Raw genomic sequence first — 114,997 nt, 5'->3', positions numbered from 1 at the left:
AGGACCTGTTCGCGAACGACCCCGATGCCAAGCTCATCGTGGTCGACCCGCGCTGCACCGAGTACGCGGCCAACGCCGACGTATGGCTGCGCCTGCGGCCCGGAACCGACGGCGCCATGGCCATGGGCTGGATGAACGTCATCATCAACGAGGAGCTCTACGACAAGGAGTTCGTCGAGGCGTGGACGTACGGCTTCGAGGACTTGAAGAAGGCCGTGCAGGCCTATCCGCCCGAGAAGGTGGCCGAGATCTGCTGGGTGCCGGCCGAGAAGATCGTGAAGGCGGCGCGCATGTACGCCACCTGCCTGCCGGCGTACCTGCCCTGGGGCCTGGCCACCGACGCCATCGGTCGCAACCAGGCGCAGGCCAACCGCGCCAAGGCATGCCTCAAGGCGCTTATCGGCATCAACAAGGCGGGCCAGACCTACCTGGCTCCTCCCAACGACGTGCTGCCGCACGCCACGTTCGAGATGCCCGAGATGCTGCCGAAGTCGCAGCGCGACAAGCAGCTCGGCTCCGACCGCTTCCCGTTCCACTCATGGCCCAGCTACCAGATGATCTCCGATGCCCAGAGCCGCGTGTTCCACCATCCCTACTTCCTGAGCCAGAACGCCACGTGCGCGCAGAACTGGTGTGCTGTGAGCGAGGCCATCCGCACCGGCAAGCCCTATCCGGTGAAGGGCCTCATCGCGCAGGCGTCGAACCCGTTCTCGAACCTCTCGAACACCCAGGACGTGTACGAGTGCGTGAAGCTGCTCGACCTGGTGATAACCCATGAGTACACCATGACGCCGCTCGCCATGCTCTCCGACTACGTGCTGCCGGCCGCCGGCTGGCTCGAGCGTCCGCAGCTGTGGGGCGTGGGCGGGGGCGGCCCGTGCATCACCGGCGTGGCCCTCACGGGCGAGGCGGCCGTGCCGCCGCTGTACGAGCGCCGCGACAACTACGAGTTCTGGCGCTCGCTGGCCGAGGGCACGTTCGACGAGGAGACGTGCGAGAAGTACTGGTCGTGGCAGACCACCGAGGAGGCCTACGACGCCATGCTCGAGCCGCAGGGCACCTCGGCGCGCGGCGCCATCACGGATCCCGTGTTCAACCCCTCGCCCGAGGAATGGCACAAGATGTCCGATCCGAAGACCGGTCAGCTCTACGGCTTCGGCACGCCTACGGGCAAGGTGGAGCTGCGCTCGACCATCATCGAAGACCTGTTCGACGAGAAAGAGGCGCTGCCCTACTACGAGGAGCCTTTCGAGTCGCCGATTTCCACCCCCGACGTGGCCGAGGCCTTCCCGCTCATCCTCACGGCCGGCTCGCGCGTCATGCCGTACTACCATTCCGAGTACCGCCAGGTGAACGGGTGCCGCGACCGCTATCCCGAGCCGCATTTCCAGATACATCCCGAGACGGCGGCAAATCTGGGAATCGGCGACGGCATGTGGTGCTGGATCGAGACGCGCCGCGGCCGCTGCCTGCAGAAGGCCAAGCTCGACGCATCGGTGTCGCCCTACACCGTGGCTGCTCAGCATGGCTGGTGGTTCCCCGAGCTGCCCGAGTCCGAGCCGTGGCTCGGCGGCTGGTTCATGTCCAACATCAACATGTGCACCGACAACGATCCTGACAACTGCTGCAGGCTGTCGGGCGTGTACAACGTCAAGCTGGCCCAATGCAACGTGCACCGCGCCGACGACGTGCCGTTCCGCTCGCTGTTCGGCTAGCGCCGGCTTAAGGGCGTAAGAGAAAGGCCGACGAGAAATGAGCGAGTCCCCGTTCATCATCCGGCGCGGCAGTGCGTGCTGCAACTGCGGAGCGTGCGTGCGCCGGTGTGCTCGGGGCAACTTCGCAGCCCGCGACGGCGAGGTTGCGATAGCGGATGGCTACGTGTGCACGGGGTGCGGCGACTGCGTGAAGTGGTGCCCCGTGCGCGCGCTTTCGGTCAGGCCGGCCCATCCGGCGGCCATCCGCCGCCTCGCACGGTAATCACACAACCGCTCCATCGAAAGGGAACCGTCATGCTCAAGCGCGTTCATCTGGAGAACTTCAAGGCCCTGAAGAATATCGACCTCGACTTCGCGAAGGTTACGGTGCTCACCGGTTTCAACTCCACCGGGAAGACCTCGGTGATCCAGTCGCTCGCCTTCATCAAGCAGAGCTTGCAGCGCAAGGAGATCAGCTACAACGACTACCTGCTGCGCCTCGGCGACTTCCGCGAGGTAGCGTACGGCCACGATGCTTCGCAGCCCGTGCGCATCGAGGTCGCGCTCGACGACGGTCCCGGCGAGATGGCGTACAGCTTGGAAACCTCGCCCGAGGGCGTGGAGGAGTCGTTCTCGCGGGGCGGCGAGCGCGCATGGTCGTGGGACAGCCGGAAGGAGGGTGTCATCGAGGCGTCGGGCAGGCTGTTCTTCCCGCTGGCAGCTGGCGGCTACGGTGGCGGCACCTATGCAACCGATGATTACACGGGAACGCTGTCCGCCCAGAAAGCTCTGCTGAAGTGGTTCGAGGATGCGCTCTACCTGTCGTCGAACCGCGGCTTCACGCGCTACAACTACCCGCTTCTGGCCGGAAACCCCTCTGTCGAGGACATCTCGAACCGCGCCGGAGATGCGTCGGCTTTGGAGGAGTGGCTGTCGAACCTCATCCTGTACCGCCTGAACGAGGCGAAGCGCTTCCCCGAGATGCAGAAGCGCCTCGACGTGATGGCCGCGCGCCTGGCGAAGCTCGGCGTGGAGGTGAGCCCGCACGTGACGGACGGTCCGAGCGTGGTGGTGGACCTCGTGGAGGGCGGCATGTGGGTGAGCGCCGTGAACTCCGGCTACGGCGTGAACCAGTCGGTTGCCACCGTGGTGCTGGGCTCGCTTTCCGAAGAGGGCGCGCTCGTGATGGTCGAGGAGCCGGAGACGCACCTGCATCCGCGCTACCAGCGCACGATGGCCGAGATCCTGCTCGGCATGGCGCAGGAGGGCAAGCAGGTGCTCATCACCTCGCACTCCGACCATATCCTCCAGACGCTGGCCGACCTGGCCGAGCGCGACGGCCTGGGCGAGGACGACGTGCGGGTCTACCACTTCGAGAAGCAGGGCCGCGAGACGCAGCCGACGCGCGTTGGCCTGTCCGACAGGGAGACTATGGCGAAGCTGTTCGCCTAGGGCGGGGGTGCGCCATGGCAACGACCTACGACGACGCCTTCGCGGGCATCCGGCGGGCGAGCGAGCTTATGGACGAGGCGCTAACGGAAGACGGAGAGCGCAGGCGGGCGCGGATACGCGTGGCCTTCTACCAGCTGTACCAGGCCGCGAACCTGGCCGCTATGATAGCGCCGGGGTTCGCGATGGAGCAGGCCATGCGAAGCGAGGACTACGCCGCGTTCTCCGACGTGCTGTTCCGCCGCTACTTCAAAGAAGAACTTTATCCGGTTGACGACGCGCGCGAGGTGTTCGACCGCTGGGCCCAGCGCGTGCGTCGCTTCGTGGAACGTTTGTCCGCCCAGTCGAAGTTGGCCGTGCACGACAGCGCGACCGACGACGAAGCGGCGTATTGAAAGGGGAAGGCAATGTGCTTCAGACCGACGACGGTATCGCTCGACAGCAAGTGCCCCGCCTGCGGGCAGGACTGCGAGCCCAAAACGACCTCCTGTCCTGCATGCGGGGCCGAGCTGCCTTCTGCTTCCGCGCCCGGGACGTCTGGGACGCCTGGCGCCCCTGGCGCTCCCGGCGTCCCCGGGGCTCCGGGAGTTTCCGGTGCTGACGGGGCGCCCAAGGCGCCGGGCGCCTTCAGTGTCCCCAAGGCGCCCGGTGCATCGAAAACGCTGGGAAGGTGAGCTGATGCCGAGGTTGGCGTTGCGGTGAAGGAGGCGGTATCGTGAACGAAAGAAACGGTAGGGGCAATCTTCCCGCCTGGGAGGATCCGTCTGGCCGGTACGGTGCCGACGAGCGCTGTGCGAGCGCACACCCGGCCCCGGATGCCGGGTGCGGGCGTGCTGGGAGGGGAAGCCCGGACGAGCGCTCTGCCACCGTGGGCAAGCTCTTCTTCTGCGAGGTGATGGGCCATCTCGAGTGCCTGGTGGGCCTGCCTCCCGAGGCCTACCTCGACCTCATGGCCGAAGGTTTCGGCCCCGAGGAGGTGGGCCTTACGGTGCGGCGGGCGGGCGACGGGGGGTTCTTCAAGGGCGATCCGCCCGTGCGTATGTGGGGCGAGCTTTTGGTGGCGAAGGTCGACGGAGCGGAAAAGTACCAGGTGAGGATTTCCGGTGCCGAAGTGAAGCGGCTGCAGGCCGCCGGCTATCGCGACCTCGACGAGGTGCGGGTGGGCTTCGAGAAGCTGCCCCACACCAGCCCGTCGCGCGAGCTTTGCCCCGATGACTTCGACGTGAACCGCTAGGATACGTGCTGTAGCCGGCATCCAGTATGCCGGCTACGGGGTTCCATCCCCTTCCTTTCGCGAGGCTCTCGGGTCTTCCGGCTCCCTGGGAGGCTGTAGGCGTCTCGGTTTGCGCAGGCCGCGGTCGTCATCGTAGAGGAGGGTGATGGACTTTTCGTGCGGCTCGTCAACGAAAGGGTCGCACAGCCCGAGCGCCGTCACCACCGTCATGAGATGGTAGCAGCTCGTCACGTTGAAGCGCTTCTTCAGCGTGTTGATGTGCATGCGCACGGTCGATTCGGATATGCCGAGCGCGCAGGCGATCTGCTTCGGCGAATACGAGCGCGACAGCAGCTCGACGATTTCCCGCTGGCGCTGCGACAGCACAGGCGTCATTGAATCGGGGCCGCGCACCGAGTCTATGACGAGCATCTTTCCGCTGATGGCGGCCTTGTTAGGATCGGCAGCCCAACGCGGCTCGAACTCCGTGTGTATGACATGGAGAAACGACGCCATATCCTCCATCTGGCACGTGAGGATAAACTCTCCGTCCGCGCTGTACACGCTAAGGGTCAGCATCGTCGTGTTCCCCGTCCCCGAGAGGTTGTCCCCGTCGTTGTTTTTCGCTTCGAGTATAGGGGGGTTGTCGAAGAAAATGCAAGCTATCAAAATTGCCAGAACCTCGCGAGGGCGTCGACGTACGCGGGAGGCGGCGAATGCGAGGCGACCCGGCACGGGTGCCGGGTCGCCTGGGGGAATCGATGGGGAAGGGGTGCGACGCGGTGTCGTGCCCTCTGAGCGTCCTAGCCCAGCAGCTTCTCCGCGTAGGCCAGTTTCACGCAGCACACGAACACGTCCATGGCGGCGTCCAGCTCGGCGAGCGGGGGCAGGGTGGGAGCGATGCGGATGTTGCTGTCGCGCGGGTCCTGCTTGTAGGGGTAGGTAGCGCCGGCGCCGGTCATGGTCACGCCGGCCTCCTTCGCCAGGCCCACGACGCGCTTCGCCGTGCCCTCGGGGGCGTCGAACGACACGAAGTAGCCGCCGCGCGGGCTCGACCACGAGCAGCCGCCCACCTCGGTCAGGCCCTCGTCCAGCTTGCTCACCACGAGCTCGAACTTCGGGCGCAGGATGGCGGCGTGCTTGGCCATGTGGGCCGCCAGGCCGTCGGCGTCCTTCAGGAACCTCACGTGACGCAGCTGGTTGAGCTTGTCGTAGCCGATGGTGCCCACGCCCATGCGCTTCTTGATCTCGGCCACGTTGTCGGGGCTGGCCGCGATGGCGGAGATGCCCGAGCCGGGGTGCGTCACCTTCGACGTGGAGGCGAACTTGAAGTAGCGGTGAGGGTTGCCCGCCTCGCGGCACGCCGCGCCGATGTCGAGCAGCTGGTCCTGGTCGGCCGCGTCGTCGTAGAGATGGTGCACGCAGTAGGCGTTGTCCCAGAAGATGCGGAAGTCGTCGGCCGCGCACTCCATGGCGGCCAGGCGGCGCACCACGTCGTCGGAGTAGGTCACGCCGCCAGGGTTCGAGTACTTCGGCACGCACCAGATTCCCTTCACGGAGGCATCGCCGGCCACGAGGCGCTCCACCTCGTCCATGTCGGGGCCGTCGGCCGTCATGGCCACGGGGATCATCTCGATGCCGAACGCCTCGGTGATGCCGAAGTGGCGGTCGTAGCCCGGCACGGGGCAGAGCCACTTGATGCCGTCGTACTGGCTCCACGGCTTGGAACCGAGCGTGCCGAAGTCGAGGCAGCGGGCCACGGTCTCGTACATGAGCGAAAGGCTGGAGTTGCCGCCCACGACGATGTTCGCCGGGTCCTCCTCCACCATGCACGCCATGAAGCGCTTCGCCTCGGGCAGGCCGTCCAGCACGCCGTAGTTGCGGCAGTCCGTGCCGTCCTCCGCGCGGCAGTCCTCGGCCGTCGTCACCGTGGCCAGCATGGGCATGCTCAGGTCGAGCTGGTCGGCCCCGGGCTTGCCGCGTGCCATGTTGAGCGCGAGGCCGCGCGCCTTGATCTCGGCGTACTGCGCCTCCAACTCGGCCTTGAGGGAGCCGAGCTCGTCTCCGGGCAGGTCCGCGTACGTTGTCATCGTGTGCATCCTTTCGCTCTGTGCTGCCAATTCCACCAGCCAGTATACGACTTGGCATCCTACGCGTCGACCGCGATTGCGTCGGGACGCGGATTTCCCGCGTGAACGTGCGGGAAGGTAGGGGCAGGCAGCGGGGGCCTCGGGAGGAAGCGCGTCCGCGGGAGGTTCGGCTTGAGGCGGCTGATGGGGAGGGAAGTAGGTCACGAGGCAGCAATTGGCTGCAAGAACGGCGCCGCGTAGCGGGCGACGGCAGGGCAACCCGGCGGAAACCGCCGTGTCGCAACTGCAGGGACTCCGGGTGCGCCGGGCGCACGTCGCCTACGATGCGGCTGACGTTACCCGGACGGCCGACGGCGCGCCGCGCTGCCGGCCCGGCGAAAGGAGGCAGGACATGCCCATACCCGACCCTCGCGGCAACGAGAAGAAGGAGACGTACATCTCCCGCTGCATGGAGCACATCACCCGCTATGAGAAGGACAAATGGCCCGACCAGGACCAACGCGCCGCAATCTGCTATTCCACCTGGGATCGCTGGCAGAAGGACCACGGCCATCCCGAGAAGGCGGAGAAGTAGCTGCGTTCGCAGGCGACCACGCCTGTCTGCCGCCGTCCCGCATCGGCCGCCTCCCGCGCGACTGGGCGCGGGAGGCGGTGGTACGACTGTCGGAACGTCCGCCGACCCGCGGTTGCGCAGGCCAACGCGCCGGGGCTCAGGCGCTTCGGCGCAGCGCGTCCCGGAGCGGCCGGTACGCCTCCACGAGGTCGGCCAGGCGCATGCGGGCGTTCGCGGGGCTCGTGGAGGGCAAGCCCACGTGCGGCACGCCCGGAAGCATGCCTGCACAGAAGCGCCGGTAGAGCCCCGTCGCCTTCGAGCCCGTGGTGAACACGGCTTCGAGCGGCGCGGCCAAGCCGATGCGCGAGAGGTCGTTCGGGCGGGCATTGGAAATGGAGGCATCGGAGGCGCCCTCGATGGTGCACGAGGCCAGCACGTCCCACAGCGCGACGCGCCGCTCCAACATGAACGCCGCGCGTGCCTCGTTGCCGAGGGGCTCCGGCTCTTCGAACAGCGCGGCCATCACCTTCCAGAAGCGGTTCTGCGGATGCGCGTAGTAGAAGCCCGCCTCGCGCGACTTCGGCGACGGCATCGTGCCCAGCACGAGCACGCGCGACCGGGCATCGAAGATCGGTTCCAACGGGTGCTCGATATGCGTCGGCTCCATGGCGGCGCGTCCCGCTAGGCGCGGCTCGGCAGCTCGAGCGAGGTCTCGGCCAGCACGTGGCCGCGGATGGCGCGGCGGAACTCGTTTAGGTAGTATCCCTCGGCCAGGTCCAGCTCGCAGTCGAGCGCATACACGGTCAGCGTGTAATCGTGCGTCTTGTCAGGCGGGTACGGCCCGGCGTAGCGGTGGATGATGCGCGGGTCGGTATGCGAACCTGCCAGCGGCGACCAGTCGCTGTTCGATCCCTGCACGCACGGCACGGCACCCGAGGCGCTCGCGTTCTCGGGTATGAGGCGCGTTTCGGCGGGGAAGTTGCAGGCTATCCAATGTATCCAGCAGAAGCCGCCCACGGGGATGGCGTCCCAGTCCAGGAACGTGAGCGCCAGGGATCGCGTGCCCTCGGGCACGTCGTCTATCGACAGGGGGAACGATACGCACGGGTGCCCGTCCAGCATCGCGTCGGCCGGCGCGTGCTTGCCGTACCGGTCGGGGAGGAGGCCGTTTTCCAGGCTCACGGAGATGTTCATGCCGCATGCTCCTTTCGCGGGGAGTGAAGTGCCCCTATTATACAAAAGGAGGGCCCGAGGCCCTCCTTGCGAAACCAGGTTGAAACGGTGCGGCCTAGAACTGCAGCGCGCAGGTGAAGTCGGCCCACGACAGCGGGTCCGTGTCGCGCACGTACGCGTTGAAGGTGGGGGCGTGCACATAATGCGACCCGCCGTAGCTCACCGCGATGCCCACGTGGCCGGGGCGGTACAGCACGTCGCCCGGGCGCGCCTCGGAAATGGGCACGCGGTTCTTCGCGCAGGCGTACAGCGACTCGGTGTAATGGGGGAGCGAGACGCCCACCTGCAGGTACGCCCAGCGCACGAGCCCGGAACAGTCGAACGCGTTCGGGCCTTCGGCGGCCCATACGTACGGGCAGCCGATGCGGCTCATGGCGTAGTCCACGACGGAGCCGTAGTTGCCCACGGAGCCGCCACCGCCACCGCCGCCGCCGTTGTTGTAGACGGGGGGCACGTACGTATTGTTGCTGTTGCTGCTCGGCGCATTGTAGCCATTGTTGTTGTTCTGCGCCTGGCGGGCGGCCTCTTCGGCCGCGGCCTGCTCGGCTGCGGCACGCGCGGCGGCTGCCTGCTCTTCGGCGAGCAGCGCCTGCGCCTCGGCGTCCAGGGAGTTCACCAGCTCGGTGGCCTGGGCGACCTTCGCCTCGGCCTCGGTTTGGATGACCTTCGCCTCGGCGGCCTTGTCGGCGGCGATCTTCTCTTGGCGGGCGTACTCGTCCTTCGACGCCTGCAGCTCCTCGCGCAGGGTCTTCGTCTCGTCGACCATCTGGCCGTCGTTCTCGTTCATCTTGTTCAGCAGGTCCCAGTTCTGCGTGAACTCCTCGAACGAGGTCGCGCCCATGACAAAATCGAGGAAGTTCGACGAACCGGAGCGGTACATGCTGCGCGCACGCGTTCCCAGCTTGTCCTGAAGATCGGCGATCTTTCCGTTGGCTTCATCGATTTTGACCTGCTCGGCTTCCATGGCAGCCTGAGCAACCTCTTGCGCGTCGAGCGCCTGCTTGTAACTGTCGGCGGCGGCTTCGAGATCCGCCTGAAGGCCGACGAGCTGGTTGCGGACGGCGTCCGCCTCGGCTTGCTTCTCCGCAGCCGTCGCCGCGAATGCGGTCGTCGGAGCTACGATCGATGCGGCACCGAGCATGACGGCACCGCCAATGAACGCTCGCCTGCTGAGTCCGTTTGTATGCTCTCTCATTCGAAGACCTCCTGAATTGAGCACGTAGTATGTGTGGGCAAAAGCAGTGCGCATCATAACACGTTTGCGCAGATGGACAAAAATTGTTGTGAACGCGTTTCATAAACCCAGATCAACGATGGGGGTTTTCCAAGCCGAGGACGCGCAACCGTTCCGAGGACGTCAAACGAAGGCAAACAAGCCGTGGAACAGGGGAAATAGATGACCACAACGTATAGGGAAGCATGACCTATATATAGTAGGGAACCGGTTGCCCAACCAGCAAGGGCGAACCCGCGGCAGTCGCCAGGACGTTGCGCGCCCTATGCGAGGATGCATCCGCACCAAATGACTGGCGCGGCCTCATGTCCGGCAGTACGGCCCTTCTTCCGTCGTTCTCCGCATCATACCGCGCAAAATGGATGCAGAGGCCTTACTCTATAAATATAGATGGGCCTTCGGCAAAACGATGACGCTCCCGCCTCGGGAAATTTTTTTACGCCGCATAGGGCGGGGGAGGAGGGGGACCGCAAGCGTTTCCCCACGAAAAAGGAGGAATCGTGGAGACACGCCCGGGGGCGTGTAGGTAGTTGACACGCTGGTGATCCTAGCGTATTATTCATCTGCTCGCGCGTTCGGAACTACCGAAACACGCGGCAGGCAGCTTGATAAATACACATGAATTGAGCGAAACAGGGGCGTGTGCCCGAGTGGTTAAAGGGGACGGGCTGTAAACCCGTTAGCTATGCTTACCTAGGTTCGAATCCTAGCGCGCCCACCATCTAATCGCCTGTGTAGCTCAGCAGGTAGAGCACTTCCTTGGTAAGGAAGAGGTCGTCGGTTCAAGTCCGATCGCAGGCTCCATTTTCTAACATGGCGGTGTAGCTCAGTTGGTTAGAGCACACGGTTCATACCCGTGGCGTCACTGGTTCAAATCCAGTCACCGCTACCATTTTGATTATTCCGCGTCCGTTTCCGGGCGCGTCATTATTTTGTTTTGACTTTCGCGCAAGCGAAACCTTGATAAGGAGGATGAAACATGGCTAAGGAGAAGTTCGAGCGTTCCAAGCCGCATGTTAACATCGGCACCATCGGCCACGTTGACCACGGCAAGACCACGCTCACGGCCGCCATTTCCAAGACGCTGTCCGAGAACGACGGCAGCCACGGCTCCGCCCGCGCCGACTTCACGGCCTTCGAGAACATCGACAAGGCTCCCGAGGAGCGCGAGCGCGGCATCACGATCTCCATCGCCCACATCGAGTACGAGACGGATTCCCGCCACTACGCTCACGTCGACTGCCCCGGCCACGCCGACTACGTGAAGAACATGATCACGGGCGCGGCCCAGATGGACGGCGCCATCCTCGTTATCGCCGCCACCGACGGCCCGATGGCCCAGACCCGCGAGCACATCCTGCTCGCCCGTCAGGTCGGCGTTCCCTACATCGTCGTGTTCCTGAACAAGTGCGACATGGTGGACGACGAGGAGCTCATCGAGCTCGTCGAGATGGAAGTTCGCGAGCTGCTCGACAGCTACGAGTTCCCGGGCGACGACACCCCGATCATCCGCGGCTCCGCTCTGAAGGCCCTCGAGGGCGACAAGGAGTGGCAGGAGAAGGTTTGGGAGCTCATGGACGCGGTGGATTCCTACATCCCCACGCCGGAGCGCATGGTCGACAAGCCGTTCCTGATGGCCGTCGAGGACACCATGACCATCACCGGCCGCGGCACCGTTGCCACCGGCCGTGTGGAGCGCGGCACGCTCCATGTGAACGACCCGCTGGAGATCATCGGCATCAAGGAGACCCAGAACACGGTCTGCACCGGTATCGAGATGTTCCGCAAGCTGCTCGACGAGGCCCAGGCCGGCGACAACATCGGCTGCCTGCTCCGCGGCATCAAGCGCGAGGAGATCGTGCGCGGCCAGGTTCTCTGCAAGCCCGGTAGCGTGACCCCGCACACCGAGTTCGAGGGCCAGGTCTACATCCTGACGAAGGAAGAGGGCGGCCGCCACACGCCGTTCTTCGATGGCTACCGTCCGCAGTTCTACTTCCGCACGACGGACGTGACGGGCGTTGCCCACCTTCCCGAGGGCACCGAGATGGTCATGCCGGGCGACAACGTGGAGATCAAGGGCGAGCTCATTCACCCGATCGCCATGGAAGAGGGCCTGCGCTTCGCTATCCGCGAGGGTGGCCGCACCGTTGGCTCCGGCCGCGTGACGAAGATCATCAAGTAACACCGCTTCACCAGTAACGCGGGGTCCGCTCCGGCGGGCCCCGCCCTTGAGAATTCATGTGTATGCCGATTACGTTATCAAGCTCGACACGTAAGCGATAAGAGGAGAATTCATGCGCACGTTGGTCACTTTGGCCTGCACTGATTGCAAGCGCCGCAATTACACGACCAAGAAGAACAAGCAGAACAATCCTGATCGCATCGAGTTGAAGAAGTACTGCAAGTGGTGCGGTCATCACACGACGCACAAAGAGACTCGATAGCGTTATCAGGGTAGGACAAGCAATAGGCCAGTAGCTCCAATTGGTAGAGCGGCGGTCTCCAAAACCGCATGTTGGGGGTTCGAGTCCCTCCTGGCCTGCCAGCTTGTTAATCTTGAGCAGCTTGCATTCAGGTTGCTTGTTCGAGCAGCTTGGAATCAGGCTGCTTGTTTGGCGTTTAGACGGATAACGATTTTCCCGGTTTTCTCGGGCGAAGGAACCAGATGGCGAAGAAATCGAAAACACAGCGCGCAAAGGCCTCGGCCGCACGCGCCGCACGAAAGGCGCAGGCCCTCGAGGCCGAGAGCGCCGCAGTCGAGGCGAAGGATATCGCCGAGGCCGATGCCGCCGCGGAACCCAAGAAGCGGTTTTTCAAGAAAGCCGACAAGGCCGAGACCCCTGCCGCCAACAAGCAGGACAAGGGCAAGATAGAGAAGAAAGCCGAGAAGAAGGTCGAGAGCAAGCCCAAGAAGCGTCGTTTCGGCTTCCTCAAGGACGTGCGTGCCGAGATGAAGCGCGTGACGTGGCCCACGAAGAAGGACGTGCTCCGCTGGAGCGTCGTCGTCGTGGCCGCGCTGCTGTTCTTCGGCGTGTACGTGGCTCTTCTCGACAACGTCATCATCACACCGGTTCTCGTGGGCATCTCGAGTTTGGGGGCTTAAGGACATGTCGAAGAAATGGTACGTCCTGCACACCTACTCGGGCTATGAGAACAAGGTGAAGAAGAACCTCGAGACGCGTATCGAGACCATGGGCCTCGAGAACAACGTGTTCGCCATCGAGATCCCCACCGAGATGGTGACGGAAATCAAAGAGGGCGGGCGCCGCGTCGAGAGCGAGAAGAAGGTGTTCCCGGGCTATGTGCTCGTCCGCATGGAGCTTGACGACCGCAGCTGGGCGGCCGTGCGCAACACGCCGGGCGTCACGGGTTTCGTGGGCAGCCAGGGCAACCCGGCTCCGCTGACCCGCGACGAGTACAACAAGATCATGGGCATGCGCTCGGACAAAAACCGTCCCGGCACGCCGAAGAAGACGTCCTCCTCCATCGAGGTGGGGCAGTCCGTCAAAGTGGTTTCCGGACCGTTGGCGGAGTTCGACGGCGTGGTCTCGGAGGTGTCCCCCGATGCCGGCAAGGTGAAGGTGCTCGTGTCGATCTTCGGGCGCGAGACTCCCGTGGAGCTCTCGTTCGACCAGATCGCCAAGATTTAGCGAACATCGGCGGCGTCGCGTGCCCGCGTGGACCGGGGCTTCTCATTCGACATATGCCGCTGTGTTGATAGATTGATTTTCGAAACGTTATGATCAGCTGAAAGGGTAGTTATCATGGCTGAAAAGAAGCAAACCGGCTTTATCAAGCTGCAGATCCCCGCGGGTGCCGCGAACCCGGCTCCTCCGGTCGGCCCGGCGCTGGGCGCCCAGGGCGTCAACATCATGCAGTTCTGCCAGGCGTTCAACGCCCAGACGCAGGACCAGTCCGGCACCATCATTCCGGTCGAGATCACGGTGTACGAGGACAAGTCGTTCACGTTCGTGTGCAAGACTCCGCCGGCGGCCATCCTCATCAAGGAGAAGCTGGGCATCAAGAGCGGCGCGGGCATCCCGCACATGCAGTCCGTGGGCACCCTCACCGAGGACCAGCTCCGCGAGATCGCCGAGATCAAGCTGCCGGACCTCAACGCCAACACGATCGAGGCCGCTATGGAGATCATCGCCGGCACGGCTCGTTCCATGGGCGTGCGCATCGAGGGCCGCGAGATGAAGATCAAGTACGTGCCTTCCAAGAAGGTTGCCGCCATGCTGCAGGGCAAGACGCTTGAGGACGAGGACTAGTCCTTCGGCGAACCAAAGCGCAAACACGGCCGTCCGACCGGGCGGGCGTTTGAGCGATAAAAGGCAGTGGAAGGGCGCGCCATGTGCCCGCTACGAACCACGAAAGGAACCAACATGACGAAACTGTCCAAGAACTACCGTGCTGCGATCGAGAAGATCGGCGAGGAGGCCTACGCGCCGCTGGCGGCTATGAACCTGGTGAAGGAAGTCTCCACCGCCAAGTTCGACGAGACGGTGACGGTCGACTTCCGCCTGGGCATCGATACCCGCCAGGCCGACCAGCAGCTCCGCGGCACCGTGAGCCTGCCGAACGGCTCGGGCAAGACGGTCCGCGTGGCCGTGTTCGCCGAGGGCGAGGCTGCCCGCGCTGCCGAGGAGGCCGGCGCCGACATCGTGGGCTCCGACGAGCTTATGCAGCAGATCCAGGCCGGCGAGTTCAACTTCGACGCCGCCGTGGCCACGCCCGACCAGATGGGCAAGGTCGGCCGTCTCGGTAAGATCCTCGGCCCCCGCGGCCTCATGCCGAACCCGAAGCTCGGTACCGTCACCAACGACGTGGCGAAGGCCATCAACGAGCTCAAGGGCGGCCGCGTGGAGTACCGTGCCGACCGTTACGGCATCGCGCACGTCATCATCGGCAAGGTCAGCTTCACGGCCGAGCAGCTCGCCGAGAACTACGGTGCCGTGTACGACGAGATCATTCGCATGAAGCCGGCTGCGGCCAAGGGCAAGTACGTGAAGTCCGTCACCGTGTCCGCCACGATGACGCCGGGCGTGTCGGTCGATTCCAGCGTGACCCGCAACTACACGGAGGCTGGCGAGTAGCCGAGCGCACGAAGCCGAACGCTTGAAGAGAAGGGAGTCCGCAAGGGCTCCTTTCTTTTTGGCCTGATACGCGAACAGATGTTTCACGTGAAACATCGTAAAATGAAAAAATGAGAAAGTGCGGCGGAGTTCGACGCCGGTCTTTCTCGCGGGCATTCTCGCACGCTCTCGTCAACGCGATCTCAATGTGATATCATATTCGTATCACCTTGCGGTGCGAGGGTGCGGACGGGCGCATAGGGCGTCTTGTTCGGGAGAGAAAGGAACCGTCATGTCCGATAAGACCGCGCGTGCGACCGGCGGCGCGTCCGTCGAGAAAACCATCCACGCAAGGAACGGCTGGCCCCTGCTGCTGCTCACGTTCGTTCTCGCAGCCGCGTGCGTCGCCTGCATCGTGGCCGGGGCGACCATGCTGCCGCCCGAAGACATGCCCCTCGCCACGCCGGCCCACACGATGGGCGTGGTGCTGTTGGTCGTGGGCATCGTCGTGCTCTGCGTGGGGCCCCTGTTGATGCTCATGGGCTTCTTCACCATCCAGCCGAACCAGGCGCGCGTGCTCATCCTGTTCGGCGACTACAAGGGCACGGTGCGCGACGAGGGCTTCCACTGGGCGAACCCGTTCTACTCGCGCTCGGCCGGCAGCACCGTCGATGCGCGCACTGGAAAGAGCACGCCGCTGTCCACGAAGGTCTCGCTGCGCGCCCGCACGTACAACGGAGAGCACCTGAAGGTGAACGACAAGTGCGGCAACCCCATCGAGATAGCCGACGTCATCGTCTGGCGCGTCGAGAACACGGCGAAGGCTCTGTTCGACGTGGACGACTACAACTCCTACGTGCACACGCAGAGCGAGACGGCGCTGCGTCACGTGGCCACCACCTATGCCTACGACCAGATGCCCGGAGAGCCTGAGGGCGAGATAACGCTGCGCAGCAACATCGAGGAGGTGTCGGCCGCTCTCAAGGAGGAGCTGGCCGTGCGCCTGGAGAAAGCCGGCGTGGTGATAGACGACGCGCGCCTCACGCACCTGGCCTATGCGCCGGAGATCGCCCAGGCGATGCTGCGCCGCCAGCAGGCGGACGCCGTGATAGCCGCGCGTGAGAAGATCGTGCAGGGCGCGGTGGGCATGGTGGAGATGGCGCTGGGCGAGCTGTCGCGCAAGAACGTGGTAGACTTGGACGACGAGCGCAAGGCCGCTATGGTGTCGAACCTCATGGTGGTGCTGTGCGGCGAGTCCGACGCCCAGCCCGTGCTGAACACGGGGACGCTGTACCAGTAGGGAAGGGCGGGCGCCCCGCGCGTTTGCCGGGGCGCCCGCGGTGTGAGATATGGCGAAACGCAAACAATACCCGCTGCGCGTCGACCCGGCTCTCTGGGAGGCTGTCGAGCGCTGGGCTGCGGACGACCTGCGCAGCGTCAACGCCCAGGTGGAGTTCATCCTCCGCCGCGCGCTGAAGGATGCCGGGCGACTGAGGCCGCCGGGCGGCGAAGACGGGGGAGAAGGCCGGGAAGAGGCGTAGGGCACGGGCTCTTCCCTTGCCGCCACCTGCGGGCGAGCCCGGCCCGACGGCAAGGGAAGAACCCTTGTCCTACAGAAAACAGGGCGCCCGGTGGGCGCCCTGTTCGCTTGCTGACGGTGGGTGGTGCGCTTACGCGAGCACGGCCTCGCGCTCTTCCTTGGTCTGCTTCTCGACCTCGTGAGCCTTCTTACCGTAGCCCTGCACGCGGGCGAGCTTGGTGTCGTCCTTCTTGCGGCTGCGGAGCTCCGGGATGGGGCTCTCGGCGTCCTCGGAGCGGTAGTCCTCGCCGTCGCGCTCGATGAGCTGGCGCACGGCCTCATGACTCGGCACGTCCTGGACGCGGCCGTTCACCGTGTCGTTCCACTCGAAGAAGCGGAAGTCGCTCGGCACGTCGTCGATGTCGACGAACTCCTCGTCCTGCGCGGTGAGGGTGACCTGTTCGGCCAGGACTTGGCGCACGTAGTCCTTCGTGGGGTGGAAGTCCAGAAGCTCGGGGAACTCGCCGGCGGGAATGATCTGCTGCCACTCGGTGTCCTCGTACTTCTGCAGCAGATCGCAGGCCATGGAGAGATGCATGCACTCCTGCTCGAAGTGCATCTCCCACATCTTCTTGACGCGGGCGTCCACCTCGGTCTCGTAGAACGAGTAGTACAGGTAGCATTCCTGGTACTCGTGCCACAGCAGCATCTCGAGCCAGCTCATGGACGGGTCGATGAGCGAGCCGTAGTGCGTCACGTGCTGTTCCTCGACCATGCCGATCTCCTGGTAGAGGTCGCGGCCAGGTCCCTCGGGCACGGTGTTGCCCAGGTTCATGTAGAAGTTCATCGTCTGCTGCTCGCCTGCGGTGAGGATGAGCGCGCCGAGCGTCGTGCGGATGTCGCCGGTCTTGGAGTTGCGCGGCATGCGCACGGAGTCGAACGGGTGGCGATGGTGCGCGATGGTCGGGCGGCCCGGGGTGATCTCGATGGTGTCGCGCACGAGCTTGTGCGCGGGGATGTCCTCGTCGAACTTGAGCTGGTCGGCGTAGCGGTACAGGTGGTCGAAGTCCTCGAGCAGAGCGAAGTCCATGCAGGACTTGGCGTACTCGTCGGGCTCGTGCATGGCGAGCCACGCCGTGAGGTCGACCGCCAGCTGCTCGTAACCGATGGTGAGCTCGAGTGTGGATTCGTTGCTCGGGCTCATCCAGTTGATGCGCTTCTGCTGCTCCTGCTCCATGCGACGGCACAGGGCCAGGTCGCGGCGCAGGTCGTTGTTCTCGCAGTGTCGGTTGAAGTTGTGGCCGAACATCGCCGCCTCAACCTCGATGCCGTTCATGAGGATGATGCGCGCCTTGGTGTAAGGGTCGGCTTCGAGCTTGTCGTAGGGCTTGACGGCGAGCTGCTTCCAGTTGGGGACCATCTCCATCAACGACTTCTTCGGCTTCTGCTCAAACGGGTTCATAGAGCCTCCTTCTTTGCTGGTACGGTGCGCTCCGGCTCGTCGGCGCGGACGCGGATTCCCCTCCATGCTAGAGGGGCGCACAGGCGCTCCAGGGGGCGTGCGCGCAGGCGTTTTCCGAGCGTGGGGGATGCGTAACGGGGTGGAAAGGGAGTGCTATACTGGTCGGCAGCAAACAGACGCGACGTGCGGAAGGTGTGGGCGAGGCATGATCATCAGGAAGTCACCGGCCGAGATAGAGGCCATGAAGGAGGCGGGCCGCGTATCGGCCAAGGTGCTGCGCGAGGTGGGGGCGCGCGTGCGGCCCGGCGTGTCCACGCTCGAGCTGGACGAGCTGGCCGAGGCGCTCATCCGCGCGGAGGGCGGCATCCCCGCGTTCAAGGGCTACGGCGGGTTCCCCGGCTCCATCTGCGCTTCCGTCAACGAGCAGATCGTCCACGGCATTCCATCGGCGGGCGTCGTGCTGCAGGACGGCGACATCATCTCCATCGACACGGGCGCCATCGTCGACGGCTGGGTGGGCGACAACGCCTGGACCTATGCCGTCGGCCGCATCTCGCCGGAGAAGCAGCGCCTGCTGGACGTGACGGAGAAGTGCATGTGGGCCGGTCTCGAGGCGGCACGTCCCGGCAACCACTTGGGGGATATCGGGCATGCGGTGCAGAGCATCGCCGAGGCCGAGGGCTTCGGCGTGGTGCGCGAGTACGTGGGGCACGGCATCGGCCGCGACATGCACGAGGATCCGAACGTGCCGAACTTCGGCCATCGCCACACGGGCGTGAAGCTGGAGGCCGGCATGGTGCTGGCCATCGAGCCCATGATCAACCTGGGTACCCACAAGACGCGCCAGATGCCGGACGGCTGGCTGGTGTGCACGCGCGACGGGCTTCCCTCGGCCCACTTCGAGAAGACGGTCGCCATCACCGAGGACGGGCCTGTGGTGCTCACCTGCGAGGAGGGGCACCGGCGCCCGGTTTAGCCCGCGAGGACGCCGCGGCCGAACGAGAGCACGACGCCGGCGTAGATGACGGTTTCGATCATGCCGAGCACCAGGAAAAGGACTCTGAGGTTGTGGGGGTCGTCGATGCCGTGCACGAGCCCTTTGGCGAAGAGCGCCTCCGCCTTCCAGGAGGCGAGCATCAAGAGGAGGTTGGGAAGGGCCAAGAGGCACGCTATGCGCAGCAGCTCGTACTTGGAGCCATAGCGGTCGATCGTGCCGTCGGGGCCGACGTGCATCGCGACGGTGTCCGGCAGCGAGCCCAAGGATGCTGCCGCCACGGCGAGCGGCGTGATGCACAGAGCCAGCCAGACTGCCCATTCCCAAGCCTTCATTCCCGCCCCTTCTCTTTGCGGCCTCTCGAAAGGGGATGGCCCCGTTCGAGATATCCCCTATTTCAGCTGCTTGCCGTTCGTGTCCCAGTAGAAGCGCTTGAACTTGGGGATCTGGTTCACGTGCATGACGCGCGCCCAGAAATTGTGCGCGAGCGAGTCGGGGGCGTAGTGCAGCGGGTAGGGCTCGGGCGTGCGGCGCAGCACGTCGAGGGCCTGCTGGAGGCGCGTGCGGTTCTCCATGGAGCGGTCGAACACATAGCGCGGCACGCAGGAGTAGACGAAGGGGTCGTAGGCCTCGCGGTAGTCGATGGTTTCGCCCAGGATGAACTCGCGCACGATGAGCTCCACGAAATTCTGGCCGCCCAGGCTCATATAGTACGTGTTGCGGCCGCAGCGCGTGTTCACCTCGAAGAAGCGGAAGCTCCCGTCCCGTTCGTCGTACTTGATGTCGAAGTTCGCGAAGCCACGGTAGCCGACTTCCTTGAGGAAGCGCCGCGCGCCGTCGATGATAGCCTGCTCCCGCTCGCCCATGATGCAGAGCGGGTTGCCGAGCGCGGTGGGGTCGTGGTCCTGCAGGCACACGACGCCGCCGGACACCACGCGCAGCTCGCCCGACGCGTCCGAGAATGTGGTGAGCGTGCGGATGGCATCGTCGCCGCCGGGGATGAAGTCCTGCAGCACCAGCTCGTTATTGTAGTCCGACGTGCGGATGCTGCGCCAGACCTGCGCCAGCTCCTCGGGGCTCTCTATCTCGTAGATCTTTCGCCAGCCCTCGATGGTCGCTTCCTGGAATTGCGCCGAATTCGACGGCTTCGCGATGAGCGGGTAGGGGAAGTCGTGCACCGGCAGCTCCTCGGGGCCGTCCGTGCCGCACGAGAAGTACCACGTGCGCGGGTAGGGGATGTCCAGCTGCTCGCACAGCTCGTAGAAGCGGCGCTTCTGCGTGATGTCGTCGAGCAGGGCGAAGTCGAGGTAGGGCACCGTGTAGCCGGCGGCCTCGAGGCGCGGCTTGCCCGACGAGAGCATGCGCGCGTGACAGTCGTCGCAACCGAGCACGAGCAGCACGCGCTCGGGGTCTGCCGCGCGCACCTCGGCGGCCACGCGCTCGAGCGCGTCGTAGAGGCCCTCCGGGTCGTGGACGTTCGGCTCCAGGCGGTAGTCGGTGAAGCGGCTGGTCGAGAGCATCTTGATGTCGTGCGCGGCCAGCACGATGGTGCGCTCCACGCCGTAGGCGCGGTGCAGCTCGCGCACGTAGCTGTACGCGAGGATGTCGCCGCCCACCACGACGGGCTGCAAACGGCGCGCCACGTCGGCGGCCGAGGCGATGCGGGGGGAGTTGTCGGTCATGTTCGGTGAATCTCCTTCGTATGCGGTCTGCGTCGCATTATCCCACACCAAGGAGCTCTTGCAGGTCGCTGCACGATTTCTTCGCCTTCTTGGGCTAGGCGGGTTCGTTCGTTTCAGGAGCAGTTGAAGACAGGGTTGTGGACCAACGTCAATCGGCGTTAAGCCTGAGCAATATCTTCTCGCCGTCGGCAAAAACTTGCATTGGTTTGTGGAAAGCAGCAAAGACGGTTTCGATATTGTTTTGGAATGGCGCGATGCAGCTGTCTTTTCGCCTGGCGAGGGTCTTAACATCGTTTTTTGTCAACCTGTCTTTGATGCCTTCAAGGGCATTTCCGCCGTCTGTAAGGAGTTCGTCCATAGGGCTCTTTTTCAGCGCGGGCATAGATCCGAAAGCTCTTCCAAGCCCCTTGCCTGCTGTGGCCACGCCGCCAAGCAAGCCTGCGCGCACGGATGAGCGAGATCGGCTCTCAATGTACTCGGATGCTTCTGTGTAAAGCTGCTTGTAGCTCAACGAATACTTTTCGAGTTTGGTGCGTACGCTCGTCAAATAGTCTTCTTCGAAATTTTCCAGCAACATCACTTCAAGGAAAGTCGAGAAGCCGTAGAGATAGAGCGCTGCTTGGTAGTTTCCGAAATCACCATCCAACTTGGTGAGCTTGCTGGCAACCTCGCTGCTCGTGAGAATAGTTTTCTTGCTGGACATGTTCCGTTCTGCTTTTGATCGGTAAAACTCGATATCCTTTTCAGCATCGCGTCTGATGTCCAGAACCTGCTGGTGCCTTGTACTCCGATAGCGTTCGTTGCCGACGTTGTGCTTGTAGTTGTTCATGATGTCGGCGAGCGTGTTCATGTTTCCTTTAATCGAGGCTTTCTTATCCTCTTCCAGGAAATCGACGATCCGTTCAGATATTTCACGGATATCTTTCAGCTGGTTCTCGATACCTGCGAGCGCTGCGCTCAGCATGAGCATGTAAGGGTCTATAGCGCTCGCCGCTTTTGCGACATCGGCAGGAACGAGGCCGGCTTGTCCCACTATGCCCGATTCACCTACGACGGATGTAAGGTATTTTCCAGGATCGTTTTTGAGCTCGGCAAGAGATCCCGAATAGCCACGCCAATCGATCCTAAACAACTGCTCGCGTGCGGTGGTTGCGCTCTGGGCTAAGGATCCGAGTGTGCCGGCAAGCGACGAGAGGGCCATGCCGCCTGTGGCCAGATCGGCAAGGGAAAGTTCGAAGAGACCTCTTTCCTTGGCAGATTCTCGCGGGAATGAAGGAATGATTTCGACGTTCATCATCGACTTTACGATTTCTTGAGATTCGGTGCTCTCGCTCATTCGGCGTACCTTTCCGTTTTTGCGCTGCTTCAGTAGGCGCCGTCGGTCAAATGGCCTCCTAACTGGCGTTCATGCCTCATTATAGGTCTCATGAACCGGTAATGCGCAGCTTTCGTGGTGGTCTCGTCCTGACCGTCGCCGCCCTTGCCGGCAAGGAGATTTTGGTCGTAGGGCGCGACCAACGCAGACAAAAGAAAGCCCGCTGAGAAGATGCCTCCTCTGGGAGGCATCTCGCTTCTAGGGGAGGGGCTGCTTTGAAACGCGAGCTGGTGTTTCTAGCAGAAGATTTCTACGAAAACGATGCGGAGCCTGACTGGAAGGAGATCGAGCACAAGGTCGACAGACCGTACATGGTTCTGCTCGTGAAGATCGAGGGAGCCATATGGGGTCTTCCGTTTCGCTCTCACATCAAGCACGGCCACGCCGCACGAGTTCGAGGCCATTCGCGGTCAGGAACGGCGCATCCATCAAGGGTTCGTCTCGCACATTAGGGCGTACAAGCATGCACGGAAAAGCGTTCATCCTCGGTGTGCGCAGATGATTCGCTATTCAACGCTGCAGAACTACGAGAATCCGCTCTTTTCGCAGGACTGATGGGGTTTCCATCGCCGTTCTTGGGGTTTCGCCGCGCGTGGCGTATCATACCGAAGGATACGGACGAACCGTGCCGCGCCGTTGCGCGCAAGGGCACGCACGCAAAGGAGAACCAGCCACATGTGCGGATTCGTGGGATTCACCGCGGTCGACTACGACCAAGAGGCCAACCAGGCCATCGTTAAGGACATGGCCGATCGCATCGCCCACCGCGGGCCCGACGACGAGGGCTTCTTCGTGGACGACGACATCGCGATGGGCTTTCGCCGCCTGTCGATCATCGACCTCGAAGGCTCCCGCCAGCCCATGCAGAACACCGACGGCACCGTGACCGTCACGTTCAACGGCGAGATCTACAACTTCCAGGAGCTGCGCGCCGAGCTCGAGGCGATGGGCTACACGTTCGTCACGAACGGCGACACGGAGACCATCGTCCACGGCTACGAGGCGTGGGGCACGGACGTGTTCGAGAAGCTGCGCGGCATGTTCGCCATCGCCATCTGGGACGCGCCGAAGAAGCGCCTCGTGTGCGCGCGCGACCTGTTCGGCATCAAGCCGTTCTACTACCAGCACGTGGGCGCGCGCCTCATCTACGGCAGCGAGATCAAGGCGTTCCTCGCGCATCCGGCGTTCAAGAAGGAGCTCAACCGCGAGCAGCTGCCGCAGTACCTGTGCTTCGAGTACATGAACGACTCGCAGACCATGTTCAAGGGCGTGCACAAGCTGCTCCCCGGCCACTTCATGGTGTTCGAGGACGGCGAGCTGCGCACCGAGTGCTTCTACAAGATCACCTACAAGATCGACGACTCGAAGTCGCTCGACGAGTGGGCCGACGTCATCGTGGGCGCGTTCGACGAGTCGGTGGCGGCGCACGAGATCGCCGACGTCGAGATAGGCAGCTTCCTGTCGGGCGGCATCGACAGCTCGCTGGCCGCGTACTGCATGGGGCAGCACGCGCCGGACATCAAGACGTTCTCGGTGGGCTACGACATCGGCTGCGAGGACAAGCTGGCCGAGATCGCCGCGCAGTCCGACTTCGAGATCAAACTGAACGAGCTGGAGGACGCCGAAGAGTTCGCGAAGTGGGCCAACCTGCCGAACTGGCAGGTGAAGGTGGACGCGCAGGAGTTCCTCGACATCGTGCCCACCGAGCAGTACCACATGGACGAGCCCCTGGGCGCGCCGAGCGCCATCCCGCTGTTCTTCGTGAGCCGCCTGGCGCGCGAGCAGGTGAAGGTGGTGCAGTCGGGCGAGGGCGCCGACGAGCTGTTCGGCGGGTACTGGATCTACCACGACCAGTTCGAGTTCGGCAAGTACTTCCGCGTGCCGCGCCCCCTGCGCGCCGCCGCAGGCGCGGTGGCCGAGAAGCTCCCCTCCTTCCACGGGCGCCGCTTCGCCATGCGCGGGTCGGGCGGCCCCGAGAAAAGCTACCAGCGCGCGAGCATGAACTACATGTGGGACGAGATCCCCAACGTGCTGCGCGATTACGACGGCCCCTGCAAGCCGTGGGAATGGTGCAAGCCGCACTTCGACGAGGCGGCGAAGCAGGACATCGACATCATCACGCAGACGCAGTACGTTGACATGGTGAGCTACATGCCCTTCGACATCTGCCTGAAGGCCGACAAGATGTCCATGTCGCAGTCGCTCGAGCTGCGCGTGCCGTTCTTGGACAAGAAGGTGCTCGACGTGGCGCTGCAGCTGCCCACGGCCTGCCGCGTGGACGACGACCACGCGAAGTACGCGCTGCGCGTGGCCGCGAGCAAGCTGGGCTTCCAGAAGAAGGTGGCGAACATGCCGAAGCAGCCGTTCATCACGCCGCTCACGGTGTGGCTGCAGACCGACCTGTACTACGACCGCATCAAGGAGGCGTTCACGAGCGAGGCCGCGCACGAGTTCTTCAACGTGGACTACCTCGTGCAGATGCTCGACGACCACAAGTCGGCCGACTTCTCCACGGTGGAGGGACGCGGCAAGCTCAAGATGATGCGCATCTGGAACATCTACTGCTTCCTGTGCTGGTACGAGGTGTTCTTCGGGAAGTCGAGCGAGAAGCTGGCGCCGAAGACCCAGGTGGCGTAGCCTATCGGGCGTCGAGGGAGTCGTCCGGGCGCTCAAGCTGCCGGGCCAAGACGAGGTGCAGCTTCTCGGGGAGCAGGGCAGGATCCTGGATCGTCTCGAAGTTGCCCGTCAGGGGCAGTCCATTGAACGCGCCGATGTTGATGTGCGCGAGGTAAACGTTGGGCGGCAACCCCATCGCGCATTTTCTGGCCTGCAGGCCGTCGGCAAATAGGCCGTCGCCCACCACCAGGCATACGATGTTGCGTGTCGGTTCGGCAGCGGCGCGGGCCTGCACCTGCTTGAGTGCTGCGGTGATCAGGGTTTGCTCGCTCGTGGGGTTGTTGACCAGGTTGAAGGCAAAGCGCTTGCGCTCATGATCATGGGTGAACTCCAGGGGCGTCAGCTCTGCCCAGCCTTCGCCGAAGGCAAGCAGCTGGGTGCGTATATCCACCGCACCCTGCTGCTGATCGCGCGCGGCAAGCTGTAGTGCCCGATCGATGCCTTCGACAAGGCAAACCGCCAGTGCACCGGCGCTGCTGGCATTTTTTCCTGTCATTGAGATGCTCACGTCAAGCAGCACGTATATATCCATGCCGTGAAACTGCCTGTTCTGTGGGCGGCTGCACCGCTGCCGCTTCTGCCAGATCGCATTCTCGCAACCGGACTCGAGTTGGAGATGGGCTTGCACGAGCGTGCTGGGATGCATGCGGGTGCCGCTGCGGGCAAGTCGGGCGCGGTAGCGGAAAACGCCCAACTGCTCCTGCGGAGTGGCTATGCGCACGAGAACCTCGGCAATGCGCTCGATGGTGTCGTGATAGCGCTCTGCCGTGCGCTCGTAGGACGCCCGGCCATCGTCGAGGAACGCCATGGCTTTCGCTTCGGCGGACATGCTGGGCAGGCTGAGGCTGGGCGTCTTGCCCGCCTCGACGGGTGCTTCGTTGTTGTCGGCGATCAGCTGGTCGATATTACCTTCGTTCACCGTGGCGAGCGACGCCTGGATGAACTCGGTTTCGTTAGCCTCTTGGCGCAGCGCGTTCTCGTCGTTGGCGGCATCTTTGGAAGCGCCGTAGGATTGCTCGTTGTCGTAGAGGTGCACCAGGTCGTAAAAGCTCAATGCCTCCTCATCCAACTTTATCATGCGTGTGAACAGCGGCGTTATCAGGCGCGCTGCCTGGTTGTGGCGGGCGCTGTAGGACAGGCTCTCGTCGAACAGGAGGCGCTCGAGTGCGGCAACACGCGGGTCCATGGCGGCGGCGGTGCCCAGGCATTCGACGATGAGCGGCGAGACGACCACGTTGGGCTGGTCTTCGAAAAGGTAGAGGCGCAGGGTGCGCATAAGCTGGATGTGTAGAGGCTCGCTCGCCATCACATGGGCCGCCGCGCGCGAGAGGTAGGCTTCGAAGTGCAGCTTGGCAAAGGGAATGCGGCTGATCATGCGCGCATACGCTGCCATATCGTCGATGCACGTCTGCAGGTAGCGTTGCGCGGGGGACGACAGGTTGTTTTGGTAGTCGAAGCGCTGGCGCCAGTCGTCGAGCAGGAAATCCTGCGCACGGGTTGCCACGAAGCAGGCAACCATGGTGTCGACTTCGCCAAGGGCGATGGTGCCGCGCACGCCATAACGCTTACGCGCGGCAATGTCCTCGTTGAGCTCGTGGTTTACCAGCAGGTCGATGCCGCTGCGGGTAAGCCGGCATCCGGTTTTGCCCTCGGCGCTCACGCAAACCGTGGCGGTGCGGAGCCCGCTGATTGCCGCAACGTGCTCGACCGTGCGCTTCACCTGTTCAACACGGGTGGCCATGGGTTCAGCCAACCGGGCTTAGGTCGATGCCCACCAGCAGGGCGGCTTGCCGCGCTAGGCTGGCGTTATGGTTCGATCCTGCTTGGTCAAGGGTGCGCAGCAGCTTGTCGATGAGGTAGAGGTCAAGGTGGCGTCCGGGCAGGTTTCCTCCTGCGCTGTCCTGGACGGCGCGATTGAGGGCGCGCGGCGTGATGCAGTCGGTCAGCAAAGGGGCGGTGTCTTCGCGCACGATGCTGCCAGCTTGGTCTTTCTCAAGCGAGATGGCCGCGTCTTTCGCCGGCACGGCATAGAGGTGCTCGGTCAAGGTGGCAAGATGCACCAAGGCGTTCAGCAGGTCGCGGTCGAGATGGCGGCTGAAAACCCCGTCGGCATCGACCGCCTCGCAGAGGGCGAGCCGCATCAGGGAGGGGCTGGGACGGCGCAGGGGATCCCGATCAAGGTCGGGATAGGTTCGCTCGATGACCTCAAAGCGGTCGCGGATGGCGGGGTCTAGGACCTCGCGGTGCCGATATCGCGCCGATGCTTCGTTGGCGGTGGCGAACACGGTGAATCCGGGCTGTACTACCAGGTCGATGCCCTCTTCCTGCAAAAACACCGATTCGCCGGGGCCCTTGAGAAGGATGTCCTGCAAACGCGCGATGATCGCCTGATCGCCGAAGTTGATTTCGTCGAGCAGCAGTGGAACGCCGGCGCGCATGGCGCGGGGAAGGGCTCCTTCCTCGAACACGAACGTATTGCGGGGGGCATCGTGAACCATCTTCCCTACCAGCTCGTCGCTCATCATGTCGCCCTTGACCGAGACGATGAGCGGCTCGGTGCCGTAGAGGCGCATGACGAACTTCGCCATTTGGGTTTTCGCTATGCCTTTGTCGCCGACGAGGAGGGTGGGGCGCGCCGAGAGGGCGTTGCCGACCAGCGTATCGATGTCCTGTATCATCTCGCGGTCGAACAGCAGGCCGTAGCGCCGTATGGTCTCGCGGTCGTGCAGCGCTTGGGCGCGCTCGGCTATGTCGGCCCGCGCGTTGCTGCGCGCGGCGTTCAGGTCTTTGCGCGCACGGGAGATATCCTTCTCGTAGCAGGCCAGCTCGACATCGGTGAAGGCGCGGCCGGCCTTGGCGGCATCGACCATCGTCTGCCACAAAGCCAGATGCGCATCGAGCTGGCGTTCGTGAAGCTCCGCGAGCGCGTAGGTTGCCAGGATGTCGTCTTCTTGCTGCTGGTAGTCGAGGTACTGCAAAACCGCGTCCTGCATGAGCTTTTGGGGAATCAAGCCCTCTTCGCCCAACGGAATTATCTGCTTGCGCACTTCGGGCACGATGGTCCCGTCTTCCTCGAAAAGCATGAAGCGCCCTTCTCCGTCTTGGGGGATGGTAATCCCGTATGACTGCAGGGCGGGAATATAGTGTTTGGCGAGGTTTTCAAACCGCATGATCCCCCTCGTTTCCTGGTCGGTATGGCTCGTGCTTTCACCCTAGCGCCCACCCGGGGCGACTTCATGCGCTCGAAAGGGTGAAATGATAGGGTGAAACACGGGGCGAAATGAACGTGATCAGGCGATACGTTTCCTTCTTGGACTCTGAAGAAAAGAAGGATGGTTGCGGGCATTCGATCTCGCCCTGTCTCTCACCCTGTCAAACCACCCGGGTAGTAGCTGTACGGAGGGGTGAGAGGGGTTCACTATCGTCGAAAGCGCACTGCGGGGATGGTTTGCGGTGTTGGCATGATGGCGCACAAGGAGGATGAAAGCATGGAGATCCGGGTTGAGGGCAGGCGTGTTGAGGACGAGTCGGTAACGCTGACGGTGCGCGTGGCTGCAAGCGAGCTGGAGTCGCTCGAGCGCGGCGCCTGCTTGGTGGTGGCCCAGCGAAACAACATCGATCTGGGCGGCAACGAGACGGCACGCCAGCTGCTCGAGAGCGCGCTTGGCGTATCCGAGGCGGCGTCGCTGGTGACGCAAACCATGAAGAACTTCGTCGCACCGTTTGCCCTGTCATCGGAAAGCGAAGACTACTCGGTGGTGGGCGCGCCAATCTTCGATGCCGATCGCAGATTGGAAGCCGAAGGGGATTTAGTCTTCGATGCAACGTGGACGCGCCTCGGCGCCGTGACGCTTTCCTCCTACGAACCCCTTGAGCTGGCGGTTCCGCCCGTTTCGGTGAGCGAGGCCGAAATCGATGCGCGGATGGAGGAAGTGGCGCAGACCTACACCGGCGTCGAACCCGATGAGAGCCGCACCCAGGTTGCCGAGGGCGATGTGGTGCAGATATCGATGGACTGCCTGAAGGACGGAGAGCGCTTCGAGCAGCTGTGCTTCGCCAACCGCTTGTACCGAGCGGGCTCGGGGCAGATGCCGGATGGCTTCGACGAGGCGCTTGCCCATGCGCCCGTGGGCAGCATGGTGCACGTCGATTTCCTGCTGCTGACGCGCGAGGAGCTCGATGGGACGCTTTCGGGTCCTTCTGTGTGCGCGGAGGTGAAAGTGGAGGCTATCATGCGCGAGGTGGCCTGCGTGCTGAACGACGACTTCATCTCCCAGAGCATTCCCGGCGCCAGCAGCGTGGTTGAACTGCGGGAGCTGTCCCGCAAGGAGCTTGAGCGGCAAAAGGCGGAGCAGATGCGCCATTACCGCAACTTCCTCGCGGCGGGCGAGCTTGCCAAGCGCATCGAGGGCTACCTTCCCGATGCGGCCTACGATGCCGTGGCCGACCAGATGATGGATTCGCTGTACGAGCAGGCCCGCGCCCAGCATACGACGGTCGACGAGCTTCTGAGCGCGCAAGGCTCGAGCGAGGAGGAGTACCGCATGATGGTGCTTATGCAGGCACGCGCCCAGCTGCGCCAGGGGGCTGCGCTCGACGCGTGGGCCAGGTATCGCGGCCTTGAGATAACCGACGCCGACGTCGATGCGTTCTTCGCCTCTTCGGCGCAGGGCCGGGGCGCCCAGATGCGCGAAGAGGTTGAAAGCAGCGGCTATCTTTACCTGGCGCGCGAGGGTGCCTTGCGCCTCAAGGCAAGCGAGGATCTGGTGGCGTGCTCCACGTTGATTGAAGATGCTTCTCTGCAAATGCCGGCAGGGTCTGCTCCGGCGGTAGGAAAAGTAGCATAATGGCAGGGTGGATACCGGCAGCGCACGGGTTGGCAAGGGGGAAGGACCATGGCGGCAGGCATACCTATGAAGGTTTCGCATGACGTTGCTTTGGCGAAGATCACTCCACCTCGCCGCTCGTCTCTCTCCATCGACCGGGACGGTGCGCTGCAAAGCCTGATCGAGTGCTTGAGCGGCAAGATCGTGACGGTTGAGGCTCCGGTGGGGTCGGCAAGAAGCGGCTTTCTGGCGGAAGCGTACCGGCGCCTTGGTGATGATGCCGAGCATTGGCGAACAGCCTGGTTGTCGGTGGATGATGCCGACGACTGCGATAGGTTGGCGCGCCATGTGCTTGCCGCCCTGCATACGGTATGGTCCGAGCTCGATATGGTCGAGCTGGTTCGGCTTTACCAGGAAAACCCTACTTATTTTTGGGTTGCGCTCAGCAACTTCCTGCTTGAACGCGCCTCCGATGTGGGGGTGGATGTGGTTTTGCTCGTCGACGACCTACATAGGGCGGCCCCCGACGCCATAGCGGAATTCCTCAATTCGGCGGCGCGCTATTTCCCCGAAACGGTGCACGTGGTAGCCTCGGGAAACTACCTGTTGTGGGAGCACATCGATTTGGCTTTTCGTGACGAGGTGCGCATGTTCCCCTCGGATAAGCTCAATTTCAGCCAAGACGAGGTGGAGGCCATCTTGAGACAGGCCATGGACGCTCAGACATCGCCTCGGGTCTCCTACGTTTCCGAAACACCCATCAAGCTGGATGCGCGGGATTTAAAGGCGCTTGCGGCTGATCTGTGGGGTATAACGAACGGCTGGTCGCTCGGTGTTCGCACGTATGCCGATGCGCTTGTCCGCGGGTCGATCGACTGTTCTGCAACGGTGGACGAGCGCGCGCTCGGCCAGATGCTCAACCGTTTCTTCCGCAGCAGCGTGTTGGATGCGCTGCCCGAAGATCTGGCGCAGTTCGTGATAGAGGTAGCGCTGACCGATACGGTGTGCGCCGACTTGTGCAATGCGCTGACCGGGCGCACCGACTCCAAGTTCGTCCTGCGCGATTTGCGCATACGGGGGTGCTTTCTCAGCCCGTGCGCCAACGAGGCGGGCTGGTTCGAGTTCCATCCGCTGTTTCGCCGGTGGCTGCGCATGAAGCAGGGGCAAATGGACGCCAACCATCTGCTTGAGCTCTGCCGGACGGCAAGCGACTGGTACGAGGCGCACCAGATGACCTCCGAGGCGGCGAAGTACCTGCTGATGGCGTCAGATTCCAACTTCATCGAGAACCTGGCCCAGGCCTCGGGATATGAATCGCAGCGCACCGGCATGTCCTACTTCGATTGGATCAGCCGCATCACGGCAGCTCGGTTCACCGAGTCTCCCCAGTTGGCGCTCCATGCGGCATGGGGGTACGTTATCTGCGCCCGAACGGACGAGGGCTTGCGCTGGATCGAGGTGTTCGAGCGCGCCGCAGCCCACGAGCCTGGTCAGGACGGACCCGATGCCTCGATCGTGGTTGACCTGTTCCGGGCAAAATGCCTTGAGATGGACTGCCTTCACGATGAAGCCATGGCCAAAAGCGAGGCTATCCTGCGCTCCCACGAGGAAGAGCTCTCCCTTCCGCAGCGTTGCCTGCTGCTGCACTCGCTGGCGGAATCGTATGCACGCAGAGGCCGCTTCGACGAGGCACTGAAGAACTATCTGCAGGCGGAGGTCATGGCCGAGCTGGGTAAATCGGACTTCTACCTTGCCATGTGCCGCATGGGCATCATCTCCTTGCGCATTGCGCAAGGAGAGTTGAAGGAAGCCCTCGAGCTGTGCGAGAAGGCGCTTGCCGAATGTCCCGATACCGTTATCCCGTACGGATCGCTGCTTGCCTCCAAGGGATACCTCTGCGTGGAGATGGACCGGTTGGAAGAGGCGCGCGAGTGCGTCGAGCGTGCCCACCGTATCGTGTCCACGTCTCGCAACGTGGATATGCTCTACGAGGCCGAGGCCGAGCGCGCCCATTACTACGCGGCGGCGGGGAAGCACGCCCAGGCTTTCAACCTGATAACGAAGACGGCACTGCAGATGGGCACGGCAAGCGTGCCGCGCAGCATCAACCTGCTCGTGCATGTCAGGCAAGCCCAGGTTGCGTTGGCTATGGGGTATATCCCCGAGGCGGATGCGGCGGCGAGGCGCCTCGAGGCGGGCATCGGCCGGGGTGATATCGACTTCGAGCTGGCCGGCTTGGCCGTGCGCGCTGCCGTGGACGATGCTTCGGGAAGCGTCGGCGACCCCGACGACATCCTGCCGCTCGTCGAGCGCGCGTGCGGAGCGGGGCTCGGCTTGCGCGAGCTTGAGCTTTCCCTTCGGGCGACCGAGCGTTTGGCGGCATGCGGAAGGCGCTCCGATGCGCTCATGTACCTCAACCGCGCGCTCAGGCTGCAAGCCGGCCAGCAGGTGGTAGGCCCCTTCTTGCGTGCCGGCGGGAAAATCCGCGCGCTGCTCCACGAGATCGTGGACGTGCGCAAATCCGGCGGACAGGCCCGTCAGCTTGCGAAGGCGGTGCTGCATCGCTTCGGAGCCAACGAAGCCGAGGAGACGGTGCTGGAGCGTACGGCGAATCCTATGGCCCGCTTCGGCTTGACCGAGCGCGAGTGCGAAGTGCTGGAGCTCCTTGACGCGGGCCTTTCCAGGCGCGAGATTGCGGAGATGCTCACCGTGTCGCTGAACACGGTGAAAAGCCACGTGGGCGGTATCTACAGCAAGCTGGGCGTCACCAACCGCATCGACGCCTTCTCTATCGTCCACGACGGCGAGGACGAATAATCGCGCCCCGCCCCCGCCCCAGCCGGCATCGGCGGGGGCGGGGGCACGTCTCTGCCTCACCCTGCCTCTCATCCTAGGCTCCCTCCCCGGAATAGGCTGGGGAAACCACCTTGGGCGCGTCATGCCCTCCGCTCCCTCCCTCAATAGAATGGTCTCAACGGCATGCGAGCGGAACCCGGGCTTGCTCGCATGTGACTTTCGCGGGGCTGGGAGAATGCCCCGCACAGACTATTCGAGAGGGGCTTCAATGGAACTTAAGAAGACCGAACGGGTCGAGGTCAAGCTTCCTGCCGACATGCCGAACAAGTACATCGACGAGACCGGTGTCCAATGGACGTATTCCCGCTGCTTCTACTGCCACATGAACTGCGGCATCGTCATCGGCGCCGACACCAAGACCGACCGCGTGGTGGAGATTCGCGGCAATTGGAAAGAGGGTACGGTGCTGTGCGACCGCATGGGCGAGCGCGGCCAGAAGGCCATCCAGATGCACTACCATCCCAAGCGCATCAACCATGCTCTGAAGCGTGCCGGCGAGCGCGGCGAGGACAAATGGGAGGAGATCCCCTACGAGCAGGCGATGGACGAGATCGCCGACAAGCTGCAGGCGCTTATCGACAAGTACGGCCCCGAGACGTTGGTCTCTTCCGAGGGCACGTACCGCTCCGACCACCTGTGGGCGCGCACCCGCTTCTTCAACAACCTCGGCAACCCGGGCAACGTCATCGATCCCGGCACCATCTGCTGGTGCTGGAACTACACGCTGAACATGGCCATGGTGGGCTGGCCTATCGAGGCCATCTCGCCGGTGGGCATCGACCAGTCCGATACGTTCGTGGTGTGGGGCCTTTCGGCTTCCGAGAAATATGGCCCGCAAAGCCCCATGTGGCGCCAGTACCTGGCTGCGATGGACCGCCCCGGCAAGAAGCCGAAGATGATCGTCATCGACCCGTACTGCACCACGCAGGCCCTGCTTGCCGACATCTGGATGCCCATCTACCCCGGCACCGACCATGCGCTTGCCCTGGCTTGGCTGCACGAGGTCATCGAGAACGGCTGGTACGACGAGGAGTTCATCAAGTGGTGGTCGAACGGCCCGTTCCTGCTGGACAAGAAGACCAAGCACACCATTCGCGCCGACCAGGTTAAAGAAGGCGCCGCGCACTCCGACTTCGTGGTGTGGGACAACCTTGCCAGCAACATCTTGCTGTGGAACTCCGACAAGAACGAGTGGTTCGCCGACGGCGACGTCGACCCGGCTCTGAGCGGTACCCATACCATCTCGCTGCTCGACGGCTCCACGGTCGAGTGCTACACCGCTTGGGATGCCATCAAGGAGATGGCCGAGCCCTACAGCCCGCAGTGGGCATCTCCCATCACCGGCATCCCCGAGAACAAGATCGCCGATTCCGCCCGCGTGTACGCCACCAACGGCAACGCGTTCATCACCTGGGGCCTCGGAGGCGGCGACCAGGCCGGCCCGAACGCCTCGCGCCTGTGCATCACCAAGACCATTCTGCGTATCATCTGCAACTACATCGACAAGCCGGGCGGCGAGTACGTGGGCGAGCCCGGTGTCGTGCAGGCCGACGGCTCCAAGCCGTTCCCGTACCGCGATGCCGAGATGGAGATGTCCGAGCTCGTCACGCCCGAGATTCGCAAGAAGTACATCGGCTACGACCAGTTCCGCGCTATGAGCTGGAAGGGCTACGAGCCGATTTACGACGCCTACATGAAGATGTTCGGCGTTCCGCGCCCGATGCTGCATCAGCTGTTGTGCTCGCCGGTGCTGGTATACGATGCCATGGAGTTCGGGGATCCCTATCCCATCAAGGCCATGATCATGTGGTCGTCCAACCCGTTCGCCTGGGCGCCCGATCCGCAGCGCCTGTACAAGATCATGAAGAACAACCTGGAGCTTATCGTCTCCGTCGAGTACTGGAAGACCCCTGCCGCAGCTATGGCCGACTACATCATCCCCGGCTGCGACTCCCTCGAGCGCCCGTGCTTCACCACCGCCGAGGATTCCAACGACTTCGTGGTGTGCGGCGACCGTGGCTCCAAGCCGGTGGGTGACCGCGTTATGGACTACGACTTCTTCCGTGGCCTGGGCATCCGCATGGGTCAGGCCGAGGCTTGGCCGTGGGAGACCTACGAAGATGTCATCAAGCACCGTATCTCGCGTGGGGTCGACGTGGATTACACCACGCTGTGCGAGCAGGGTACCTGGTTCCCCGGTCCCACCCGCTCCTTCAAGTACGCCGAGACGCTGCCGAACGGCCAGACCAAGGGCTTCGCGACGCCCACCCGCAAGGCCGAGATCTACCCCACGCTCATGGAAGATCTGGACTACAGCGCGCTCCCGTACTACCGCGAGCTGCCCGAGACGCCGCTTTCGAATCCAGAGCTTGCCAAGAAGTACCCGCTGCGCCTGACCACCGGCGGCCGCGTCTCGGTCCTGTACCACTCTGAGAACCGCGTTCCCGGCCAGGGTACGCGCTCCATCTTCCCGTATCCCAGCGTGTACATGCACCGCGAGGATGCCCGTGCCTGCGGTGTGCGCGACGGCGACTGGGTGTGGATCGAGAACGAGCGCGGCCGCATCAAGCAGGTTGCCCATGTCGACCAGGCCATCATCAAGGGCACTGTGCAGGCCATGCCCTCGTGGTGGTATCCGGAGCTTCCGGCGGAGGAGCCGTGGAGCCAGGGTGCGTTCATCTCCAACGTCGGCTGTTTGGTGGATGGCACGGTCAGGGGTTCCGACGAGGCCACGGGAACGTGGACGAACCGCGGCCTGCTCTGCCGCATCTACCCGTGCATCGATCCTGCCGACCGCACGGACGTGACGGTGACGGGCGACCAGTTCATCGAGGGCGACACCTATTTCAACGACCAGTACGACAAGCTGGGCTGCCGTGAGATCAAGCGGATCGACTGGGAGAACGACGATCCGGGCCAGCATCCCAAGTGCACGTACGACACGCTCGGCAAGTAGCAGGCTGTCGGGACGGGAGAGGTGGTTCGCTCCCGTAACGAGTGGAACCGAGGGGACGGCAGCTGGTGCTGGCGCCCCCTCGACGGAGCGTTGAAAGACAGCGCGTGGCGGCACGGTGAGCGCGGACGCACCGCGGCGGGGGAGGAGACGTCCCATGACGTTTTGGTCGCAATTCTTCGAGATGCTGTTTCTGGTGGGCTTCGGTATCGCCTGGCCTTCCTCCATCGTGAAATCGATCCGCTCGAAAACGGCGAAAGGCAAGAGCCTACTGTTCTTGAGCATATCGTTTTGCGCCTACCTGTGCGGAATCACCTCGAAGTTCATGGCTACGTCCTTGAGCTACGTGGTGGTGTTCTACGTGATCAACCTTTGCTTCGTGGGAACCGATATCGTGCTGTACTTCATCAACTCGAAGCGCGACAAGGAACGCGAGGCGCAGGCGGCGTGCGCGTTGGAAGACGGCTAGACACCGCGTTTGCGGCGTGCGGCTTGCCGTAGGACTGGATGGATGAATGGCTTACGGACCTCTCAGAACCCATTTCACTTCGCGAAAGCGCATCACGATAGATGCTGGCCTGTGCGTGGGCTGCAAGCTCTGCATGCGCTGCTGCCCTTTGGGCAAGGTGATCGGCTACGATGCGGACGCGCGCCGTGCCTATGTGGACGATGCCTTGGTGTGCGGCGGGTGCGGGGCGTGCCTGCGCATCTGCCCCGCCAACGCCGTGCATATGGAGGAAGAGCTCGTGAAAGGAGCGCTTTCTCCTCGTATGGTGCCCGTTATCGCTCCCGGTCAGCATCGTGCCACCCCTTGAACCGCCCCTCTTCTCACCGTGCGATAGGGTGGGGTAAACCACGCAGGCAGGGTCATGTTCTGCATGGCATCCGCCCCTACAATAGCGAACAGGGAAAGCGGCGAGGACAGGCTGCTTTCATTTCAAAAGGAGGTTTTCCCATGTGCTTCAGACCGTCGACCCCGGTAGTCAACAATCCCGAAGGCGCAGGCAGCTCAAGCGCTCCCGGGGCTCCTAGTGCCCCTGGTGCCCCGGGAGCCCCTGGTGCCCCGGGAGCCCCTGGTGCTCCCGGAGCCCCCAAAGCTCCCGGGACGCCTGGTGCCCTTGGCGCTTCCGCCACGCCTGAATCCCCCGAGGCTCCCTTCCGAAAGTAAGCGGGAGCATCGGGTTCTCGTTGTGCGTTCGCCAGGTCAACGGCCTTGCTACCGTTGAGTGCAGGCTGGCGGATGGGTGGGGCGATGTCGGGCGCAGGTGATAGGCTCGTCGCATCAACCGATGCGATAGGAGTGACCCCATGCCCGCCGAAACCCTCGTCCCGCCCCGATTCCGCGCGCCGGAGCCGCAGCCGCGCCGTCGTGCGCTCACGCTTGCGATCGTCGTCTGCGCCCTTGCCGCGGTGCTCTTTGCGCTTGCCCCTGGCCAGGCCGACGCCGCTCCGGCAGGGCCGTTCGATGTGGAGGGGCCCGCCGATGCCTACGCGTGGGATGGCGCGGTGCTATCCGTCACGGGCGACGGCGTGACCATCGCCGGCATGGCGGACCCGGCCTCGGCGGCGATGGGCGACGTGCGGATCGCCGCGGGCGTGGGCGCGATCAACGTGGGCTCGGGCGTGCGCATCGGCACGCTCTCGTTCGCCGGGGTCACGGCGCTTCGCTTGGACGGTGCCGGCAACGAGGTGCAGGCGTTCGACCTGACGCGGCCTGCCAACGTGAGCGGCCCCGGCTCCGTCACGATCGCCGAGGCCACGCTTCCCCTTGACCTGCTGCCCTCGGCCACTGTCACGCTCACGGGCGGCGCTTATAGCATGTCCATCTGGGCCGGAGCCACGCTCGTGCTCGAGCCGGGAGCCAGCCTCAGCAACATCACGCATTTCGGCGGCACCCTCGATCTCTCGCATATCGTGTTCGGCGCCCCCGTGCGGGTGCTGGGCTACTCGGTGGGCGGCGATTACACGTCGAACACCATCGTGGCGCCGTTCGGGGCGACGCGCCTTTCCGAGCTCATGACGCTCGACCACCTGTTCGTGAACGGCGGCGACACCGCCATCGTGGAGGACGGCGAACGCGTGGGCACGCTCCAGGACGACGGCTCATTCCTCATCACCGCCACGCGCACGGTGACGTTCGCAGGCTGGGAGGGCCAAGTGCTCGCCACCGAGGAGGTGCCGCTGTTCAGCGCAGCAACCGCGCCCGATGTGGAAGCCCCCGAAGGCTATCGCTTCACAGGATGGGATGTCGATTTCTCGCATATCGTGCAGAACCTGACCGTAACGGCCCGGTTCGAGAAGCTGCCCGATCCCGCGCCGCAGCCCGAGCCGGCCTCGGCTCCGCCGACGGGCGGGTCGGGCGCGCCCTCTGCTGCACCGGCGTCGACGTCGGTGCCTGCATCGAGGTACTACCCGGCCCCCAAGAAGCTCGCCGCAACGAGCGATGCGGCCGGTTGGGGGCTCGGGGCAATCGCAGCCGCCGGCTCCGCCGCAGCCGCGGCGGCGGTCGTGGCTGCGGCGGCAGGCAAACGCCGCGGGTAGGCCGCGTACCGAGACGCGCTACGCCCGGCCGCGCCCCAGCTTGCCGGCCACCTTGCCCACGATGTTGCCAACGAACGCCGCTTCCGGTACGTGCAGCTTGATGGCCAGGCCGAACGTCACCGCCAGCGACACCAGGCCACCGCACGCCACATAGGCGAGCGCCTGCGGGATGGACCCGGACAGCGGCCCGACGAACGTCGTGAGCGCGAACAGCACGCCGCCGCCCGACGCCGCGCCCAGCCCCCCGAACACCAGCGCCACGAGAAACGCCTTCGCCGTGGAGCGCAGCCCGAACGGCCCCAGGCGGCGGCGCAGGTACGCGAACAGGCACACGTCGGCCACCACGTAGAACAGTACCTCGCCCACGGCGATGATCTCGATGGGGAAGCTCTCCGCGTGCGACGCGCCGAACATCGTGAGCGCCACCTGGGCGGCGCCCGCCACGAAGTTGAACGCCGCGAACACGCCCATCTTGCGCAGGCTCGAGAATATCTTCTGCAGGTACGTGTTCACGCCGTACACCGGCAGCGCGAACGCCAGCACGCTCATGTACGAGGCGATGGACGCCACGTTCTCCGCCGTGAACGCGCCGGCGCGGAACACGGTGATGAGCGGCAGCGAGAACACCATGAGGTACAGCGCGAAGGGGATCATGAAGAACAGTATCTGGTTCGTGCCGCTCACGATGCCGCGCTTCACGCCCTTGGCGTTGCCCTCTGCCTGCATGTCGGCCAGCTCGGTGAACATGGCCGTGGTAATGGGCACGGCCAAGAACGAGTAGGGGAGCGTGAACCATTGGCGCGCGTACAGCAGGATGGAAGGCCCGTTGTCGGCGAAGCTGTACGCCGCCGCGTTCTGCACCGACACCACCGCGAACGAGCATACCATGACGAACAGTGCCGGCACGCCCAGCGAGAGCGTCTCGCGCAGAGCCGGGTCGCGCAGGTTCATGCGCGGGCGCAGCCTGATGCCGTTGCGGCGCAGTGCCGGCAGCTGGATGGCCAGCGCCACGAACACGCCCAGCGGGTTGCCGATGGCTATGACGTAGAGCGCCGCGTCGGGGTTGCCCGGCGCGAGCGCCGCGTACGTCAGGAACGACACGATGACCACGATGCTCTGCGCCGCCGGCGCGATGGCCGACCACAGGTAATCGCGGTTAGCGTTGAGCAGGCCCGATATGATGGCCGTGGCCCCGGAGAACACGATCTGGATGGCGAAGAACTGGAAGAAGAACACCGATTGCGCCATCTCGCGCTGGTCGGAGTAGAAGCTCTGCGTGTAGATGAAGAACGAGGGGAACGCGATGCAGAGCGCCGACACCGCGCCCAGCAGCACCACCACGATGGTGAGCAGGGTGGAGGCGTACTCGTTGCCCGCCTGCTGCCCGAGCCTCTTCTTCACCGACATATACACCGGCAAAAAACGCCGTCACCAGGATGCCGCCTATCACCAGCTCGTAGAGCTGGGAAGGCAGGTTGTTGGCCACCTGGTAGGAGCTGGAGAGCAGCGTTGAGCCCAGCGCGAAGGCCATGGTCCAGGTGCGCACGAAGCCCAGCACGCGCGAAACCATGGTGCACACGCTGATGAGCGCGGCCGACGACCCAACGGCGGCCGCGTCGCCCTGCGCGGCATCGTCCGTGCGCGCGAGCGCCGTCTTGTCCACGCCGGCGTGCTTGCTGACGATGGGCAGCTCGGAGGTCGAGCCGGGGAAGGCCGCCCGTTCGGCGCGGCGGCTCGCCACGGCCGCAGCCCGCGCCGCCGCGCGCGGGTCGGGCGTCTGGGGCTCGAAGGGGTCGCGTGCCGGCGCCGTGCGGTCGGGACCGGCATGGTTTCCGCCGATGCGTATCTCCGACGTCTCGCCGGGCGCCGCGCCGCGCAGGCGGGCCTTCGCGCTGGCAGGGTCGAGCCGGGGCTCCGGGCGCGGAACGACCTGCTGCGCCACGGCGGCCGCGATGGCCGTGCGGTCGAGACCCGCATGCCGCCCGCCCACGCGTATCTCCGACGTCGAGCCCGGATCGGCCGCGCGCGCATGCGACGGCGTCGCGGCGCGCTTGGCGGGGGCGGTCGGAGAAGCGGGCGTGGGGGCTGGTGTCGGCTCGGCAACGCGCGTATGTTGAGCTCGTGCGAGCTTGTCGGACATGGACGGACGCTTTCTTGCGCATCGGATATAATGGCCCATCATAGCAAACCCGGAAAGAAGACCCTCATGCGCATCCTCATCGTACGCAATAATTCCAACTCGAAGGCCGTGGACGCCTCGCTTTTGCTGGCCACGTACCTGGCCACGCAGGGAGCGGATTACACGCTCGTGGACTCGTCGGACCTGTCGTGCCGCGGCGACCACGAAGGGCTGAACGCGGCGCTTGCCGACGGGGTGGAGATGGCCGTGGTGCTGGGCGGCGACGGCACCATCCTGCGCACGGCGCGCCAGATCGGCACGTCGGGCGTGCCCATCCTGGGGGTGAACTTCGGCCGCCTGGGCTTCTTGGCGAACACGAGCGACGAGGGGGTGGTGGCCGTGGTGGCCGCCGCGCTCGCCGGCGACGTGGTGGCCGAACAGCGCACGAACCTGCGCATCGACGTGGTGTGCGAGGGCGAGCGGGACCGCTGGGGCGACGACGACCTCATGTCAGACGGTCCCGACGAAGAGGGAAGGCCCGACGGGGCGCCCTCCGCATCCGGGTTCCCCTGCGGAAGCGATGCGCGCACGTTCTTCGCGCTCAACGAGCTGGCGGTGACGCGCGGCGCGCATGGCCGCATCATCGACTTCGGCTTGAGCATCTCGGGTGCGCACATCGCCGACATGCGCGGTGACGGCCTGGTGGTGGCCACGGCAACGGGCTCCACGGCCTACGCGCTCTCGGCCGGCGGGCCGCTCGTGTCGCCGGGCTTCGTGGGTCTCGTGGCCGTGCCGCTCGCGCCCCATACGCTGCACTCGCGCGCCATCGTCACGGCGTCCAACGACGTGGTGGAGATGGACCTGTCGCACAACGCCGACACCCGCGAGGCCACGCTGTTCGTCGACGGCGAGCTGCTGGAGTTCGAGCGCCCCGTGCGCCGCGTCTACGTCCGCCGCGGCGACACCCCCACGGTACTGCTGCGCTACCAGCGGGAAGGCTTCTACGAGCATGCGGCGCGGGTGTTCTTCTAGGTGCATGCGTGTTGATAAATATGCGTGTTCTACTGGGATTTTACCTGCCTATATGCCGAAAATAGAATAATCGTTGTATCCGGTCTCGGTTGACTTCGCCACCCCCCTGTCGTATCTTAGCTTACTAAGTTCCATGCCTCAGCATGCGAACCGGACCAAGGGGTTATACGTATGAGCAAGCAAGACAGCCAGAGCACGCAGAGCTTTCCAGTAGACGACACCGAACTGAATGCTTCCTCGCACCAGGCGGATGGCGGAAACACCGCCGATAGTGCCGCGGGCAAGCAGGGTTCGGGTGCCGTTCCTGATTCGACATCTGCCGAACAGGCCTCCCAAACCGGGGCTTCTGACTCTCATTCAACTGCAACGAACGCTGCCGTCGAGACGGCCAAGAAAACCGGGAAGATTCTCGGGATGTCCAAGCACGTCTTCGCCGGCCTGGTGGCCGTGGTAGCCGTGGCTGCCGCCGTTACCGCGGGCGTCGTGCTGACGCAGCAGCCGGCCGTGGAGGACTGGTTCGACTCGAATGCCGCCCAGGGCCAGTTCGAAGGCAAGTCCAAGGAAGAGATCCAAGCCGCCCTGAACGAGGAGGTGGCGAAGGGCATGATGAACATCTCCATCGCCGCCGTCATCACGTTCCCCGACGGCGCGTCCGAGGGCGAGGCGCGCATCGAGAACATCGCTGCGAACCCGATGGACCAGAAGGTGACCATCACGCTCAAGGATACCGAAGAAACGGTTTACGAGTCCGGCGCCATCGCGCCCGACCAGCACATCCAGAACATCAAGCTGTCGCGCGACCTGGAGCCCGGAGAGTACGCCGCCGTGGCCACGTTCACAGGTTATGACCGCGAGACGCATAAGAAGACCGGCCAAGCGGCCGCCGAGATCACGTTACGCGTCGAAGGCTAAGACAACCTTCGACGAGAGATAGTCAGAGCATGTCAGACAACGTAAGGGCACATCAGGAAAGGGAAAGTATCATGACGAAGACGAGCCGGTTCAACTACATCAAGCGGGGTCTGGTAGGCGTATGCGCCGCCACGATGCTGACGGGACTTTGTGCGGGAACGGCGTTCGGGGCGGATTCGGACAACAACACAAACGTTGAAGTTACGACTCCCTCAGCTCAGTTGTCTGCCTCGGTCCCAACTAGCGTGTCGGTTGCTTTGAAAAACGACGGAACGTTAAACGCCAAAGGCGATATGAACTTCACTGTAACAGGCCCGTATCAGGTGGTTGTGAAAAGCGTAAAGGCAGTAAAGGAGGACGGATTCACTATTTCTGGTCAAGCAAGCATGACTGCTCAAAATGCGGTTGCTGCAAAAATTCAGGTAGGTAGTGATGCTTCTGGAGCTTTCGAGATTAGCGGGATCACTGAGACGGCGAAAACGTTCGATACGCCTGGAGTTATCGATCCGACCTCTGGTCTCACTTGCTCTATTACTGAGTTGGTTATGAAGAATATGACAGCTGAAAACGAAAATAAGGCAATCACTCCATTCCATCTTGTCTGGACTGTCGGCATCCCTAGTGCTACTCCTGCTGCATAACTCTGGTACAGCGTCAGTTTGCTGGGCGGACTAGGTGAGGACATTAAGACACATCTTTAGCAAAGCCGCATCCGTAGAGGGTGCGGCTTTGCTACTTTGCCTCTTTCTGATTTTCAATTTGTGGCCGGCAACTTACTCGTTTGCTGCTTCGAAGGCGACTTCTGGCGAAATGTCTTTTTCGATGGAAGCTACTTCTGAAACTGCATCCGATGCGACGAATTCCGTCGAAGCTCCTATTCTCGTCGACGATAAGGACAACGTGATCGTCGCAACTCCCTCGACTAAACCTGCAATGCCAACCGCTCCGGTCGAGCCCCCTTCAACTCCTACCGTTCCCGAGTACGAGAACGCCTGGCCCATCGGGCTCGACGAGACTGCGGCGGTCGTTGCCGAGTTGTGGGATGATGGGACGTTCGTCGTGGACGGGGCGGGGGATACCCTCGCGTTCGAGAGTGCCGACGAGGTGCCGTGGCTTGCGGATGGCGTGGCAGACGACATCAAGCGCGTCGTGTTCGCCGACGCGGTGGAGCCTGCCAGCCTGGCGCACTGGTTCGAGGGGTGCGCGAACCTCGAGGAGGTCGCAAACGTCCCCGCCGACGTCAAGGACCTCACGCGCGCGTTCTTCGACTGCCCGAAGCTCGTGGAGCTGCCGGACGATCTCGCGTTCGCTGACGATGCGATCCTCGAGGAGTGCTTTGGCTTCGCCGAGCCGCCCGACGAGCCGCTGTCCACCGTCTACCGTGGCACGGACGAGAACGTGCTCGCCTACGCGTGGGACCTCGACGGCCGCGCGCTCGTGAACCCCGACGCGCCCGGGCTGCCTGCGGTCGAGGAGCCGGCCGACCCCGAGGCTCCCGCCGACGACCCCTCCGACAAGCCCGCTGACGATCCCGCCGAGGACGCTGTGGAGGCGCCGCTGCCTGAAAGCGACGAGCCCCTCGCTCCGATGGAGGAAATGCCCGAGCCCGAAGCCGATTCCGCCGCGCCGGACGCCCCCGAGGAAGAGGCTGTCCAGGTCAACATCACCATCCCCTCATCGGTTTCCATGATGCTGGGCGAGGACGACCTCAACAGCGCCACCATCCCTGTCATGGTGGCGAACCGCTCCGAGCGCGCCGTGGCCATCACGGGTGCGCGCCTCAAGCGCTCCGACATGGACCTGCCGGGCGGTTCGTGGTCGCTCTCCACCCAGGGCGGCGCCACGACGTTCGTGCAGGACGCCCGCTTCACACCGCTCGGCCTGGAGGTGACGTTCGACCGCCCCGTCATCCTCGCCGCCGGCGACATGGGCACCCAGCTTGTCTGGCACGGCACCTTCACCGACTACGGCATGCGCACCCTGCTCGACGCCGTCATCGCCTCCGGCGACTCCGGCTTCACCTACGGCTCCATGATCTGGATAGTCTCAGCCGCCTGATCGGCTTGCTTCCCTTGGAGCAATCTTTTCATTCCAGTGGTTGCGGCGAACGTGTCGCCTCTAATATGCGAGGCCGGCCTTCTTGCATTTGATGGCATCGAGTCGCTATAATGCAAATTACCGGCGGTGCCCAGGACGGCGAGTTTAACGGGCTTCACCATCCAGGTTGGGCGGCGCGGGTACTAGTGGGAGGCCGGGTTAATCCCGGCCTTTACCATCTCCTGGTTCCCTCCCTGCTTCGTCCGCGTTCTTATGGTTCGTCCACAAGGCGAGGAAGAAACTCGCGAGCGTGGCTATCGCTGCGTAGGCGTTAAGAATTTCTAGAACTGCGTTCATAGGCGAACACTCCTCTCGAAAGAAGCGCCACCCGAGCGCGGACACCGCCGGCACACTCATTCTACGCCTTGAACGCGCACTTGGATAGAGGCTATTTAGCCTGGTAAAAAGCAGAAAATTGAACGAAAATGCACTGGATTCCTGCAAGGTTTTGGAAAGATCCGTGCAAGGTTTTGCCGGTGTTTTGAGAGCCCTCGTGAGAACGCCCCCCCTCGCCTTGGAATTCTGAGGTGAGGGGGGCGTTCGATAGCGTTCGTTGCGCGCGCCGTTTTACTTGTGATAGTACCGGTGCTGCTCGTACTTGGGCTCGCAGCAGACGTTGATGCCGAGGGTACGGTAGAGCTTCTCGTCGGTGGAGGAGATGATGACCGAGAAGTACGCGTCGCAGCCGCGCAGGTCGTCGATGTGCTCGATGAGCTTGGCGGCAAGCGGGTCGGTGGCGGAGCTGATGGACAGCGCGATGAGCGTCTCGTCGGAGTGCAGGCGCGGGTTGCGGCTGTGCAGGCAGTCGGTCTTCAGGCGGCAGATGGGCTCGATGACCTCGTCGCTGATGACGTCGATCTCGTCGTCGACGCCGGAGACGCCCTTGAGCGCGTTCATCATGAGCGACGACGCCGCGCCCAGAAGCGACGACGTCTTTCCCGTGACCACCGAGCCGTCCGGCAGCACCATGGCGCCCACCGGGCCGCCGGTTGTCTCCTCCTTCAGCAGCGCGGCCGAGCGGGCCGGCGAGAAGCTCGCGTTCACGCCGGCCTGGTTCATCAGCAGCTCCAGCTTCTCCACGTGCTCCTGGCCCGTGCCGCTGCGGCGCGTCTCCACGGCGGTCTGGAAGTAGCGGCGCACGATCTCCATCTTCGCGGCCTCGCGCACGGCCTCGTCGTCCACGATGGCGTTGCCCGCCATGTTCACGCCCATGTCGGTGGGCGACTGGTACGGGCTCTCGCCGGAAATGCGCTCCATCATGGCCTTCAGCACGGGGAATATCTCCACGTCGCGGTTGTAGTTCACCGTGGTCTCGCCGTACGCTTCCAAATGGAACGGGTCGATGGTGTTCGCGTCGTTCAGGTCGACGGTGGCCGCCTCGTAGGCTATGTTCACCGGGTGCTTGAGCGGCAGGTTCCAGATGGGGAACGTCTCGTACTTCGCGTAGCCGGCCGCCACCCCGCGCTTGTGCTCGTGGTAGAGCTGCGAGAGGCACGTGGCCATCTTGCCGCTGCCGGGGCCGGGGGCCGTCACCACCACGAGCGGCCGCGTGGTCTCGATGAACTCGTTGCGCCCATAGCCTTCGTCGCTCACGATGCGGTCGATGTCGTAGGGGTAGCCGGGGATGGGGTAGTGCAGGTAGCTGCGGATGCCCAGGCTGTCCAGGCGCTTGCGGAACGCCTCGGCCGAGGGCTGGTTCGTGTAATGGGTGATGACCACGCCGCTGGTGGCGAAGCCCATGCCGCGGAAGATGTCCATGAGGCGCAGCACGTCCTCGTCGTAGGTGATGCCCAGGTCGCCGCGCACCTTGCTCTTCTCGATGTCGTTCGCGTTGATGGCGATGATGATCTCGGCGTCGTCGATGAGGCTCTTCAGCATGCGGATCTTGGAGTCGGGTTCGAAGCCGGGCAGCACGCGCGAGGCATGGTAGTCGTCGAAGAGCTTGCCGCCGAACTCCAGATAGAGTTTGCCGCCGAACTGGTCGATGCGGTTGCGGATGTGCTCTGCCTGCAGCGCGATATACTGGTCGTTGTCGAATCCTATGCGCATGGGTCTGCGGCGCCCCTTTCGTGAGAAGACGGTGATGCGCGTACGCGCGCGAACCAAAGTATATCGCACTTGCCGTACCCGGTGTTGCTAGCGTGTAAAAACTCGCCGCGGGCAGGGCGGTGCGGCGGGGAGTGCAGCGTCTCCCATGTTGGGCAGTGCGCCGAAAGCCCCCTTAAGGACCGGTAGGCCGGTGCTATACTCGTAGGCGATCCCGAGGGCCGCTGGAAAGGGGGGCGGATGTGGACGCCGTGCGCACGCTCATGGAAGAGTACCTCTCGCACTTGCGCGTGGAGCGGGGGTCCTCGCCGCTCACCGTGTCGGCGTACGCCACCGACCTGCGCGATTACGCCGCCTTCCTCGACGGGCGCGGAGTGGACAATGCCGATGACGTGGACCGCGCCTGCGTGGTGGCCTACGAGGCCGACCTCGTGGACCGCGGCTACGCCACGTCGAGCGTGGATCGGCGCGTTTCGGTGATCAAGGGATTCCACCGCTTCCTCGTGCGCGAGGGCTATGCGCGCCGCAACCCCACCGACACCCTGCAGCTGCCCAAGCCCCCCGAGCGGCTGCCCGACGTGCTGTCGGTGAATCAGGTGTCAACCATGCTGGCTGCCTGCACGGGCGACAGTCCGTCGGAGATGCGCAACCGCGCCATCCTGGAGGTGCTGTACGGCTGCGGGTTGCGCGTGAGCGAGTGCACGGGGCTCGATCTGGGCGATTGCATCCTGGAGGAAGGGTACCTGCGCGTCGTGGGCAAAGGGGGCAAGGAGCGCATCAGCCCCATCTCGGGCGCTGCGCTCGAGGCGCTGGGCGCGTACCTGGAGCATGCCCGCCCCGCGCTTGCGAGGCCCTACGCCAAGCCCACGGCGGCGGTGTTCCTGAACGCCCGCGGCGGCCGCCTGACGCGCCAGAGCGTGCATACCATCGTCGCCGATGCCGGACGCCTCGTGGGCGTGGCGAACCTGCATCCTCATACGCTCCGCCACTCCTTCGCCACCCACCTGCTGGAAGGCGGTGCGGACCTGCGCGTTATCCAGGAGATCCTCGGCCACTCCGACATCTCCACCACCCAGGTATACACTCACGTGAGCCGCGCCCACATCCGCGAGGAGTACCTGAGCGCCCACCCGCGCGCGCAATGCCCGCGAGCATAGCGCACCTGCTCGTCATGCACATGGCGCTTCGCGTGGATAACGCTCTGGCTCGTGCGCTTGGTGCAGCATCCCCGTCGCATGCGCGACGCATGCTCCCGCGTTCGGTGCAGGAGCCCGTTGCGTGCGCAGTACGGTCGCCCGCGCCTGGCGCGGCGACTTGTTGCGTATGCGACCGCAATCATCTGCGCTCGGGCAGCGGCCTGCTGCGTGCGTCGTGCAGCGATGCGTATTCGGTGGGGCAGTCTGTCGCGCGCCTGGCGCAAATCCGCGTGGACGAGATTCGAGTCTATGGCACGATTGCTGGTGTCTGAATCGCCAGATGCTTGTTGCGAACAGGCCTTTTACGGGAATTGCTTACGCGCGGTCGCAAAAACCTACCACAGGCTCCGATCTTGTACATGACCGAATTGATAATATTAGACTCCGCTGATCGCCGAGGCCCGGGTACGCCCGCGCTGGGAGCGTGCGGAGCTTCTTGGGTGCTGTTTGGAGGCGCACGCGGGACGGGCTCGCAGCTTCTTCGGAAAGGGATGGTGTGCTTGTGCGGAAATAGGGCTCGCTACGAAACGGATGTTTCACGTGAAACATCCGTTCGCTAATTCGATCTTTCGCTTGCTCCCTTCGCGCTGCTGCCGGGCTTGACTGGAGTTGCTGGGTGACGCCCCCCCGACCCCCGACCTGCTCCCGCCTCCTTGCGGGACCCCCGCCCCCGTTCCCGTCCCCGCTTAGGCCCGGTACGCCCGCGCTGGGAGCGCGGGCGCCGCCCCGGTGCCCATCCGCCTCCGTTTCCGACCCGGCCCCGATTCCCGGCCCGATGGCCGGAGCGCTTGAACGAGCGGTTGATCCTGCGGGGTCTGCGTGGGGCGGGGTGGGAGGGCGTCACAAATTCTCCCACTTCGTGCCACGGCGGGCAGCGAATCCATATGTTGTGGACGATTCCGCGGCTCTGCCTACCCGTGGTATGGCCGATTTTCCGCGTGCTGGAAAATGAATGACGGGTGGGTGAACAGTGGGTTTCATCACGGCAAAAAGGGGGCGGAATACCCTATAAATGTTGCGAAGTGGGGCGAAGTGGGATAGAATGCCAAACATCGAAAGGGCCGAACGGCTGCACGCGGAAAGGATGGCATGGCGGAGGTCGTCGACACAACGGAGAGCACGGAGGGGGCGGCGCATATCGTCGACCTCAACGGCGAGTTCCGTTTCAAGGTCGATGCCAAGGGCCGTATGTCCCTGCCCGCGAAATTCCGCAAGGTGCTTTCGACCGACTTGGTGGTAACCCGCAATCCGAAGGACGAGTGCCTCTACGTCTTCGAGCCCCGTGGCTTCAACGCCTGGGTCGCGGAGGTGTTCGAGGACAAGTTCGGCAAGTACGACTCCTCCAACGACCTGCACGTGCGCCTGCGCCGCAAGCTCAAGGCCCGCGCGAAGGACGTGGAAGTGGACGGCTCCGGGCGCATCATGCTCCCGACGGAGGCGCGCGAGGCGACGGACATCGACAAGGACGTCGTCGTCGTGGGCAACACGGGCTACTTCGAAGTGTGGGACGCGAAGCGTTACGAGGCGCAGGACGACGACACCGACCTCGGTGTCCTGTTCGGCTGATCGTAGGACGTGAGCGCAATGACAAGCGAATATCGGCAACATGAATTCCAGCATACCCCCGTTCTGCTCGCCGAGTGCCTCGAACAATCGAACCTCAAACCACAGCAAACGTTCGTGGACGCAACACTCGGCGGGGCAGGGCATTCCCTTGAAATGGCCAAGCTCGTAGGTCCGGGGGGCACGCTCATCGGCATCGACCAGGATGAGGTGGCGCTCGCCGCCGCCCGCTCCCGGCTCGAGGCACTGCCCGACGAGCAACGCCCCAACTTGGAGCTCTTGCGCGGCAACTTCGGGGATATGGACGACCTTCTCGTCAGCGCCGAGGTACCTGGGGTCGATGCGTTCCTCTTCGACCTGGGCGTCTCGTCGGTGCAGATAGACACACCGTCCCGCGGCTTCTCCTTCAAGGAGAACGGCCCCCTTGATATGCGGATGGATCCGGGGAAAACCACCCTAACCGCAGCAGAGATCGTGAACACCTACAACGCAGCAGATCTCACTCGGATCATCCGTGCCTACTCGGACGAGAAATGGGCCAGCCGCATCGCAGATTTCATCGTGCGGTCGCGGGCGAATGGGAGGATAGAGACGAGCGAGCAGCTCGTGGACATCATCAAGGCCGCCATACCGGCCTCGGCGCGCCGCGCCGGGGGGCATCCGGCGAAACGGACGTTCCAGGCGCTTCGGATAGAAGTCAACTCGGAGCTGGACGTGCTGCGTCGAGGTCTCGACGCCGCCGTCCGCTGGCTCAATCCGGGCGGGCGCCTCGTGGTCATCAGCTACCATTCGCTCGAAGACCGCATCGTGAAGGAAACCTTCAACGCGTATGCGAACCGCTGCACCTGCCCGCCGGACCTTCCGGTGTGCGTGTGCGGCAAGGAGCCGATACTCGACCTGGTCACGCGCAAGCCGCTTCTGCCCACGGCAGGGGAGATAGAGCGCAATCCCCGGGCACGCAGCGCCAAGCTGCGCGTCGCCCGAAAACGCTGAAACCGACCTATCCGGCCGGGGCCTTGGTCCCGGCCGCCTTGCAAGCAACATCATAAACAGCACCGCGACCACCGAAACCGCAGCCAGAAACGAAGAAAAGGAGGTTGGTCATGGCAGGAGCCGCACCGGCGTTTTCCTACAATTATTCCGAGCGCGTACCCGAGCGTCCCGAACGCCCGCGCGTTCGCGTCGTGCCGGGCCAGGGCACCCGCACAAGCACCCAGACCATTCCCTCCACCGTCGTGTTCATGGCCAAGACGCTCGCCGTGGTGCTGGTGGTGGCGGCGCTCTTGTGCTTTGCCCGCATTGCCATCGGATCGGCGACCGTGGCCACGTCCGTGCAGTCGCAGCAGCTCGAAAGCCAGATAAGCGACGCCCGCGCCAGCGGGAACAACCTGGAAGTGCAGCAGAGCTCGCTTTCCAACCCCACGCGCGTGAAGGCCGAGGCGAGCCGCCTCAAGATGGCCGCGCCCGAGAGCGTCGGCGTCATCGACCTGGGCACCGACGTCGTCGCCACCGACGAGGCCGGGAACCTGTCGCTTTCCAAGAGCGTGCAGATCGCCGCCGGCGCCGCGGAGTAGCGGCGTGGCGGGACGGCCCCACACCCCGCGCGCCCCGCGCCGCCCGGGCGCGCCGCGCGCATCGGCTCCCGGTTTCGCAGCTGATTCGAGCCGCGCGTTCATCCCCCTTGTCGCCTTCGCCGTCATAGCGGCCCTCTTTCTCGTGCGGTTGGTGTACCTGCAGGTCATCGTGGCTCCTTCGTACGCCTCGCAGGCCGAGCAGGCGCGCACCGTGGGTTTCGACATCGAGCCTCGGCGCGGCACCATCTACGATCGCAACGGCACGGTGCTGGCCGTGAGCGTGGATGCCACCACCATCTACGCCAATCCTTCCGAAGTGGAGGACCTGCCGGGCACGGCCGCGGCGCTGGCCGGCGTGCTGGGCGGCGAGGCGGCCGACTACCAGAACGCGCTGTCCGCCGGCACCTCTACGTTCGCCTTCATCCAGCGCAAGGCCGACACCGCCGTGGCCGACCAGGTGCGCGCCCTGGACCTCAAGGGCATCTACTTCATCGCCGACACGAAGCGCACCTATCCCAACGGGCGGGTGGGCGCGCAGATCGTCGGCCTGACCGACATCGACGGCAACGGCCTGAGCGGTTTGGAGAAGTACTACGACGACATCCTGTCCGGCGAGCCCGGCCGCTACGAGGCCGAGCGCGGCCGCGACGGCACGCCCATCCCCGGCGGCGTGCACGAGGAGACGCCCGCCGTGGACGGCCAGGACATCATCATATCCGTGGACATAGAGCTGCAGCAGTACGTGGAGGACCGCCTGCTGGCCGACAAGGAGGGGCTCACCTCCAACGGCGGCAGCTCCGTGGTCATGGACGCCGAGACGGGCGAGATCTACGCCGCCGCGTCGCTTCCGCTGCTCGACCCGAACGATCGCGAAAACATCCCGGCCGGTGCGACGGAGCTCAAGGTGGTCACGCACCTGTTCGAGCCCGGCTCCATCTTCAAGTCCGTCTCGGCCATGGCCATTCTGGAGTCGGGCACCATGACGCCCGAGAGCGAGCTGTTCTGCCCGAGCGAGATCGAGGCGGACGGCTACATCATCTCCGACGCGCACGACCGCGGCGACGCCACCTTCACGCTGGAACAGATCATGGACCAGTCGTCGAACGTGGGCATCTCGCTGGCCACGGAGAACGCCACCGCGAACGGCGTATCGGGTTTCGAGAACCTGTACAACAAGATAAACGAGTACAACCTGCACACGCGCACCGGCGTGGACTACCCCGGCGAGGGCGAGGAGGGCACCGAGTACCTGGGGGCGCTCCTTCCGTTCGACAAGTGGGGCAAGGTGCAGGCCTACAACATCAGCTTCGGCCAGGGCGTATCGGTGACGCCGCTGCAGATGACGCGCTTCTACGGGGCGCTGGCAAACAACGGGGTGGAGTGCACGCCCCACTTCCTCATCGGCAAACCGCAGTCCGGCGAGACGCCCGAATACGCCACGGAGAAGGTCATCGGCAGCGAGAAGGCGGTCGCCGACATGACCGACATGTTGAAAACCGTCGTCACCGAGGGTACGGGCAAAGATGCCGCCATCGAGGGGTACAACGTGGCGGGCAAGACGTCCACGGCGGAGATCTACGACGAGGTGAACGGCGGCTACCGCAAGGGCGTGTACAACATGGCGTTCACCGGCTTCATAGCCGACTCCACGGGTCCCCAATTGGTTTGTTTTGTGGGTGCCAACGAGACGGAATACGGTTCCATCGTCACGCCGGTGTTTAAGGATATAATGTCAACTGCCATCGACCGATTCCAGATAATGCCTGAGTGAGGACAAGCCATGGGGAAAACCTGCACCGACCTGTTCGCAGGAATTGACTGCACCGTCATCGGCAACGCCGACGAGGAAGTGGGCGGCATCGCCTACCGCAGCGACCGCGTGCAGCCGGGCGACGCGTTCTTCTGCATCGTGGGCCTGACGGCGGACGGCCATTCCTTCGCGCAGGACGCCATCGACCGCGGCGCCAAGGTGCTCGTGGTGGAGCGCAAGGTGTACCTGGCCGACGCCACCGACGTGACCGAGGTGGTGGTGGCCGACACGCGCAAGGCCATGGCGGCCGCGTCGGCGAACTTCTACGACCACCCGTCGAAGGACTTCGCGCTCGTGGGCATCACCGGAACGAACGGCAAGACCACCACCACCTACCTCGTGGAGCACATCGCGCACGTGGCCGGCAAGCGCACGGGCGTCATCGGCACCGTGGGCGTGCGCATCGGCGGAGAGCAGGAGAAGACGGCGCACACGACGCCCGAGTCGCCCGACCTGCAGCAGCTTTTCGCGCGCATGCGCGACGAGCGCTGCGGCGTGGTGGCCATGGAGGTGAGCTCGCATGCGCTCGACCTGGAGCGCACGTGGGGCACGACGTTCGCCGTGACCGCGTTCTCGAACCTCACGCAGGACCACCTGGACTACCACCACACGTTCGAGGCCTACTTCGAGGCCAAGGCGCGCCTGTTCTCGAAGGACTATCCGGCCAAGCGCGTGATCTGCATCGACGACAAGTGGGGCAAGGAGCTTCTGCGCCGCTGCTCCACGAACGAGGACGGCGTCGTCACGACGGGCTTCGACGCCGCGGCGCAGATCCATCCCGTGGACGTGCGGTACGCCCCCACGCACACCACCGTCGAGCTGGACGTGCGCGGAAGCCGCTACCGCTTCGACTACCCGCTCGTGGGCAAGTTCAACGTGGAGAACGTCATGTGCGCGTTCGGCATCGGGCTGCAGCTGGGCTTCCCGCCCAGCGTGATCGTGGAGGCGTTGGAGGAGGCCCCGCAGATCCCCGGCCGCCTGGAGCGCGTGAGCGTGACGTGCGACGGCGGCGTGAGCGTGTTCGTCGACTACGCGCATACCCCCGACGCCCTGGAGAAGGCGCTCGCGTCCATTAAGGCGCTGACGCGCGGGCGCACCATCTGCGTGTTCGGCTGCGGCGGCGACCGCGACGCCTCGAAGCGCTCCATCATGGGCAAGGCCGCCCTCGCGGCCGACTACGCCGTGGTGACGAGCGACAACCCGCGCCACGAGGACCCGCTGGCCATCATCGACGACATCGTGGGCGGCATGGGCTCGGGCGAGGGCCGCTTCGCCGTGGAGCCCGACCGCCGCGCGGCCATCGCGCTGGCGCTGGAATGGGCCGAGCCCGACGACTCCGTGCTCATCGCGGGCAAGGGCCACGAAGACTACCAGCTGGTGGGCGACGAGGTGCTCTCCTTCGACGACCGCGTGGTTGCGGCCGAAGAGCTGAACCGTGCGTTCGGAGGCCTTTTGGACGAGAAGGGCGCTGAGTAGCCTATGCGCCTGAACGCGAAGCAGATCGCGGCTTACACGGGCGGGACGTTCGCCGTGGAGCCGCTCGATCCCCGTGCGCTGCTCACGGGCATTACCTGGGACTCCCGCGACGTGTGCGCGGGAGACCTGTACGTGGCGCTGCCGGGCGAGCGCGCAGACGGGCACGACTTCGTGGCCGCGGCGCTCTCCGCGGGCGCGCTGGGCGCGCTGGTCATGCAGCCGGTGGCCGAGGACGTGCGGGCGCTCGCACGCGAGCTGGGCGCAGCCGTCATCGACGTGCCCGACACGGCGGGCGCCGTGACCGATCTTGCGCGCGAGTGGCGCTCCCACCTGCAGGGGCGCGTGATCGCGCTCACGGGCTCAACGGGCAAGACCACCACGAAGAACCTCGTGCGCGACGTGCTGGCGGCCGCGCATTCCGTGGTGGCCACGGTGGGCAACCAGAACAACGAGCTGGGCGTTCCCAAAACGCTGCTCTCGGCCGAACCGGAGACGGAGGCCGTGGTGGTGGAGATGGGCATGCGCGGCACCGGCCAGATAGCCGAGCTGTGCTCGTTCGTGCGCCCCGACTGGGGCCTGGTGGTGAACGTGGGCGAGAGCCACATCGAGCTTCTGGGCAGCCGCGAGAACATCGCGCGCGCCAAGGCGGAGCTCTTGCGCGAGCTGCCGGAGGGCACGGGACTCGCGTTCGTGAACGCGGCCGACGACTTCGCGGGCTTCGTGCGCGCCGAGGCCCGGCTGGACGCCCGGCGCGTGCCGTGCGTGCTTTTCGACGGCTCGCCGGACGCGGCCGCACGCCGCGTGGCCGCCGATGCGGCCGACGTGGTGCGCCCGGCCGTGTGGGCCGAGCAGGTGGAGCTGGACGAGCAGGGCCGCCCGCGCTTTGAGCTGCACGCCGCCGGCTTCGGCGGCTCGGACGCGGCCGCCCCGCACGGCGAGCAGGCCTCCTGCTCGCTCAACCTGCGCGGGCTGCACAACGTGGGCAACGCCTGCGCCGCGGCGGCCGTGGGCCGCGCGCTCGGCATGCCGCTTGCGGCCGTGGCGGCGGCGCTCGCGCACGCCGAGCCCGAGGCGGGGCGCCAGGAGGTGCTCGCCGCGCGCGGCGGCTTCACCGTGGTGAACGATGCCTACAATGCGAACCCCGACTCCATGCGCGCCTCGCTCACCACGTTCTGCGCGCTGGAGGTGCCGGGCCGCCGCGTGGCGGTGCTCGGCGACATGGGCGAGCTCGGCGACTTCGCGCGCGCCTGCCATGCGGGCGTCGGCGAGCTGGCGGGAACGCTGCCGCTCGACCGCCTCGTGTGCGTAGGCGAGCTGGCGATGCGTATCGCCGACGCCGCCGAGGCGGAGGGCATGGACGCGGCGCGCATCGTGCGCGCGGCGACGGTCTCCGACGTGCTCGGAGAGATGGATACGTACCTCGAGCCGGGCGACGCCGTGCTGGTGAAGGCGTCCCGCTTCATGGGTCTCGAGCGCGTGGTCGAAGGACTGGTCAACTGATATGTTTGCGATATTCTCCCACTACCCGACGTTCCTCGTGTTCCTGGCCATCGTGGCCGCCATCGTGGTCACGATGGTGCTCATGCCCGTATGGATCAAGTTCCTGAAGTCGAGCCATATCGGCCAGCAGGTGCGCGCCGACGGGCCCGAGAGCCACCTGGTGAAGCAGGGCACGCCCACCATGGGCGGCGTCATCATGCTCGTGGCCGTGATAGCCACGGCGCTCGTCATCGGCATGCCCACGCTCGAGACGTTCCTGCTCCTGGGCGCCACCGTGCTCACGGGCCTTCTGGGGCTCGTGGACGACGCCTCGAAGGTGGTGAAGGAGCGCTCGCTCGGCCTCACGCCGAAGGCGAAGCTCGCGGGCCAGTTCGCCATCGCCACCGTGTTCACGCTCGTGGCGGTGAACTGGCTGGGGGTGGCCCCCACGGTGGAGATACCCTTCGTGTACACGTTCGACCTGGGGCTGCTCACCACGGTGGTGCCCGTGGGCGACGGCATAGCCATCCCGTGGCTCTACCTGATATTCGCGAACATCCTGCTGGTGGGCATGTGCAACGCCGTGAACCTCACCGACGGCCTGGACGGCCTGGCGGCGGGCACGGTGATGATCGTGATGATAGTGATGGCCGCCATCGCGTACCGCTCCGATATGCTGGAGCCCGCCATCTTCGCGGCGGCGCTCGCGGGCGCGTGCATCGGCTTCCTGTGGTTCAACTCGTTCCCGGCCGACATCTTTATGGGCGACACCGGCTCGCTCGCGCTCGGTATGGCGCTGGGGTGCCTGGCCGTGCTCACGAAGACCGAGTTCGTGTCCATCATCATCGGCGGCCTGTTCGTGGCCGAGGCCCTGTCCGTCATGATCCAGGTGTTCTACTACAAGAAGACGAGGAAGCGCATCTTCCTCATGGCGCCCTTGCACCACCACTTCGAGAAGAAGGGGTGGAGCGAGACGAAGGTGGTCGTGCGCTTCTGGATCGTGTCGGGCGTGCTGGCGGCCTGCGGCTTCTCGCTGTACTTCGCCCAGACGCTCATGGCGGTGGCGTAGCGGATGGCGCGCGGGGACCTGATACCGGGAAGGAAGCACGCGCCGCAGCACCTCGGGCGCGTGCTCGTTTTGGGGCTGGGGAAGAGCGGCCGGGCGGCCGTGGAGTACCTGCTGCCGCTGGTGGGCGGGCGCGTGGACGCGCTGGCCGTGGCGGCCGGCGCGCGCACGGAGGCCTCCGAGGCGTTCGCTGCCGAGGCGGCGGCGCGCGGCGCGCTCGTGGCGTTCGGCGACGGCGCCGTGGCGGAGCTGGCCGCAAGGGCCGCGCAAGGTGCGGGCGGCGATGGCGGCGCCGCGCGGGAAGCCGGCGCCGCGCCGGCTTTCGACCTTGGCATAGCGAGTCCCGGCATCCCGCAGTTCTCGGCGTTCTACCAGGCGGCGGCCGCCTCGTGCTCCGAGCTGGTGAGCGAGGTCGAGTTCGCCTGGCGCGAGAGCGCCGCCGACAGCCGCTGGGTGGCCGTGACGGGCACGAACGGCAAGACGACGGTCTGCGCGCTCGCCGCGCATGTGCTGGCGGGCGCCGGCCTGGCCGCTGCCGCCGTCGGCAACATCGGCGACCCGTGCATCTCCGCGGTGGGCGCGGGCGCCACGGACGTGTACGTGGCCGAGGTGTCGTCCTACCAGCTGGCGTCCACGGTGCGCTTCGCGCCTAACGTGGCCGTGCTGCTGAACATCACGCCCGACCACCTGCACTGGCATCGCAGCTTCGAGGCGTACCGCGACGCGAAGCTCAAGCTGCTGGCGAACTTGGCCGGCGTGCCGGGGGCCGTGGCCGTGCTCGATGCGACGAACGATGTCGTGCGTGCCGAGGTGCGCCGCCTGCGCGCGCTGGGCGAGGGCGGGCGCGGCTTCGCGTACGTGCCGATGGGCACGGCCGAGGGCCTGGGCGGCGACATGCGCGCGCGGTGCGGCAGCGACAACGCCGCGTTCCTCGATGCCGACGGCATGCTGTGCGTGGCGCTGGACGGCAAGGAGCACAAGGCGGGGCGTGCCGGCGACTTGCAGGTCAAGGGCGCGCACAACGCCTCGAACGCGCTGGCCGTGGCAGCCGCCGCGTTCGCGCTCGGCGTGGACGACCCCGACGTGGCGGCGCATCTGCGCTCGTTCAAGCCGCTCGAGCACCGCATCGAGCCCTGCGGCACCGTTGCGGGCGTGACCTGCTACAACGACTCCAAGGCCACGAACGTCGACGCGACGCTCACCGCGCTGGCCGCGTTCCCCGAGACGCGCCCCATCGTGCTGCTCGGCGGCGACGACAAGGGCACCGACCTGGCCCCCCTCGTGGCGGCCGCCCGCGCCCGCGCGCGCGGCGTCGTCTGCTTCGGGGCGGCGGGCCCGCGCTTCGCGACGGCGTTCGGGGCTCCGGTGGGCTGCCGGCCGTCGGAACCGGCCGATGCCGCGGCTTCCCCCGGCACCCCGCCTCGCGGCGAGGCCGAGGACTCGCGTACCGAAGTACGCCACGCCCTCGCCCTCCCCACGATGCGGGGCGCCGGGGAAACCCTCGCTGACCTTGGTGGACCTGCGGGTCGGGACGGCAGCGACTTCGCCGTCCTCCAGGCATCGCACCTGGAGGACGCCCTCGACGCGGCGCTTGCCATCGCGGGCGCGGGCGACGTCGTGCTGCTGTCGCCGGCCTGCGCGTCGTTCGACGAGTTCGGCTCGTACGAGGAGCGCGGCCGTGCGTTCAAGGCGCTCGTGGCCGAACGCTCCGCGCGCGTGGAAGCGTAAGGGCCTCCATGGCCGCCGCACGCGTCGACAGGCAGGGGATACCTGCGCATATCATGGGCCCCCGGCTCGTCCTCATGCTGTCCGTGCTGGCGCTCACGCTGCTCGGCTTCGTCATGATCTACTCCACGTCGTCGGTCATCGCGCTGGCTTCCGCGTCGGCCGACGCGGTGGCGACGGTCGATCCCATGGCCGACACGCTCAGCCAGATCAAGTTCGCCGTCGTGGGCATCGTGGTCGCGCTGGCCGTGTGGAAGTTCGTCCCCTATTCCGTTTGGCGCGGCAATTTGGTGTGGGCGGTGTGGCTTCTCGCGTTCGTGCTGCTGGTGGCCACCATGTTCTCGGGGGCGGGCGAGGACGAGTGGGGCGCGCAGCGCTGGCTCGTGCTCGGTCCGGCAAGCCTGCAGCCCTCGGAGTTCGCGAAGATCGCGCTCGTGCTGGTGGCTGCGCGGCTCTTCGACGACTTCCGCGAGGGGACGCTTTCGGTACCGCAGTTCTTCGTGATGGTGTTTCTTCTGGTGCTGGCGCCGGTGCTCGTCATCTTGGGTCCCCAGTCCGACTTGGGCACGGCCATGATCTGCGTCGTGGGCATCCTTGCGGTCATGTGGCTGGGCGAGGTTCCCGCGCGGACCATGCTCGTCGTGGTGGGCGTGGTGGTGGCGCTGGGCATGGTGGGCATCTTCGGCACGGAGTACCGCCGCGAGCGCCTGATGGTGTTCTTGAATCCGTGGAACGACGGCGAGGGGGGCTACGGCAACGGCTACCAGCTCATCCATTCGCTCTACGCGCTTGCCGGCGGGGGGCTCTTCGGCGTGGGGCTGGGCAACTCGCACGAGAAGTACCTGTACCTCACGCAGTCCGACACCGACTTCATCTTCGCCATCATCGGCGAGGAGCTGGGCCTGGTGGGGGCGGTCGCGGTGATCGCGCTGTTCCTGCTCGTGCTGTGGGCGGGCATGCGCATCGCGCGCACGGCGCCCGACAACTTCGGCACCATGGTGGCGGGCGGCTGCACCATCATGATCGTGTTCCAGGCGTTCCTGAACATAGCCATGGTCATGGGCTGGTTCCCCGTCGTGGGCAAGCCGCTGCCGTTCATCTCGTCGGGAGGCTCGTCGCTCATCGCCACGTTTATCATGGTGGCGCTCATCCTGTCCGTGTCGCAGGGGGCGGTGGACGACTCGCTCGCGCCCGCGCGGCGGCGCGCCGACCTGCGCATCGTGCGCGCCGAGCCGGACGAGCCGCGCTCCGGCGGCAGCCGCGGAGGCGCGGGCGCGGGAGGGTCCGGGCGTGCGGGCAAGCGCGGCGGGACGGCTTCGTCGTCGGCATCGTCCGACGGCATCGGGTGGGACGCGGTGAGCTCGCGCTCGAGGCGGCGCGACAACGCGGGCGCGGGGCGGTCGGGTGCATCCGGCTCGTCGGCGCGCCGAGGCAGGAGGTAAGCATGTTGGTCGTACTTTCCGGCGGCGGGACCGCCGGCCATATCAACCCGGCGCTCGCGCTGGCCGACGAGCTTCGGGCCCGCGGTTGCGACGTGCGCTTCGCCGGCACGCCCCAGGGCGTGGAGGCGCGGCTCGTGGCCGAGGCGGGCATCCCGTTCACGCCGTTCGAGGCGGCGGGGTTCAACCGCAACCATCCGCTCACGCTGCCGAAGGCCGTGGCGAAGATACAGCGGAGCACCGGGCGCGCGAAGGCGTGGCTCGCCGAGCTCGGCGCCGACGTCGTGGTGGGCTTCGGCGGCTACGTGTGCATCCCGGTGGGGCGAGCGGCCGAGAAGCTGGGCGTGCCCGTGGTGGTGCACGAGCAGAACTCGGTCATGGGCATGGCGAACAAGTACCTGGCGAAGCGGGCCGCCGCCGTGTGCCTGACCTACGAACATGCGGCCGGTGCGCTCGACGAAGGCGCGCGCTCGCGCATCGCCGTCACGGGCAATCCCGTGCGCAAGAGCGTGTTCGATGCCACGCGCGAGGACGGGCGCGCGCGCTTCGGCGTGCCCGAGGACGCGCGCCTTCTGCTGGTGACGGGCGGCAGCCTGGGCGCGCGCCACCTGAACCAGGCCGTCTGCGCGCTGAAGGACGAGCTGCTGGCCGCCGGCGACGTGCACGTCGTCCACGTGACGGGCCCGAAGGAGCTCGACGCCGTCGCCGGGCAGCTGGCGCTCACGCCCGCCGAGGAGAAGCGGTGGCACCTGTTCGGCTACACGGACCATATGGGCGAGGCCATGGCCGCCGCCGACGCCATCGTGTCGCGCGCGGGGGCCACGTCGCTCGCGGAGATATCGGCGCGCGCCATCCCGGCGCTGCTCGTTCCGTTCCCATTCGCCACGGAGGACCACCAGACCACGAACGCGCGCGCCTACGTGGAGGCGGGCTGCGCGTACATGCTGGCGGACGCCGACGTGGAGGGGCCGGAGTTCGCGCGGCTCGTGCGCTCGCTCCTGGACGACGCGGCCGTGCGGGAGCGCATGGCCGCTGCGGCGCGCGCGCAGAAGACGGCCGACGCGGCCGCCAAATTGGCAGATGTTGTGATGGGGGCCGCGCGGTAGCGAACGTTGGCTACCATGGAAGCGCACCCGAGGGAAGGGCAGTTAAGGATATCATGGACACACAGCGCATAGAATCGGTTCACTTCGTCGGCGTGGGCGGGGTGGGCATGAGCGGCATCGCGCGCGTCGCCTTCGACCAGGGCCTGCGCGTGAGCGGGTCGGATCTCAAGGAGAGCCGCTACACCAAGCAGCTGAAGGCCGCCGGCATCGACGTGCGCATCGGCCACGACCCGGCCAACCTGCCGGGCGGCCCCGGGCGCGACGACGCCTCGCCCGACGTGGTGGTGGTGTCCACGGCCATCCTGGACAACAACCCCGAGCTCATCGCCGCCAAGGAGCGGGGCCTGGCCATCTGGCACCGTGCGCAGATGCTCGCGCACCTGGGCCGCGACCTGGAGACGCTTGCCGTGGCGGGCACGCACGGCAAGACCACCACGTCGTCCATGCTGGCCAGCGTGCTGGACGCCATGGGCGAGGACCCCACGTTCCTCATCGGCGGCATCGTGCGCTCCTACGGCACGAACGCGCACTCGGGGTCGGGCCGGCACTACGTGGTGGAGGCCGACGAGAGCGACAAGTCGTTCACGTACCTGTCGCCGCGCGCGGTGCTCGTGACGAACATCGAGGCCGACCACCTGGACCACTACCGCGACCTCGACGAGATCTACGAGAAGTTCGCCGCGTTCATCGGCTCGGTGCCTGCGGACGGCGGCGTGGTGGTGGCCTGCGGCGACGACGAGCAGCTTGCGGCGCTTGCGCGCGCCGCGGGCCGCACGCTGGTCACGTACGGCTTCGGCGAAGGCTGCGACGCGCGCATCGTGTCCTTCGAGCCGCAGGGCGTGGGCAGCGATTTCGTGCTGGCCCTGCCCGACGGCCGCCAGCTGTCCGCCCACGTCAAGCAGAACCCGGGCCGCCACAACGTGCTGAACGCCGCCGGCGTCATCGTGCTCGCGGACGCGCTCGGCATGGACGCCGAGGCCGCTGCCCGCGCCATGGCCGGGTTCGCCGGGGTGCGCCGCCGCTTCGACCTCGTGGGCGAGGCTGCCGGCATCACCGTGGTGGACGACTACGCGCACCATCCCACCGAGATCGCCGCCACCATCGGCGCGGCGTCGCAGCTGGGCTTCCGCCACGTGCACGTGCTGTTCCAGCCGCACCGCTACTCGCGCGTGCCGCTGTTCACCGAGGTGCTGAAGGACGAGTTCGGCAGCGCGTTCGACGCGGCCGACACCGTCACGTTCATGGACGTGTACCCGGCGGGCGAGGCGCCCGTGCCCGGCGTGAGCGGCAAGACGTTCCTGAACGTGGTGCTGGACCATGCGGGGCACCCCGAGGCGGCCTACGTGCCGCGCCGCGTGGAGGTGGTGCCGTACCTGGCGGCGAAGGCCGCGGAGGGCGACCTGGTCATCACCATGGGCGCGGGCGACGTGACGGCCATCGGGCCGCAGCTCGTGGACGCGCTCGCGGCCGGGGCCGCCGGGGCGGCCGGCGCTCCCGGCGCCGCCGGGAGGTGAGGCGGGCCGTGTCCGCACGCCATACCACCGAGCTCGAGGCGCTGCTCGTGGACGACCGCTTCGACGGCGACGTCTATCCGGCGGAGCCCATGGCGCGCCACACCATGTACCGCATCGGCGGCCCTGCGCGCTTCTACGTGCAGACGGCCTCCGTGGGCGCGCTCGTGCGGCTTGTCGAGGTGTGCGAGCGCACGGGCGTGCCCTGGGTCGTGGTGGGACGCGGGAGCAACCTGCTGGTGGCCGACGAGGGCTTTCCCGGCGTGGTGGTCACGCTCGGGCGCGACTTCCGCACCTGCCGCTTCGACGAGGAGGCCGGCCGGTTCTGCGTGGGTGCGGGCGTGCCGCTGTCGTCGGTGGTGCAGGAGGCGTTCCGCCGCTCGCTTGCGGGGCTGGAGTTCGCCGTGGGCACGCCGGGCACCGTGGGCGGCGCGCTGCGCATGAACGCCGGCTCGCGCGACGAGTGGATCGGCGCGCGCGTGGCGTCCGTGACCACGCTCTCGCCCGGGCGGGGCCTCGCGCGACGCGCCGGCGACGAGATCGGCTGGGACTACCGCACCAGCTCGTTCGCGCCGGACGAGGTCATCGTGGAATGCGAACTTTCCGTAGAGCCGGCCGATCCGTTCTTCATCCGCGGTAAGATGGAGGCGTCGCTGGCGCGGCGGAAGAAGACGCAGCCGCTCACGGATCCCTCGTGCGGCAGCGTGTTCCGCAACCCGCCGGGGGAGTCGGCCGGGTCGCTCGTGGAGCGCGCCGGGCTCAAGGGCATGCGGATCGGCGGCGCCCAGGTGTCGGAGCTGCATGCGAACTTCATCGTGAACACGGGCGACGCCACGGCGCGCGACGTGAAGGACCTCATCGAACTCGTACAGGCGAAGGTAAGCGAAACGTATGGCATCGAATTACAACCGGAAGTCCGCTTCCTCGGGTTCGCGTAAGGCCCGCGGGGCGACGACGCCCGGCCGGGGCGCCCGCGCGTCGTCGTCTGCGTCCCGGCCGTCGGGACGCGGTGCCGCCCGCAGCAGCGCTGGCCGCGCCCCGGCCGGACGGTCCTCCCGCCCCTCGCAGCAGGGCGCCTACCGCGCCATGCCCGGCGGGCGCTATCCCGCCGCCGGCTCCGGCGGATACCCGCAGCAGCGCCTGACCTCGGTACGCGTGGGCGACCTCGACCGCGCCGAGCGGGCGAGCCGCGCGCAGAGCACGTACCGCCGCCATGTCGTGCGCCTCGCCGTGGTCGCCTCGCTCGTGGCCGCGCTCGTCATCGGCGCCGTCGTCGCGTACAATTCCAGCCTGTTCGCCGTGGAGAACGTCACCGTGAGCGGCGTGGAGCATCTCACCACCGAGGACATGACGGCCATGGCGAACGTGCCCGCGAACACCACGCTCCTGCGCGTGGACGCCGCCGGCATCCGCGAGCGCCTGCTCAAGAACGCCTGGGTGGCCGACGCCGAGGTGAAGCGCGTGTTCCCGAACACGCTGGAGCTGGCCGTGACCGAGCGCACCATCGCGGCCGTGGTGGCCGTGCCCACCGAGGACGCCAAGTCCGTGAAGCAGTGGGCCATCGCGTCGGACCATATGTGGCTCATGCCCATCCCCGACCAGGACTCCGAGGCGGGCAAGAGGACCAGCCCCAAGGTCTACGAGGACGCCGCGGCCGTGCTGTCCATCACCGACGTGCCCTACGGCACGAAGGCCGAGATCGGCACGTACTGCTCCGACGACAACGTGAACAACGCGCTCGACATCGTGTCGGGCATGACCACCGAGCTCGCGGGCCGCGTGACGAAGGTGTCGGCCACCGATGCCGAGGGCACCACGCTCACGCTGGACGACAACGTGGAGATAGCGTTCGGCAAGGCCGAGGACATCCGCGACAAGGAGCGCGTCGTGCTGAAGATCATGGAGGAGAACCCCACGGTCGTCTACATCAACGTGCGCGCGGTGGACCGCCCCACGTGGAGGGCGCTGTAGGGAGGGAGGCGCCGCCGCTTCCCTCCCTACAGCATCGCCGCCGCCATGAGGCTCGCCGCGTCCTGGCGCGCCGCCTCCACGGCCTCGAGGAAGCGGTCGACGTCGCGCTCGGAGGTGTAGACGCCGGCGCTGGCGCGGCAGACGGCCTCCGCGCCCAGGTGGCGCACTAGGGGCTGGGCGCAGTGGGCGCCCGAGCGCACCGCCACGTTGCGCCGGTCCAGGGCGTGCGCCGCCAGGTCGGCGCCCACGCCGCGCACGTTGAAAGCCACGATGCCGCAGCGCTCCTCCGCCCCGCCCGGTCCGGGGCCGTAGAGGCGCGCCGACGGGATGGCCGCCAGGCCGGCGGCCATGCGGCGGGCGAGCGTCTCGCCGTGGGCGTGCACAGCCTCCATGCCCAGACCCTCCAGAAAGCGCGCCGCGGCGGCCATCCCGATGGCGCCCGCGGCGTTCGGCGTGCCCGCCTCGAGACCTGCGGGGAAGCCCTTGAACGTGAAACCCTGCTCGAACACGGCCTCCACCATGCCGCCTCCGCGCAGAAGAGGCTGGAGCGCCACGGCGGCGCCGCGTCGCGCGTACAGCGCGCCCACGCCCATCGGGCCGTACATCTTGTGGCCCGAGAACGCCGCGAAGTCCGCGCCGAGCACATGCAAATCGACGGGCAGGTGGGCCACGCTCTGGGCGCAGTCGAGCACGACGAGCGCGTCCGCGCCGCGTGCCGCGCGGACGATGCGCTCCACCGGTTGGATGCAGCCGAGCACGTTCGACACGTGCGACACGGCAACGATGCGCGTGCGCGGACCTATGACGCGGTCGATCTCGTCGTCGGGGATGCGCCCTTGCCGGTCGGGCACGATATGGCGCACTTTCGCCCCTGCGATCCGCGCTACCGTGAGCCACGGCACGAGGTTGCTGTGGTGCTCCAGAAGCGACACGGCAACCTCGTCGCCTGGGTGCAGCAGCCCCGCCAGGCCGTAGGCCAGCTGGTTGAGGGCGCACGTCGTCCCGCTCGTGAAGGCAATCTCGTCGGCGTCGGCGCCCACGAGGCGGGCCACATCGCGCCGCGCAGCCTCGAGGGCCTCCGTTGCCGCCGTGCCCAAGCGGTGCGCCCCGCGGTGGGGGTTCGCGTTGACCGTGCGGTAAAAGGCGTCGAGGGCCTCCAGCACGCAGGAAGGCTTCTGCGTCGTGGCGGCGCTGTCCAGGTACACGAGGCCGCCGTCCCCGGCGGCCTCGTGCGCGAGCAAGGGGAAGTCCTCCGGCGCGGCGAGCGCGCCGGAGGGTGGCGACGGATGCGCGCCCTCCCGCGTCATAGCGATGCCGCGCCTTCGCCAAGGGGTGCCCTGTCGTGCTCGTCGCCCTCGGTGCCGCCTCTGGCTCCCTCTAATGCCCCGTACTGCACCATGCGCAGCGCGAGCAGCCGCTGGACGCCCTGCAGTCGGTCGTGGTACGGGTCCTCCGCCGGGCATTCCTCGGCCAGCGCGTCGGCCAGCGCCTCGTCGCCCACCGTTCCGCGCACCCATGCGGCGAACGCATCCACGTCGATGAGCTTGATGATCTGGTCCGACGCCTTGCCGATGTTCGCCTGGTCGCGATCGAGCAGGAACACGGCGGCGCTCTTCAGATTGTAAAGGTACAGGTCGGACCCGCCTTTCGAGGGCACCATGCGTCCCGCCACGAAGTGCTCTCCCCAGGAGAGCTCCCGCAGCGCACGCTCGGCCTGCGCGCCGTCGGGCATCGGGAAGCGCCGGCATGCCTCGGCCAAACCGGGGATCTCCTCGAGCATCGCGCCTTCGCCCCCGGGCGGGAAGGGAGCGGCGACGTCCGCTCCCTCTTCCCCGACGGCACGCTCGGCGACGTCTGCCCCGCTCACGATCCCAGCTTCCCGGCGGTCTCGAGCGCGTCGGCGGCAAAGCCCAGCCCCAACGTCTCCAGGCCGGCCCGCGTCGGGCGCCCGGTGGACTCCTCGAAGCCCTCGTGCACGTAGAACCGCGACTTGAAGTCCTCGAACTTCTCGCGGTCGAGCGTGCGGCCCTGGCACAGCGAATAGCTCCACGTTCCGTTTTCGCACACCACGAGCGGGAAGGGCTTCGTGGTCTTCACGTCGTACACGTAGTTCGCGAACACCTCCTGGTCGCGGTGGCGTCCCTCGAGCGCCCAGATGGCGCGGTCGAGCACCCAGAACTTGTGCCCCAGCTCGATGCTCTCCTCGTAGGAGAGGTCGCGCCCGGTGACGGCCTGGAAGAACTTCACCTCGTACTCGGGCGTGGCGCCGTAGGTCGAGCCCGTCTCGGCGGTGTGCTTGCGGCTGACGAAGTTCGGCCACACCCAGTCGCACATGCCGAGCGACTGCAGCCAGAAACGCCCGTAGGCCCGGTTCCAGTGGATCTCGCGCACGCGCGCGTCGGTGTAGATGCCCTCCTCGCTCCAGTCGAAGCACAGCGGGTCGCCCAGGCCGGACTGGTCGGCCAGCTGCTTGGCCATGTTCTCGGCCGACACGGGCGGCTCGGCGCCGGTGAGCACCGCCATGATGGAGGTGTTGTACACCGCGTTGTGCACGCCGTGCTCGTTGATGTCGCGCTCGCTGAAGATGCTGCCGTAGCTCCACTCCACCTCGGCGCGCGGCTCGTTGTGCTCGCAGTAGCCCCAGTTCGGGCGCGCGAGCAGGCCCGTGGACGTGTCCTCGTCCCAGCGCCCCCACTTCTGCGCGGCGCGCGCGATGCCCTCGGCCAGATCGTCGCCGATCTCGCGGCGGTAGGCGATGCGCATCAGCAGCTCCTCGATGAACGCGTAGGTCCCGTACTTCTCGAAGGGCAGGTCGGTGTCGATGTCCTTGCCCTTGCCCATGACGCCCATCTTGTACAGGTTGTGCAAGTACACGGGCATGTCGATCTCGTAGCCGTTCAGGCCCAGCTTCGACAGCAGGCTGTAGGCGGCCAGCTGCTCGTCGATCTTGCCCGAGTCGGTGAAGTAGAGGCCGGCCGAGCAGGTCAGCTCGTTGCCCACGCCGCCGGGGTAGAGGTTGCGGCAGTTCTTGAAGCACCCGCGGCAGCCCTCGGCGCGCGATACCGTGGGGCTTGTGTCCAGCACGGTGGATGCGGCTCCCGGGCTGCCCGGCGCGCCCGGCACCTTGCCGGCGTCGATGTCGTAGCCGAACTTCTGCTGCACCTCGAGGCGCAGGCGCACGAGCGCGGCGGGGTCGGCGATGGGGATGCTCTTAGAGCCGATGAAGCTCATGGCCTTCAGGTTCTTCGCGCCGAACACCGCGCCGAAGCCGCTCTGGCCCGTCACGTGGCCGGCGTCGTGCACGATGCACGACACGCGCGCGAGGTTCTCGCCGGCCGGCCCGATGCAGATGACGGAGGGGCGCTGCGTCGTGCGCCCGCCGTCGCGGCTGCCCGTGAGCTCGTACCATGAGCCTTGCGGCGTGCCGTGCGTCACCTCGTCCCAGATGCGCTCCTGGCACTCGAAGGCGTCGAGGCCCCAGAGGTCGGTGGCGTCGTTGAACGTCACCTGGTCGTTCACCACGCTGATCCATACGGGCGCGTCGGCCTTGCCGCGCACGACGCAGGCGTCGTAGCCCGCTTCCTTCATCATGCCGGCCAGGCGGCCGCCCATGCTGGAACGGTTGTACCATTCGGGCAGCGAGAACGGGCTGATGCCCGTGAACTCGCAGCGCGCCGACGCGGCCGGGACCACGGCGCCCGAGAACGGCGTGGTGGCGAACACGAGCACGTTCTTCGGGTCGACGGCTTCCACGCTCTTGTCCTCGCAGTAGTCCCAGAACAGCTTCGAGGCCATCCCGTGGCCGCCCACCCATTCGATATAGGGGTCGGTGTCGATGGTCTCGGACGTCCGGTCGTCCAGGTTCACGATGAGTATCTTGCCGGCGTAGCCGTAGTGTTCGGTCATGGTGCTCCTCCTACTTCTCGTTCGATCCGGCTGCCGCCTGGGCCGCCGTGCCTCCGGCGCCGTACCCGAGCCGGGCCGGCGGGATGCGCGCCTCGTCGTCGCTCGGCAGGCCTATCTCCAGGTAATGGTCGTTGCGCAGGTTGGCCGTGTAGCCCTCGTCGGTCTGCACCGGCAGCTCGTTCGTGAAGCTGATGGCCTTCATGGGGCAGATCTCCACGCACAGCTGCTTGCCGCCGACGCCGCCCGCCTCGTCCCAGTAGGGCGTGTTCTTGCACAGGTCGCACTTCTGCGCGTGCTTGTCCTCGAAGTTCCACTGCACGCGCGACGGCGTGAAGGGGCACGCCTCCACGCAGCGCTCGCAGCCGATGCACTTGCCCTCGTCCACCAGGCGCACGCCCGTGTCCGGATCGGCATGCATGGCGCCCACGGGGCAAGCTTCCACGCAGGAGGGGTAGGGGCACTGGCGGCACTGGTTCTGCTGCACGTCGTTCGTGGGGAAGCTGCCCAGGGCGTTCTTCATCACCTGTATGCGCGAAAGCGAGGTGTTGATGCGTCCCAGGTGCGAGAGCGAGCATGCGATGACGCAGGTCTCGCAGCCGGCGCACTTCTTCGCGTCGACCAGCAGGTAGCCTTGGCTCGCCTCGATGGCGTACACGTCGTCCGGCAAGAGCAGCGCCGTTATGCCGCCGCCCAGCACCACGCCGATGCCCAGCCCGCCGATGCCGGCGAGGAACTGGCGCCGCGAAAGGCCGCTCTTCCTCTGCGCGCCTGCCGCGCGTTCGTTCGTATCTGCCATCTCTCTCATCTCCTTTGAGACCCGGGCGTACCCGTTGCGGGCGCCGCGGTCATCGTCGTGTCGGGGGCTGTCGCGGGCGCGGTTCTTTCGCAGGAGCCCTCGCCGGCAGTGCGCTCGTCATGCTCGCGCTGCAACCGATCGAGCCATCCCCGGTGCTCCTTCTCGGCCTCGGAAAGCGGCATCCAGCCCGTGAACATGGACGGGAACGTCTTCCAGGAGAACGGCGCGATGACGGCGAAGAACACATGGGCTGCCAGGAACACCAGCATGAGGGCGGCGGCGATGTCGTGGATCCAGAACATGACGTTCATCAGGCCGTCGGGCAGTGCGAGGAACACGTGTGCCGCCGCTTTGAACAGGCCGCTGACCACCAGCAGCGCGGCCGTGACCACGGCCATGACGTAGGCGGCCTTCTCGCTTTCGAAGTACTTGTCCTCGGGCGGCATCGTGAACTTCTTGATGCCCACGAGCAGGCTGTAGTGGCGGACGGTGTAGGACACGACGTTCTTCGTGGGCAGGTGCTCGTGCAGCCGCCACTGAGACACGATCGTGTTGCCCAGGTAGTAGAACGTCCCGAACAGGAACACGACCGCGGCCACGAAGTGCACGTTCTGCCAGACAATGGCCGCCGGGCCGTCGTCGACGAACGCGGGGGTGAACCGCAGGCCCAAGATGATGCCCGAGACAAGGCAGACGGTCGTGCCTGCGGCATGGGCCCAATGGGAGATGCGCGCGGGAGCGTCGTGGCGAAATACCCGGTCGCCGGATAAGAAGGGGTCTGTCCTCTTGGTGAACGCGGAGAGGAGCAGACCGAGGAACGGCGCCAGGGCGACGAGCCAGGGCGCTTGGTCGAACCAAGGCATGAGGCTTCCTTTCGACGTGCTTCGCCCGGCCCCTTGGGGCTTGGCGAAAATCGGTGCTGGGGGGGGGGTCTAATCGCGCCGGAGGAGGCGCACGACGCGATTAGACCTTGTAGGAGGTGAGCACGAGCGGAGCCATGGGGACTCCCTTCCTGTCGCGGATTTTCCGTTGCTCGCGAGCTGGCACTTCATAATGCCATGGTTCTAAGATACCGTTGACGACCTGTTGCCTGGAAGAGTCGACGGCGGATGGCTCTGCGTCGCTGCGCGAGCGGAAGGACCGTGAAGCCAGCGGCATCCCCATGCCGGCGAGCGGAAGGCGGCCCGGCGGTCTTTTCCGCGCCCTTACTGCTCCCGGCTGTGGTTACTGTGCGAAATGAATGCGAAAGCAGCAGGGGGAGGGGGTGTTTTCTAATTGCTAGATCGTTTATGCTCTGTTACCATCTTGATGCGGAACACGAATGATCCTGTGCGCTTCGGCGCTTCGACGTTTACCAGATAGGTTCGAGACATGAGCGTGGCGACTCCCACAAAAGACTCGCTCGATGGACGCATCTTTGCGCCCGCGGATCGCTCTGCCCTCATGCCCGCGGCTGCCCCTGCCGCCGAAGCCGATCGCCTAAAAATGCCCCACGGGGGGGGCGCTCTGAAAGAGGGTGCCGCGAGCGGCGCATCGAACCCGGCCGGCTAAGCCGGCGCACCTCCGAACTTCCCACAACCTCATCGATTGACGCCGCGGGCGAGGCAGCCCGCGGCGTTCGCATGCCCGCGTCCGTGGGCTGGCACGTGCTGCAGGTGGTCCCCGGCCAGGAGCAGTCCATGGCGGAGCGCGCGGCGAGCCTCGTGGGCCCGGAGCTTCTGAGCGCGTGCTTTCCCTTGCGCTATGAGCTGCTCAAGAAGCAGCAGGGCGCGTGGCGCCTTGTGACCGAGGTCATGTTCCCCGGCTACGTGTTCCTGGCCACGGGCGACATCGACGCCGTGCGCGAGCGCCTGAAGCTGTCCACCTCCTTCGCACGCCTTCTGGGCGCGGGCGACGCCATCTTCTCCCTCACGCCCGAGGAGGCGGCCTTCGTCTCCGAGTTCGGGGGTGCGGGGCATGTGGTGGGCATGTCCGAGGGCGTGATAGAGGACGGGCGCACCGTGGTGCGCAGCGGCCCCTTGCGGGGGAGGGAGGACCTCATCCGCAAGATCGACCGGCACAAGCGGGTGGCGTTTCTGGACGTGGGGCTGCTCGACCAGGTGCGGGTGCGGGTGGGGCTCGAGATCACCAGGAAGACGTGACGATTGGGGCTCCGCTGCTAGCAGGAGCCTGACCTGCGGCAAGGCAGCTTTTTGCAGGGAGGCCGGTCCTGGCGCCGACGGCGCCGCACCGATCTCCCTGCAGGAAACTGCAGGCGCCTCGCAAGGGGCGCGAACCTTTTCGACATACCTTGATGCGCGAAAACGATGCCACGTGTGCGTTTCGGCCAGCCTCTTGGGAATGAATAGCCGTCGCGAAGCTTGAAGCGGTATGCCCCGCGCCCGAGAGGGCCAAGGGGCGAAGCCGTGGCCTCGCGCAGTCGACCCGAGATGGCGCGAGGAGGTGTGCGTATGTGGTATGTGGTTCAAACGATGGCCGGGCGGGAGTTCGCCGTCCAGCGCCAGATCGAGCAGTTCGCGAGCGACGATGTGCTCGACGAATGCTTCGTCCCCCAGTACGAGGTGCAGAAGCACCTGCGCGGCGAGTGGCGCACCTGCACCGCCGTGCTGTTCCCCGGCTACCTGATCGTGGTGAGCGACCATATTGCCGAGCTGCAGGCGCAGCTGAAGCAGATCCCCCAGTTCGCGAGCGTCTTGAACAACGACGGCACGTTCATTCCCCTGGAACCGCACGAGGTGGCTTGGATCGACGCCTTCACCGAGAAGGAGCACCGCGTGATCGGCATGTCGGAAGGCGTGATAGAAGGCGACCAGATAGTCGTCCTGAAGGGCCCGCTGGTGAACCGCACCGGCTGGATCAGGAAGATCAACCGCCGCAAACGCACCGCGTATTTGGAGATAGAGATGTTCGGCAGGACGATCCAGACCAAGATCGGCCTGGGAATAGTACGGAAGCGATAAGGACAGGGATGGCCCGGTAGGGCGAACATGGAAGACGTGCTTGACAACGAAATAGAGATGGATGAGGTGCTGGAGATGGGGTCGGGTGCTATCGGGTACGATGAGGCGATCGAGAGCCCCGTCCCACGAGGTGCCCTTAAGGTGCTGCTGCCCGGCGACGACGTCATGGGGCTCGAGGAGCACAAGGTGGGTGGCGGGCCGGACTACCGCTGCCACCGTGCTGTGTCTTCCTCCCGGCGAACGGATGGTGTTCGCTATCCGGCTTTCGGCGCCATGGACTACTTGGGCCGTCGACAGACGGTGACGTAGGCATGAGCGAAGCGCAAACTGCCGCGAGCATGGATGGCGGAGGGGCTATTAAGCTTTCCGAAGCTGACTTGGACAAAGAAGAAACGCAGGAGGCTGCCGTCGAAGGCGAATGGAGCTATCACCGCGGTTACGCCTTTGACGTGGGAGCCGAGGAAACTGCTAGCCCTAGCAGCGCTGCACGCGCCAAGAGGATCCGCGCGGAGATCGGCGACGAGCCACTGACGGGCATCGAGAGCCGACCGGTCTACTGTGCTATCAAGCGCGCCTTCGACATCGTTTTCAGCGCCGCCGTGCTGATCTGCTTCTGCTGGCTGTTTGCCATTATTGCCATCGTTATCAAGATCGATGATCCGAAGGGCCCGGTGCTGTTCAAACAGGAACGTGTAGGGAAGGACGGCAAGACCTTCACCATGCACAAGTTCCGCACTATGTGCGTGGATGCGGAGGATAAACTGCCGGAGTTGCAAGCCCTCAATGAAAAGGATGGCCCAGTCTTCAAGATTGCCCGGGATCCCCGCAACACTCGCGTGGGACGTGTTCTGAGAAAGGCCTCACTTGACGAAACCATCCAATTTTTCGATGTTTTAACTGGGAAAATGTCCATCGTAGGCCCGCGTCCGGCTTTGCCGAAGGAAGTGGCAACATACGACGACTATCAACGCCAACGTTTGCTGGTGAAGCCGGGCATCACCTGCTATTGGCAGACCCGTCGCAACCGCGACACCGTCACTTTTGACGAATGGATCGACCTTGACCTGCTCTACATCAAGAAGTGCAGTGTCTGGAGCGACTTTAAACTCATTATTCAGACCGTCGGCGTCGTGCTGACAATGCAGGGAAGCTAGCGGTATGTAATGCAAATAATCCTTCTCTCCGGTGGATCGGGAACACGTCTCTGGCCGCTCTCCAACAACTCCAGAAGCAAGCAGTTTCTTAAAGTCCTGCGCAACTCCAATGGTAAATCGGAGTCTATGGTGCAGCGTACATACAGGAAGATTTCCTCTGTCGCTCCGACGGCAAAAATCACTATCGCTACGTGCGCCACCCAGGTGCAGTCAATCGCGATGCAGCTCGAAGACAGCTGCGATGTGGTAGTCGAGCCCGAGCGTAGGGATACGGCGTCCGCTATCATGCTTGCTTGTGCGAACCTGGCTTACAGAAAAGGCGTTTCGCCAGATGAGACCGTAGTCGTAATGCCTATTGATACCTACGCGGATGATGGCTACTACGCAACTCTCTTAAAACTTGATTTTACGGTACAACAAGACGTCGCTGAACTTACGCTTATGGGCGTGAAGCCTAGTTTTCCTTCAACGAAGTACGGTTACATCGTTCCGACCACTTCAAAAGACGCTGTGCAGAAGGTATCCACTTTTCAGGAAAAGCCGGCTAAGGAGATGGCGCAGGAGCTTATCGAAAAAGGCGCTCTGTGGAACTGCGGCGTGTTTGCTTTCAAGTTGCGGTACATGGTGGACATATTGTCCGTATATACCGATATCAAAGACTTTGATGAGCTTGTTGCCCATTACTCAGACTTGCCCAAGAATTCCTTCGACTATGAGGTGGTCGAGAAGGCTGAATCGGTAGCTGTGGTTCCTTGTGACGCCAGCTGGAAAGACTTGGGCACCTGGAATACCTTGTCTGAGGAGATGGCCGACAACTATTCTGGCCGTGCGGTTATCGATGAGAAAACCTGCGAAAAACTGCACGTGATTAATGAAACCGGGTTGCCGTTAGTCGTAGCTGGCATCAGCGATGCTGTGGTTATTGCAACGCATGACGGAATTCTTGTTTCGGGTAAGCAGGAAAGCGCCTACATAAAGAAACAGGTTGAAGAAGCTGCCGCCAGTCGTCCGATGTACGAGAGCCGCCGTTGGGGCGAATATAGAGTTATAGACGTCGGCCTATACCCAGACGGCAATAAGGCTCTGACAAAAGAGTTGATCATTGGTGCTGGAAAGCAGCTGAGCTATCAGCTTCATGAGCACCGAAGCGAAATATGGACCATTGTGAGCGGTAGCGGGCAAGTGGTTTTAGACGACGTTGTTGCAGATGCGAAATGCGGCGACGTGATTCAAGTCGCTAAAGGAGTCAAGCATTCAGTGAGAGCTTTCAGGGATCTGCACGTGATAGAAGTGCAGCTCGGCGATGTCCTTGAAGAGGAAGACATCCGGCGATTTGGGAATTACTGGGACGATTAGCCGCTAGGCCGGTTTTGAAAGGAAGCGTAAATGAACATTAGCATTTTCGGTCTAGGCTATGTTGGCTGCGTGGGAGCAGCTTGTTGCGCAAAGCTGGGACACCACGTTATTGGCACGGATCCTGTTGAGAACAAAGTGAACCTTATCAACGAAGGTCGCGCCACCATAATCGAGGCTGAAATCGATGACTTGGTGAAAGAGGCGCACGAAGCCGGCAGGCTGGAAGCTACCACTGACGCTGACTATGCCGTTGTTAACAGTGACATATCCTTCATTGCCGTGGGAACACCTTCAACGCCGCAAGGCCACTTGAAACTCGACTACATCTTTGAAACTGCGCGGCAGATCGGTGAGGCGATTGCGAAGAAGGACGATTTTCATGTGGTCGCAATCCGTTCAACTGTGCTGCCGGGAACCAACGCCAATGTGGCTCGAATCATCGAGGAAGCTTCCGGCAAGAAGGAAGGCTCCGGCTTTGCGATGGTCTCCAACCCTGAATTCCTCCGCGAAGGAACGGCCGTCAAGGATTATCTGAATCCGCCCCTGAGCCTTGTGGGCACCGCTAGCCCTAAGGCTGAGCAAATGATGCGCGAGCTTTACAAGGACATTCCCGCTGAATTTATTACTACCGACGTTCCTGTGGCAGAAATCATGAAGTATGTGAACAACACATACCACGGCCTGAAAATCGTCTTTGCGAACGAGGTTGGCAATATATGCAAAGCTTTGGACATCGACTCCCATAAGGTCATGGAGATCTTCTGCAAGGACGAGCAGCTCAACATCAGCCCCTGTTATTTCAAGCCGGGCTTTGCCTACGGCGGCAGCTGCCTTCCCAAGGATTCTAAGGCCCTGCGTACCTTGGCACACGACAACTATATTGACGTCCCAGTGATAAATGCCATCAACCCGTCAAATGAGCTCCAGAAGCAGCGGGCTTTGAAAATCATTGAGTCCAAGGGCCGTCGCAAAGTCGGCATCCTGGGCCTCAGCTTCAAGAGCGGCACAGACGATCTGCGTTGCAGCCCAATCGTCGATGTTATCGAAGGCTTGCTGGGCAAGGGATACCAGGTAAGCATCTACGATAGGAACGTGAAGGTTTCCAGCGACACCAACACGAACAAAGACTTCATCATGTCCAAGATTCCCTTCATGTATGAGTTCGTGACCGATGACCTCGATGCCGTTTGTTCTGGATCGGACGTTCTGGTCGTAACCAACAAAGAAAAGGAATTCTCTGACATCCCTCAGCAGTATCCTGGCAAAGCCATCGTTGACTTGGCTCGTATGTGGGACAGCTTGGACTATGAAGGCAACTATGAAGGCATTAGCTGGGGCAACATCAACAGCAACGCCTCCCAAGCCGAAGCCATTGAAGCTGATATGGCAAAGACCGAGTTCTAGGGACTTTACGACGTGGTAGGCATCAAATGGTTGGTAAATAGGCTGAAGGCGATGAGTCCTGCTGAAATTGCATGGAGGCTTCAGCAAAAGAGCCTGCAGAACAAAGAGAAGAGGCGATTCGCAGATTCGCGCGTAAGCGCCTGCGGCGAAGTGCTTTCTTCCAAGTATGTCAGCCTCAAGTTTTATGCCGCGGCGCTCCATCTGAATTTGGAGAATACTAGCTATGGCTTGAATGAGGATATCAACCTGCTGGGGTTTAAATACGAGGACTTCAAGGGCAAATGGCATGCTGGCTTCCAGACGGAGAACGAATGGCCACAGCAATTCGCCTATTCGCTGGAATACAGGCAGCGAGACGAAATAGGCGACGCAAGAACGAACTGGGAATTGAACAGGCACTTCCAGTTCGCCATTCTCGCAAAGAACTACAGGGCCTCGGGGGACGAGCGATATCTTCATGATTTGAAAGACCAGCTTAACGATTGGGATAAGCAGAACCCTTTCCTGGTTGGCATCAGCTGGACAAGTGTTATGGAGCTGGCGATCAGGGCGATCAATTGGATGTACACCTTGGCGTTCCTGGAGGATGTGGACGAGCTAGAGCTGAAGAGAAAGCTTGCGGTCGGCGCAATCAACATGGTCGACCACATCGAGCAGCATAGGAGCCGATTCAGCTCTGCGAACAATCACCTGCTGGTAGAGGCTGCCGCTATAGGCATCGCTGGGTTCGCATTTTCGTATAAGCCGTGGGTGACGTTGGCCATTGAGATATTGACGGAGGAGCTCGAGCGCCAGAACTACGGCGATGGCGTCAATAAGGAGCTCAGTCTTCACTATCAGGTTTTCGCGATGGAGGCCTACGCCCTTGTCGGCAATCTGCTTCTTAAAAACGGAGGGTCCATCCCAGTCGAATGGGCTTCCATGCTGAAGAAGCAGTGTCGCTACGTGTCGGACTGCCGCGGGGCTTTTGGCGAAGTGGTCGTTTTTGGAGACGACGACGAGGGAAAAATCCTGGATCTGGTTGGAAAAGGAGCAGACCGGTATGCCTACATCCTCCAGTTCATGAGCACGCTGCTCGACGAGCGCTATGACGCGATGGAGCAAACCGATGAAACCCTGCATTGGCTTTTCGATGAGAGCGAGATTGGTGGGGCTAAGCGTAAACCGCTCTACGACAACGCCCATAATGCCTGCTACAGGGAGGGCGGCAACACCATTCTCAAGAGTCGCGACGGGCGCATTCTTATAGGAATCGACCATGCTGCCTTGGGCTTTGGAAGCATTGCCGCTCACGGTCATGCAGACGCCCTGAGCTTTCAAATGTTTGTAGATGGGAGTCCGGTCTTCATCGACCCTGGCACATATATCTACCATTGCAATCTGCCCATGCGCAACAGCTTGCGCAAAACGTCAAACCACAACACTGTCTGTGCTGACGGAAAAGACCAGTCGGAAATGCTCGGCGCCTTTCTGTGGGGCCGAAAGGCAAACTGCAAGTTGTTGAGTTACGAGGAGAGAGACGACGGTGGCGTCGAACTCGTTGCAGAGCACGATGGCTATGCGCCGTTGGTTCACCGCCGTACCTTTGAGTTTGACGGGCGGCGATTCCTGGCGATCCGAGATGAATTATTTAATGATGCAGGTGATGGCTTTTGTGGGGATGCGATTTTTGCTTGTCCTGAATCTCTTGTTTTAAGCAGGGGGGAAGGAGGGATTGCATTTAAGTTGGGTGATGTGAGCGGGCAAATCGAATCTTCTGGTATCGATCCGTCAGTTGAAAAAGCATCATTTTCTGCAAATTATGGAGTTCTTCAGCCTGGAAAGAAAATTAAATACCGCTTTTCGGGAATTTTGAAATCAACCATAAGGGTGAGTAGTTAAGTATGGCTAATTATTTCCAGTCACTTGAAAAGCGAGCAACCACTCTTCCAGGCATGACTGCCGTTTCAATGCTGCTTGATGCTGCCAAAGTTGCAGGATTGTGTTACGAAGACCTCTCTGCCTATCTATGATTGCCCTCGCCATCGGCTCGGAGGACGAAATTAATGAATAGCGAAAAACTTAAGAACATGTATGAAAATATGCCCAAGGGCATAAAGCATTTGCTGGCCCCATTGTTCGTGCAGGCAATGATTGGAAACCCTCACTATAAAGAGATGCATAAAAGACTCGAGGACTTTGACTGCATGTCTGAGGAGGATCAGCTGGCAATTCAATTTAGAGAATTGAAGAAGCAGTGTGTCTATGCGTACCAGCACACGGAGTATTACAAGGAGCTTTTCGACAGTATCGGATTCAACCCAAAAGACATGTCTTCGTTCGAAGGTTTTGAAAAAGTCCCTCTCATTGACAAATTTATAGCTCAAGAACAGGGAAATAAGCTCTACTCCGATGAAGATATTGATTGTTATGAGGGGCATACATCGGGAAGCACAGGAAAGGTGTTTCGGGTATTGCTCGATCGGGCGTCAATCTATCGCGAGCGTGCCGTGGTTTGCCATTTTATGGAGAAGTTTGGCTACGACGCACGACGAACCAGAACCCTTGCTCTCTGGGGTCATAACAAGGACTCCGATTACTATTATTCGCCTTTGAAAAACGAGATTGTGATTTCGCCGTTTAGGCTTTTCAAGAGCGAAGAATTCGATTCTGTTTGGGGGATCATAGAAGCCTATTCTCCTGAAGTTGTGGCAGGTTATCCCTCTGCTATTTCGGTTCTCTGTGATTTGATCAGGAGAAACAAGAAAAAGCTAGATTTAAAGTTCGTCCTCTTTTACGGAGAAGGTTCGTCAGAGTCTGACCGAAGGCAAGTCGAAGAGGTGCTTCATTGCCCATGCATTACCTACTACGGCCATACCGAGAGATGTGCGTTCCTGGAGAGAGACAGGGATGGCTATAGAATTAATCGACTATACGGATACACCGAGCTGCTCCCAACCGATGAATCGGATGTGTTTAGGATTGTGTCCACGGGTTTTCTGAGCAAGAAAATGCCTCTGGTAAGGTATGCGACTGATGATTATGTCGTAATTGATAAGAATGGCCATATGGAGGTTCGTGGTCATACGACGTCGGAAGCTAGAATCATTGCAAAGAATGGCGCACGCATATACAAGGGAACAGTTTCACCGCATTCCGGCCCCTTTGAAAAGGTGCGCTTGTATCAGTATGTTCAAGATCGCCCAGGCCATGTGTTCTTAGACGTGGTCATGGACGAGCCTTTTGCGGAAGAGGACCGCGATACTCTGGCCGCCTATTTTGAAAGAAAATGCGAAGGCCTCCTAGACATTGAAATTCGTGAAGTCGAGGAGTTGCGAACAAACAAGCGTGGAAAATACGCATGGCTTATTGATGAAATCGATTACTCGAAATACCCGGAGTTCAAAAAGTGAGTGAGCAAAATCGAAAAATTCTAATCATTGTTGAAAACCTTCCCGTTCCTTTTGACACCCGTGTTTGGCAGGAAGCGACGACGCTTGCGGCCAATGGCTACGAAGTTAGTGTGATTTGCCCGAAAGGAAAAGGCGCAACAGCTGAGATGGAAGAGTTAGAAGGTGTTCATATTTACCGGCATGACCTCCCTGAGGCCAATGGCGTTGTCGGGTACGTGCGGGAATACTACGGCGCTCTTAAGGCTCAGCGTGAGCTTGCGGAGATTGTCTATCGGGAACACGGGTTTGACGTCATTCATGGTTGCAACCCGCCCGATGATATCTATATGGTTGCCAAGAAGTTCAAGAGCCGTGGCGTTGACTATGTATTTGATCATCACGACATCTGCCCCGAACTCTTCGAGGCCAAATTCGGAAAAAAAGAAGAGCTTGGCCTTGTAAAAAAGATGCTGTACAAGAGTCAGACCTATCTGGAAAAAAAGACGTACCAGAACGCAAAATTTGCATTTGTGACCAATGAGAGTTACCGGAGCATCGCCATTGAGCGTGGAGGAATGGATCCGAATCGCATAATCGTATTGCGCAGCGGCCCGAAACTTGAGCGCATGCGTATTCAACCTAGCGACGAGAGCATCAAGCGTGGCAAGAAGTATATGGTCGGCTACCTGGGTGTTATCGGGCAACAGGAGGGGATCGAATATCTCTTGGAAGCCGCGAAGATTATCAAGAAAGCCCGAAATGACGTGTTCTGGGGGATTGTGGGAGGCGGGCCGCATCTGGATGCGCTGCGTAAGATGTCGTCCGACATGGGGCTTGACGATTGTGTTGAGTTCACCGGCAGGGTGAGCGATGAAGATTTGCTCCGTTACCTGAACACAGCAGATATTTGCGTGAACAGCGACGAGTTCAATCCTATGAACGACAAGTCGACCATGAATAAGATTTTAGAGTACATGGCCCTTGCGAAGCCGATCGTCCAGTTTGATTTGACCGAAGGTCGGTTTAGCGCTCGGGATGCAAGCCTCTATGCTGAGCCCAACAACCCTGCGAACATGGCAGAGAAGGTCGTCAAGCTCTTGGAGGATCCAGAGCGTCGCAAGACCATGGGCGAATACGGCCGCAACCGGGTTGTGAACGAACTTAGCTGGGGGCATACCAGTCAAGCGCTGCTCGACGGTTATGAGCGCTATTTTGCGGGGGAATTTGATTAGAGATGAAACAAGTTCTCCTTTTGTCGAACAAAGTGCTGCATTATCGAGTCAAGGTCTACAATGACCTCGCGCCGATACTTGAAGAACACGGTTATGCTCTTAGCGTTGCCGGAGATTCGTTTCAGGATGACGTCAATCCTATTAGGTTCGATTGCGTAAAACTTGAATCGCTGAAGGACTGGAAAGCGGCCATTGATGCCAAGAAGCCCGAAGCAGTGATTTTGTTTTTACACCTCAAAGATGGAATCCTGTTTGATGTGATTAGCTACTGCAAAAAACATCAGATAAAGGTCATCTATTGGAACCATGGCATAAACATTGCCGATCCAAATAACATCGTCAAGAACGCAGCATTTCATAGGGTTCATTCAAAGTGCGATGCCCTTATAACGTATATGCCCTGCATGCGGAAGCATTTTAAGAAAAAGAACCAGCACAAGCTTTTTATTGCTCCCAATACGCTAAGTTTTTCTGGAATTGATAGATCCCAGTACGACAACCATGCTCTGAGGGCAAAATACGGCATATCGCAGTCGTTTGTCGTTTTGTTCGTGGCTAGAATCAATCAGAATCGAAGGTTGGAGCTCCTTACAGAGGGGCTAAAGGAATTTCCTCAAATAGGCCTAGTTGTTGCGGGGCCTGGTATGTCCGATGACGTATTAGCCTCCGTGAACTCCCATGAAAATTTTTATTATTTTGGAGAACGCTATGGCGATGAAGTTTGCGAGCTGTTCGCGTTGGCGGATGTTTTTAGCGTTCCCGGATCAGCTGGACTTGCCGTAAACGAGGCCATGTTTTGGGGCTTGCCCTTTTTTATGTTAAGCGAAGGTGTTCACGGGCCCGAAAAAGAGTATGTCGTTGATGGGGAAAATGGGGTTGTGGCGAAAAACGAGAACCAGCTCATTTCCGAACTAGTTGGCCTTTCCGTTGATCGTGAAAGGCTCGGCAAGATGTCCGAAAGCTGCAAGGATACTTTCGCCAAAGAAATGAGCATCGGCGCTATGGCGTCTGGCTTTATTGAGGCGCTGGATTATTGCTTCAATTCTTGATAGGAGGGAACGAGTGTGAGCGTTTATGAGCAGTTGGTGCAAGGGCAGACAAAGTTATCCCTTATCGGTTTGGGCTATGTGGGCATGCCTATCGCCGTTGAGTTCTCCAAACATGTTCAGGTGGTTGGCTACGACATCAATTCACGGAAGATCAACCAGTACGAAAATGGCATTGATGTGACAAACGAGGTTGGATCCGAAGCGCTGAGGGAGTGCAAGGTCGAGTTTACGGATGATCCTGAGAGACTCAAAGAGGCCTTGTTCCACATCATTGCTGTTCCCACGCCCATCAATTTGGACAAAACACCCGATTTGACGCCAGTTGTCGGTGCGTGTGAGACACTTGGGCCAAGGTTGATGCCTGGCTCTGTTGTTGTTTTCGAGTCGACGGTCTATCCGGGCGTCACCGAAGATGTTTGTGTTCCGATTTTGGAAAGAGAGTCGGGCCTGAAATGTGGCATTGATTTCAAAGTTGGTTACTCTCCCGAGAGGATCAACCCGGGCGACCGGGTGCATACCTTGACGACGATCCGTAAGATAGTTTCCGGTATGGACGCGGAGTCTCTTGAGGACATCAAGAATGTCTATAACATTGTTATAGCGGCTGGCACCTATCCTGTTTCAACCATTAAGACCGCTGAGGCAATTAAAGTTGTTGAAAACAGCCAGAGAGATATCAATATTGCCTTCATGAACGAACTGGCAATGGTTTTTGATCGCATGGGCATTGACACCAATGAGGTAATTGACGGAATGAATACCAAATGGAATGCCTTGGGATTCAGACCGGGTCTCGTCGGTGGCCACTGCATAGGTATTGATCCTTATTACTTTACATACGAGGCGGAGAAACTGGGCTATCATTCTCAGATTATCCTTGCTGGCCGCAAGGTGAATGACGATATGGGCGGTTTCGTTGCGGATGCGATAATCAAGCAGCTTGTGCGAGCTGGAAAAGCTCCGAAGGATGCGCGAATAGTGATCATGGGGCTTACCTTCAAAGAGAACTGTCCGGATATCAGAAACACAAAGGTAGTCGACATTATTGCGGGTCTTGCCGACTACGGCGTTGTTCCGACGGTGGTGGATCCATGGGCTGACAAGGAAGAGGCTAGGCGTTTCTACAATGTCGACTTGATGGATTTTGAGGCGGTTCAGGCCGACTGCGTGGTCCTTGCTGTTGCTCATGAACAATTCAAACAGAAGTCTGTTGAAGAGTGGGATGCTTTGTTTAGCCAAGCTGTTCCTGTCGAGCAGCGAGTCGTCATTGATGTGAAGGGACTTATTAATCCCAACGAGGCGGCTGCTTTGGGTTGGTCGCTGTGGCGACTGTAATTGGCGAATGAAGCCTCCGATAGTTAGGTAGTGGCATGAGCACATATGGTATGTATAAAGCATCTCGATGGTTCTATCTGCGGCATATTCCTTTTTTTCCTAAAATTTTAAAGGGCGTCAATTACTTGTTTCATAGTTGCGTGGTGCCATATGACTGCGAGATTGGCGAGGGCAGCAAGTTCCTATACGGCGGTTTAGGGACGGTCGTTGTAAGGAACGCAAAAATTGGAAAACATGTGCTAATAGGCACGAATGTGACAATAGGGGGGCGCTCCAATAAGCCGGGAGCGCCTGTCATTGGCAACAATGTTTACATTGCCACCGGCTCAAAGGTTCTTGGCGAAGTAACCATTTCTGATAACGTTATTATTGGAGCAAACGCAGTGGTCATCCATGACGTGCCCAGCAATTGCTCTGTCGCTGGCGTTCCTGCGAGGATTATCAAGGAAAATATTAACGTGAACGAATATTGCAGCTTGGGGAGATATTAATGATTACATTCGGCATTCCCCTTAGAAGTGCAAAGGCGTCAAGCGACTGGGAAAAGGTTCAGATGTTTTTCAACAGAACCTTGTGGTCGGTATACAACCAGACCGATCCTGATTTCAGGGTTATAGTGGCTTGTCATGAAAAGCCGCATCTTGCGCATTCCTATGATGAGAGAGTTGAGTTTATTGAGGTAGATGCGTCAATTCCCGGAGACCCCGATGCGATGATGAGGGATAAAGGCTATAAGGTTCATGAGATCGCCATGAGGGTGCGTGCGTTAGGTGGCGGTTTCGTTATGCTTGTCGACGCAGACGATATTCAGAGCAACAGGATTGCTGGATTTGCGAACTCTCATCAATCATCGAATGGGTTCTATGCAAAAAATGGCTATTTCTACCACGTTGGCAATGGCTTCGTGAAGTCTGGCTCTCATTTTCCAAATGGAAGTTCAACGATAGTGAAATACTCCGCTGAAGATTTGCCTGAAAAGCATTACGAACCGTTGACCTCGTCTAATAACCTTAATCCGCACATTATTCGTAAGAGGCACGGCGATATCCCTCGCATTTGCAAAGAACTCGGACGCCCGCTCGAACCTCTTCCTTTTAAAGCGAGCATATATGTTCGCGACACGGGGGACAATCACTCTCTGATGGGTCGAGGATATTCAAAAGTACGGCTTGTGGAGCAAGCTTTCCGGCGAAAAATTCCTCTGTCGGAAATATCGGACGAGTTTTCAATCGAGTGGTCTGATTAGGGTTTGGAAACGGGTCTTCAATGAAGATTTTAATGATCGATCACATGCTTCCGGGAAATTCTTATTCAGCTGAACTTTGCATGGCGCTCGGCTCCAAGGCCAGAGTTTTCCTTGCAACTTCGCATGATATGAAGAGCTCTGATTTAGAAGTTAAGTGCGAGAGGCTGTATCCGATTTTGTTCAACACTTCTCATGGAAATCGAAGCGTGCTCTCTTACATCGAATACTTGATAGGGCTCGTTCGCCTTACAGTCAATATCGCCTTAAACAGTTATGATGTCGTGCACATTCAGACGTTTAAGAAATATGCGATCGAGATGCCCCTTTACGCGGCATTGAAAAAAATCGGCTTGATTGGAACGATGGCCTTTACGGTGCATAACGTTGTGCAGCATGAGGCACAAGCCGGCGAGGCCGAGGCGTATGGCCGCTTCTATGAAAAATGTGATGTGCTTGTAGTTCATAATGGTCTAAGTAAGGCAGAGTTAGAGCAATCGCTTTCAAGCAAGGCCCCTGCGGCTACGATTATGCCTCACGGCTGTTACTCGAAAAGGCCAGCCAAAAAGGCCGAGAAGCGAGATCCAGTTTGTTTTCTTTCTCTGGGAGTGATGAGAAAAAACAAAGGTATCGATATCCTGCTCCAAGCCGCGGCCTTGTTGGAGCCTTCTTACAGAAAACGCTGTCGAATCGTGATCGCCGGCGCGAAAGATAAAAACAATTCCACAGACTACTTAGAGCTATCGAGACAGCTCTCCGTGGAATCGTTCGTTTTGGTGAGGCCGGGTTTCGTTGAAGAAAATGATTTAGAAAATCTGCATCAGGAAGCCGATTACTGCGTTTTTCCCTACTTGAATATTTACGGCAGCGGAGCCTTGCTAATGGCATATTCCTATAAAAAGCCAGTGATTGCCAGTGATATTCCGGCATTTGTGGAGGAAACGGATTCTGGAAGAACTGGCTACTTGTTTCGTTCTGGGGATGTTGAGTCACTGGCTGAGGTAATTCGAAAATCGATCAATGCTTGTGACGACGAATACGAGAACCGCGTAAAGGCGGTTGAAGAGCTGAGGCTTGAAAAATATAACTGGGATAAGTCTAGCGATATACTAATCGATTCATACAAAAAGGTGCTATTCCGATGAGTGCCGCAGATCTACATATCATAGAGCTTAGAACGAAAAAAGGGAAAGGGGCGGGGTTCAGATGTTTATTGCTGACCGTCGTGCTCGTCCGCCTTTTCGGGGTTCCTGGAACGTTGGATAGGCTCATTGGCGGTATGGTGACAAGTCCACTTACCGCTCTTGTTTATGCGATGATGGCAGCATATGTTACTTGGCATTTTTTGGTTAATGGCGCCATTTTGAAAACGAAAATTACCTTCCCCTTTTTTAGCGTCGTGTTGTTTTTTCTCTGCATTGGGATATCGTCTTTTATCAGCCAATATGTTCCTAGCTCTGGTTTGTGGAATGTTGCTCGGCTTGCGCTGTTGGCTCTATTCGCCTTTTCTGTGGCCGATTCGTTCAACCTTGAAAACCTGCTCAAATCTGTGTTTATTGCAGTTGCGATAGTCTTCCTCTGCTGCTCTCTTGCTTTTTTTCTGCCAGGCTATGGGTTTGTCGATTATGAAACAACGAGAGCCTTTACGGGAATATGGACAACGAAAAATGTCTGCGCGGGTTTTATCGCATTCTGTATTCTGTTTTTACTCGGACTGCTGGTCTATTTGCCACAGGACAAGAGTCTAACGCTATCTATTCCGCGGTGGATTCTTGTATTGATGCTTCTAGGCTTTGGGGGAATGCTCTTGTCGGCAGATGCGCTTGGTGGATTAATTTGCACAGTTGTGCCAGCGGCTTTCGTCGTTTTGGATAGGAGGGGAGTCCTTTCTCTAAAACGAAAAGGGACTTTCTGGGTTCTTCTCAGCGTGGGTTTTCTTTTGTTTGCCACGGCGATACTTCCGCTATTTTCTGACGTGCTAGCGATTTGGGGCAAAACCTCAGATCTCACAGGGAGAACAACAATATGGAAATCTATTTCGCAGCTCGTTCTTGAAACATCACCGTTGTTCGGCTTTGGATATGGTGATTTTTGGTCTGAAGAGAGTCCGGTCTATTTCTTAATAAAATCTGTCTATGCTGCGAATGGTTTGGGGGCTGTGCATACGGGGTCGCATAATGCGATTGTCGAATTACTGCTGATGTTCGGGCTGACAGGCGTATTGTCATATCTTTTGATGCTTGCTGTAGTGTTTGACAAATCGCGGTATGCTAAAAATCAAATGCAAAACCAATTGATCAGTGCATTTCTTGCGTACTTTATGCTCTATTGCTTAGCGGAGCGGTCGTTGTCCTACATAGGTCTTCAGACGTTCGTCTTGTTCCTGTGCATCGCTGTGATTCTTGCCTCGTTCAACGCGGAAAGAGAAAACCCACAATGACGGCGCTGCCTCAGGAAAACCAAGGAATAAAGAAAAATCTTGCCTATGCGTTTAGCGCGCAAGGTGTTGCTCTCCTGTCGAGTATCTTGATGTCTCTGATTGTCCCCAAAATCCTTGCGGTGGAGGAATATGCATATTGGCAGTCTTTTTTGCTGTACGCAGGGTATTCTGGGTGCCTTCTTGTCGGGATTAACGACGGCTTGTATTTGCGTATTGGTGGTCAACGTTACGGGGACCTTGATCACGCCGGGATAAAAGCGCAAATGGTTCTGGTGCTAATCCTGGAATTCTTCTTTTCGGCGCTTTTGATTGCCTTTGCCTTGCTTGCTAGGTTGAGTGCCCAGTTTTGTCTGATTGCCGCCGCTTTGTCCATATACACAATTGTCGTGAATCTGGCCAACTACCTTTCCTATGTTTTTCAGGCGGTCAATCTAACGCAAATTTTCTCGAAAGCGGCAATTATTACCAAGGCCTCCTTTTTCATAATGATTGTGGCGGCCCTAGTTCTCGGTGCAGGTGATTATCGTGTCATAGTAGCTTTCTACATTGTGAGCCAGTGTTTTTCGACGGTGTATCTGTTGTATAGCGGTCGTCAAATACTGCAGGCTCGTTTTTCGTTTTCCGGAAAAAATCGTGATGTGCTTCATGCAACCAAGATCGATATAGGCGCTGGCATGAAAATCATGATTTCCTACTATGCAGGTACTTTTATTATCGGTTTTGGTAGGATGCTTATCGAGCCAAACTGGGATTTAGCGACGTTTGGCTATTACTCTTTTGCCGTGTCCCTTGTTTCTTTTGTCATTTCATTTGCCGGTCAGGTTTCTATGGTGCTGTTCCCGCATATAAAAAGAGCTTCGAAAGAAGCCCAAAAAGAAAACTTTGCCAAAATCCGAAGCATCCTTGCGCTTTTTTTACCCATTGCATACGTGCTTTATTTTCCGTGTTGCATATTCTGTGAGTTTTGGCTTCCTCAGTATAGCCAATCGCTAATATATTTAGGACTCTTGTTTCCCATCTGCATTTTTGATTGCAGAATGAGCATGCTGTGCGTTCCGTATTTTAAGGCTCTTCGAAAGGAAAACAAACTACTCATTGCAAATGTTGTTGCAATGTGTGTCAGCGTTGTGTTGTCCTTTTTTTCGGTCTTCTTGTTCCACAACCTTGTGCTGCTGGCCGTTTCGATGCTGTCAGGAATAGTTACAAGAAACCTTATCTCAGAATTTAATCTGGCGCGATCGTTTGGACTAAACTTATTCCCCCATTCCATTAGAGAGCTCTTATTGGCTATTTGCTTTATTTTCGTTGTCATGATCGACGGCGGCTGGAGCTACGTTTTTGGTTCGATCGCATTGGTCGTTTATTACTTTTTCGAATGCTTCTCGTTGAAGAAAACCAGGGAGAAAGGTGGAATGTAGTTCTACCGTTGTGATTCTAAGGCAAGTGTTCTGCTGCTTTTGAACGAAGCGAAAGGCAGCGCACGCTGCCGGTAGATATTGGCCTATATGCCCTGTGCAAATCATACCTTAGAGGGGTGGTTCATGATTGTGGTTTCGGTTGAATTGCGAAGCTATCCGAACGTTCTCTCCTAGATAGGCGTTTGCGCAGTTAGCCGGACGTTTTGCAATGCGGCATACCCCCTGTTTTGATTCACGGCCAGGGGGTATGCCGGCTTGTCGGTGTGCACGGATGAGTTCGCGGGCAGGCTACGCCACGCCCTCCGTGCCCGCTCGCAGGCTCATCCGGACGGCTCGATATACCTATGACCGGGAAGGTTATATTTTGGAAGGCGCTAGGCCAGCGGCGGCAGGCCCCTCTCCTCCCGATCCCGGTCGACGGCGCCGATCGTCAGGTCGAGCCTGCCGTAGGGCACCTCCTCGATGCCGAGCGCGTCCATGAGGGCGGCCGCGGCCTCCGGGTCGGCGGCCTCGAGCATCGCCGTGGGCGACAGGCCCATGAGGGAGGGCCTCGGCTCCGAGTTGAGCTGGCTCATGACGACGGCCAGATCGCGGCCGTCCAGTTCGTCGAAGGAGATCCCCCGGCCCTTGGGCAGGAGCTTGCGGAGCTCCACGTGGTTTCGCTCGCATCCTCCCTTCTGCTGGGACGCTCGCACGTCGCAGTAGTAGACTTTAGTCCGGGCCGTCCCGTGGAAGGCCGAGCGCTCGAGGGCCTCCGTGTCCGAGAACTCGCACCCGTTGTCCGTGAGGACGAGCCCGAACAGGCGCTGGAAGAGGGGCTTCCCGATCGCTCTTTCCAGCATGTCGAGCGCCGCGGCAACGGCGCTCGACGTCTTCTCGGGCAGAAGCAGGCAGACCTGGACCCTTGCAGGGCTTCGAGTAGAGGGTGAGGATGCACTGCGAGTCCTTGGACAGCCCGATGACCGTGTCCATCTCGGCAGCCCGCGCCCGCCCTTCCTCGGGGAGCGCCGAGAACGCCTTGTACGACCTCTCCGGGCCGTGGGAGGTCGGCTTGGCCGCGGAGGGCTCCCTCCTGGGCTTGTAGCCGACCTTGCGGCGCAGCTCGGCGTCGGACATGCCGGCGTAGCCCGCCGCTATCCAGCGGTATATCGTCGTGGGGTGAACCTTGAACCGATCGGCGCGGCCGCAGGCTATCTGGGCGGGCGAGAGGCCCCGGGCCACGTCCGACCTGATCGTCGCCATGGCCCGCTCGAAGTCGTACTCCTTGGCGTTCACGCCCCTGCGCGCCCCTGACAAGAGCCCGTCGGCGAGCGTCTGGGCGCGCGCCGCCGAGTACTCGCACCGGAGGGCCTTGCCGCATCCGTAGCGGCGGTGCTGGCAGCCGTTGCAGGTCCAAGGCCACGCCTGCAGCCGCGCGCAAGCGTCTTCCGGCGCATCTCCGGCCCGCTCGCCCTTGCCCGGGCCCCGGGCCACCGTGCGGTTGCGCTTGACCTCGTCGGAGATCGAGGCGGGCGAGCGCCCGAGGTCGCGCGCGACGTCGCGGGCCGAGGGCCTCCTCTTCCCGAACTCTCGTTCGATGGAGGCCCGCTCCGACCTCGTGAGCCTGAAGTAGCGCTTCTGCTTCCTCTCTGCCATGATCCTTGCCCCTACGCGGCCGCCCCCTTCGGGCCCGCCCTCGGACAAGGATTCTCGGACTCAACCGTACGCGTTCGGCTAACTTCAAGAGGAAAGGCAAAGTGTTCGGATCAAGTTGCTAATCAACTTGATTGTGGTTTTGACGCCTATTGGCTGATTGAAAAACTTGGGACTTCAAGAACGATAGAGTTAGAGTTAACATGATCTTGCACCGTGGAATTAGCCACGGTGGGGGAACACTGTCGTAAACATCCATCGATGGATGCTCACGAAATCTCCATCAGCTAGGCTAATGGTGCTGACAAACAGCGCGGCGAGGCTCATGGATGCGTTCCTTTCGTCTAAGGCGATTGTGCCGCAGATGAAGATTGCTTTACGGGCTTGACCCGAAAGGCGGCTACCGTTTCGCGATGAAGCGGTAAGGGCTGCGGGATGGCCGCAGCATTTATGTAAGCGAGCCGACCCTGAAATGGACGCCGCCCCTTGATAGGGCCGGCTTGCCGGGCAGACGAGATATGACGGATAGCATTCCTCCTTACATTAAGAAGCCGCATACGATAAAGTCGTACGTTCATTTTGATTTCAGGACTTCGTTCGCCGCCAAGGCCAACCTTGTCATGGATCCTGGTTTTGTAAAAAGCTATGCATTTTATCCCCTCATTCAGAGGGACTTGCGCCGCATGAAGCCCGATGGACATGGCAAGTTTTTTAACGATCCACGTCCTATAAAATACGCCGCACACCTCGATAGATGCATTTATCAGTACTATTCGGGCTTGCTTAATGAACGATACAACGATGTTGCGACCGAAATCGGCATTGGCGATTGCGCTATCGCGTATCGCGCCCATCTCAAGGGGCAGTCAAACTGCGACTTCGCGTTGCGCGCTTTTTCGAAGATGAGAGATCTTGAAGCTTGTTTCGCTTATGCGGGGGATTTCGAGGACTTTTTCGAAACGCTTGATCATGCTTATCTGAAAAAGCAGGTTAGGCGATTGTTCCCTGGCGGTGCGATCCCGGACGATTATTACCATGTGCTGAAGAATGCAACCAGGCATTCGGTTTGGGATATAGAAAAGCTTCTCGACCACTACGGGCTTCCTTATACGAAGAGCGGCGTCAAACGACTCAACAACAGGGGCAGAGTGCTGAGCTCTGATGAGTTCAAAAACATGGTGGGCGCTTCGGTTGAGCGTCCATGGAGGGAAAACGGAGAAAAGGGTGTACCCCAGGGGCTTCCCATTAGTGGCACGCTAGCGAACATATACATGCTGGAATTTGATGCGGCAGTCAAAGCTGTAGCCGAAAGGCACGACGGTTTATATATGCGCTATTCGGATGATTTCATCTTCGTTGTGCCTACCGAGGAAGGGTTTGAAGAGGGGCGGGATGAGTTTTCACGTTTGGCCGGAACGATGCCGTCGTTGAAGATTCATCCACGTAAGACGCATTCGTTTAGGATGGTTGACGGAGGGGTTTACCTACTCGACTCGGAAGACGAGCCGAAATGCGCTATCGACTATCTGGGGTTCTCCTTTGACGGTACGTCGGTGAGACTGCGGCAAAGAACTATCGGTCGTTTCTACAAGCGCATGTACAGGAGAGTAGGCCGGTTGTACAAATGGAAGTTCAGGCCAGCAAAAAAACGAGTCGATTCACTTTATCTGGAGTACAGTGATTGGGGCCGCAAGCCTAAGAGAAATGCCAAAGTGCGCGAGCGAGTTGGGAAGAGCGGAGGTCGAGGGAATTTTCTAACTTACGCCGAAAGGGCTCAGAATGCTTTTCCGAATGACCCCATTTTGGTCGACGTGAAAAACCATAAGCGCAAGATTCGGAGACGCGCTAAAAAAGTCCGCGAAAGTGGTCGCCGCCATCGATCGGCATTAAGGTCGACATGAAAAGCTCGACGCACCTCCCCGCTGCGAAAAAAGCGCCGCAAGGGGTTATTGCTCTTTTACGCTTTGTGAAAGGATCCTGATCGCTGGGTCGTTGTTGGTATACTTGGGCTTGCGAACCATATCCGACCGGCGGCGCGTTACTGTTGATATATGCCACGGGAACCTCCTTAAGAATTACGGGCTCGCCTTACTTCGTCGACAAGACGGGGGATATATCTGCATCACGCGTCCGCGTCGGTTAGGCAAGACGGTCAACGCGCAAATGCTGGCGAGCTTCCTCACGCGCGGCTTGGACGCGGCCCCGCTGTTCGAGGGGCTCGAAGTGTCCTGCGACCCTGCGGCCATGGCGCACCTCGGAGCCCACGACGTCATCTACATCGACTTCAGCGTGCTGCCTGACGAATGCGAGAGCTACCGAGATTACATCGACGCCATCCGCGCGGGCATCGTCGACGACCTCCGCGCGTTTGCTCCCGAGGCGGGCGTCGAGCCGCGGATCGGCCTGTTCGCAGCGCACGAATGCGTCTACGATGTCACGAAAGCGCAATTCTGCTTCATCATGGACGAATGGGACTCCCTGTTCTTCAACCCCCTGTTCACCGAGGACGGCCAGCGCTCGTTCCTCATGCTCCTGAAGCAGCTGCTCAAAACCAAGCCCTACGTCGAGCTCTCCCACATGGCGGGCATCCTCTCCATCGCCAAGCACTCCACGGGCTCCGAGCTGAACATGTTCGTCGAGTACGGCGCCGTGGAGGATCTGCGTTACGACCGCTTCTTCGGGTTCACCCAGGACGAGGTGTGCGAGCTCTGCGCTCGGCACCTCGCATGCACACCGGACGCGCGGGTAGGCTACGAGGGGCTCGAGCACTGGTACGACGGCTACCTCACCGAGGACGGCGAGCGCCGCTTCAACCCGCGGTCGGTGGTGCTGGCGCTCATCGACGACAGCCTGCGCAGCTGCTGGACCGAGTCGGGCCCCTACGACGAGATCCACTGCTACGTGCGCAACAACATCGCCGCCGTGCGCGACGACCTGGTGCGCATGGCAGCCGGCGAGCCGGAGCGCGCGGAGATGGAGAACTACGCGGCCTCGTCCATGAGCCTGTCCACCCAAGACGACATATTCCCAGCCATGGTGGTGGCCCTAGCTGTCGGCATTGACTTGCATACGATGACCGATACGCACGACTGCTTCGTTAATGAATGGTGAGTGAGCGGTTTATTGTCGTCCTGCTAGCTCAAGACCTAGTGTGGTGTAATTTCGCTAAAATATTATCACGATGAAGGGAGGAGCTATGAACATCAGGCCGATATCGGATCTGAGGAACCACTACTCGGAAGTCGAACTCGATGTTTTGGAAAGCGGTCCCGTGTTCCTCACGAAGAACGGATACGGTTCCGATCGCTGCAGTATAAAACGAACCGAGAGCGTCCTCTACCTTATTACTGGTTCGAAGTCGGTAACTACATGGTTTTTCTACGTCGTATTCGACGATGTGATGGAAATCCGGCGCTTCCTCTACGGTGCTCGCGACCTCACGAAGATGCTGCCGTAGGCGCTGCGGTCCCTCCCTTTCCTCCCACCGGTTTCATATTGTGGACGTGCGGTTTTCATTACCGCGGCGTAATTTGCAAATGGTTGAGCATCGTGTACAATAACCCCACGTGAACTGTACCCACGTTGGGAAAACGCAGCATAAAGAAACGCAGCAGGTGTGGAGGATACAATGCCAAACAAAATGGGTTCCGAGCATTTGGCGGTCATCAAGGTCGTCGGCGTCGGCGGCGGCGGCACGAATGCCGTGAACCGTATGGTCGAGGCGGGGGTGAAGGGCGTCGAGTTCATCGCCGTCAACACCGATCGCCAGGCGCTGCTCATGTCGGATGCCGACAAGACGATCCACATCGGCGAGGAGCTGACGCGCGGCCTTGGCGCCGGCGCGAATCCCGAGGTGGGCTGCCAGGCGGCCGAGGAGAGCCGCGCGGAGATCCGCGAGGCGCTGGCCGAGGCGGACATGGTGTTCGTCACCGCCGGCGAAGGCGGCGGCACGGGCACGGGCGCCGCGCCCATCATCGCCGAGATCGCGCGCGAGGAGATCGGCGCGCTGACGGTCGGCGTGGTCACGAAGCCGTTCTCGTTCGAGGGGCGCACCCGCCGCAACCAGGCGGAGCAGGGCGTCGACCTGCTGTCCCAGAAAGTCGACACGCTCATCGTCATCCCGAACGACCGCCTGCTCGAGATCGTGGACAAGAAGACGAGCATGCTCGACGCGTTCCGCATCGCCGACGACACGCTGCGCCAGGGCATCCAGGGCGTCACGGACCTCATCACCATCCCCGGCCTCATCAACCTCGACTTCGCCGACATCCGCACCGTCATGAAGGATGCGGGCACGGCCATGATGGGCATCGGCCTGGCTTCCGGCGAGAACCGCGCGCTCGACGCCGCACAGCAGGCCACGAACTCGAACCTGCTCGAGACGTCCATCGCGGGCGCCTCGCGCGTGCTGTTCTCCATCGCCGGCGGCCCGGACCTCACGCTCACCGAGGTCGACGCGGCGGCCCGCACCGTCGAGGCCTGCGCCGACGACAACGCCAACATCATCTACGGCCAGATCGTGGACGAGGGCATGGGCGACCAGGTGCGCATCACCGTCATCGCCACCGGCTTCAAGGCGAGCGCGCAGCAGCAGTCCTCCATGGACTTCTCGCGCAAGGACCTGTTCGCGTCCACGACGCCCGAGCCTGCCGCGCCGTCCATCCCGCAGCAGTCCATGCCGCCGGTGTCGTTCTCCACGTCGTCGAACAACGGCCGCTTCGCGGACGAGGACTACATTCCCGACTTCCTGAAGCGCCAGCGCTAGGGGCCGCCTGCATGGCATCGGCCGCAACCCTTCCCGTACCGCATCTCGACGCGCGCCTCTTCGGCGCGCGTCGCTTATCGGCGCTCACCGACGAGGCCCTGTTCGAGCGCACCGGCGTGCGCATCGCGTTCACCGGCCGCGCGGGCGGCGTGAGCGAGGGGCCGTACGCCGCGCTCAACCTGGGCGGGCACGTGGGCGACGACCCTGCGGCCGTGGCGCGCAACCGGGAGCTCTTGCTGGAGGCGCTCGGCGCGGGGGAGGCGGCCCTCGTGGTGCCGAGCCAGGTGCACGGCGACGAGATCGTGGAGGTGGCCTCGGCCGAGCCGGGCGCCGTCGAGGCCGCGCGCGCCCGCGCGCTCGAGGGGGCCGACGGCCTGCTCGTGGACGTGCCGCAGGTTGCGGCGCTGCTGTGCTTCGCCGACTGCGTGCCGGTGGTGCTCGCCTCTCCCACGGGGCGCTTCGCCGTCGTCCACGCCGGCTGGCGCGGGGCGGTAGCCGGCATCGCCGGGAAGGCCGTGCGGCTCCTGGCCGCGCGCGACGCCGCCGAGCTGGGCATAGCGCCGTCCTCTGCGGCCGCAGCGCTCAACGCCTACCTGGGTCCGCACATCCACGCGGAATGCTTCGAGACGGGCGCCGAGGTGCGCGCCCGGTTCGTGGACCGCTATGGCGCGGACGTCGCCCCTGACGGGCGGCATGTCGACCTCGCGCGCGCCCTCGCGTGCGATCTGGGCGGGGCCGGCCTCGCCGCCGAGCGCATCGCGGATGCCGGCGCGTGCACGGCCTGCCGGCTGGACGACTACTTCTCCTACCGCGCGTCGGGCGGCACCTGCGGCCGCCATGGCGCCATCGCCGTGCTGCAGAAAGGATAGGGCCATGGGCATCGAGCAACGATATGCGAACGTGGCGGCCGAGGTGGCCGCCGTCTGCCGCGAGGCCGGGCGCGACCCGGCTGAGGTCACGGTCGTGGCCGTGTCGAAGACCGTGGGCCCGGACGCCGTCGCGCGCGCCCTGGCAGCCGGCGCGCGCGACTTCGGCGAGAACCGCCCCGACGGGCTGGCCGAGAAGGCGGCGGCGTTCCCGCAGGCAACCTGGCACTTCATCGGCAACATCCAGTCGCGCCGCATCCCCGACATCGTGCGGTCGGCCGCGCTCGTCCACTCGCTTTTCGAGGAGCGCCACGCCCGCAAGATCGACGAGGCCGCCGCGGTGGCGGGCAAGGTGCAGGACGTGCTCTTGGAGGTGAACGTGTCGGGGGAGGAGAGCAAGGGCGGCCTGGCTCCCGGCGACGTGCGCGCGCTGCTCGACGTATGCGCGCGCCTTCCGCACGTGCGGGTGCGCGGCCTCATGACCATGGCGCCGCAGGGCGACCCGGCCGCGGCGCGCGCCGTGTTCGAGGGCCTCGCGAACCTGCATGCCCAGCTGCGCGCCGGGCTCGATCCCGCGCAAGCGGCCCTGTTCGATGGGCTTTCTATGGGCATGAGCGAAGATTGGCGCGAGGCCGTGCGCGCGGGCGCTACCATAGTGCGCATCGGAAGGGCCGTGTTCGACGATGCCTTCGAGGCTTGAGGCCCGGGTGCCGAGGCACTGCGCACAGGGCCGATGGGCGCCGGCACGCCTCGAGCGGCGCGAAGCAAGGACAGACGGAAAAACGCAGCAGGGTGAACGCAGCGGCGGCTCGACCGCCGGAACCAAACGAAGCAGGTGGTGAACATGGAGCTGCCCAAAATCAAGCGATCCGAGCACGGCGGCGGGATGCTCGACGGCATCAAGTCGAAGCTGGGCTTCGCTGACGCGGCCGGCAACGGCGGCGGATACGACGACGCGTACCTCGACGACTACGGGGACGACTTCGGCGACTACGACGACGAGTTCGGCGAGTACGGCCCGGGCTACGACGACGGGGCGCCCGCCTCGCGCTACGATCCGTACGCGCCCGTGACCACGCGCCCGGCGCGCGGGGGGAGCCGCAGCGCGCGCTCCTCGTCGGATTCCGACTTCCCCAAGCTCGTGTCCATCGACGACGTGCGCGCCCATACCCAGGTGCCCGACAGCCTGCGCCGCGACCCGCTGCCGCCGCGCCGCGTGTCGTCCACGTCGTCCAGCTACCGGGGCGAGCGCACGGTGGTGGACGCCACGATGCCCGCGCCCTCGTCGCCGGCCCACACGGCCGCGCGCCGCGAGCGCTCCGAGAGCCTGAACGCGCTGTTCGAGCCCAGCGCGGCCGAGGCGGAGCCCGCAACGGGCAAGGCGGCTTCTCCGGCTGCGGCGACCGTGGGGGCGGCTGCGGCCTCCGCCACCGTGGCCGTGGCCACCGCGACGGCCACGGCGCCCGCTTCCTCGCAGGCCACCGGCTCGTTCGACCCCTACGAGGCGTACGCCGGCTCGGGCACGCCCGCGCACAACCCGTCGCGCGCCATCTCGGTGCTCAAGCCCGCGAGCTACGGCGAGGTGGAACGCGTGGCCAAGATACTGAAAGCGGGCGACGTGGTGGTGCTTGCGCTGCGCAACACGCCCGACCAGCTGGCCAAGCGCATCCTGGACTTCTCGTTCGGCGTGTCGAGCGCGCTCGACGCCCGCGTGGAGGCCGTGGCCGACAAGGTGTTCGCCATCACGCGGGGCGCCGCGCTCACCGAGGCCGAGCGCCTGGCGCTGCGCAACCAGGGCGTGCTGTAGCGCGCCTTCCCGGGCGCCGACCGTCTACCAAGAGAAGGAGCTGGGCTCGTGCTGAGCTTGAAATACCTCATCGTATCGCTAGCCGACGTGTACAGCATGGTGCTGTTCGTGTACGTGCTCATGTCGTGGCTCCCCACGGACCGCGGCCTGCTCGCCGACATCTACCGGGTGCTCGGCCGCGTGTGCGATCCGTACCTCAACCTGTTCAAGAAACTGATTCCCCCGCTTGGAGGTATGGTGGACGTTACTCCCATCATCGCCCTGCTTGTACTACAATTCGGGGTACGTTTGATAGTAAACTTGTTTTAGCTGCGCTTGAACCGCGTCCGCGCGGACAGGACGAAGGGACCGACTATGGCAATCACCTCGGCTGATATCCACAACCAGAGCTTCTCGATCGACCGCAAGGGCTACGATGTCGACGAAGTGGACGTGTTCCTGGAGCACGTTGCCGACGAGATCGACGCGATGACCGCGCAGATAGACCAGCTGGAGCGCCAGTTGGACGACTCCTCGTTCGCCGGTTTCGACACGCCGGCGCGCATCGAGGACGTGCCCGCGCCCGTCGCCGCCGCGAGCGACGAGGAGCTGGCCGCGAAGGATGCGCGCATCGCCGACCTCGAGCGCCAGCTCGAGGCCAAGAAGGCCGACGACAACGCCATCGCCCAGGCGCTCATCATCGCGCAGCGCTCCGCCGACGAGATCATCTCGAACGCGAATGCCACGGCTGCCGGCACCATCAACGATGCCGAGGACGAGGCCAAGCGCATCGTGGACAAGGCCGAGGCCGAGAAGCAGAAGGTGCTCGACGCCATCAAGAAGCTCGAGGACGATCGCGAGGACGCCCGCGAGGACTACCAGGAGCTGCTCACCGACTTCATCGCCGACGCCACGCGCAAGCTGGCCGAGATCGGCGGCGAGATCCCGACTCCGTCCCTGCCCACGAGCGCGCACGCCCGCGTGGCGGAGACGACCGTGGAGGCCACGGGCCGCGTGATGACCTCGCCCGCCCAGGCCCCCATCAACGTCGACGGCACCGCCGCCTACGCCATGCCGCAGACCGGCGCCGTGTCCGTGGCGCCCGCCACCCCCACGCCCTCCCGCGTGGAGAAGGACCTCTCCGGCTTCGGCGATGCCGACGATGCCTTCGAGTTCGAGGAAATCGACTAGCGAGCTCCGCTGGCCTGTCGGCCGAGCGCAAGGGTCATGAAGCCTGCCATCATAGCCGTTCACGTCACGCCCCGCTCGGGGCGTGACGAGGTTTCGGGCGTGCGCGCGGATGCGGCGGGCGCCGACGAGGTGTGCGTGCGCGTGACGGCACCGCCCGACGGGGGCAAGGCGAACAAGGCGGTGTGCAAGCTGGTGGCCGAGGCGCTCGGCGTGCCGAAGTCGCGCGTGGGCGTGGCCTCGGGTCATACGGCGCGCCGCAAGCGCCTGTCCGTGGAGGCCGACCAGGCCCAGGTGGACGCGTGGCTGGCATCTCTTCCGCGCTGCTAGCCGGGCAGTGCGCTCGGCGGCGAGGGATTTCCCCTCGTTTTTGTTGCGAGTTTCTGAAAGACGGGGATTTGCCGTTGACGGCGACGTAGCGTCATCGCATATGCTCGGTTTCGGTCGGACGGGGGCGTTCGGCCGAGGACGAGGAGGCGGCCGCATCGAGCGGATGCGGAGCCTCATGAGGAGCAGCCGCATGACCGATCAACGATACCTGACCGTGGGAGAGCTGGCCCGGCGCGTCGGGGTGACGGTGCGCACGATCCAGTACTACGACCAGCAGGGCCTGCTCTCGCCGTCGGCGAAGGGTCCGCAGAACCAGCGCCTGTACACCGACGACAACGTGAAAGACCTGTATCGCATTCTGACCTTGAAGTACCTGGGGCTGTCGCTTGCCCAGGTCAAATCCGATGCAGATCTGTTCGACGAGGCGGCGGCGCTGCAGGAGCTCGCCGGCGAGCAAATGGACGCCATCGAGGAGCAGTTCCAAGCGCTGTTCAGGCGCATGTCCACCCTGCGCGCCCTGCACGACGAGGCCGGCGAGGGAATGCCGGACTGGGAGGCGCTCGCCTCCACCGTGGAGCGCTGCCAGGGCGAGAGCCAGTTCTTCTGGCGCCTCACCTGCATCCGCGACGACGCCCCCGCCGCCGAGACGGCCGCCGAGGATCGCATCGCCCGCGGCGAGTCCGTATCGCAATGGCACGAGCTCATCGCCGACACTATCCGCCTCATGCCGGCAGGCGAGGCCGTCGACAGCCCGTCCAACCGCGACCTGGCACGACGCTACCTGGCCCTCGACGCGTCGCAGGATGCCGCCGCGGCCGAGAGGAACTTCATCCTCATGGAGAACATCGCTCCCCATGGAGGCGACGACGGCTCGTTCGACGAGCTGCGCCAGGCGGTGTTCGACCATCTGGAGGCCGTGGTAGCCGCTTACCGCGGCCAGCCCGACCCGTCCGGCTAGCCTCATCCGGCGCCGGACGGGCGCGGCACCTCTTCCTTCGCTCTCTCCCCAGTGTTCTGTCCGTCCGGCGCAAACCCTTCATCTTGCCTGCTCATTCACCCGGTGCCCCGCGCACCCTCTGTCGGTGCGCCCGAACGAAAGGATACGCCCATGCTCGTGTCGTGGATGACGACGAACAAGTGCAACCTCAAGTGCGTCCATTGCTACCAGGATGCCGAGGAGGCCAGCGCCTTGGAGCTCTCGACCGACGAGGGAAGGAAGATGATCGACGAGATCGCCCGCGCGGGCTTCAAGGTGATGATCTTCTCGGGCGGCGAGCCGCTCATGCGCCCCGACATCTACGAGCTCGTGGCGCACGCGGCCGGCAACGGGCTGCGACCCGTGTTCGGCTCGAACGGCACGCTCATCACGCCCGAGGTGGCACGCCGGCTGAAGGAGGCCGGAGCTTGCGCCATGGGCATCTCGGTGGACAGCCTCGATGCCGCCAAGCACGACAAGTTCCGCGGGCTGGAGCACGCCTACGACCTCACCATGGCGGGCATCGAGGCCTGCAAGCAGGCCGGCCTGCCGTTCCAGCTGCACACCACCGTGGTGGATTGGAACCGCGACGAGGTGTGCGCCATCACCGACTTCGCTGTCGAGATCGGGGCCATCGCGCACTACGTGTTCTTCCTCATCCCGGTGGGTCGCGGCAAGTTCATCCAGGAGACGTCGCTCGAGGTGTTGGAGAACGAGCGTCTGCTGAACGACATCATGCGCAAGGCGGCCGAGGTGCCGATCGACGTGAAGCCCACGTGCGCGCCCCAGTTCACGCGCGTGGCGAAGCAGCTCGGCGTGGACACGCGCTTCGAGCGCGGCTGTTTGGCGGGCCTCACGTACTGCGTCATCGGCAGCGAGGGCATCGTGCGCCCCTGCGCCTACATGACCGAGGAGGCGGGCGACGTGCGCGCGCAGCCCTTCGACGAGATATGGAAGACGAGCCCCGTGTTCGAGAAGCTGCGCACCCAGGCCTATTCCGGCTCGTGCGGCACATGCGACTACGCGCAAGGCTGCGGCGGCTGCCGCGCCCGGGCCGCTTACTACCACGAAGGCGATATCCTCGCTCAGGACGACTACTGCGCCCACGGCAACGCTTTGGTAGCGGCTGCCGTCTAGACCATCGGCATCGAAAGGACCCCTCATGACCATCATCTCCCAACGCATCGTTCCCACTGCCGTCGCCGCGTCCTTGGCCGCGACGATGATCCTCGCCGGCTGCTCGACCGCGCAGCCGAAAGCCGAAGCCGAGGCGGGCGCCCCTCAGGCGGAGGCCGGGCAGGCCTCGCAGGTCGGCGCGGTCACGTTCACCGACGACACGGGCGCCGAAGTGACCGTGGAGAACCCGCAGCGCGTGGTGGCGTGCATGGGCAGCTTCGCCAGCATGTGGGAGCTTGCGGGCGGCACGCTCGTGGGCGCCTCCGACGACGCGTTCACGCTGTCGGACTACGACCTGAAATCCGAGAACGTGCAGAAGGTGGGCGACTTCGCGAACCCGAACCTCGAGGCCATCATCGCGCTCGAGCCCGATTTCGTCATCATGACGAGCGGCTCGGGCGGCCGCGGCGGCGACTCGAACCAGGCCGACCTCAAGGCGGCCCTCGCCGCGTCGAACATCCCGGTTGCGTGCTTCCAGGTGACGACGTTCGCCGACTACGAGCGCATGCTGCGCACGCTGTGCGACATCACGTGTCGCGACGATCTCTATGAGCAGAACGTCCAGGCCACGGCCGATCGCATCGCGGCCATCACGGCGAAGGTGCCCGCCGGGGAAGCGCCTTCGGCGCTGGTGCTCACCACGTTCTCGGGCGGCACGCGAGTGCAGGCGTCCTCTACGATGACCGGATCGATGCTGGCCGACCTCGGCGTGAAGAACCTGGCCGACGAGAACCCGAGCCTGCTCAAGGACTTCAGCCTGGAGTCGATTATTGGCATGAACCCCGACTTCATTTTCGTCGTGCCCATGGGCAACGACGACGCCGCGGCCATGAAGGCGCTCGAGGACCAGACGGCGGCGAACCCCGCCTGGTCGACCCTCGACGCGGTTCAGAACGGCCGCTACGTCGCGCTCGACCCGCACCTGTTCCAGTACAAGCCGAACGAGCGCTGGGACGAGAGCTACCAGGTGCTGTTCGACGCGCTGTACGCGTAGGCGGAAGGCTGCCCGGTGACCCCGTTCAACCGTGAGAAGGCGGCGCCGCTCGCCATCGTCGTTTCCGTCGCCGTCCTTGCGGCGGTGACGGCGGCGGCGTTCCTCGTGGGATCGACGTCGGTGAGCTTGGGCGACCTTGTGGCCTGGGCGACCGGCGGCGACGTGAGCGCGTCGGCGAAGAGCATCCTCGTGAACGTGCGCCTGCCGCGCGTGCTGGCGGCGCTTCTGGCGGGAGGGGCGCTGGCCGTGGCCGGCGCCATCATCCAGGCCGTGCTGGACAACCCGCTGGCCAGCCCCAACATCATCGGCATCAACTCCGGCGCTGGACTGTTCGTGCTGATCGCGGCCAGCGTGTTCCCCAGCGTGCTGTGGCTGCCGCCGCTCGCGGCCTTCCTCGGGGCGCTCGCCACGGCGCTCATCATCTTCGGCATCTCGCTGGGCGCGAGCACGTCGAGGCTCACCGTGGTGCTGGCCGGCATCGCCATCACGTCGGTGTTCGGCGCGGGCATGAACACCATCCTCATCGTGAACCCCGACGCCTACGTCGGCTCGTCGGCGTTCCTCGTGGGAGGCCTGGCCGGCGTGCTCATGGACGACCTCGCGTGGCCGGCGGCCTACATTCTGGGAGGCCTGGTCGTGGCGCTGCTCTCGGCGGGCAAGCTCAACATCATGGCCCTCGGCGACGACACGGCGCATGCGCTTGGCATGAACGTGGGGGCGACGAGGCTCGCCATGCTCGGCCTCGCCGCCGTGCTGGCGGGCGCGGCCGTGAGCTTCGCGGGCCTGCTCGGGTTCGTGGGGCTCATCATCCCGCACCTCGTGCGGTTCTTCGTCGGGCACGACAACCGCATCGTGCTGCCGCTGTCCGCCGTATGCGGCGCGGCGTTCGTCGTCGTGTGCGACCTGTTGTCGCGCGTGCTGTTCGCGCCCTACGAGGTGCCCGTGGGCATCCTCATGGCGTTTCTCGGCGGGCCGTTCTTCATCTACCTCATCTTGAAGAACAGGAGGGGTTCCCTTGATTAGCGCCGACGCAGGACACGCCGCGGCCATCGAGGTGCGCGACGTGTCGTTCTCCTACGGCAAGGAGCCGTTCATCGAGGGGCTGAGCGCCGCGTTTCCCCGCGGCGCGGTGACGAGCGTCGTGGGCCCGAACGGCTGCGGAAAGTCAACGATGATCAAGCTCATCGACGGGCTGTTGCGCCCGCAGATGGGGGAGGTGCGCATCGACGGCGTGGCCACCCTGTCGCTCAAGGCGAAGGAGCGTGCGCGTCGCGTGGCCGTGCTGGCGCAGGCCAGCCGCCCGCCGGCGATGACGGTGGAGGCGCTCGTGGCGTGCGGGCGCTACCCGTACCAGGCGCATCAGGGGAGGCTCTCGCGCGAGGACCGCGAGCAGGTGGAGCGCGCGCTCGAGCTGGCGAACGTCGCGCGGTTCCGCGCGCACGAGCTGCGTCGGCTGTCGGGCGGCGAGCGTCAGCGCGCGTTCATCGCCATGACGCTGGCGCAGGACACCGACCTCATCGTGCTCGACGAGCCCACCACCTACCTCGACATCCGCGCCTGCCACGAGACGATGGAGCTCGTGCGACGCCTGAACGTCGAGGCGGGCAAGACCGTCGTCATGGTCATCCACGACCTCGACCTGGCGTTGCGGTACTCCGATTGCCTGCTCGTCATGGAGCGCGGGCGCGCCACCGCGTCCGGCACGGTGGAAGAGGTCCTCGCCACCGGCGCCATCGAGCGCGCCTTCGGCGTGAGCATCCGCACCTGCGCCGCTCCCGAGGGGACCGCGTACACGCTGTTCCCGGCGTAGCCGCTGCTGATCGCCGCTATCGGCAGTTGGGAATTCTCGGAAAAGGTCGCTGTATGAAGGGAAGATGCGAGCGGGCCGATAAGCCGGGTTCTGTCGTTGGACGACCATTTATCTCGAACGTGCGTCGCCGCACGCCTCAAGCACGCAACCCGAACGTACGGCGGGCCACCGTGTCGCGTTCCTATTTGCGCTTGCTCCGGATGGGGTTTTCCAAGCCGCGCCGTTGCCGGCGCGCTGGTGCGCTCTTACCGCACCGTTTCAGCTTTTCTCCCGTTGCCGCGCGCCGAAGCGCGTGTTCGCGGGGGAGTCTTCTTTTCTGTGGCACTGATCCGTCGGGTCGCCCCGCCCAGCCGTTAGCTGGCATCCTGCCCTATGGAGCCCGGACTTTCCTCACACCGAGGTGCGCGATCGTCTGGCCCGCTCGCATATGGTATTCTAGCAAACCGAAAGCAGCGCGCGCCCGCGAAAAGCGAAGCAGCGCGAAAAACCGATCCGGCCGCGTGCAGCCGGCGGGCGGGCCGCGTGCCGGCAGAGGTAAGGAGCACCATGAACGAGGAACTCACCATACGTTTCGCCACGCGCGGGGACGCACCGGCACTGCTCAGGCTGACCCAGGGGCTTGCCGCCTCGATGGGGCGCGAAGGTGCGGTGGCCGCCACGCCCGCGGATATCGTGAGGGGCATGTTCGACGAAGGCGGGGGCGAGGCGCTGGTCGCCGAGCATCCGGACGACGGCGTGGTGGGGTGCGCGGTCTTCTGCCGCGCGTTCTCCGTGTGGACGGGGGGTTGCGGCGTGTACCTGGAGGACCTGTTCGTGGACGAGGCGTACCGGGGTGCCGGTGCGGGCCGGGCGCTCATGGCGCGCCTGGCAGCGCTCTGCGAGGAGCGGGGCTATCGGCGCCTCTCATGGCACTGCCGCGACGCGAACGAGGCGGGGCTTGCATTCTACGAGCGCTTGGATGCCGAACGGGTCGACGCGCTCGTGCTGCACCGGTTGGAGGGCGAGCGGCTTGCCGTGCTCGCGGCCCAGGCTCCGACAGGCGGATGTGCGGAAGGGGCGAGGTAGATGGCGACGTGCGCGATCGTGGGAGCGTCCCCCGAGTTCAATGCCGAGGACTTCAAGGCCCGCTACGAGGCGGGCATGTTCGAGTTCGTGATCGCCGTGGACGCCGGCTTCGCCTACCTGGAAGAGCTGGGCGTGAAGCCCGACATGGCGGTGGGCGACTTCGACTCGCTCGGCTACCTTCCCAAGTGCCGCCGCGTGTCGCGATTCCCGGTGAAGAAGGACAAAAGCGATATGGAGCTGGCGCTTGAGAAGGCCGTGGCCTGGGACTACGACGACCTCGTGGTGTATGCGGCCCTGGGCGGGCGGCTCGACCACACCATCGCCAACCTGCAGCTGTTCGCGAAGTTCTCCGAGCGGGAGTTCTACGTGACCGCCGTGGGCGAGGGCAGCGCCCTGCGCGCGCTCACCGGCCCCGACGTGATGGACCTGCCCCTGCTGGAGTCCGGCACGGTATCCGTGTTCTCTGCGAACGATTGCGCCCGCGGCGTCATCGAGACGGGCATGCTGTACTCCCTCGACGACGAGGACCTGTCGAACCGCACGTCGCGCGGCGTGTCCAACGAGCTCGTGGGCAAGCCCGCGCGCATCGCCGTGGAGGAAGGGACGTTGTACGTGTTCTACCCGCTGCCCTGACGGGGCGGGGGACACAGCCGAGCGGAGGGTGGAGTGCGGACTGCGGAGCGATCGCGGTCGCGCTGCTCGCTTCAAACCACCGTTGGCGTTTCGCGGGTCGATGCGCGCCTCCGCTCGGGATGACCCGGAGGGGTTTGGGGCGTCGTTGCACAGTAATCACCGATTCTTGCCAAGCATGATCGCGCAGGCTCTCCCATGGCGCTGGAGAGTTTTCTTCTTGCAGAGTTTCTCCTGATCAGAAAATCTCATCGCGGAGATAAGCGATGCTGTAGAGTTTTGAGGGGCTCATCGTTGTGGGGAATCGGTAAAAACTGTGCACAAGAGCCTTGCCCGGGCTTCCTCTCGCGTCCGCGCGAACCCGGCTCCACGTTTTCTGCTTCTGGCGCGCAGCTCACTTCCAAACGCGCTTCGCTTCCGGATGCTCCTCCAGGTACAGCTCCAGCAGGGCCTGGAGCTCTTCGGCGTGGTCTTCATGGGCGTCGTCGTATTCCAGCTCCTCAACGAGAGCGAACGCGAATCCCCCGCGGCCGTGCTTGTTCCACAGCGCCTGCAGGCACTTGTTGGGGTGATTTCCGCCGTCGAAGCGGGCGACCAGGCCGTTCTCGGTTGCCCGCGGATCGCGCGAGGCGATGAGGAACCGCTCGCCCGTGGCGAGGCAGCGCATCTCCAGAACGCCCATGGCAGGCCTGCGCTCGCCGTAGGCCTGCTTGAGCTGCTTTTTCCGTTCGCTGTCCATGGGTTTTCCTCGCCGCCTCGCGTTTTCCCTCCATTGTGGGGCATCTTCGGCCTGTGTGCAATCGACGGTTCGTAGAGCTCGCCGGCGGATTCGGCGCGCGAAACGCAGGGCGGGGCGGTATAATCGCCCGAGCGGCACCGCCTGGCGCCGCGCCGCCGCGAGGCGGCCTCGACATACCGGGGAGCTTGCAAGCCGCATGCGCGGCCGGGCAGGCTGAGAGGAAGCGCCGAAGCACGCTTCGACCCGAGGAACCTGACATGGGTAATGCCAACGAAGGGAGCTCTATGACGCAGATCAGCGCCGCAGCGCGCGGCAATCCTGCACCGGTCACGCAAATCGACCACGCCCGTGCGGGCACCGTCACGCCGGCCATGCGCACCGTGGCCGAGAAGGAGGGGCGCGATCCCGAGTTCATCCGGGAGGGCGTGGCGGCCGGACGCATCGCCATCCCCGCGAACATCCACCATGCGAGCCTCTCGCCCGAGGGCGTGGGCGGCGGCCTGCGCACGAAGGTGAACGTGAACATGGGCATCTCGGGCGACGTCGCCTGCGAGGCCGAGGAATGGAAGAAGGTCGACGTGGCTCTTGAACTGGGCGCCGAGGCCATCATGGACCTGTCGAACAGCGGCAAGACGGCCGCGTTCCGGCGCGCCCTCGTGGAGAAGTCGCCGGCGATGATCGGCACCGTGCCGATGTACGACGCCATCGGCTATTTGGAGAAGCCGCTCGTCACCATCACGGCCAAGGATTTCCTCGACGTGGTGCGCGCGCATGCCCAGGACGGCGTGGACTTCGTCACCGTCCACGCTGGCATGAACCGCCGCACCATCGAGAGCTTCCGCGAGACGGGCCGCCTCACGAACATCGTGAGCCGTGGCGGGTCGCTTATCTTCGCCTGGATGGAGGCCACCGGCAACGAGAACCCCTTCTACGAGTTCTACGACGAGGTGCTGGCCATCCTGCACGAGCACGACGTGACCATCAGCCTGGGCGACGCTATGCGCCCCGGGTCCACCTACGACGCCACCGACGCGGGGCAGATCGCCGAGCTCATCGAGATCGGCAAGCTCACGCGCCGCGCATGGGATGCGGGCGTGCAGGTGATGGTGGAGGGCCCGGGCCACATGGCGCTCGACGAGATCGCCGCCAACATGAAGCTGGAGAAGCGCCTGTGCCACGACGCGCCCTTCTACGTGCTCGGGCCGCTCGTCACCGACATCGCGCCGGGCTACGACCACATCACGGCCGCCATCGGCGGGGCTGTGGCCGCGGCCTCGGGCGCGGACTTCCTGTGCTACGTCACGCCGGCCGAGCACCTGCGCCTGCCCGACGCCGCCGACGTGCGCGAGGGCCTTGTGGCAACGAAGATCGCCGCACACGCGGCCGACATCGCGAAGGGCGTGCCCGGTGCGCGCGATGCCGACAACCGCATGAGCGACGCGCGCCGCCGCGTGGACTGGGAGGGCATGTTCGCCGAGGCGCTCGATCCTGCGCGTGCGCGGGAGTATTTCGAGAGCGCGCCGCCCTCGACGGAGGGCACCTGCACCATGTGCGGCGAGATGTGCGCGATGCGCACCGTAAATCAGATCATGGACGGCCTGACGGTCGATCTCGGGAAGGAGTAACCTATGGAGGCATTCGCTTTGAAGAGGGCTTTGGACAACGTGCGGGCAGGCTCGCCGCTCGTGCACAACATCACGAACTACGTGACGGTGAACGACTGCGCGAACGCGCTTCTGGCCATCGGCGCGAGCCCCATCATGAGCGACGAGCCTGCCGACGTGGAGGACATCACGTCCATCTGCGGCGGGCTCACGCTCAACATCGGCACGCTCAACGAGCGCTCCATCGAGGGCATGTTCGCGGCGGGCGAGCGCGCGAGCGAGCTGGGGCATGCGATCGTGCTCGACCCGGTGGGCGCGGGCGCGTCGGCCTTGCGCACGCGCGTGGCGGGCGATTTGCTCGACAAGCTGGCCGTGTCCGTCATCCGCGGCAACATGTCGGAGATGAAGGCGCTCGCCGGCGGCGCGGCGGCCACGCGCGGGGTGGACGTGTGCCCCGACGATGCCGTGACCGAGGACAACCTGGCGGCCGGCGCGGCGTTCGCGCGCGATTTCGCGGCGAAGACGGGCGCGGTCGTGGCCATCACGGGCGCCATCGACATCGTGGCCGACGCCGATCGCGCCTACGCCGTTCGCAACGGCAGCCCCCTTATGGGCCGCATCACGGGCGCCGGCTGCATGCTGTCGTGCCTGTGCACGGCGTACGCGGTGGCGAACCCGGGCGCGCTTCTGGAGTCGCAGGTGGCCGCAGTCGCCGGCATGGGCCTCGCGGGCCAGCAGGCGCAAACCCGCATGGGGGGCCTGGACGGCAACGGGTCGTTCCGCACCTACCTCTTGGACGCGCTGTACCACCTCGATGGCAACGCGCTCGAGGCGGGCGCGAAGGTCGAAGAGCTGGCGTAGCCGGCGGAAGCGAGAGGAGGGCCGATGTTCCCACGTGAGGATCTGCGCCGCGCATTGGCGCTGTATGCGGTAACCGACCGCGCGTGGCTGGGGGATCGCACGCTCGCCGCGTGCGTCGAGGAGGCGCTGGGGGGCGGTGCCACCTTCGTGCAGCTGCGCGAGAAGGACGCGCCCCGGGCCGAGGTGGTGCTGCGGGCCCGCGCGCTCGCGCCGCTCTGCCGCGCGGCGGGCGCTCCGTTCGTCGTGAACGACGACGTGGAGGCGGCGCGGATCGCCGGCGCCGACGGCGTGCACGTGGGCCAGGAGGACGCCGCGTGCGCCGACACGCGCGCGAAGCTCGGGCCGGACGCCATCGTGGGCGTGTCGGTGCAGACCGTGGAGCAGGCGCTGGCCGCCCAGGCCGCCGGGGCCGACTACTTGGGCGTGGGCGCCGTGTTCGGCACGCCGACGAAGCCGGACGCCGCCGACGTGGGAACGGACGGCCTCGCCGCCATCTGCGCGGCGGTCGACGTTCCCGTGGTGGCCATCGGCGGCCTGAACGAGCAGACCATCCCCGCGCTCGCGGGCACGGGCGCCGACGGGGCGGCCGTGGTGTCGGCCATCTTCGCGGCCGACGATATCGAAGCGACCACGCGCCGCCTGCGTGCGGCGGTGCAGGCGGCGCTCGGCGCGTAGCCGCGCCGTCGCTCGAGGAAAGGACGTGCGTATGGAAGCAGTGCTCAGCATCGCGGGGTCGGATTCCAGCGGGGGCGCAGGGATCCAGGCCGACATCAAGACCATCGCCGCGCATCGCCTGTTCGCCGAAACGGCCCTCACGGCCCTCACGGCGCAGAACACCCTCGGCGTGACCGGCGTGCTCGACGTCGACCCGGCCTTCGTGACCCAGCAGATCGACGCCGTGTTCGAGGACATCCGCCCCGCCGCCGTGAAGGTGGGCATGGTGTCGTCGGCCGCCATCATCGAGGCCGTCGCCGACGCGCTCGAGCGCCACGGGGCGACCAACATCGTGGTCGATCCCGTCATGGTGGCCACGAGCGGCGCGCGGCTCATCAGCGAGGACGCCGTCGAGGCGCTGAAGGCGCGCCTGCTGCCCCTCGCGGACGTGGTCACGCCGAACATGCCGGAGGCGGAGGTGCTGTGCGGGTTTTCCGTGAACGACGACGCGTCCATGGAGCGTGCGGCTCGCGAGCTGGCCGGACGGGTGCGGGGCGCCGCGCTCGTGAAGGGCGGGCATGGCGTCGAGCGCGCCGACGACGTGCTGGTGGCGAGCGCGGATGCGCCGGCCTGCTGGCTGCGCGCCGCGCGCATCGACACGAAGAACACCCACGGCACAGGCTGCACGCTCTCATCGGCCATCGCCTGCGGCCTCGCGAAGGGCCTTCCGATGGAGGAAGCAGTGCGCGCCGCGAAGGACTACGTCCACGGCGCCCTCGCCGCGGGCCTCGACCTGGGACGGGGCAGCGGCCCGCTCGATCACATGTGGAATGAGACACGGGGACGGGGATAACGTCTCATTCCACAGATCGGCAGGTGTTTCCCTTCAACGTTCGGTGGAATGAGACGTTATCCCCGTCCCCGTGTCTCATTCCCGAACACGCAGCGGCCGCCCATGAAGGTGGCCAGCACCTTCGTTTTCTGGATGTCCTCGATCTCGCAGGTCAGCAGGTTGCGGTCGAGCACGGCGATGTCGGCCAGCTTGCCCACCTCGAGCGTTCCCAGCTCGCGTCGGCGGCCCGCCGCCGCGGCGCTGCCCTGCGTGTAGGCGCGCAGGGCCTCCGCCATGCCGATGCGTTCGCCGGGCAGCCATCCGCCTGCGGGCTCGTGCGTGCCGGGATCTTGGCGGCTCACCGCGCTGTACAGCACGTCTATCGAGTTCACGTCCACCACGGGCGAGTCCGTTCCGAACGCGAGCACCGTGGAGCGGTCGAGCAGCGTGCGCAGCGGCCACATGTAGCGGGCGCGCTCGGGGCCGAGGTCGCGCTCGGGGCCGCCCGGGTCGAGCGTCATGTGCGGCGGCTGCACGGCGGCCACCACCTGCAATTCCGCCAAACGGTCGAGGTCTTCGGGCAGGAAGTTCTCGAGGTGCTCGAGGCAGTTGCGACGTCCCTCGGGCAGCGGGCCGAACTTCGCGCGCGCCTCCTCGAAGATGTCGAGCGCGGCGTGGATGGCCGCGTCGCCGATCGTGTGGATGCGCACGGGATAGCCTTGCTCGGCGGCGGCGAGCACGTAGGAGCGCATGACGGCGGCGTCCACCGTGGGGCGGCCGCAGTCGCCTTCGACGAGCGCGTTCGCGTAGGGCTCGGTCACCCAGGCCGTGTGCTGGCTCGACACGCCGTCGAAGAACTGCTTGAAGCCGGGCGCTTGCAGGCACGGCCCCGTGTACCGCGCGCGCATCGTCTCGAAGCGGCCCATGTCGCCCGTGAGCGTGGGGAAGAGGTGCACGCGCGCGGTCAGCTCGCCGCGCTCGAGCAGAGCGGCGTGCACGTCGTCGCGGATGAAGTCGAGTCCCGGATGCGCCATGAGCGACATGTCGCACACGCTCGTCACCCCGTTCTCGGCCAGGCGCGCGAAGAACCCGCGGTACGCGCTTGCCACCTCGTCGTCGGTGAACGATCCCATGATCTGCGGCATCAGCTCCATGGCGGCCGCCTCGCGCACGATGCCGGTCAGCTCGCCCGCCTCGTCGCGGTCGTACGTTCCACCCGCGGGAGGGACGCTGTCGCGCGTGAGCCCCAGCTCGGACAGCGCCGTGGAGTTGAGCCACAGCGTGTGGGCGTCGCCCGAGTACAGCGCCACGGGACGGGTGGGGAAGGCCTCGTCGAGCGAGCGCTTCGAGGGCAGCACGGGCGGGTCCCAGCGGTACTCGCGCCACCCCTGCGCCAGCAGCCAGCCGCTCGGGCGCTGTTCGGCGAATGCCCGCATGCGCTCGACGCAGTCTGCCTCGTTCTCGCCGAGGAACATGGTTGCCAGCGGGGAGGCGTATACGGCCGAGTGAAAGAAGTGCAGGTGGGAGTCGTGGAAGCCGGGAACCACGAGCGCGTCGCCGAAGTCGCGCACCTCGGGCGCGGGGCCCTCGTTGCGCGTGCGGGCGAAGGCGTGCACGTCCGCGCGCGGGCCCACGGCCACAATGCGGTCGCCTGAGGTGGCGACGGCGGCGGGCTTCGTCGCGGCGTCTGTCCCGGTGAACACGTTCTCGCTTTCGATGATCAGGTCGATGTGCATGGGATGCTCCTTGTCTCGCAGTGCCGTATGCCGTCTCGTGCCCCGTCGGCTACGGCAGCTCGAAGCGGTACTCGTCGCCGCAGATCGTCTGCTTCAGCTTGCCTTCGCAAACCAGGTACACCAAGTGCGCCATCGTCTCTCCCATCGAGAAGAACTTCTGGTCGAGCGGCCAGGAGCGCCAGTTGTCGTAGCGCCACCTCGCGTGCGACGAGATGGACACGACGTCCTCGTGCCCCTCGGCTACCAGGTCGTATATCTCCTGAAGGCGCTCCTCGTGGTGCCCTATGAGGTACAGGGCCCGCCCGCGCAGGTCGCCGAACATCGCGCCATGGCCCGGCAGCACCTGCTCGACGTCCAGGTTGCTCACCTTTCCCAGGCTCGCCAGGAACTCCTCAAGGGCGTTGTAGGCCGGGAACCACGAGGCTATCGAGGGCGTGATGCGCTCGAGCACGTGGTCGCCTGCCAACAGTATCCTGCGCGACGGCTCGTAAAGGCAGAGGTGCCACGGGTCGTGCCCGGGCGTCTCCAGCACCTCGAACGCATAGGGCCCCGCACGGAGCACGTCGCCCTCCTGCAGGAACGTCACGGCCGGCTGGCTTTTCAGGGGCAGCAGCTCCGCTGACACGTGGAGCGCAGGCTTCCCTCTCTCGAACCCCAGGCCGCTCTGATGCGGCGTGGCCGCCTTCAGCAGCAGGGGGCCGAACACGCGCGCCTCCATGTCCTGAAGGTTCTCCACCTCCTGGAACGAGTGGAGGTTCGCGAAAACGGGCATGCCGTCGCGGTAGATGCGGTCGAGGTTTCCCGTGTGGTCGGGATGCGAATGCGTCAGCACGATCTCCACGCTGTCCCAGGTGCGCCCCAGGGCGGCGAGCGCCTGGTCGAGCGCCTCCTCGCAGGCGGGGTGGTTGAAGCCCACGTCGACGATGGTCGTGCGGTCTTTCGACAGGATCAGGTAGGAGTTGAGCGCGCGCAGGGGGTTATGCGGCAGCAGCACGCGCACCAGGTACAGGCTCGGCAGCAACTCCACCGGCATGCCGAAGGGCGCCGCCAGGCAGGCGTCGGCTGCGCCCGGCGCGGCGGGGTTCGAAGCGGCTGTCGTTTCCGTGTTCGCTCGATCCATGCGGCCTCCATTCCTCGGGGCGAAATAGCAAAAAGGCCGGGGCTGATGCCCCGGCCTGCAAGTTGCTTGGTAGCTCCGACCGGATTCGAACCGGCGACCTCCGCCTTGAGAGGGCGGCGTCCTAAACCGCTAGACGACGGAGCCACATAGTGCGCTGTGCAGTATACCGCAAAAATGGCTGGGGTGGAAGGAGTCGAACCCTCACATACGGTACCAGAAACCGCTGTCCTGCCATTAGACGACACCCCATCGGCTAACCGATGTGCTTCCGTTGCTTGTTGCAACAGTCGCAAGCGCGAGTGCATATATTACGGGGAGCCATGGACTTCGTCAAGGCCCCAAGCCCACTTTTTTTTGAAAATTTCGAACTTGCCCGCCAGCGGGCCTGTAGGCGCACTCGTCCCGGGCTGCCGTAAGCGCGTGCGGATGCTCTGCGCATCCGCACGGCGCTCCGTCAGTCCAAGCCGTCCGAGAACCCAATGCTCACGTGCATGGCGTCGCAGAACGGCTTGTTGCGCGACGCCCCGCAGCGGCAGAGCGCATAGCGGTTGCGCAGCTCGTAGGTGCTGCCGTCAGCGCTGATCAGGGGGATTCCCCCGCGTACGTACAACGGGCCGCTCACGCCCTCCTCGGGGTCCTCCAGAAGCGAGATCGCAGGATCCAGCACGGGCTCGTAGGGGGTGCCGTCGGCCGTGTCGTAGTGCACGAGCCGTCCGGCTGGGCAGTCCGACGAGGCCTTTATCGCCTCTTCCTTCAGGCGCTCGTCGCCCGAGAGCTCGGTGAGCGTCCACACGTCGCCGTCCTCGCGGTGGCAGAAGCGCGCGAAGGCGCAGCGGTTGTCGTCGAGCAGGTATGCGCCCGGGCCGGGATAGACGTCGGCGCGTTCCTCGAAGGATTCGCGGCTGGCCGTCTCGGTGCCGTCGAAGCCGGCCGTGACGTGCGAGCCGTCGCAGAACGGCGGCGTCTTCGTGCGCCCGCAGCGGCAGAGCGCGTAGGTTTGCGTGGCGGGGAACGTGCGGCGCACGCGGTACTCGCGATGGCCGCCCACCGGCGTGATGGCCTCCTCCAGCAGCGGCGCTGAGCCGTTGACCACGTACGGGCCGTTCTCCACGATGGTGATGCTCATGGGGGTGGGCGCATCGCCCTGGGTCTGGGGCGCGTCCTCCGGCTGCGCCTGCCGGCTCGTCTCGCGTTCGGTGCGCTCCTGTGTCATCGTTGCCATGGCGCCTCGCTTCCTGTCGGGGTCTCGGTATCCCGCCAGTATAAGAGCGCTCACTGTGTTCTCGATGCCATCCGACGGCGCCGTTGCGGGCGGGTGGGCCAACCGTTAGGCGTTCGCCACGTCGGCCGCGCCGCCGACGGCCCCGGCAACCTTGGCGCCTTCCGCGTCCTGCTGCTTACCGCGCCTTCGGCTCGGGCGGCGCCTCTTCGGCGGCGGCCCGTTCTGCACCTGCGGCGCATCTGCCCCCCTTCGCGCCCGCCGCATCCCGTCCGTCTTGCGCGCCCTGCTGCCCGTCCAGCCAGGTAGCCGCGAAGGCCAGCAACGCCGCGCGCTCGTTCGGCACGCGCTCGTCGATCACGGCGTCGAGCGCTGCCGCGAGCACGGCGCCCACGGCCGGCCCCTGCCGCACGCCGGCCGCCATCACGTCGCGGCCGTCCACGGCGAGCTTCCTCAACGTGAAGGCCTCGTTCGCCTCCAGTATCCCGTCCAGCACCTCTTCGAGCTCGTCGGCCAGCTCCACGCGCCCCGCGCATCGCGGTGCCTGGGCGAGCGCGTCGCCTCGCTTCAGGTCGCAGAGCGCGCGGAACAGTTCCACGTCGCCGCCCAGGCGGGCGAGGGCCCGCTTCACGGCCTTCGGCGTGGGCTCTATCACGTCGTCGTGGTACTTCACCAGCGTCAGCACGCGCCCCACGAAGGCCGGCGAGAGGGCGAGCCGGCCCATGGCCGCCCGCGCCAGCTCCACGCTGATCTTCGCATGGCCGTAGAAGTGCCCCGTGCCGTCCGTATCTTGGAAGAACGCCGCCGGCTTCCCTGTATCGTGGAAGAGCGCGGCCCAGCGCACGAGGGGGGAGGGCGGGGTTCTTTGCACGACGAATGCCGTGTGCTCGAGCACGTCGTATACGTGGTAGGGTGTGCGCTGCTCGAAACCCTTGCATGCTACCAGCTCGGGCAGCACCGCGGCCAGCACGTCCATCGTGCCCATGAGGGCGTCGTGCACGTGCGCGCCCAAGAGCAGGCATTCCAGCTCGTGCGTCACCCGCTCGGCCGATATGCGCAGAAGCTGGCCCTTGTTCGCCATCATGCCGGCGTAGGTGGCAGGCTCGATGGAGAACCCCAGCTGCGAGGCGAACCGGCATGCCCGCAGGATGCGCAGCGCGTCCTCGGAGAAGCGGCGGGCGGGGTCGCCCACGGCGCGTATCGTGCGGGCCTCCAGGTCCGCCACGCCGCCGTACGGATCGAGGATACCGCGTTTTGGATGGTAGGCCAGCGTATTCATGGTGAAGTCGCGGCGGGCCAGGTCCTCCTCGATGGTGCGGACGAAGGAGACGGCCTCGGGGTGCCGCGCGTCCGCGTAGGCGCCGTCGTCCCGGTAGGTCGTGATCTCCAGCGCCTCTTGATCCACTACCACGGTGAGCGTGCCGTGCGCCGTGCCCGTCTCGTGCGTGCGGCAGCCGGCCGCCTCGAACACGCGCTGCACCTCCTGCCAGGGCGCGTCGGTGGCCACGTCGACGTCGGCGCACGCCCGCCCGAGCAGCGCATCGCGCACGAAACCGCCCACGCACCATGCCTCGAAGCCGGCTTCCTCGAGCGCGGCGAGGGCGAAGGCGGCCTGTGGGGGCAGGGAAATCGTGACGGGGCGAGGGCCTTCAAAGGCAGCGTTGCGAGCCTGCCCCCGCTCTGCCAGCTCGTCGCCAAGTTGTCCGGGTGCCTCCATGTCGTCTCCTATCCCGCCTGTGCTCCCTGCGGGGAGCGCCCTTGCCCGCCCTGCTTTTCCCTGTCAGCGCTCTTTGTTGCCCTTAC

General features: G+C 63.6%; 104 protein-coding genes, 6 tRNA genes and 1 other RNA gene (1 of these 111 running past the window's edge). 83 read left to right on the top strand and 28 right to left on the bottom strand.

Annotation, left to right across the window (positions count from 1 at the left end):
* The 5 genes from BN3560_RS02775 to BN3560_RS02760 form a co-directional block, all read left to right on the top strand.
* Window positions 1–1,715, top strand: the 3' portion of a protein-coding gene (locus BN3560_RS02775; protein ID WP_096226947.1) for a molybdopterin-containing oxidoreductase family protein. The gene continues 556 nt to the left of window position 1, outside the view; 1,715 of the gene's 2,271 nt are visible here — the last part of the coding sequence; its start codon lies off the left edge, out of view; its stop codon occupies window positions 1,713–1,715.
* 37 nt (window positions 1,716–1,752) lie between these two features.
* Window positions 1,753–1,977 (top strand): ATP-binding protein, encoded by a 225-nt coding sequence (locus BN3560_RS14250; RefSeq protein ID WP_123649889.1) that lies wholly within the window; start codon window positions 1,753–1,755, stop codon window positions 1,975–1,977.
* A 32-nt stretch (window positions 1,978–2,009) separates the two neighbouring features.
* A complete protein-coding gene (locus BN3560_RS02770; RefSeq protein ID WP_096226946.1) occupies window positions 2,010–3,146 on the top strand; it encodes an AAA family ATPase in 1,137 nt (378 codons plus the stop codon).
* Window positions 3,147–3,160: 14 nt separating this feature from the next.
* Window positions 3,161–3,538, top strand: a complete 378-nt coding sequence (locus BN3560_RS02765) for a hypothetical protein (protein WP_096226945.1) — start codon at window positions 3,161–3,163, stop codon at window positions 3,536–3,538.
* A 320-nt stretch (window positions 3,539–3,858) separates the two neighbouring features.
* Window positions 3,859–4,377 (top strand): hypothetical protein, encoded by a 519-nt coding sequence (locus BN3560_RS02760; RefSeq protein WP_123649890.1) that lies wholly within the window; start codon window positions 3,859–3,861, stop codon window positions 4,375–4,377.
* A 33-nt stretch (window positions 4,378–4,410) separates the two neighbouring features.
* On the opposite strand, the gene BN3560_RS02755 is transcribed toward BN3560_RS02760, so the two are convergent.
* Entirely contained in the window at window positions 4,411–4,935 is a 525-nt protein-coding gene (locus tag BN3560_RS02755; RefSeq protein ID WP_123649891.1) for a helix-turn-helix transcriptional regulator, read from the bottom strand.
* Between the two features lie 224 nt (window positions 4,936–5,159).
* On the bottom strand, window positions 5,160–6,446 hold the full coding sequence (locus tag BN3560_RS02750; RefSeq protein ID WP_096226942.1) for a PLP-dependent aminotransferase family protein: 1,287 nt from the start codon (window positions 6,444–6,446) through the stop codon (window positions 5,160–5,162).
* 391 nt (window positions 6,447–6,837) lie between these two features.
* Between BN3560_RS02750 and BN3560_RS02745 the strand changes: the two genes are divergently transcribed.
* A complete protein-coding gene (locus BN3560_RS02745) occupies window positions 6,838–7,020 on the top strand; it encodes a hypothetical protein (RefSeq protein WP_015539795.1) in 183 nt (60 codons plus the stop codon).
* 136 nt (window positions 7,021–7,156) lie between these two features.
* On the opposite strand, the gene BN3560_RS02740 is transcribed toward BN3560_RS02745, so the two are convergent.
* The 3 genes from BN3560_RS02740 to BN3560_RS02730 form a co-directional block, all read right to left on the bottom strand.
* Entirely contained in the window at window positions 7,157–7,666 is a 510-nt protein-coding gene (locus tag BN3560_RS02740) for a DNA-deoxyinosine glycosylase (protein ID WP_096226941.1), read from the bottom strand.
* A gap of 14 nt (window positions 7,667–7,680) precedes the next feature.
* Window positions 7,681–8,193 carry a YbhB/YbcL family Raf kinase inhibitor-like protein gene (locus tag BN3560_RS02735; RefSeq protein WP_096226940.1) on the bottom strand — a complete coding sequence of 171 codons (513 nt, stop codon included), beginning with the start codon at window positions 8,191–8,193 and terminating at the stop codon, window positions 7,681–7,683.
* Window positions 8,194–8,287: 94 nt separating this feature from the next.
* The gene (locus BN3560_RS02730; RefSeq protein ID WP_096226939.1) at window positions 8,288–9,427 is read right to left on the bottom strand and encodes a coiled-coil domain-containing protein; all 1,140 of its coding nucleotides are present in this window, start codon (window positions 9,425–9,427) and stop codon (window positions 8,288–8,290) included.
* 675 nt (window positions 9,428–10,102) lie between these two features.
* Between BN3560_RS02730 and BN3560_RS02725 the strand changes: the two genes are divergently transcribed.
* The 12 genes from BN3560_RS02725 (at window position 10,103) to BN3560_RS02670 (ending at window position 16,082) form a co-directional block, all read left to right on the top strand.
* Window positions 10,103–10,187 (top strand) — tRNA-Tyr (locus BN3560_RS02725).
* A gap of 7 nt (window positions 10,188–10,194) precedes the next feature.
* A tRNA-Thr gene (locus BN3560_RS02720) sits at window positions 10,195–10,270 on the top strand.
* 11 nt (window positions 10,271–10,281) lie between these two features.
* Window positions 10,282–10,358: transfer RNA gene (locus BN3560_RS02715), tRNA-Met, on the top strand.
* Window positions 10,359–10,445: 87 nt separating this feature from the next.
* Window positions 10,446–11,648: an elongation factor Tu gene (tuf, locus tag BN3560_RS02710; RefSeq protein WP_087191850.1), complete on the top strand. Its 1,203-nt coding sequence runs from the start codon at window positions 10,446–10,448 to the stop codon at window positions 11,646–11,648.
* Between the two features lie 112 nt (window positions 11,649–11,760).
* Entirely contained in the window at window positions 11,761–11,910 is a 150-nt protein-coding gene (rpmG, locus tag BN3560_RS02705) for a 50S ribosomal protein L33 (protein WP_041239432.1), read from the top strand.
* Window positions 11,911–11,934: 24 nt separating this feature from the next.
* A tRNA-Trp gene (locus BN3560_RS02700) sits at window positions 11,935–12,011 on the top strand.
* Between the two features lie 120 nt (window positions 12,012–12,131).
* Complete coding sequence (secE, locus tag BN3560_RS02695) at window positions 12,132–12,569, top strand: preprotein translocase subunit SecE (RefSeq protein ID WP_015539792.1); 438 nt, start codon at window positions 12,132–12,134, stop codon at window positions 12,567–12,569.
* A 4-nt stretch (window positions 12,570–12,573) separates the two neighbouring features.
* Window positions 12,574–13,116, top strand: coding sequence for a transcription termination/antitermination protein NusG (nusG, locus tag BN3560_RS02690; RefSeq protein WP_015539791.1), 543 nt, complete (start codon window positions 12,574–12,576; stop codon window positions 13,114–13,116).
* Between the two features lie 114 nt (window positions 13,117–13,230).
* Window positions 13,231–13,737 carry a 50S ribosomal protein L11 gene (gene rplK, locus BN3560_RS02685; RefSeq protein WP_087191848.1) on the top strand — a complete coding sequence of 169 codons (507 nt, stop codon included), beginning with the start codon at window positions 13,231–13,233 and terminating at the stop codon, window positions 13,735–13,737.
* Window positions 13,738–13,851: 114 nt separating this feature from the next.
* Window positions 13,852–14,562, top strand: a complete 711-nt coding sequence (gene rplA, locus BN3560_RS02680) for a 50S ribosomal protein L1 (RefSeq protein WP_015539789.1) — start codon at window positions 13,852–13,854, stop codon at window positions 14,560–14,562.
* 271 nt (window positions 14,563–14,833) lie between these two features.
* On the top strand, window positions 14,834–15,841 hold the full coding sequence (locus BN3560_RS02675; protein ID WP_172623275.1) for an SPFH domain-containing protein: 1,008 nt from the start codon (window positions 14,834–14,836) through the stop codon (window positions 15,839–15,841).
* A gap of 49 nt (window positions 15,842–15,890) precedes the next feature.
* Window positions 15,891–16,082, top strand: coding sequence for a type II toxin-antitoxin system antitoxin (locus BN3560_RS02670; RefSeq protein ID WP_096226938.1), 192 nt, complete (start codon window positions 15,891–15,893; stop codon window positions 16,080–16,082).
* Window positions 16,083–16,211: 129 nt separating this feature from the next.
* Here the strand turns inward: BN3560_RS02670 and BN3560_RS02665 are convergent, their stop codons facing one another.
* Window positions 16,212–17,522 (bottom strand): hypothetical protein, encoded by a 1,311-nt coding sequence (locus tag BN3560_RS02665; RefSeq protein ID WP_096226937.1) that lies wholly within the window; start codon window positions 17,520–17,522, stop codon window positions 16,212–16,214.
* Between the two features lie 205 nt (window positions 17,523–17,727).
* On the opposite strand from BN3560_RS02665, the gene map reads away from it, so the two are divergent.
* Window positions 17,728–18,498, top strand: coding sequence for a type I methionyl aminopeptidase (gene map, locus BN3560_RS02660; RefSeq protein ID WP_096226936.1), 771 nt, complete (start codon window positions 17,728–17,730; stop codon window positions 18,496–18,498).
* Here map and BN3560_RS02655 read toward each other — a convergent pair.
* From BN3560_RS02655 to BN3560_RS02645, 3 genes are all read right to left on the bottom strand, one after another.
* Window positions 18,495–18,851 (bottom strand): DUF1648 domain-containing protein, encoded by a 357-nt coding sequence (locus BN3560_RS02655; RefSeq protein WP_096226935.1) that lies wholly within the window; start codon window positions 18,849–18,851, stop codon window positions 18,495–18,497. The two genes, map and BN3560_RS02655, sit on opposite strands and share 4 nt — an antisense overlap.
* Window positions 18,852–18,908: 57 nt before the next feature.
* Window positions 18,909–20,198, bottom strand: a complete 1,290-nt coding sequence (locus tag BN3560_RS02650; RefSeq protein ID WP_096226934.1) for a carboxylate--amine ligase — start codon at window positions 20,196–20,198, stop codon at window positions 18,909–18,911.
* A gap of 148 nt (window positions 20,199–20,346) precedes the next feature.
* Window positions 20,347–21,534 carry a hypothetical protein gene (locus BN3560_RS02645; protein ID WP_096226933.1) on the bottom strand — a complete coding sequence of 396 codons (1,188 nt, stop codon included), beginning with the start codon at window positions 21,532–21,534 and terminating at the stop codon, window positions 20,347–20,349.
* Window positions 21,535–21,788: 254 nt separating this feature from the next.
* Here BN3560_RS02645 and BN3560_RS14245 point away from each other — a divergent pair, with 254 nt between their 5' ends.
* Window positions 21,789–22,025, top strand: coding sequence for a hypothetical protein (locus BN3560_RS14245; RefSeq protein WP_123649892.1), 237 nt, complete (start codon window positions 21,789–21,791; stop codon window positions 22,023–22,025).
* A gap of 223 nt (window positions 22,026–22,248) precedes the next feature.
* On the top strand, window positions 22,249–24,210 hold the full coding sequence (asnB, locus tag BN3560_RS02640) for an asparagine synthase (glutamine-hydrolyzing) (RefSeq protein WP_096226932.1): 1,962 nt from the start codon (window positions 22,249–22,251) through the stop codon (window positions 24,208–24,210).
* 1 nt (window position 24,211) lies between these two features.
* Here asnB and BN3560_RS02635 read toward each other — a convergent pair whose 3' ends face one another.
* Both BN3560_RS02635 and BN3560_RS02630 read right to left on the bottom strand, forming a co-directional pair.
* On the bottom strand, window positions 24,212–25,990 hold the full coding sequence (locus tag BN3560_RS02635; protein ID WP_123649893.1) for a vWA domain-containing protein: 1,779 nt from the start codon (window positions 25,988–25,990) through the stop codon (window positions 24,212–24,214).
* A gap of 4 nt (window positions 25,991–25,994) precedes the next feature.
* Complete coding sequence (locus BN3560_RS02630; protein WP_096226930.1) at window positions 25,995–27,419, bottom strand: AAA family ATPase; 1,425 nt, start codon at window positions 27,417–27,419, stop codon at window positions 25,995–25,997.
* Between the two features lie 318 nt (window positions 27,420–27,737).
* Between BN3560_RS02630 and BN3560_RS02625 the strand changes: the two genes are divergently transcribed.
* The 6 genes from BN3560_RS02625 (at window position 27,738) to BN3560_RS02595 (ending at window position 37,425) form a co-directional block, all read left to right on the top strand.
* Window positions 27,738–29,096, top strand: a complete 1,359-nt coding sequence (locus BN3560_RS02625) for a trigger factor (RefSeq protein WP_161959455.1) — start codon at window positions 27,738–27,740, stop codon at window positions 29,094–29,096.
* A gap of 48 nt (window positions 29,097–29,144) precedes the next feature.
* Window positions 29,145–31,892 (top strand): LuxR C-terminal-related transcriptional regulator, encoded by a 2,748-nt coding sequence (locus BN3560_RS02620; protein ID WP_096226928.1) that lies wholly within the window; start codon window positions 29,145–29,147, stop codon window positions 31,890–31,892.
* Between the two features lie 247 nt (window positions 31,893–32,139).
* Window positions 32,140–34,887, top strand: a complete 2,748-nt coding sequence (locus BN3560_RS02615; protein ID WP_161959456.1) for a molybdopterin-containing oxidoreductase family protein — start codon at window positions 32,140–32,142, stop codon at window positions 34,885–34,887.
* A 154-nt stretch (window positions 34,888–35,041) separates the two neighbouring features.
* Window positions 35,042–35,353 (top strand): hypothetical protein, encoded by a 312-nt coding sequence (locus BN3560_RS02610; protein ID WP_096226926.1) that lies wholly within the window; start codon window positions 35,042–35,044, stop codon window positions 35,351–35,353.
* A 46-nt stretch (window positions 35,354–35,399) separates the two neighbouring features.
* Complete coding sequence (locus BN3560_RS02605; protein WP_096226925.1) at window positions 35,400–35,699, top strand: indolepyruvate ferredoxin oxidoreductase subunit alpha; 300 nt, start codon at window positions 35,400–35,402, stop codon at window positions 35,697–35,699.
* A 493-nt stretch (window positions 35,700–36,192) separates the two neighbouring features.
* On the top strand, window positions 36,193–37,425 hold the full coding sequence (locus tag BN3560_RS02595; protein ID WP_096226923.1) for a hypothetical protein: 1,233 nt from the start codon (window positions 36,193–36,195) through the stop codon (window positions 37,423–37,425).
* A gap of 18 nt (window positions 37,426–37,443) precedes the next feature.
* Here BN3560_RS02595 and murJ read toward each other — a convergent pair whose 3' ends face one another.
* A complete protein-coding gene (gene murJ / locus BN3560_RS02590; protein ID WP_231897336.1) occupies window positions 37,444–38,826 on the bottom strand; it encodes a murein biosynthesis integral membrane protein MurJ in 1,383 nt (460 codons plus the stop codon).
* Window positions 38,827–39,631: 805 nt separating this feature from the next.
* Between murJ and BN3560_RS02585 the strand changes: the two genes are divergently transcribed.
* The 4 genes from BN3560_RS02585 (at window position 39,632) to BN3560_RS02575 (ending at window position 43,546) form a co-directional block, all read left to right on the top strand.
* Window positions 39,632–40,576: an NAD(+)/NADH kinase gene (locus BN3560_RS02585; protein WP_096226922.1), complete on the top strand. Its 945-nt coding sequence runs from the start codon at window positions 39,632–39,634 to the stop codon at window positions 40,574–40,576.
* A gap of 414 nt (window positions 40,577–40,990) precedes the next feature.
* The gene (locus tag BN3560_RS02580; RefSeq protein ID WP_231897335.1) at window positions 40,991–41,488 is read left to right on the top strand and encodes a hypothetical protein; all 498 of its coding nucleotides are present in this window, start codon (window positions 40,991–40,993) and stop codon (window positions 41,486–41,488) included.
* Window positions 41,489–41,559: 71 nt separating this feature from the next.
* Complete coding sequence (locus tag BN3560_RS14240) at window positions 41,560–42,129, top strand: hypothetical protein (RefSeq protein ID WP_123649934.1); 570 nt, start codon at window positions 41,560–41,562, stop codon at window positions 42,127–42,129.
* A 292-nt stretch (window positions 42,130–42,421) separates the two neighbouring features.
* Window positions 42,422–43,546: a hypothetical protein gene (locus BN3560_RS02575; RefSeq protein WP_231897334.1), complete on the top strand. Its 1,125-nt coding sequence runs from the start codon at window positions 42,422–42,424 to the stop codon at window positions 43,544–43,546.
* A gap of 606 nt (window positions 43,547–44,152) precedes the next feature.
* On the opposite strand, the gene BN3560_RS02570 is transcribed toward BN3560_RS02575, so the two are convergent.
* Complete coding sequence (locus BN3560_RS02570) at window positions 44,153–45,634, bottom strand: DUF1846 domain-containing protein (RefSeq protein ID WP_096226920.1); 1,482 nt, start codon at window positions 45,632–45,634, stop codon at window positions 44,153–44,155.
* A gap of 239 nt (window positions 45,635–45,873) precedes the next feature.
* Between BN3560_RS02570 and BN3560_RS02565 the strand changes: the two genes are divergently transcribed.
* The 14 genes from BN3560_RS02565 (at window position 45,874) to BN3560_RS02500 (ending at window position 63,547) form a co-directional block, all read left to right on the top strand.
* Window positions 45,874–46,788, top strand: coding sequence for a site-specific tyrosine recombinase (locus BN3560_RS02565; protein ID WP_371744297.1), 915 nt, complete (start codon window positions 45,874–45,876; stop codon window positions 46,786–46,788).
* A gap of 1,128 nt (window positions 46,789–47,916) precedes the next feature.
* Window positions 47,917–48,393, top strand: coding sequence for a division/cell wall cluster transcriptional repressor MraZ (locus BN3560_RS02560; RefSeq protein ID WP_087191989.1), 477 nt, complete (start codon window positions 47,917–47,919; stop codon window positions 48,391–48,393).
* 18 nt (window positions 48,394–48,411) lie between these two features.
* Window positions 48,412–49,383 (top strand): 16S rRNA (cytosine(1402)-N(4))-methyltransferase RsmH, encoded by a 972-nt coding sequence (gene rsmH, locus BN3560_RS02555; RefSeq protein ID WP_096226919.1) that lies wholly within the window; start codon window positions 48,412–48,414, stop codon window positions 49,381–49,383.
* A 110-nt stretch (window positions 49,384–49,493) separates the two neighbouring features.
* Window positions 49,494–49,964 (top strand): FtsB/FtsL family cell division protein, encoded by a 471-nt coding sequence (locus BN3560_RS02550; RefSeq protein ID WP_096226918.1) that lies wholly within the window; start codon window positions 49,494–49,496, stop codon window positions 49,962–49,964.
* Window positions 49,965–49,968: 4 nt separating this feature from the next.
* Window positions 49,969–51,735 (top strand): peptidoglycan D,D-transpeptidase FtsI family protein, encoded by a 1,767-nt coding sequence (locus BN3560_RS02545; protein ID WP_087191992.1) that lies wholly within the window; start codon window positions 49,969–49,971, stop codon window positions 51,733–51,735.
* Window positions 51,736–51,744: 9 nt separating this feature from the next.
* A complete protein-coding gene (locus tag BN3560_RS02540; RefSeq protein ID WP_096226917.1) occupies window positions 51,745–53,250 on the top strand; it encodes a UDP-N-acetylmuramoyl-L-alanyl-D-glutamate--2,6-diaminopimelate ligase in 1,506 nt (501 codons plus the stop codon).
* A 3-nt stretch (window positions 53,251–53,253) separates the two neighbouring features.
* Window positions 53,254–54,750, top strand: a complete 1,497-nt coding sequence (locus BN3560_RS02535; protein ID WP_096226916.1) for a UDP-N-acetylmuramoyl-tripeptide--D-alanyl-D-alanine ligase — start codon at window positions 53,254–53,256, stop codon at window positions 54,748–54,750.
* Window position 54,751: 1 nt separating this feature from the next.
* A complete protein-coding gene (mraY, locus tag BN3560_RS02530; protein ID WP_096226915.1) occupies window positions 54,752–55,798 on the top strand; it encodes a phospho-N-acetylmuramoyl-pentapeptide-transferase in 1,047 nt (348 codons plus the stop codon).
* A 3-nt stretch (window positions 55,799–55,801) separates the two neighbouring features.
* A complete protein-coding gene (gene murD, locus BN3560_RS02525; protein ID WP_123649920.1) occupies window positions 55,802–57,523 on the top strand; it encodes a UDP-N-acetylmuramoyl-L-alanine--D-glutamate ligase in 1,722 nt (573 codons plus the stop codon).
* A gap of 8 nt (window positions 57,524–57,531) precedes the next feature.
* A complete protein-coding gene (locus BN3560_RS02520; protein WP_096226913.1) occupies window positions 57,532–58,962 on the top strand; it encodes an FtsW/RodA/SpoVE family cell cycle protein in 1,431 nt (476 codons plus the stop codon).
* A 2-nt stretch (window positions 58,963–58,964) separates the two neighbouring features.
* On the top strand, window positions 58,965–60,065 hold the full coding sequence (gene murG, locus BN3560_RS02515) for an undecaprenyldiphospho-muramoylpentapeptide beta-N-acetylglucosaminyltransferase (RefSeq protein WP_096226912.1): 1,101 nt from the start codon (window positions 58,965–58,967) through the stop codon (window positions 60,063–60,065).
* Between the two features lie 53 nt (window positions 60,066–60,118).
* Window positions 60,119–61,579 (top strand): UDP-N-acetylmuramate--L-alanine ligase, encoded by a 1,461-nt coding sequence (gene murC / locus BN3560_RS02510; RefSeq protein ID WP_096226911.1) that lies wholly within the window; start codon window positions 60,119–60,121, stop codon window positions 61,577–61,579.
* Between the two features lie 8 nt (window positions 61,580–61,587).
* Window positions 61,588–62,514 (top strand): UDP-N-acetylmuramate dehydrogenase, encoded by a 927-nt coding sequence (gene murB, locus BN3560_RS02505; protein WP_087192000.1) that lies wholly within the window; start codon window positions 61,588–61,590, stop codon window positions 62,512–62,514.
* A 148-nt stretch (window positions 62,515–62,662) separates the two neighbouring features.
* Window positions 62,663–63,547, top strand: a complete 885-nt coding sequence (locus BN3560_RS02500; protein ID WP_231897333.1) for a cell division protein FtsQ/DivIB — start codon at window positions 62,663–62,665, stop codon at window positions 63,545–63,547.
* Window positions 63,548–63,573: 26 nt separating this feature from the next.
* Here the strand turns inward: BN3560_RS02500 and BN3560_RS02495 are convergent, their stop codons facing one another.
* Genes BN3560_RS02495 through BN3560_RS02475 form a run of 5 tightly spaced genes read right to left on the bottom strand, consistent with a single transcriptional unit; the run spans window position 63,574 to window position 69,112 of the window.
* Window positions 63,574–64,854, bottom strand: a complete 1,281-nt coding sequence (locus BN3560_RS02495) for an aminotransferase class V-fold PLP-dependent enzyme (RefSeq protein ID WP_096226909.1) — start codon at window positions 64,852–64,854, stop codon at window positions 63,574–63,576.
* Window positions 64,851–65,414 carry a hypothetical protein gene (locus BN3560_RS02490; RefSeq protein ID WP_227114973.1) on the bottom strand — a complete coding sequence of 188 codons (564 nt, stop codon included), beginning with the start codon at window positions 65,412–65,414 and terminating at the stop codon, window positions 64,851–64,853. The genes BN3560_RS02495 and BN3560_RS02490 overlap by 4 nt, the downstream gene beginning before the upstream one ends.
* Window positions 65,411–67,453, bottom strand: coding sequence for an aldehyde ferredoxin oxidoreductase N-terminal domain-containing protein (locus tag BN3560_RS02485; RefSeq protein ID WP_096226908.1), 2,043 nt, complete (start codon window positions 67,451–67,453; stop codon window positions 65,411–65,413). The genes BN3560_RS02490 and BN3560_RS02485 overlap by 4 nt, the downstream gene beginning before the upstream one ends.
* Before the next feature lie 10 nt (window positions 67,454–67,463).
* A complete protein-coding gene (locus BN3560_RS02480) occupies window positions 67,464–68,249 on the bottom strand; it encodes a 4Fe-4S dicluster domain-containing protein (protein ID WP_096226907.1) in 786 nt (261 codons plus the stop codon).
* A 5-nt stretch (window positions 68,250–68,254) separates the two neighbouring features.
* A complete protein-coding gene (locus tag BN3560_RS02475) occupies window positions 68,255–69,112 on the bottom strand; it encodes a cytochrome b/b6 domain-containing protein (RefSeq protein WP_096226906.1) in 858 nt (285 codons plus the stop codon).
* A gap of 759 nt (window positions 69,113–69,871) precedes the next feature.
* On the opposite strand from BN3560_RS02475, the gene loaP (BN3560_RS02470) reads away from it, so the two are divergent.
* The 17 genes from loaP (BN3560_RS02470) (at window position 69,872) to BN3560_RS02395 (ending at window position 87,211) form a co-directional block, all read left to right on the top strand.
* Window positions 69,872–70,390 (top strand): antiterminator LoaP, encoded by a 519-nt coding sequence (gene loaP, locus BN3560_RS02470; RefSeq protein WP_096226905.1) that lies wholly within the window; start codon window positions 69,872–69,874, stop codon window positions 70,388–70,390.
* 309 nt (window positions 70,391–70,699) lie between these two features.
* A complete protein-coding gene (loaP, locus tag BN3560_RS02465; protein WP_096226904.1) occupies window positions 70,700–71,209 on the top strand; it encodes an antiterminator LoaP in 510 nt (169 codons plus the stop codon).
* A 27-nt stretch (window positions 71,210–71,236) separates the two neighbouring features.
* Complete coding sequence (locus BN3560_RS02460; RefSeq protein WP_096226903.1) at window positions 71,237–71,518, top strand: hypothetical protein; 282 nt, start codon at window positions 71,237–71,239, stop codon at window positions 71,516–71,518.
* Between the two features lie 2 nt (window positions 71,519–71,520).
* Entirely contained in the window at window positions 71,521–72,363 is an 843-nt protein-coding gene (locus BN3560_RS02455) for a sugar transferase (RefSeq protein WP_227153982.1), read from the top strand.
* A gap of 9 nt (window positions 72,364–72,372) precedes the next feature.
* On the top strand, window positions 72,373–73,719 hold the full coding sequence (locus BN3560_RS02450) for a sugar phosphate nucleotidyltransferase (RefSeq protein WP_096226902.1): 1,347 nt from the start codon (window positions 72,373–72,375) through the stop codon (window positions 73,717–73,719).
* Between the two features lie 30 nt (window positions 73,720–73,749).
* Window positions 73,750–75,123, top strand: a complete 1,374-nt coding sequence (locus BN3560_RS02445; RefSeq protein ID WP_096226901.1) for a UDP-glucose dehydrogenase family protein — start codon at window positions 73,750–73,752, stop codon at window positions 75,121–75,123.
* Window positions 75,124–75,135: 12 nt separating this feature from the next.
* Window positions 75,136–77,004 (top strand): alginate lyase family protein, encoded by a 1,869-nt coding sequence (locus tag BN3560_RS02440; protein ID WP_123649922.1) that lies wholly within the window; start codon window positions 75,136–75,138, stop codon window positions 77,002–77,004.
* 2 nt (window positions 77,005–77,006) lie between these two features.
* Window positions 77,007–77,135: a hypothetical protein gene (locus BN3560_RS14855; protein ID WP_256172794.1), complete on the top strand. Its 129-nt coding sequence runs from the start codon at window positions 77,007–77,009 to the stop codon at window positions 77,133–77,135.
* A 33-nt stretch (window positions 77,136–77,168) separates the two neighbouring features.
* The gene (locus BN3560_RS02435) at window positions 77,169–78,515 is read left to right on the top strand and encodes a phenylacetate--CoA ligase family protein (protein WP_096226899.1); all 1,347 of its coding nucleotides are present in this window, start codon (window positions 77,169–77,171) and stop codon (window positions 78,513–78,515) included.
* Window positions 78,512–79,726, top strand: a complete 1,215-nt coding sequence (locus BN3560_RS02430) for a glycosyltransferase family 4 protein (RefSeq protein WP_096226898.1) — start codon at window positions 78,512–78,514, stop codon at window positions 79,724–79,726. The genes BN3560_RS02435 and BN3560_RS02430 overlap by 4 nt, the downstream gene beginning before the upstream one ends.
* A 2-nt stretch (window positions 79,727–79,728) precedes the next feature.
* Window positions 79,729–80,775, top strand: coding sequence for a glycosyltransferase family 4 protein (locus tag BN3560_RS02425; protein ID WP_096226897.1), 1,047 nt, complete (start codon window positions 79,729–79,731; stop codon window positions 80,773–80,775).
* Window positions 80,776–80,790: 15 nt separating this feature from the next.
* On the top strand, window positions 80,791–82,110 hold the full coding sequence (locus BN3560_RS02420; RefSeq protein ID WP_096226896.1) for a nucleotide sugar dehydrogenase: 1,320 nt from the start codon (window positions 80,791–80,793) through the stop codon (window positions 82,108–82,110).
* A gap of 35 nt (window positions 82,111–82,145) precedes the next feature.
* Complete coding sequence (locus BN3560_RS02415; protein WP_096226895.1) at window positions 82,146–82,601, top strand: serine O-acetyltransferase; 456 nt, start codon at window positions 82,146–82,148, stop codon at window positions 82,599–82,601.
* Complete coding sequence (locus BN3560_RS02410; protein WP_096226894.1) at window positions 82,601–83,356, top strand: hypothetical protein; 756 nt, start codon at window positions 82,601–82,603, stop codon at window positions 83,354–83,356. Before BN3560_RS02415 ends, BN3560_RS02410 begins: the two co-directional genes overlap by 1 nt.
* Window positions 83,357–83,388: 32 nt before the next feature.
* Window positions 83,389–84,498, top strand: coding sequence for a glycosyltransferase (locus tag BN3560_RS02405; protein ID WP_157780531.1), 1,110 nt, complete (start codon window positions 83,389–83,391; stop codon window positions 84,496–84,498).
* Window positions 84,495–85,793, top strand: a complete 1,299-nt coding sequence (locus BN3560_RS02400) for an O-antigen ligase family protein (protein WP_096226892.1) — start codon at window positions 84,495–84,497, stop codon at window positions 85,791–85,793. Before BN3560_RS02405 ends, BN3560_RS02400 begins: the two co-directional genes overlap by 4 nt.
* Entirely contained in the window at window positions 85,790–87,211 is a 1,422-nt protein-coding gene (locus BN3560_RS02395) for a lipopolysaccharide biosynthesis protein (protein ID WP_096226891.1), read from the top strand. The genes BN3560_RS02400 and BN3560_RS02395 overlap by 4 nt, the downstream gene beginning before the upstream one ends.
* Before the next feature lie 374 nt (window positions 87,212–87,585).
* Here BN3560_RS02395 and BN3560_RS02390 read toward each other — a convergent pair whose 3' ends face one another.
* Window positions 87,586–87,864: a hypothetical protein gene (locus BN3560_RS02390; RefSeq protein WP_096226890.1), complete on the bottom strand. Its 279-nt coding sequence runs from the start codon at window positions 87,862–87,864 to the stop codon at window positions 87,586–87,588.
* 58 nt (window positions 87,865–87,922) lie between these two features.
* On the bottom strand, window positions 87,923–88,846 hold the full coding sequence (locus tag BN3560_RS02385; protein ID WP_096226889.1) for a helix-turn-helix domain-containing protein: 924 nt from the start codon (window positions 88,844–88,846) through the stop codon (window positions 87,923–87,925).
* Window positions 88,847–89,361: 515 nt separating this feature from the next.
* On the opposite strand from BN3560_RS02385, the gene BN3560_RS02380 reads away from it, so the two are divergent.
* The 15 genes from BN3560_RS02380 to BN3560_RS02305 all read left to right on the top strand — a co-directional run bounded on the left by BN3560_RS02380 (window position 89,362) and on the right by BN3560_RS02305 (window position 102,734).
* Complete coding sequence (locus BN3560_RS02380) at window positions 89,362–90,744, top strand: reverse transcriptase domain-containing protein (protein WP_096226888.1); 1,383 nt, start codon at window positions 89,362–89,364, stop codon at window positions 90,742–90,744.
* A gap of 91 nt (window positions 90,745–90,835) precedes the next feature.
* Window positions 90,836–91,954, top strand: a complete 1,119-nt coding sequence (locus tag BN3560_RS02375; protein ID WP_331712879.1) for an AAA family ATPase — start codon at window positions 90,836–90,838, stop codon at window positions 91,952–91,954.
* 85 nt (window positions 91,955–92,039) lie between these two features.
* Complete coding sequence (locus BN3560_RS14625; protein WP_227153985.1) at window positions 92,040–92,300, top strand: hypothetical protein; 261 nt, start codon at window positions 92,040–92,042, stop codon at window positions 92,298–92,300.
* A gap of 171 nt (window positions 92,301–92,471) precedes the next feature.
* Complete coding sequence (gene ftsZ, locus BN3560_RS02360) at window positions 92,472–93,608, top strand: cell division protein FtsZ (RefSeq protein ID WP_041239412.1); 1,137 nt, start codon at window positions 92,472–92,474, stop codon at window positions 93,606–93,608.
* Window positions 93,609–93,619: 11 nt separating this feature from the next.
* Window positions 93,620–94,477, top strand: coding sequence for a purine nucleoside phosphorylase YfiH/LACC1 family protein (locus BN3560_RS02355; RefSeq protein WP_096226886.1), 858 nt, complete (start codon window positions 93,620–93,622; stop codon window positions 94,475–94,477).
* 4 nt (window positions 94,478–94,481) lie between these two features.
* Window positions 94,482–95,174, top strand: a complete 693-nt coding sequence (locus BN3560_RS02350) for a YggS family pyridoxal phosphate-dependent enzyme (protein WP_096226885.1) — start codon at window positions 94,482–94,484, stop codon at window positions 95,172–95,174.
* Between the two features lie 144 nt (window positions 95,175–95,318).
* Window positions 95,319–96,281: a cell division protein SepF gene (locus tag BN3560_RS02345; protein WP_096228559.1), complete on the top strand. Its 963-nt coding sequence runs from the start codon at window positions 95,319–95,321 to the stop codon at window positions 96,279–96,281.
* A 48-nt stretch (window positions 96,282–96,329) separates the two neighbouring features.
* A complete protein-coding gene (locus BN3560_RS02340; protein WP_041239409.1) occupies window positions 96,330–96,590 on the top strand; it encodes a YggT family protein in 261 nt (86 codons plus the stop codon).
* A gap of 45 nt (window positions 96,591–96,635) precedes the next feature.
* Window positions 96,636–97,451 (top strand): DivIVA domain-containing protein, encoded by an 816-nt coding sequence (locus BN3560_RS02335; RefSeq protein ID WP_015539749.1) that lies wholly within the window; start codon window positions 96,636–96,638, stop codon window positions 97,449–97,451.
* A gap of 36 nt (window positions 97,452–97,487) precedes the next feature.
* Window positions 97,488–97,778: a DUF167 domain-containing protein gene (locus BN3560_RS02330; RefSeq protein WP_015539748.1), complete on the top strand. Its 291-nt coding sequence runs from the start codon at window positions 97,488–97,490 to the stop codon at window positions 97,776–97,778.
* Window positions 97,779–97,968: 190 nt separating this feature from the next.
* Entirely contained in the window at window positions 97,969–98,736 is a 768-nt protein-coding gene (locus tag BN3560_RS02325) for a MerR family transcriptional regulator (protein WP_096226884.1), read from the top strand.
* 150 nt (window positions 98,737–98,886) lie between these two features.
* A complete protein-coding gene (gene nirJ2, locus BN3560_RS02320) occupies window positions 98,887–99,891 on the top strand; it encodes a putative heme d1 biosynthesis radical SAM protein NirJ2 (RefSeq protein ID WP_096226883.1) in 1,005 nt (334 codons plus the stop codon).
* Window positions 99,892–99,916: 25 nt separating this feature from the next.
* Window positions 99,917–100,924 (top strand): ABC transporter substrate-binding protein, encoded by a 1,008-nt coding sequence (locus BN3560_RS02315; RefSeq protein ID WP_096226882.1) that lies wholly within the window; start codon window positions 99,917–99,919, stop codon window positions 100,922–100,924.
* A 15-nt stretch (window positions 100,925–100,939) separates the two neighbouring features.
* Window positions 100,940–101,947: a FecCD family ABC transporter permease gene (locus BN3560_RS02310; protein WP_096226881.1), complete on the top strand. Its 1,008-nt coding sequence runs from the start codon at window positions 100,940–100,942 to the stop codon at window positions 101,945–101,947.
* A complete protein-coding gene (locus BN3560_RS02305) occupies window positions 101,940–102,734 on the top strand; it encodes an ABC transporter ATP-binding protein (protein WP_227114982.1) in 795 nt (264 codons plus the stop codon). The genes BN3560_RS02310 and BN3560_RS02305 overlap by 8 nt, the downstream gene beginning before the upstream one ends.
* A gap of 63 nt (window positions 102,735–102,797) precedes the next feature.
* Here BN3560_RS02305 and rnpB read toward each other — a convergent pair.
* Window positions 102,798–103,158: RNase P RNA component class A (gene rnpB / locus BN3560_RS02300), an RNA gene on the bottom strand.
* 122 nt (window positions 103,159–103,280) lie between these two features.
* Between rnpB and BN3560_RS02295 the strand changes: the two genes are divergently transcribed.
* Both BN3560_RS02295 and BN3560_RS02290 read left to right on the top strand, forming a co-directional pair.
* Complete coding sequence (locus BN3560_RS02295) at window positions 103,281–103,799, top strand: GNAT family N-acetyltransferase (RefSeq protein ID WP_096226880.1); 519 nt, start codon at window positions 103,281–103,283, stop codon at window positions 103,797–103,799.
* Window positions 103,800–104,432 carry a thiamine diphosphokinase gene (locus BN3560_RS02290; RefSeq protein ID WP_087192079.1) on the top strand — a complete coding sequence of 211 codons (633 nt, stop codon included), beginning with the start codon at window positions 103,800–103,802 and terminating at the stop codon, window positions 104,430–104,432.
* 391 nt (window positions 104,433–104,823) lie between these two features.
* On the opposite strand, the gene BN3560_RS02285 is transcribed toward BN3560_RS02290, so the two are convergent.
* On the bottom strand, window positions 104,824–105,168 hold the full coding sequence (locus BN3560_RS02285; RefSeq protein WP_096226879.1) for a GIY-YIG nuclease family protein: 345 nt from the start codon (window positions 105,166–105,168) through the stop codon (window positions 104,824–104,826).
* Window positions 105,169–105,452: 284 nt separating this feature from the next.
* On the opposite strand from BN3560_RS02285, the gene thiC reads away from it, so the two are divergent.
* From thiC to thiD, 4 genes are read left to right on the top strand one after another with little or no spacing between them, the layout of a single operon-like run.
* Window positions 105,453–106,793: a phosphomethylpyrimidine synthase ThiC gene (gene thiC / locus BN3560_RS02280; RefSeq protein ID WP_096226878.1), complete on the top strand. Its 1,341-nt coding sequence runs from the start codon at window positions 105,453–105,455 to the stop codon at window positions 106,791–106,793.
* A gap of 3 nt (window positions 106,794–106,796) precedes the next feature.
* The gene (gene thiM, locus BN3560_RS02275) at window positions 106,797–107,633 is read left to right on the top strand and encodes a hydroxyethylthiazole kinase (protein WP_096226877.1); all 837 of its coding nucleotides are present in this window, start codon (window positions 106,797–106,799) and stop codon (window positions 107,631–107,633) included.
* Window positions 107,634–107,657: 24 nt separating this feature from the next.
* A complete protein-coding gene (gene thiE / locus BN3560_RS02270) occupies window positions 107,658–108,308 on the top strand; it encodes a thiamine phosphate synthase (RefSeq protein WP_096226876.1) in 651 nt (216 codons plus the stop codon).
* A 31-nt stretch (window positions 108,309–108,339) separates the two neighbouring features.
* Entirely contained in the window at window positions 108,340–109,140 is an 801-nt protein-coding gene (gene thiD, locus BN3560_RS02265) for a bifunctional hydroxymethylpyrimidine kinase/phosphomethylpyrimidine kinase (RefSeq protein ID WP_096226875.1), read from the top strand.
* A 56-nt stretch (window positions 109,141–109,196) separates the two neighbouring features.
* Here the strand turns inward: thiD and BN3560_RS02260 are convergent, their stop codons facing one another.
* The 6 genes from BN3560_RS02260 to BN3560_RS02235 form a co-directional block, all read right to left on the bottom strand.
* Complete coding sequence (locus BN3560_RS02260) at window positions 109,197–110,855, bottom strand: amidohydrolase (protein ID WP_096226874.1); 1,659 nt, start codon at window positions 110,853–110,855, stop codon at window positions 109,197–109,199.
* Window positions 110,856–110,904: 49 nt separating this feature from the next.
* Entirely contained in the window at window positions 110,905–111,975 is a 1,071-nt protein-coding gene (locus BN3560_RS02255) for an MBL fold metallo-hydrolase (protein ID WP_227114985.1), read from the bottom strand.
* Between the two features lie 67 nt (window positions 111,976–112,042).
* A tRNA-Glu gene (locus BN3560_RS02250) sits at window positions 112,043–112,119 on the bottom strand.
* A gap of 31 nt (window positions 112,120–112,150) precedes the next feature.
* A tRNA-Gln gene (locus tag BN3560_RS02245) sits at window positions 112,151–112,224 on the bottom strand.
* Window positions 112,225–112,429: 205 nt separating this feature from the next.
* Window positions 112,430–113,197: a CDGSH iron-sulfur domain-containing protein gene (locus tag BN3560_RS02240; protein ID WP_197702164.1), complete on the bottom strand. Its 768-nt coding sequence runs from the start codon at window positions 113,195–113,197 to the stop codon at window positions 112,430–112,432.
* A 175-nt stretch (window positions 113,198–113,372) separates the two neighbouring features.
* Window positions 113,373–114,911, bottom strand: a complete 1,539-nt coding sequence (locus BN3560_RS02235) for a CCA tRNA nucleotidyltransferase (protein WP_096226873.1) — start codon at window positions 114,909–114,911, stop codon at window positions 113,373–113,375.
* Between the last annotated feature and the right edge of the window lie 86 nt (window positions 114,912–114,997).

Source organism: Gordonibacter urolithinfaciens (assembly GCF_900199375.1).
Lineage (GTDB): Bacteria > Actinomycetota > Coriobacteriia > Coriobacteriales > Eggerthellaceae > Gordonibacter > Gordonibacter urolithinfaciens.
This window is presented reverse-complemented; position numbering and strand designations above follow the sequence as displayed.

Coding starts and splice junctions, on each gene's coding strand:
- BN3560_RS14625 (WP_227153985.1), top strand. CDS start 92,040: ATGAACATCAGGCCGATATCGGATCTGAGGAACCACTACTCGGAAGTC.
- murC (WP_096226911.1), top strand. CDS start 60,119: ATGGACACACAGCGCATAGAATCGGTTCACTTCGTCGGCGTGGGCGGG.
- BN3560_RS02580 (WP_231897335.1), top strand. CDS start 40,991: ATGTCCAAGCACGTCTTCGCCGGCCTGGTGGCCGTGGTAGCCGTGGCT.
- BN3560_RS02380 (WP_096226888.1), top strand. CDS start 89,362: ATGACGGATAGCATTCCTCCTTACATTAAGAAGCCGCATACGATAAAG.
- map (WP_096226936.1), top strand. CDS start 17,728: ATGATCATCAGGAAGTCACCGGCCGAGATAGAGGCCATGAAGGAGGCG.
- BN3560_RS02405 (WP_157780531.1), top strand. CDS start 83,389: ATGATCGATCACATGCTTCCGGGAAATTCTTATTCAGCTGAACTTTGC.
- BN3560_RS02435 (WP_096226899.1), top strand. CDS start 77,169: ATGAATAGCGAAAAACTTAAGAACATGTATGAAAATATGCCCAAGGGC.
- BN3560_RS02290 (WP_087192079.1), top strand. CDS start 103,800: ATGGCGACGTGCGCGATCGTGGGAGCGTCCCCCGAGTTCAATGCCGAG.
- BN3560_RS02650 (WP_096226934.1), bottom strand. CDS start 20,198: ATGACCGACAACTCCCCCCGCATCGCCTCGGCCGCCGACGTGGCGCGC.
- asnB (WP_096226932.1), top strand. CDS start 22,249: ATGTGCGGATTCGTGGGATTCACCGCGGTCGACTACGACCAAGAGGCC.
- BN3560_RS02500 (WP_231897333.1), top strand. CDS start 62,663: ATGCCCGGCGGGCGCTATCCCGCCGCCGGCTCCGGCGGATACCCGCAG.
- ftsZ (WP_041239412.1), top strand. CDS start 92,472: ATGCCAAACAAAATGGGTTCCGAGCATTTGGCGGTCATCAAGGTCGTC.
- rplA (WP_015539789.1), top strand. CDS start 13,852: ATGACGAAACTGTCCAAGAACTACCGTGCTGCGATCGAGAAGATCGGC.
- BN3560_RS14250 (WP_123649889.1), top strand. CDS start 1,753: ATGAGCGAGTCCCCGTTCATCATCCGGCGCGGCAGTGCGTGCTGCAAC.
- BN3560_RS02765 (WP_096226945.1), top strand. CDS start 3,161: ATGGCAACGACCTACGACGACGCCTTCGCGGGCATCCGGCGGGCGAGC.
- thiC (WP_096226878.1), top strand. CDS start 105,453: ATGACGCAGATCAGCGCCGCAGCGCGCGGCAATCCTGCACCGGTCACG.
- BN3560_RS02745 (WP_015539795.1), top strand. CDS start 6,838: ATGCCCATACCCGACCCTCGCGGCAACGAGAAGAAGGAGACGTACATC.
- BN3560_RS02260 (WP_096226874.1), bottom strand. CDS start 110,855: ATGCACATCGACCTGATCATCGAAAGCGAGAACGTGTTCACCGGGACA.
- BN3560_RS02575 (WP_231897334.1), top strand. CDS start 42,422: ATGCCAACCGCTCCGGTCGAGCCCCCTTCAACTCCTACCGTTCCCGAG.
- BN3560_RS02625 (WP_161959455.1), top strand. CDS start 27,738: ATGGAGATCCGGGTTGAGGGCAGGCGTGTTGAGGACGAGTCGGTAACG.
- BN3560_RS02400 (WP_096226892.1), top strand. CDS start 84,495: ATGAGTGCCGCAGATCTACATATCATAGAGCTTAGAACGAAAAAAGGG.
- BN3560_RS02750 (WP_096226942.1), bottom strand. CDS start 6,446: ATGACAACGTACGCGGACCTGCCCGGAGACGAGCTCGGCTCCCTCAAG.
- BN3560_RS02560 (WP_087191989.1), top strand. CDS start 47,917: ATGGCGGAGGTCGTCGACACAACGGAGAGCACGGAGGGGGCGGCGCAT.
- BN3560_RS02635 (WP_123649893.1), bottom strand. CDS start 25,990: ATGGCCACCCGTGTTGAACAGGTGAAGCGCACGGTCGAGCACGTTGCG.
- BN3560_RS02285 (WP_096226879.1), bottom strand. CDS start 105,168: ATGGACAGCGAACGGAAAAAGCAGCTCAAGCAGGCCTACGGCGAGCGC.
- BN3560_RS02665 (WP_096226937.1), bottom strand. CDS start 17,522: ATGAACCCGTTTGAGCAGAAGCCGAAGAAGTCGTTGATGGAGATGGTC.
- BN3560_RS02255 (WP_227114985.1), bottom strand. CDS start 111,975: ATGGATCGAGCGAACACGGAAACGACAGCCGCTTCGAACCCCGCCGCG.
- BN3560_RS02520 (WP_096226913.1), top strand. CDS start 57,532: ATGGCCGCCGCACGCGTCGACAGGCAGGGGATACCTGCGCATATCATG.
- BN3560_RS02350 (WP_096226885.1), top strand. CDS start 94,482: ATGGGCATCGAGCAACGATATGCGAACGTGGCGGCCGAGGTGGCCGCC.
- BN3560_RS02335 (WP_015539749.1), top strand. CDS start 96,636: ATGGCAATCACCTCGGCTGATATCCACAACCAGAGCTTCTCGATCGAC.
- BN3560_RS02570 (WP_096226920.1), bottom strand. CDS start 45,634: ATGCGCATAGGATTCGACAACGACCAGTATATCGCGCTGCAGGCAGAG.
- BN3560_RS02620 (WP_096226928.1), top strand. CDS start 29,145: ATGGCGGCAGGCATACCTATGAAGGTTTCGCATGACGTTGCTTTGGCG.
- BN3560_RS02475 (WP_096226906.1), bottom strand. CDS start 69,112: ATGCCTTGGTTCGACCAAGCGCCCTGGCTCGTCGCCCTGGCGCCGTTC.
- BN3560_RS02450 (WP_096226902.1), top strand. CDS start 72,373: ATGCAAATAATCCTTCTCTCCGGTGGATCGGGAACACGTCTCTGGCCG.
- tuf (WP_087191850.1), top strand. CDS start 10,446: ATGGCTAAGGAGAAGTTCGAGCGTTCCAAGCCGCATGTTAACATCGGC.
- BN3560_RS02630 (WP_096226930.1), bottom strand. CDS start 27,419: ATGCGGTTTGAAAACCTCGCCAAACACTATATTCCCGCCCTGCAGTCA.
- thiE (WP_096226876.1), top strand. CDS start 107,658: ATGTTCCCACGTGAGGATCTGCGCCGCGCATTGGCGCTGTATGCGGTA.
- BN3560_RS02535 (WP_096226916.1), top strand. CDS start 53,254: ATGCGCCTGAACGCGAAGCAGATCGCGGCTTACACGGGCGGGACGTTC.
- rplK (WP_087191848.1), top strand. CDS start 13,231: ATGGCTGAAAAGAAGCAAACCGGCTTTATCAAGCTGCAGATCCCCGCG.
- rpmG (WP_041239432.1), top strand. CDS start 11,761: ATGCGCACGTTGGTCACTTTGGCCTGCACTGATTGCAAGCGCCGCAAT.
- BN3560_RS02455 (WP_227153982.1), top strand. CDS start 71,521: ATGAGCGAAGCGCAAACTGCCGCGAGCATGGATGGCGGAGGGGCTATT.
- thiD (WP_096226875.1), top strand. CDS start 108,340: ATGGAAGCAGTGCTCAGCATCGCGGGGTCGGATTCCAGCGGGGGCGCA.
- BN3560_RS02325 (WP_096226884.1), top strand. CDS start 97,969: ATGACCGATCAACGATACCTGACCGTGGGAGAGCTGGCCCGGCGCGTC.
- BN3560_RS02315 (WP_096226882.1), top strand. CDS start 99,917: ATGACCATCATCTCCCAACGCATCGTTCCCACTGCCGTCGCCGCGTCC.
- BN3560_RS02345 (WP_096228559.1), top strand. CDS start 95,319: ATGGAGCTGCCCAAAATCAAGCGATCCGAGCACGGCGGCGGGATGCTC.
- BN3560_RS02740 (WP_096226941.1), bottom strand. CDS start 7,666: ATGGAGCCGACGCATATCGAGCACCCGTTGGAACCGATCTTCGATGCC.
- BN3560_RS02670 (WP_096226938.1), top strand. CDS start 15,891: ATGGCGAAACGCAAACAATACCCGCTGCGCGTCGACCCGGCTCTCTGG.
- murD (WP_123649920.1), top strand. CDS start 55,802: ATGGCGCGCGGGGACCTGATACCGGGAAGGAAGCACGCGCCGCAGCAC.
- BN3560_RS02410 (WP_096226894.1), top strand. CDS start 82,601: ATGATTACATTCGGCATTCCCCTTAGAAGTGCAAAGGCGTCAAGCGAC.
- BN3560_RS02395 (WP_096226891.1), top strand. CDS start 85,790: ATGACGGCGCTGCCTCAGGAAAACCAAGGAATAAAGAAAAATCTTGCC.
- nusG (WP_015539791.1), top strand. CDS start 12,574: ATGTCGAAGAAATGGTACGTCCTGCACACCTACTCGGGCTATGAGAAC.
- BN3560_RS02495 (WP_096226909.1), bottom strand. CDS start 64,854: ATGACGCGGGAGGGCGCGCATCCGTCGCCACCCTCCGGCGCGCTCGCC.
- BN3560_RS02445 (WP_096226901.1), top strand. CDS start 73,750: ATGAACATTAGCATTTTCGGTCTAGGCTATGTTGGCTGCGTGGGAGCA.
- mraY (WP_096226915.1), top strand. CDS start 54,752: ATGTTTGCGATATTCTCCCACTACCCGACGTTCCTCGTGTTCCTGGCC.
- BN3560_RS02770 (WP_096226946.1), top strand. CDS start 2,010: ATGCTCAAGCGCGTTCATCTGGAGAACTTCAAGGCCCTGAAGAATATC.
- BN3560_RS02385 (WP_096226889.1), bottom strand. CDS start 88,846: ATGGCAGAGAGGAAGCAGAAGCGCTACTTCAGGCTCACGAGGTCGGAG.
- BN3560_RS02610 (WP_096226926.1), top strand. CDS start 35,042: ATGACGTTTTGGTCGCAATTCTTCGAGATGCTGTTTCTGGTGGGCTTC.
- BN3560_RS02675 (WP_172623275.1), top strand. CDS start 14,834: ATGTCCGATAAGACCGCGCGTGCGACCGGCGGCGCGTCCGTCGAGAAA.
- BN3560_RS02615 (WP_161959456.1), top strand. CDS start 32,140: ATGGAACTTAAGAAGACCGAACGGGTCGAGGTCAAGCTTCCTGCCGAC.
- BN3560_RS02585 (WP_096226922.1), top strand. CDS start 39,632: ATGCGCATCCTCATCGTACGCAATAATTCCAACTCGAAGGCCGTGGAC.
- BN3560_RS02295 (WP_096226880.1), top strand. CDS start 103,281: ATGAACGAGGAACTCACCATACGTTTCGCCACGCGCGGGGACGCACCG.
- BN3560_RS02240 (WP_197702164.1), bottom strand. CDS start 113,197: ATGGCAACGATGACACAGGAGCGCACCGAACGCGAGACGAGCCGGCAG.
- BN3560_RS14240 (WP_123649934.1), top strand. CDS start 41,560: ATGACGAAGACGAGCCGGTTCAACTACATCAAGCGGGGTCTGGTAGGC.
- BN3560_RS02755 (WP_123649891.1), bottom strand. CDS start 4,935: ATGCTGACCCTTAGCGTGTACAGCGCGGACGGAGAGTTTATCCTCACG.
- BN3560_RS02425 (WP_096226897.1), top strand. CDS start 79,729: ATGAAACAAGTTCTCCTTTTGTCGAACAAAGTGCTGCATTATCGAGTC.
- BN3560_RS02540 (WP_096226917.1), top strand. CDS start 51,745: ATGGGGAAAACCTGCACCGACCTGTTCGCAGGAATTGACTGCACCGTC.
- murG (WP_096226912.1), top strand. CDS start 58,965: ATGTTGGTCGTACTTTCCGGCGGCGGGACCGCCGGCCATATCAACCCG.
- BN3560_RS14855 (WP_256172794.1), top strand. CDS start 77,007: ATGGCTAATTATTTCCAGTCACTTGAAAAGCGAGCAACCACTCTTCCA.
- rsmH (WP_096226919.1), top strand. CDS start 48,412: ATGACAAGCGAATATCGGCAACATGAATTCCAGCATACCCCCGTTCTG.
- BN3560_RS02460 (WP_096226903.1), top strand. CDS start 71,237: ATGGAAGACGTGCTTGACAACGAAATAGAGATGGATGAGGTGCTGGAG.
- thiM (WP_096226877.1), top strand. CDS start 106,797: ATGGAGGCATTCGCTTTGAAGAGGGCTTTGGACAACGTGCGGGCAGGC.
- BN3560_RS02415 (WP_096226895.1), top strand. CDS start 82,146: ATGAGCACATATGGTATGTATAAAGCATCTCGATGGTTCTATCTGCGG.
- BN3560_RS02235 (WP_096226873.1), bottom strand. CDS start 114,911: ATGGAGGCACCCGGACAACTTGGCGACGAGCTGGCAGAGCGGGGGCAG.
- BN3560_RS02330 (WP_015539748.1), top strand. CDS start 97,488: ATGAAGCCTGCCATCATAGCCGTTCACGTCACGCCCCGCTCGGGGCGT.
- BN3560_RS02655 (WP_096226935.1), bottom strand. CDS start 18,851: ATGAAGGCTTGGGAATGGGCAGTCTGGCTGGCTCTGTGCATCACGCCG.
- BN3560_RS02735 (WP_096226940.1), bottom strand. CDS start 8,193: ATGAACATCTCCGTGAGCCTGGAAAACGGCCTCCTCCCCGACCGGTAC.
- loaP (WP_096226905.1), top strand. CDS start 69,872: ATGCCCGCGTCCGTGGGCTGGCACGTGCTGCAGGTGGTCCCCGGCCAG.
- BN3560_RS02605 (WP_096226925.1), top strand. CDS start 35,400: ATGGCTTACGGACCTCTCAGAACCCATTTCACTTCGCGAAAGCGCATC.
- BN3560_RS02645 (WP_096226933.1), bottom strand. CDS start 21,534: ATGAGCGAGAGCACCGAATCTCAAGAAATCGTAAAGTCGATGATGAAC.
- BN3560_RS02730 (WP_096226939.1), bottom strand. CDS start 9,427: ATGAGAGAGCATACAAACGGACTCAGCAGGCGAGCGTTCATTGGCGGT.
- BN3560_RS02550 (WP_096226918.1), top strand. CDS start 49,494: ATGGCAGGAGCCGCACCGGCGTTTTCCTACAATTATTCCGAGCGCGTA.
- BN3560_RS02480 (WP_096226907.1), bottom strand. CDS start 68,249: ATGGCAGATACGAACGAACGCGCGGCAGGCGCGCAGAGGAAGAGCGGC.
- nirJ2 (WP_096226883.1), top strand. CDS start 98,887: ATGCTCGTGTCGTGGATGACGACGAACAAGTGCAACCTCAAGTGCGTC.
- BN3560_RS02595 (WP_096226923.1), top strand. CDS start 36,193: ATGCCCGCCGAAACCCTCGTCCCGCCCCGATTCCGCGCGCCGGAGCCG.
- loaP (WP_096226904.1), top strand. CDS start 70,700: ATGTGGTATGTGGTTCAAACGATGGCCGGGCGGGAGTTCGCCGTCCAG.
- secE (WP_015539792.1), top strand. CDS start 12,132: ATGGCGAAGAAATCGAAAACACAGCGCGCAAAGGCCTCGGCCGCACGC.
- BN3560_RS02485 (WP_096226908.1), bottom strand. CDS start 67,453: ATGACCGAACACTACGGCTACGCCGGCAAGATACTCATCGTGAACCTG.
- BN3560_RS02355 (WP_096226886.1), top strand. CDS start 93,620: ATGGCATCGGCCGCAACCCTTCCCGTACCGCATCTCGACGCGCGCCTC.